We start from the raw sequence: 109343 nt of genomic DNA on the forward strand, positions 1-109343 counted from the left end.
CTCGAAATGCTCCAGATCACACTCGACATCTTCCTCGCAAGAAAACGCCTCGCGAGTCCAACATGAACACTCCCCCCCTCAAGGGGGGAGATCGGCGGGCCGCAACGTCGCCGGTTCACTCTTCGGCCCGTATGATTGCCTTGCTGCTTGTACGGATGAAGAGGACCCCATGCTCGGCAAAGTCAACCACATCGCCATCGCCGTGCCGGACATGACCGCCGCCGTGGCGACCTACCGCGATACGCTCGGCGCAAACGTCTCCGCTCCACAAGCGCTGCCCGAGCATGGCGTGACGGTCGTCTTCGTCGAACTGCCGAACACCAAGGTGGAACTGCTGGAGCCGCTCGGTGACGCTTCACCGATCAGCGCCTTCCTCGAAAAATCCCCCGCCGGCGGCATGCACCATATCTGCTACGAGGTGGATGACATCCTCGCCGCCCGCGACCGGCTGGTGGCGAGCGGCGCACGCGTGCTGGGCGACGGCAATCCGAAGATCGGCGCCCATGGCAAGCCGGTGCTCTTCCTGCATCCCAAGGATTTTTTCGGTACGCTGGTCGAGCTCGAAGAGGTGTGACAGCACGCCGCCCTCACGCCGTTTGAACTTGCCGTCCGACCGGCGTAAAAGACCGGCTGTCGCACGAGGGTCTCATCCATGCAGTGGTTTTCCTACTTCGCCGTCTATTTCATCGTCTGGTGGATGACGCTCTTTGCCGTGCTGCCCTTCGGGCTGAAGACGCAGGCCGAAGCCGAGGAGGTGGTGCCCGGCACGGTGGAAAGCGCGCCGGCACGTTTTCGGGGCGGCCGCGTAATGCTGATCACGACGATCGTCTCCGCCGTGGTCTACGGCTGTTGGTACGTGCTGTCGGTGCGGCTGGGCTACGGCATCGACTCCATCCCGCAATTCATGCCGGATTTTAAATAGGCGGCCGCCACAAAGGTTAACGGTCTCGCAACGGCCGGAAGCATGATTTTCCAGCCCCGCCGGGCATAGCTGGAAAAGTCTTTCTTTGCCCCCTGTCATAATGACCGGCAAAAACCCCGAAAAAACGGCGCATAAGCACCCCGCGAGGCGCATCGCAGCGCGGCTGGCTTTACCCCGCGTGAGGCGGAGTGTCGCAGGAGCGGGGAGGTGTGCGGCTTTGACGCATGGACCCGGCAGGCGGGCTTATCAATGGAGGCGCCGGCTTGGCAAAAGGCAAAAAAAAACAAGGCTGAAAGCCTTGTTTTACAGGTATCGCGTGATCTTTATCCGTTGTGCGGTGGCAGCGTCTACGCGCGCCAAAGATCTGATCCTCCCAAGACTTGACCGCGAAATGGCAAGAATTTGTACTTCTTGCCTGTTTTGTGGCCTGAAACTAGCCCAAAGCTTAGGCGTTGTCATCCGCTTTTTTTGCATTTTTGCTACACTGGAATAAAATTTTTCCATTGACAACCTGCACGCAATTTCTGTTATTGACGCCCCCATTTTTCCGCCACATTTGTCGCATCCGTCGGTGACGGTGGACAGTGCGCCGACTCGATGCACGGGCTGGGCCTGCCGGGTTCCCTTCCTCAGGCGAAGCGTTTATGAACGCATCAAAATCAACGTCATTTTGCCCGATTCCCCGAATAGGGCGGATCAGTCAGTCCGGAACCCGATATGCGCCTTTCCCGCTTCTTCCTGCCCATCCTCAAGGAAAACCCCAAGGAGGCCGAGATCGTCTCGCACCGGCTGATGCTGCGTGCGGGCATGGTCAAGCAACAGTCCCAGGGCATCTATACCTGGCTGCCGCTGGGCAAGCGCGTCCTCGACAAGGTGAACGCCATCATCCGCGAGGAGCAGAACCGCGCCGGCGCCGTCGAGCTTCTGATGCCGACGCTGCAGTCGGCCGAACTCTGGCAGGAAAGCGGCCGCTACGACGCCTATGGCAAGGAGATGCTGCGCATCAAGGACCGCCAGGAGCGCCCGATGCTCTACGGCCCGACGAACGAGGAGATGATCACCGACGTCTTCCGGTCCTATGTGAAGTCCTACAAGGACCTGCCGCTCAACCTCTACCATATCCAGCTGAAGTTCCGCGACGAGATCCGTCCGCGCTTCGGCACCATGCGCTCGCGCGAGTTCCTGATGAAGGATGCCTATTCCTTCGATCTCAACCGCGAAGGCGCGGTGCACGCCTATAACCGCATGTTCGCGGCCTATCTGCGCACCTTCTCGCGCATGGGCCTTCGCGCCATTCCGATGCGTGCCGATACCGGCCCGATCGGCGGCGATCTCAGCCACGAATTCATCATCCTCGCCGATACGGGCGAATCGGAAGTCTTCTGCCACAAGGACTTCCTGAACTTCGACGTGCCGGCCGAAGACACCAACTTCGAGGACGTCGCAGGCCTGAAGGCGATCTTCGACAAGTGGACCTCGCGCTACGCCGCGACCTCCGAAATGCACGACGCCGCCGCCTTCGAGGCGGTTGCGGAAGGCGAGCGCCTGTCCGCCCGCGGCATCGAGGTCGGCCACATCTTCTATTTCGGCACGAAATATTCCGAAGCCATGGGCGCCAAGGTTCAGGGGCCGGACGGCAAGGAGCACATCGTGCACATGGGCTCCTACGGCATCGGCCCGACGCGCCTCGTGCCGGCGATCATCGAAGCCTCGCACGACGAGAACGGCATCATCTGGCCGAAGGCCGTCGCCCCCTTCGAGGCGATCGTCATCAACATGAAGTCCGGCGACGATGCCTGCGACGCGGCCTGCGAGAAGATCTACGCCGAACTGCTGAAGGCCGGCATCGACGTGCTCTACGACGACAAGGATGAGCGGGCAGGCGCCAAGTTCGCCACGGCCGACCTCATCGGCGCGCCGGTGCAGGTCATTGCCGGCCCGCGCGGCGTCGCCAACGGCGAAGTCGAGATCAAGGACCGCAAGACCGGCGCGCGCGAGACGCTGACCATCGAGGCGGCGATCAACCGCCTGACGTCCGGTAATTGATGCGGCGTGCCGGCGCCGGGGCAACGGGAGGGACCATGGCTGACGCAGCGAGCGGTGCATCTGCAACCGGGGCTCAAGCCTACAAGAAAAACCGCCCGTTCTCCGCTTTCGAGCGGATGGTCGCCTGGCGCTACCTGCGCTCCCGGCGCAAGGAAGCCTTCATCTCGGTCATCGCCGGCTTCTCCTTCATCGGCATCATGCTGGGCGTCGCCACGCTCATCATCGTCATGGCCGTCATGAACGGTTTTCGCACGGAGTTGATCTCGCGCATCCTCGGCATCAACGGCCACATGATCATCCAGCCGATCGACACGCCGCTGAACGACTATGCCGCACTCGCCGAGCGGCTTTCCGCCGTCGCGGGCGTCACGATGGCGATCCCGCTCGTCGAGGGCCAGACGTTGGCCTCCGGCACGGCCGGGGCCGGCACCGGCGCGCTGGTGCGCGGCATCCGCGCCGATGATCTGGCGAAGATGAAGGCCGTCTCGGACAATTTCAAGGAAGGCGACCTCGTCGGCTTCGCCTCTGGCAGCGGCGTGGCGATCGGCTCGCGCATGGCCGAGCAGCTTGGGCTGAGCGCCGGCGGCCAGATCACGCTCGTCGCACCCGAAGGCGACGTGACGCCGCTGGGCGTCAACCCGCGCGTCAAGACCTACACGGTCTCAGCGATCTTCGAGATCGGCATGTCGGAATACGACGCCTCGATCATCTACATGCCGCTTGAAGAGGCGCAGCTCTACTTCAATGCCGAAGGCATCGTGCAGTCGATCGAGCTCTTCGTCACCAATCCCGATGCGGTCGACGAGCTGCGCCAGCCGATCGAGGCGGCGGCCGGGCGGCAGATCTACATAACCGACTGGCGCCAGCGCAACCGCACCTTCTTCTCGGCGCTGCAGGTCGAGCGGAACGTCATGTTCATGATCCTGACGCTGATCGTGCTCGTCGCCGCGCTCAACATCATCTCCGGCCTCATCATGCTGGTGAAGGACAAGGGCAGCGACATCGCGATCCTGCGCACCATGGGCGCCACGTCCGGCGCCATCATGCGCATCTTCTTCATGACGGGGGCGGCGATCGGCACGGTCGGGACCTTTGCCGGCGTCGCGCTCGGCGTCGTCGTCTGTTTGAACGTCGAATCGATCCGCCAGTTCTTCTCGTGGATTTCAGGCACGACGCTGTTCAATCCGGAACTCTATTTCCTGAGCCAGCTGCCGGCCGACATGAATGCCGGCGAGACGGTCACGGTCATCGTCATGGCGCTGGCGCTTTCGTTCCTCGCGACCATCTTCCCCGCCTGGCGCGCTTCCAAGCTCGATCCCGTCCAGGCCCTGCGGTACGAATAGGAACAGAACGCCATGAACGCGCGCAACGCACTGGAACTCAGGGGCATCGAACGGCACTACGGCCAGGGCGAGACCCTGCTGACGATCCTGAAAGGCGCGGATTTCACGCTGAAAAGCGGCGAGACCGTCGCACTCGTGGCGCCCTCCGGCACCGGCAAGTCGACCCTGCTGCACATTGCCGGCCTGCTCGAAAAGCCGGATGTCGGCGAGGTCTTCGTTAACGGCCATTCCTGCGCCGAGCTTGCCGACGAGGAGCGCACCACGATCCGCCGCAACGAGATCGGCTTCGTTTACCAGTTCCACCATCTGCTGCCGGAATTCAGCGCGCTGGAAAACATCATGATGCCGCAGCTCATCGGCGGCCTCACCAAGGCGGAGGCGCGCGAACGCGCCGCCCAGCTGCTCGACTATATGCGCATCGGCCATCGCGCCGAGCACCGCCCGTCGGAACTCTCCGGCGGCGAGCAGCAGCGCGTCGCCATCGCGCGTGCCGTCGCCAATGCGCCACTCCTGCTGCTGGCAGATGAGCCGACCGGCAACCTCGACCCGGAAACCGCCGGCTACGTCTTCGAGGCGCTGGAAGCGCTCGCCCGCCAGTCCGGCCTTGCGGCGCTCATCGCCACGCACAATCACGAGCTCGCCGGCCTGATGGATCGCCGCGTGACGATCGAGGACGGCCTCGTGCGCGAGCTCGCCTGAAGCCTCCCGGCCGTTGATTAATTGTCCAGCCCGCAGATCGAGCGGGCGATCTCGTCGTTCCAGTCCTTCAGCAGCACGAATTGCGCCTTGCCCGTGATCGGCTGGCCAAGCGCCTTGCCCTTGCCGGTCAAGACGTTAAGGTCGCAATCGCTGACGGCGTCCGTGTCGAGCGTGTCGTAGGACGAATAGGTGTAGCCCGCGACGATGAAATCGAAATTACGGTGGGCGATCGTCAGCGTCTGGCGCCAGCGGTCGCGGCCGATCGAATCGTTTTTCGTCGTGAGCGTGAAGGAGCCGTTGGCGAGCGCCGCGAGCTCCGGCTCCTGGCCAAACATGGTCAGGTTGCCCCAGACCGTCCTGGGCAGGGCGAGCGCCAGCGTCAGCCGGTTTTCCTCCGGCTTGGCGACGTAGATGTAGAGCCCGTTGTCGTCTCCGCTGTCGTCGCCCGGCGTTGCCACCAGGGCGAGATCCGGCGTGCCGTCCTTGTTCCAGTCGCCGCTCGCCATGGCCATGATGCGCTCGGCCGGGAAATCCGCGGCGGCGGCAGGGGCAGCCGGGCTGGCCGAAAGCAGAAGGGCGGCAATCAACGACTTCATCTCTTTTCCTCCATGTGAGCGAGGCGACCATATTGCGCCTTCGAACGGCGGTCCAGAGGGCCTGTGGAAAGCTGTTGACATGAGAACAAGAATAGAACAAAATGAAAACATAAAAGGAAAGGGAGCCACAATGACCGATTTTCTTCGTGATCTTGCTGCATTCACCTCCATGGCCATGTTCGTCGCCACGTTCTCCGTCATCCTCTTCGGAATCTGACGGCCCGCATTTCATTCTTTGAAGCCGATCGCCTCTCGCCCACGCGTGCTCGCGCGTGGAAATCGGGTGTAACGGCAATAACCTTCTGGACGAGACCGGTGCGAATCCGTTTAAGCTTCCTGCCTTGACCGGAAGGAAGATGCGCATGGCGGACGAAGCTCGGAAGATGGATGGCGGCGCGGCAGCGGAGACGCCGCAATTCGTGCATCTTCGCGTGCATTCGGCCTTTTCGCTGCTCGAAGGCGCCTTGCCGATCAAGAAGATCATTGGCAAGGCGACGTCCGATCAGCAGCCGGCGATCGCAATCACCGACACGAACAACCTGTTCGCCGCGCTGGAATTTTCGCAGAAGGCGATCGGCGACGGCATCCAGCCGCTGATCGGCTGCCAGCTGTCGATCGACATGGAAGACGAGGGCGACGGTGAACGGCGCGGCGGGCAGGCGCAACTGGTAAAGCTGCCGTCGATCGTGCTGCTTGCCGCGACCGATGCCGGTTACGCGCGTCTCGTCGAGATCGTCAGCCGCGCCTATCTCGGGGGCGAGGGCAATCAGTCGATCCGCATCGCCTATAGCTGGCTGGAAGCGGGCATGGACGGGCTGATCGCGCTCACCGGCGCCCATGGCGGCCCGGTCGACATGGCCATCCTCGCCGGCCAGCCGGCGGTGGCGCGCGCGCGCCTTCATGCGCTGAAACGCGTCTTCGGCGACCGGCTCTATATCGAGCTGCAACGCCATGGCCGCTACGACAAGCAGCACGAGCGCCGCATGGTCGAGCTTGCCTATGCGGAAGACGTGCCGCTGGTCGCCACCAACGAGCCGTTCTTCCCGGCGCCCGATGACTATGACGCGCATGACGCGCTGATGGCGGTGGCGCACAATGCCATGGTCTCGGACGACAACCGTTTCCGCCTGTCGCCCGACCACTATCTGAAGAGCCGCAAGGAGATGGCAAAGCTCTTTGCCGACCTGCCGGAGGCCCTGGAGAACACGGTCGAGATCGCCCGGCGCTGCTCCTTCGTATTGAAGACGTGCAGCCCCATCCTGCCGCGCTTCACGGGCGCGACGGACGATCCGGAGGAGGCGGACCGCGCCGAATCTGCTGAACTGCGCCGCCAGTCCGTGGAGGGCCTCGAAAGCCGCATGGAACTGCTCGGCCTGACGCCCGGCTATACCGAGCAGGATTATCGCGAGCGGCTGGATTTCGAGCTCAGCGTCATCGAGCGCATGAAGTTCCCCGGCTACTTCCTCATCGTTGCCGACTTCATCAAATGGGCCAAGCAGCAGAACATTCCCGTCGGACCCGGCCGTGGCTCGGGTGCTGGTTCGCTCGTCGCCTATGCGCTGACGATCACCGACGTCGATCCGCTGCGCTTCTCGCTGCTCTTCGAACGCTTCCTCAACCCGGAACGCGTCTCGATGCCCGACTTCGACATCGACTTCTGCCAGGACCGCCGCGAAGAGGTGATCCGCTACGTGCAGCAGAAATACGGCCGCGAGCAGGTGGCGCAGATCATCACCTTCGGTTCGTTGCAGGCGCGCGCTGCGTTGCGCGACGTCGGCCGCGTGCTGGAAATGCCCTACGGCCAGGTCGACAAGATCTGCAAGCTCGTGCCGAACAACCCGGCCAACCCGACGCCGCTCTCCAAGGCGATCGAGGAGGAGCCGAAGCTGCAGGAGGAGGCGGAGAAGGAGCCGGTCGTCGCGCGCTTGCTCGACATCGCCCAGAAGATCGAGGGCCTCTACCGCCACGCCTCGACGCACGCCGCCGGCATCGTGATCGGTGACCGGCCGCTCTCGCAGCTCGTGCCGATGTACCGCGATCCGCGCTCCGACATGCCGGTCACCCAGTTCAACATGAAATGGGTGGAACAGGCCGGCCTCGTCAAGTTCGACTTCCTCGGCCTGAAGACGCTGACCGTCCTGAAGACGGCGGTCGATTTCATCCGCAAGCTCGATGTCGAGGTGAAGCTCGAAAGCCTGCCGTTGGACGACCAGCCGACCTACGAGATGCTGTCGCGCGGCGAGACGGTCGGCGTGTTCCAGGTGGAAAGTGCCGGCATGCGCAAGGCGCTGATCGGCATGCGGCCCGACTGCATCGAGGACATCATCGCGCTCGTGGCGCTCTATCGCCCGGGTCCGATGGAGAACATCCCGGTCTACAACGCCCGCAAACACGGCGAGGAGGAGATCGAGTCGATCCATCCGATGATCGACCATCTGCTGAAGGAAACGCAGGGCGTTATCGTCTACCAGGAACAGGTGATGCAGATCGCCCAGGTCCTGTCCGGCTATTCGCTCGGCGAAGCCGATCTTCTGCGCCGCGCCATGGGCAAGAAGATCAAGGAGGAGATGGACAAACAGCGCGCCCGCTTTGTCGACGGCGCCGTGAAGAACGGCGTGTCGAAGCCGCAGTCCGACCTGATCTTCGACCTGCTCGCCAAATTCGCCAACTACGGCTTCAACAAGTCGCACGCCGCCGCCTACGCCATCGTTTCCTACCAGACGGCCTATCTGAAGGCGCATTACCCGGTCGAATTCCTGGCCGCGTCGATGACCTACGATATGTCCAACACGGACAAGCTGAACGATTTCCGCCAGGATGCCGGGCGTCTCGCCATCGCGGTCATCCCGCCTTCCGTGCAGACGTCGTTTGCCCATTTCGAGACCGGCGAAAACCGCATCTACTACGCGCTCGCCGCCATCAAGGGCGTGGGCGAGGCGGCCGTGCAGCACATCGTGCAGGTGCGCGGCGATACGCCGTTCAAGAGCCTGGAAGACTTCTGCCTGCGCATCGACCCGAAATTCGTCAACCGCCGCGTCTTCGAAAGCCTGATCGTCGCCGGCGCCTTCGATTGTTTCGGCCATGACCGCGCCGCCATGGTTGCCGGCCTCGACCGCATGCTCGGCTATGCGCAGCGCGCGCAGGAAGACAAGAACAGCGGGCAAGGCGACATCTTCGGCATGGGGGCTGCGACCGGGCCGGAGGTGATCACGCTGCCGTCCTACACGCCATGGCTTGCCTCCGAAAAGCTGCACCGCGAGTTCCAGGTGCTCGGCTTCTTCCTGTCGGCCCATCCGCTCGACACCTATGCGCCGATCTTGTCCAAGATGCGGGTGCAGACCTTTGCCGACTTCGCCATCGCCGTGAAACGCGGCGCCACCGCCGGCCGCCTTGCCGGCACGGTGACCTCCAAGCAGGAGCGCAAGACCCGCACCGGCAACAAGATGGGCATCGTCGCCTTCTCCGATTCGTCCGGCCAGTTCGAGGCGGTGCTGTTTTCGGAAATGCTGAACCAGTACCGCGACCTGCTGGAGGCCGGCAAATCGCTGGTGATGACCGTGCAGGCGGAGGAGCGGCCGGAAGGCATCGGCCTGCGCATCCAGACGCTGCGCTCGCTGGAGGAAGAATCGCTCCAGACCCAGAAGGCGCTTCGCGTCTATGTGCGCGATTCCGGCCCGCTGCGCTCCATCGCCGCCCACTTGAACACCAAGGGCGACGGCCTGGTCTCGTTCATCGTCATCAAGGACAATGGCCAGCGCGAAATCGAGGTCGAGCTCAACGAGCGTTTCCGCATCTCCCCCGAAATCGCTGCCGCCATGCGCTCCGCACCGGGCGTGCTGGATGTGGAGCTGGTCTAGTTATTTCGCCGCCGGGATGCGGGCGATGACCTTGATCTCGAAGTCGAAACCGGCGAGCCAGTTGACGCCGATGGCGGTCCAGTTCGGGTAGGGCTTCGTGTTGAAGACCTCGTGCTTGATGGCCAGGATCGTGTCGAACTGCTTTTCGGGATCCGTGTGGAACGATGTCACGTCGACGATGTCGTCGAGCGTGGCGCCCGCTGCCGCCAGCGTGGCCTTGAGGTTTTCGAAGGCGAGGCGCACCTGCTGTGCGAAATCGGGTTCGGGCGTGCCGTCTGCACGGCTGCCGACCTGTCCGGAAACGAACAGGAGATCGCCGGATTTGATGGCCGCCGAATATTCGTGTTCGTCATAGAGGGCGTGCCGGCCAGCCGGATAAATTGCTTCGCGTTGGGTCATTTCGGTCTCTCTTTCTGTTTGTAGGGGCGGCTGACGGAGCAGCATCGCTTCACAGCCGCTGTAATTTCGTATACGTTGCGTATATGAAATTGGGCGCGCATGGCGCAGATGTCAAGTTCATATACGGGCCGTATATCAAAAATAAGGATGAAATCGTGAATCGGCGCATCGAGATGATGGAGGAAAACCGCGTCAAGCTGATCGGCGCCGCGCGCCGTGCCTTCGGCAAGAAGGGCTATTCCGCCGCCTCCATGGACGAATTGACCGCCGATGTCGGGCTGACGCGGGGCGCGCTCTACAATATTTTTGGCGACAAGCGCGGGCTTCTCGCCGCAGTCGTCCATCAGATCGATTCCGACATGGCGACGCGCGCCAAGGAAATCGGGGAGCGCACGGGAGACGATTGGGGTGGCCTCTTGGCCGAAGGCGCGGCCTATATCGAGATGGCGCTCGATCCCGAGGTGCAGCGCATCGTGCTGCTCGACGGGCCTGCCGTGCTGGGAGACCCCTCGCAATGGCCGAGCCAGAGCGAATGCCTGCAAGTCACGCAGGCGAAAGTGGAAAAGCTGATCGGGGAGGGAATGCTCAAGCCCGTGAATGGCGAGGCCGCCGCCCGTCTCCTCAGCAGCATGGCGTTCAACGCTGCGCTTTGGATTGCGGCGAGCGATGAACCGAAAGAGGTGCTTCCCAAAGCTGTCGAAGCGTTCAAGGCTCTTGCGACGGGCCTCTTGGCCCGGCCAGCCTGACGACGTTTGTGGAATTTTTGTTTAAGGGCGTGGAAGCGGCAGGCCCACCCTTGACCTTCGGGGTCCGGGCCACAAATTCCTGATCTGTTGCCGATGAACAGGGAGCCGGGGAAACGGATGCGATTACGAACTGCTGTCTTGTGCTGCCTGTTCGCCGTCGCCGGCCTCCCGTCCATCGCCATGGCCGATCGCACCACCGTCACCATCGAGGCGCTGGGCGCACCGAGCGATGATGCCCAGCTGCGCAAACGGGTTGCTCTGATGAGCAGCCGGCTCGACGATGAAGAGGTCCAGTTCAGCGGCACGGATGCCATGGCCGAACTGAAGGTGCTCCGCAGCTATGTCGGTGAAAAGCGGGAGCTTCTCGATGAGCGGCGGGAAATTCTCTCGATGATGGGCCGCGTCACGGTACGCTCGGCGCTTCTCGGCTATGAAGACGGCATTGCGGCCTTGGAGGAGCTGGAGACCTTGAGCGAGGGTGACGATCGTCCGCTCGGCCGACGGCTGATGGACCGCTATGTTCATGCGGAACTGCTGGGCGCCTATGCGACAATTCCCGGCAACAGCGCCAGCCACGCGCTTTCCGCCGAGCAATATGGCAAGGCCGCGCTGCTTGCCGACGTCTACTCGGGATATAGCGACGACCAGCGCGCCGGCGTGCGCGAGAAGCAGGCCTTCCAATTGCACGAGGCCAAGCGCTACGAGGAAGCGCTGGCGCTCAACCAGGATGTGCTGTCGCGCGGCGAGCGGCTTTTCGGCAAGAGCCATCCGAAGCTGAAAACCGTGCTCACCAACCTCGCGCAAAATCTGCATGCCATGGGCCGCAAGCAGGAGGCGGAGCCCTATCTCGTCCGTGTTCTGGAGATCGCGGAGGCCGAGGACGACCTCGAAACCATCCAGGACATGCTGTTCCAGCGCGGCGTGCTCGCCTACGAACTCGGCCGCATGGACGACGCAAAATCCTTCATGCAAAGCAGGATCGAGCGTCTGCGCGCCGCTGGCGACACCGCCTGGCTGGCGACGGCCGAAGGCGATTATGAGGAACTGTTGAAGCGCCTCGGCGAATGATCGCCCGAAAAGAGCCACCGGTTCCCGGTGGCCCTATGCTGCGCCAGAGGTCGCGGGTTAATTGACGACCGTGACCGACGAGACCTTCTTCTTTTTCTTCTTCTTGCTGCCCTGTACGATCGAAGCGTCCGCCTTCTGCACCTTGCGGGTGACCGTGATGAAGTCCGTGCCGTCGCCGGTTTCGGGGCCGAGGCCCGTGTCGGAGATCGACAGCGAGGCGCCTTCGCCCATCAGGCCGGAAATGCGGTTGCGCATGTCTTCCGGAATGTCGAGGCGGTCGAGGGTTTTCGTCAGCGCGTCAGGGGCGGAAGCGTCGGCCTCGGTGGTGATGCCGAGGCGTTTCAGCGTGCCCTGCGGCAGCTGGTTGTCCATGCTCACGCCGTACCAATCGGCCTTGCCCTTGTCGGCATCGACTTCGCGGGCGATGAGGAAATGGGTGCCGAGCGCGATTTCCGGATTGCGGATGGTGATCGGCTCCTCGATCAGCGGCTTGAATTTCTGGCGCACCAGGATCTGGCCGTTCGGCGGCGTGCCCTTGCCGGCCTTGGCATAGACGGCAGCGACCAGTTCCGGCGAGATCACGCCGTCTTCCGTCAGGCCTTCGGCGAGCTGGAAGGCGCGGATGGCGGTGACGGTCTGCTTGCCGTGCAGGCCGTCCGGAATGCCGGCGTCGTAGCCGAGCGAGGTCAAAAGCCGCTGGAGGTCCACCAGCATTTCACGCTCGCCGCGCCGCGTGACGAGAATGCGGATCGGGTCCTGTTCGGTCTTCTGTACGATGGGCGTGACGATCTCCGGCTTCGGATCGGTCATCGCCACCTCGACGCTCTTGTCGCCGGCCTCGATGAGCGACGGGCGCAGGCCCGCTTCCGACAGGAGCGGCGTATCCGGCACGACGACGACGGGCTTGAACAGCGCGGCATGCACGATGCGCTGCGGGGCGATCTCGCGGTCGGTGATCAGCACATGGCCGCCGCGCCGCGTGACGCTGAACAGCGTCTTGGCAAAATCGTTCGGCAGGCGCACGCAGCCATGCGAGGCGGGGTAGGAGGGCACGCTGTTGGAGGCGTGCAGCGCGATGCCGGACCAGGTCAGCCGCTGCATGAAGGGCATCGGCGCGCTGTCATAGAGGTTGGAGAAGTGCGTGCGCTTCTTTTCCAGGATGGAGAAGATGCCGGTCGGCGTCGAATGGCCGGCCTTGCCGGTGGAGACGCGCGATGTGGCGACGATCACGCCGCCATCATAGATCTTCAGTTCCTGCAGGTCCTTCGACACCATGATCTGGAGGGGACCTTCGAGCGTTCCGCCGAGCGCCGTGGCGCAGCTCAGCATCAGGCCCAATATGCTCATGCCAGTAGCGAGGCGAAACTTCATGTAACCCATCCGTACGCAATACAAACCGAAGGGGAGCTTAGTGCATCCAGTTTAAAGAAGGCTTGATGCAGCTGGCGATCCCCCGATCTGTGCCAACCCGATGCAATGCAGAACGCTGGTTCTTCGGGATTTATTCGGTGGGGGTGTCGGTTTTCCCGGCGGATTTGAAGGTCAACTTTTCGTGAAAGCGTTCGGGGCCGGATTTGCCGAACGTATAGCCGGTTTCCACGCTCGCCTTGCCGAACTTGTCGCGCAGCGTGTTCATCGCGGCTTCCGCGGCAGCACGGCGGCTCGCGGCCGGATCGACGAGATCCGGCGGGTCCGCGCGGCCGGGATCGGCAAGCTCCGTGACGCCGATGCCGATCAGCCGGTACTTCGTGCCGTCCACTTCCTTGCGCAGCAAGTCGAGGCCGGTGCGAAAAATCCGGTCGGCGAGCATGGTCGGGTCTTCGAGCTTGCGGTTGCGCGTGCGGGCCTTGAAATCAGCGGTCTTCAGTTTGAGCACGACCGTATAGCCGGCAATGCCGGATTTCCGCAGCCGCGAGGCGACCTTCTCGCTCAGGCGGCGCAGATGCGTGACCAGTTCGTCATAACCCGCAATATCGTCGAAGAAGGTGGTTTCGGCCGAAACGCTCTTGGCGGCGTCGTTCGGATGCACCTCGCGGTCGTCCTGCCCGCGCGAAAGGTTGAAGAGGCGCTTGCCCATGACGCCATAGCGGCGCATCAGGTCGGTTTCCTCCATGGTCTGGAGCTGGCCGACGGTGCGGATGCCGTCGCGCTCCAGCGTCTCGGCAAAGGCCTTGCCGACGCCCCAGATCAGGCGCACGGACTTGTCCCGCAGGAAATCGAGCGCCTCCGCTTCGCCGATGACGGAAAAGCCGCGCGGCTTGCGCATGTCCGAGGCGACCTTGGCGAGGAACTTGCAATAGGAGAGGCCGATCGAGATGGTAATGCCGATCTCCTTTTCGACGCGCTCGGCAAAGCGCGCGAGCACGCGGGCTGGCGGATCGTGGTGCAGGCGCTCCGTGCCGCGCAATTCCAGGAAGGCCTCGTCTATGGAGAGCGGCTGCACGAGCGGCGTCAGCTCCTGCATCATGGTGCGAATCTCGCGCCCGACCCGCACATATTTCTCCATGTTGGGGCTGATGACGACGGCGTTCGGGCAGGCCTCCAGCGCCTTGAACATCGGCATAGCCGAGCGCACGCCGTGGATGCGCGCGACGTAGCAGGCGGTCGAGACGACGCCGCGTTTGCCGCCGCCGATGATCACCGGCTTGTCGGCAAACTCCGGATTGTCGCGTTTCTCGATCGAGGCATAGAAGGCGTCGCAGTCGATATGGGCGAGCGTCAGGTCATAGAGTTCGTAATGATAGACGAGGCGGGGGCTGCCGCAGGCGCGGCAACGGCGCAGATTGGCCGGCTGCCCGGAAAGGCAGTCACGACAGAAGCCCGGAAAACGCTGTGCGGCGGTGCTCATGAATGGAACAAATATTGAACATCGCGACATTACTGCGTAAGTTGGCGAGTCTCAAGAGGAACCGGGGCTGAAAGCATGACGACGCACAGGCTGGACGCGCGGTGTCGCACACCCGGTTTATTCCCTCAGAAATCGGTGTCGCCATACGGTCCGGAGAGGATCGCGTGGGCGCGCACGACCGTCTCCGGCGTGATGCCCGTCGCGGCGCTGAAGTCGAGCAGCGTCGGCTCGTGTCCCATCAGGAAATCGACGAGGCCGGCGAGAAAGCCGGGATCGTTGATGGCGTTGCGCACTTCGGTGGGCGCGACGCCGGTCAGCGCGAGGAAACGCGAGAGCAATTCCGGCTCGCCGGCGATCCAGCCGAGGATGGCGACAGCGGTTGCTTCCGCCTCCGCCGTCGCGGGTGTATCTTTTTGGCTTTTCATCGTTTTCCCTCGGGAAATTTACCTTTTAATCAACCAAGTGCCGCTAACGTGGCTGCGGTCAGGCTGGGTGATTTCGGCTTTGCCGCAACTTATCGATCTTCCGGAGGGTTGCAAGGCCGGTGAGAGGAACAGGGACGCACAATGCCCAAGCAAGTGATGATTGTCGAGGACAACGAGCTGAACATGAAGCTCTTCCGGGACCTCATCGAGGCGTCCGGCTACACCACCATCCAGACCAGGAATGGCATGGAAGCCCTTGATCTGGCACGAAAATACCGCCCGGACCTGATCCTGATGGACATCCAGCTTCCGGAGGTTTCGGGTCTCGAAGTCACCAAGTGGCTGAAGGAGGACGACGAGCTCCATGTCATCCCCGTGATCGCCGTCACAGCCTTCGCGATGAAGGGCGACGAGGAGCGTATCCGGCAGGGTGGCTGCGAGGCTTACGTCTCGAAACCCATCTCCGTTCCGAAATTCATCGAAACCATTAAGACCTATCTCGGCGACGCATGAGGTAGAGACCAGGGCCATGACAGCACGCATCCTCGTCGTCGACGACATTCCGGCCAACGTGAAGCTGCTCGAAGCGCGGCTGCTCGCGGAATATTTCGACGTGCTGACGGCCGATAACGGTTATGAGGCACTGTCGATCTGCGAGCGCACCCAGGTCGATCTCATCCTGCTCGACATCATGATGCCCGGCATCGACGGTTTCGAGGTCTGCGAGCGGCTGAAGGCCAATCCGCGCACGTCGCATATCCCGGTCGTCATGGTAACCGCGCTCGACCAGCCGTCGGACCGCGTACGCGGCCTGAAGGCCGGCGCCGACGATTTCCTGACCAAGCCGGTCAACGACCTCCAGCTCATGTCGCGGGTGAAAAGTCTGGTGCGGCTGAAGACGCTGACGGACGAGCTGCGCATGCGCGCCGCGACCGCCCGCGCCATCTCCATGGAGGAGGGGCTCGACAATGTGATGGGCGACGAGGCGGGCGACGTGCTGCTCGTCGACAGCCGTGCGAGCTCGCAGGAGCGGATTTCCCGCGCGCTGAAACCGATCGCCGACGTCACCTGCACGTCCGATCCGCAGGCGGCCCTCTTCCAGGCGGCCGAAAGCAATTACGAACTGGTGATCGTCAACGCCAATTTCGACGATTACGATCCGCTGCGGCTCTGCTCGCAGTTGCGCTCGTTGGAGCGCACGCGCTTCCTGCCGCTGCTGTTGATCGCCGAGCAGGGCCATGACGACCTGATCGTGCGCGCGCTCGATCTCGGCGTGACGGACTACCTGATGCGGCCGATCGACCCGAACGAGCTGATCGCCCGCAGCCTTACCCAGATCCGCCGCAAGCGCTGCAACGACCGCCTGCGCGCCAGTGTGCGCCAGACGATCGAGCTGGCCGTGACGGACGGCCTCACGGGTCTGCACAACCGCCGCTACCTCGACAATCACATGAAGCTGCTGATCGACCGCGCCACCGCGCGTGGCCGCCCGCTGTCGGTCTGTATCACCGATATCGACCGCTTCAAGCTCGTCAACGATACCTACGGCCACGATGCCGGCGACGCGGTGCTGCGCGAATTCGCCAACCGCGTGCGCTCCGCCGTGCGCGGCGCCGATCTCGCCTGCCGCTACGGCGGGGAGGAGTTCGTCCTGGTGATGCCCGATACGTCGGCCGAGATGGCGGCGGGCGTGGCGGAGCGCCTTCGCACGATCGTCGAGCGCGAGCCCTTCCGCATTCCCGGCACCGATGTCTTCCTGCCGATCACCGCCTCGCTCGGCCTTGCCTCCGCGCTGCCTTCGGGCGACAGCCCGGAAACATTGCTGAAGCGCGCCGATGCCGCGCTCTACGAGGCCAAACGCTCCGGACGGAATCGCGTCGTGGCTGCCGCCGCCTGATTCGGGTGGTTCGCCGGCATCTGGCGATAGGTTGTCCACAGGCCAGATTGCACTCCGGCCATTTGGCTTGAAGTCCGGGCGGGTCCCGAACGCAGCCGGAAGGCGGATTTCGGGCCCCTGCGGCTCATGCCCGCGGCGAAATTTCGCTATAAATCCTACTATTTATTTTTGGTCAGCCTTATCAACGGGTTGTGCTGGCTGCAATCTAACCGTGTGGCTTCGCGGCATTTTATCAGGGTTGTGGGTGGTTCGCGCTATGGTTGACGTAACGTGGACCCGCCGTTGTTGTGATCCATAACGTAACTGGAACCCAATGAGACAAGTGTCGCCGCCGCGGTTAACTATGAGACAAGGAGCGGCGAGGGGAGCGTTAAGAATTCGTTGATTTTTTTTCTTTTTCGCGCGATGTTCAACTCATGGGCGGCAAACAAGCCCGCACAACCGGTTACCCCATGATGCTAGGTCCGCCGCATCTCCTGGGTCGTGGGGTCGGTCGGCTGGTTACGACACAAACGGAATCCTCGTGCCGTCGTCGTATCTGGCCGACCCCCGTTCAGCGCCGCTCCCGTGAAGGGAGCGGCGTTTTTGATTCGCGAATCTCTGAAGAGTTTGCAGCGACCCGGCCCAAAAGGAAAGGCGCCGGACGTTTCCGCCCAGCGCCTTTGCGAACCGAAAGGGTTGCCAAGATTACTTGATCTTGGTTTCCTTGAATTCGACGTGCTTCTTGACGACCGGATCGTACTTCGTCTTGGTCATCTTGTCCGTCATCGTGCGGCTGTTCTTCGTCGTTACGTAGAAGAAACCGGTGTCGGCCGTCGACAGCAGCTTGATCTTGATGGTGGTAGCCTTGGCCATGGTCGTCCTGCCTTTATGAAAAACGAAGCCGCGGACAGCCAGTCTGCTCCACGGCTTAAATCTGGGCGGAAACTACAAATCGCGCCCGAAAAGTCAAGCCCGTTTCGGTCGGAAAACGATCCGGGCCAGTGAAAGTACCAGGTAAAAGCCGAAGAAGGACACGATCGCCCAGGCAAAACCATCATTGCCGGAGACGTCCATCGCCGCACCGATCGCCTGCGGACCCACCACCGTGCCCACCGCATAACAGAAGATGAAGGCGGCATTGGCGGCCGCGAGGTCCGCCCCGACGAGTCGCGAGCCGAGATGGCTGAGGCCGACCGTATAGAGGCCGGCGACGCAGCCGCCCCACACCAGCAGCACCACGGCCATCAGCACCCAGTTCTGCGACACCAGCGGTAGCGAGAGCGCGCCGACGAGGCCGATGACGGCCATGATCGTCAAGAGGCTCCTGCGGTCCTTCATGCGGTCGGAGAGCATGCCGAGCGGGATCTGGAACGCCATGTTGCCGATGCCCATGACGGTGAGCAGCAGGGCCGCCTGCGGCTCGCTGAAGCCGGCACGGGTGGCGTAGATCGGGAAGAGCGAAAGACCACCCACTTCCACCGCGCCAAAAATGAAGACCGCGGCCGTTGCCGTCGGCACGAGCAGCACGTACCGCATGAAATGCAGCTCCGGCTTCTCGTCGATGATCGGGCTTTCGGCACGCGCGATGTAGATCGGGAGCGCCGCAAGCAGGATGATCGCCGCGCCGACTGCAAACGGCAGCACGCCGTCGCTGCCGAGGATGGAGAAGAGCAGGGGGCCGGTGGCAAAGCCGAGCGACAGCACGGTCGCGTAGATGCCGAGCACCAGGCCGCGCCGGCGGGGCGGGGCGGCGGCGTTGATCCAGAATTCCGAGAGGATGAAGAGCGTGGTGATCGCGCCGTGGAAGACCAGGCGCAGCGGGAACCACAGCCAGAAATTCTCGATATAGTAGAAGCCGAGGCCGCTGATGGCGGAAAGCAGGATGGCAAGCAGCATCGTCGTCGACGTGCCCCAGGCATGGGCAAGCCGCGTGGTGAAGGGCGCTGCGGCCATGGCGGCGACGCCCGCCATCGCGGAGTTGATGCCGATCATCGTAGACGAGATGCCGCGCTTTTCCATGATGATGGAGAGCAGCGGCAGGCCGAGGCCGATGGCGATGCCGACTGCGGAAATGGCGGCGACGGCTGCAATGAGAGACCTCCAGTGGATGCTCTCCACCGGGCCGGAGGTGCCGGATTGCGGCTGCGTCATATGCGATCGATCCTCAAAGAATATCCCGTAGGTGACGCCCGCGCTGGGCGTAGAACAGCGGCGCGGGCCTTCCGAAGGGCAGAGACTTGTCTTCCTGAATGCTTTTTTTAAGCTCTTCAAGGATCAATACGGTTATGTCGGGCATGTCGATGCCCTTGTGGTCAAAAATATCTACCCAGCGCAGATCTTCCAGCTCATGGCTGGCCTTGGCGCCGGCCGGATCGACGCCCGCCTCGTCGGCAAAGAGCGTGAAGAAGCGTGTGTCGAAGCGCCGCACCATGCCGGCGGGCGTGATGGCGCGGGCGAGAAAGCGCAGGTGGGAAAGGTCGGGGCGGAAGGGAAGCACGCCTTCCGCAGGCTCGGCGAGCGGTGCGCCGACCAGGATGCCGGCCTCTTCGTAGAGTTCGCGCACCGCCGCCACGCCGAGCGCGCGCAGCCGCGAATTGGAACAGCGCGTGCCGGCCTTCAGCGCGAGCCGCTCGTTGGCGAGCGGGTTCAGCGGGTTGGCGATGGAGACCAGGCGATCGCCGGCGTCACGCCGGCCGCCGGGGAAGACGTAGACGTCAGGCATGAAGACATGTTTGCTGCTGCGTCGGCCGACGAGCACACGCACGCCGGCCCCCGACCGGTCAAGAAGCAGGATCGAGGCTGCATCGACAGGCCGGACAGATGTCATGCCGTCCGGTCGCCATAGGCTGGAGCGGCCTCCGCCTCGGCGGGCTTGTCGTTGAACCCGTGCATCTTCAGCGCCCATTGCAGGCCGATCGTTCCGCCCTTGATGGGCTGCATCATGAGAAGCGCCAGGATAAGCGTGATCGGCGTCCAGATGGCGAGATGCTGCCAGGTGGAGAGCGGCCAGACGAGGTCCGTCATCATGTAGCCGCCGACGACGATATGGCCGACGATGGTGATGACGAGATAGGGCGGCAGGTCGTCGGCGCGCTGGTGCGTATAGTCCTCGCCGCAGGCCGCACAGTTGTCGACCGGCTTCAGGAACGAGCGGAAGAGGCGGCCGGTGCCGCAGGCCGGGCAGCGGTTCAGCATGCCGCGCTTGATGGCGCGGCCGAGCGGGCGCTCCGCTGGCGCGGCACTCGCGGTATCGCCGAATTGCAGCGTGCTGCTGGTCTCGTTCGCCTGCATGTCCAAGTCCTTCCTGCCGGCACTTTTGACCGGCCTAACGTCTCCCGCGGGGAGGGCGGGTGCCCGGCTGGCGCCGCGGTTCGCTGCCCTTGCGCCGGCCCGACTTGTGGAAGGAGCGCACTGCCGTCGGCATCTTGCGTCCCTCGCTCAACATGTCGAACCGGAGCGAACCGGCGAGCGGCACCGCTTCCGCGAGCCTCACGCGCACCATATCCCCGAGGCGGTAGCCAAGCCCGGTTTTTTCGCCGGAAAGCGCCTGATGGGCCTCGTCGTAGATAAAGTAATCGCGTCCCAGCAAAGATATAGGCACGAAGCCGTCGGCGCCATACTCCGGCAGGGTGACAAATAGTCCCGCCTTGGTGACGCCCGAGACGCGGCCGTCGAATTCCTCGCCGATACGCCCGGCAAGGTGATGGGCGATCAGCCGGTCGACCGTGTCGCGCTCGGCCGCCATGGCACGCCGCTCGAAGGTCGAGATCTCGGCCGCGATGTCGTCGAGCACCGCTTCCTCGTCCGGCGTGATGCCGCCTTCGCCGAGCCCGAGCGAGCCCACCAGCGCCCGGTGCACGATCAGGTCCGCATAGCGGCGGATCGGCGAGGTGAAATGGGCGTATTTCATCAGGTTGAGGCCGAAATGGCCGATATTTTCCGGGCTGTAGATCGCCTGGCTCTGCGAGCGCAGCACCATCTCGTTGACCATCTGCTGGAACGGTTTGTCCTGCGCCTTGGCGAGCACGCCGTTGAAATGGTTGGAGCGCATGCTGCCGCCCTTAACGAGCGAAATGTCGAGCGTCTGCAGGAACTCGCGCAGCACCTCCTGCTTGGCAAGCGAGGGCGCGTCGTGCACACGGTAGATCAGGACCTGCTTCTTCTTCTCCAGCGTCTCGGCGGCCGCGACATTCGCCTGGATCATCATCTCTTCGATGAGCTTGTGGGCATCGAGCCGCGGCGGCACATGGACGCGGTCCACCGTGCCATCCGGCTTCAGCAGGATCTTGCGCTCGGGCATGTCGAGTTCGAGCGGCTGGCGACGGTTCCGGCCGACCGTCATGATGCGGTAGGCTTCCCACAGCGGCTTCAGGATCGTGTCGAGGATCGGTCCGGTCTTGTCGTCCGGCGCGCCGTCGATTGCCGCCTGCGCCTGCTGGTAGGAGAGCTTCGCCGCACTCTTCATCATGATGCGGTGGAAGGTGTGGCTCGCCTTGCGGCCTTCATGCGAGAAGACCATGCGCACGGCGAGCGCAGGACGGTCGACGCCTTCCTTCAGCGAGCAGAGATCGTTGGAGATGCGCTCCGGCAGCATCGGCACGACGCGGTCCGGGAAATAGACCGAGTTGCCACGCTTCTGCGCTTCGCGATCGAGCGCGGATTTCGGCCGGACGTAATAGCTGACATCGGCGATAGCGACGGTGACGATCACGCCGCCCGGATTGTCGGGAGACGTGTCCGGCTCGGCATAGACCGCGTCGTCATGGTCCTTGGCGTCATGCGGGTCGATGGTGATGAGGGGGAGGCTGCGCCAGTCCTCGCGATGCGACATGGTGGCCGCACCGGCGGCCTCCGCCTCGCGGATCACGGCATCGGGGAACACATGCGGAATGCCGTGGGCGTGGATGGCGATCATCGAGATCGCCTTTTCCGAGGCCACCGAGCCGACGACGCTCTTGATCTGCGCCTTCGCCAGGCCAAAGCGGCCCATGCGAACGACATCGATCTCCACGAGGTCGCCATCCTTGGCGCCCGCCGTGAACTCGGCGTCGACCTCCATCTCCTCGCCGCGGCGATCGATCGGCATGATGCGCCCGCCGCCGCCCGCTTGCGCGGCGCGGAACACGCCCATGCCGGAATTCTTCCGCTTGTCGAGCACCTTGATGATGCGCGCCGTATAGGCCGGCCCGCCGCGTTCCTTCGCCGGGAAGATCTTGGCGAGCACGCGGTCGCCGAGGCCGGCGACGGGCGCCTTGCCCTTGCTGCCGACAGTGGACTGGCGGATGGCCACGGCAGGCGCCACGCCCGCATCGTCCAGCCATTCCGCCGGGCGGCCGATCAACTCGCCATCCACGTCGCGCGTGGTGATGTCGAGCACGGCGACAGGGGGCAGCGCGCCGGGTCTTACAAGCGATTTGCGGCGCTTTTCCAGAAGCCCGTCTTCCTCGAAGGATTTGAGCAGCGCCTTCAGCTCGACGCGCGTCTCGCCCTTCAGCCCGAAGGCCTTGGCGATCTCGCGCTTGGAGGCCTGTTCCGGGTTCTCCGCGATGAAGCGCAGCAGCACGTCGCGCGGCGGCAGGACGCCGTGGATGATCGGGATATTGTCCGTCGGCGGCACGTCACGACCCGCGCGGCCGGGCCGCTTGGATTGTCCTGCCCGGCTGCGTGGTTCCCTCGTCATGTCGTCAGGCCTTCTTCGCCTTGGCTGCGGTCTTGCTGGCTGCGGTTTTGGGTTTCGCCTTCGCCTTCGGCTTTGCCGCCTTGGCGTCGTCGGATTTCGCGGCCTTCGTCGCCTTGGCCTTGCCGCCCTTGACGGGCGTCTTGCCGGCCTTTTCGGCGATCAGTACGAGCGCTTCCTCCATGGTCACGCTGTCGGCCGCCTTGCCCTTCGGCAGGGTGGCATTCACCTTGCCCCAGTTCACATAGGGGCCGTACTTGCCATCCCGCACCGTGATGGGACCGCCATCCGGATGGTCGCCGAGCGTCTTCAGCGCCGCCGGCGTGCCGCGCGAGCGACCGCCCGGACCCTTCGACGCCTTGTCGGCGATGACGGTGACGGCGCGGTTGAGGCCGACCGAGAACACGTCCTCGACGGTTTCGAGATTGGCGTAGCCGCCATCATGCAGCAGGAACGGTCCATAGCGGCCGATGCCGGCGGAAATCATCTTGCCGGTTTCCGGATGCTGGCCGATATCGCGCGGCAGCGAAAGAAGTGCGAGCGCCTTCTCGTGGTCGATGCTTGCCGGCGTCCAGCCCTTGGGCAGGCTCGAACGCTTCGCCTCCTTGCCGTCGCCACGCTGCACATAGGGGCCGAAACGGCCGGAGCGCAGGGTGATCTCCTCGCCGGTATGCGGGTCCTTGCCGAGGCTCTGCGGCTCGTTGGAGGCATTCGCCTCCGCGTCCGAACCATTGTCGGCGGAAAGCTGGCGGGTGAAGTTGCATTCCGGATAGTTCGAGCAGCCGACGAAGGCGCCGAACTTGCCGAGCTTCAGCGAGAGTTTCCCCGTGCCGCAGACCTGGCAGATGCGCGGATCGCTGCCGTCCTCGCGCTTCGGGAAGACCAGCGGCGCCAGTTCCTCGTTCAGCGCATCGAGCACGTTGGTGACGCGCAGTTCCTTGGTGTCCTCGATCTGGGCGAAAAAATCCTTCCAGAAATCGCGGAGAACCTGCTTCCAGTCGAGTTCGCCGGCCGAGATCTTGTCGAGTTTTTCTTCGAGATCCGCCGTGAAGTCATATTCGACATAGCGTGTGAAGAAGCTTTCCAGGAAGGCCGTGACGAGGCGGCCCTTGGTTTCCGGGATCAGCTTGCGCTTGTCGATGAGGATATATTCGCGGTCGCGCAGCGTCGCGAGTGTGGCGGCATAGGTCGACGGACGGCCGATGCCGAGCTCTTCCATCTTCTTGATGAGCGAGGCTTCGGAATAACGCGGCGGCGGCTCGGTGAAGTGCTGGGTGGCGTTCACCTTCTGCTTGGCGAGCGCCTCCTTCGCGTTGATCTCCGGCAGGCGGCCATCGTCGTCACCGTCGTCCGATTGCTCGCCGTCTTCCTTCTGGTCGGTATAGGCGGCGATGAAGCCGTCGAAGCGGATGACCGAGCCGGTCGCGCGCAGGCCCGCCTTGCGGCCGCCATTGTCTGCCTCGATCTCGACGGTCGTGCGCTCGATTTCGGCCGATGCCATCTGGCTGGCGATGCCGCGCTTCCAGACGAGGTCGTAGAGCCGGAGCTGGTCCGGATCGAGATAACGCTTCACCTGGTCCGGCGTGCGATCGAAGGAGGTCGGGCGGATCGCCTCGTGGGCTTCCTGCGCGTTCTTCGCCTTGGTGGAATAGAGGCGGGGCTTTTCCGGCACGTAGCGCGCGCCGAACTGTTCCGCGACGGCCTGGCGCGCGGCATCGATCGCCTCGGGCGCCATCTGCACACCGTCGGTACGCATATAGGTAATGAGACCGACGGTCTCGCCGCCGATATCGATGCCTTCATAGAGCTTCTGGGCGACCTGCATGGTGCGCGAGGCGGAGAAGCCAAGCTTCGAGGAGGCGGCCTGCTGCAGGGTGGAGGTCGTAAACGGCGGCGAAGGATTGCGCTTCATCGGCTTGGCTTCGACGCTCTCGACCCGGTAGGTCGCGCCTTCGAGCAGTGCCTTGAGGCGGTTGGCCTCTTCGCCGTTGTTGATGGATTTCGCCTGAAGGCGCTTGCCTTCGGCCGAGGAGAGGCGGGCCTCGAACTCGTCGCCGCGCGGCGTCTTCAAAAGGGCGGAGAGGTTCCAGTATTCTTCCGAAACGAAACGTTCGATCTCGGATTCCCGGTCGCAGACGAGGCGCAGCGCCACCGACTGCACGCGGCCGGCCGAGCGTGCGCCCGGCAGCTTGCGCCACAGCACCGGCGACAGGTTGAAGCCGACGAGATAATCGAGCGCACGGCGGGCGAGATAGGCATCCACCAGCGCGATGTCGATATCGCGCGGGTTGCGCATGGCTTCGAGCACGGCCGACTTTGTAATGGCGTTGAAGACGACACGCTGCACCGGCTTGTCGCCGAGGACACGCTTCTTCTTCAGGACGTCGAGAACGTGCCAGGAGATCGCTTCGCCTTCGCGATCCGGGTCGGTCGCGAGAATGAGGCCGTCGGAGGATTTCACCGCATCGGCGATGTCTTTCATACGCTTGGCGGAGGCGCTGTCCACTTCCCAGGTCATCTCGAAGTCTTCGTCCGGACGCACGGAGCCGTCCTTGGCCGGCAGGTCGCGCACATGGCCGAAGGAGGCGAGCACGGTGTAACCGGGGCCGAGATACTTGTTGATCGTCTTGGCTTTGGCAGGCGATTCCACAACTACAACATTCATCGTCATTTTTCTCTGAGTACCGGGTGCCGCGCGGTTGGGTGCCGGCGAAACGGGCGCAATGCGCCGGAAAGTCGTGTCTCGACATGAACAGACAAAGCGTTCCGGTCAAGAGGTAGGGCTGAAATAAGTGGGATGCAACGCGATACAACCGATACGCGATCAATCAATTCTTGCAATTATAAATAATCGTTGTATCGTTTCCTAGGCATAGGAATTACAACCTAACGGTGATTCTGAATCATTGGCACAACGGATAAGCCATGAACTCGAAACCTTCAAAGCCCGCTCTCCCACCTCATACGGCAGAGGAGAACATCGCTTACACCCGCCAGATGCTGGCCGAGTTACGGACCGTCGCGAACAATGAAGGCGCGGATATGCTGCGCTATTTCATCGAGATGGCCTATGTGGAGGCGGGGGACATCCTGGCCGGCATACGGCCGCTGTCACTCCGGGGTCAGCGAGACCCCGCCATTGCCATGCCGCTGAAGCCGGCCGGCAAGGTCAAGTTCTAGGAGCACGAGGTAGACTGTCGCCGCCGCGATGCCGGTATGGCGGATGACCTCGTCGATCTCGGCTGGCACCTGGCTCAGCGCTTCCGCGATCCGTTCGCGCTCGCCGTCGCTTGGCGGTAGGCGGAGTGCCGGCGGCGTATCCTCCGGCGGCTCGCCGGCATGCGGTCGCGGGGTGAAGAGGTCGGGCTCCGAGAGGGGCCGCAGGCTTTCCAGCACGTCGTCGGCCGTCGTCGTGATCGTCGCGCCGTCCTTCAGAAGGCCGTTCGTGCCCTCGCAGCGCATGTCGAGCGGCGAGCCCGGCACCGCAAAGACCAGCCGGCCGAAATCCGCGGCGTTGCGCGCGGTGATCAGCGAGCCCGAGCGCACCGCCGCCTCCACCACCACCAGGCCGAGCGCCATGCCGGCGATCAGCCGGTTGCGGCGCGGGAAGTCGCGTGCGCGGGGCTCCCAGCCGAAGGGCATTTCGCTGATGGCAAGGCCTTGCCCATCGGTCATTTCGCCGAGCAGGCCGATATTTTCCGGCGGATAGGGCTTGTCGAGCCCACCGGCCATGGCAGCGATCGTGCCGGTGTCGAGGCTCGCGCGATGGGCAGCGGTATCGATGCCGCGCGCGAGACCAGAGACGATGGAATAGCCGGCCCGCCCAATCTCGCGCGCCAGCAGGCCGGCGAATTTCATGCCGGAGATAGAGGCGTTGCGCGCGCCGACAATGCCGACGGCCGGTGCCGACGCGACATTCAAATTGCCCTTGACGGCAAGGAGCGGCGGGGCGCCGACGATCTGGCGCAGCAGGGGCGGATAATCCGGCTCGCCGATGCCGACGAAGGTGGCGCCATGCCTGTCGGCGAGGTCCAGCTCGCGCTCCGCCTCGGCCTGGCTCGCGACGCGGATCACGCGCGACGCGCCGCCGCGGCGGGAGAGTTCCGGCAGCATGTCCAAAGCGGTCTCGGCGCTGCCGAAATGGTTGATGAGTTCGCGAAAAGTGACCGGCCCGACATTGTCGCTGCGGATGAGGCGCAGCCAGGCGATCCTCTGTCTTTCCGTCAGCGCAATTCCCCGTGTCCTTGCGCTGCGGTCGTGCATGGCTATCCCTTGCTGCCGATCTTGCTTTCGGTGCCGCTCATCAGGCGGCTGATATTGGCCCGGTGTTTCCACCATGTGATGATGGTGAGCACGAGAAAGAGCAGCGCCACCTTCTCGTGACCGAGAAACCACAATACAACCGGAGATACCGCAGTTGCAACTAGGGCTGAAAGCGAAGAATAGCGCGTGAGATAGGCAAGGCCGATCCACACGGCTGCGAAGACGGCGAGCATGACCGGCACGAGGCCGAGCAGGAGGCCGACGTAGGTCGCGACGCCCTTGCCGCCCTTGAAGCCGAGCCAGACGGGAAAGAGATGGCCGAGGAAAGCGGCAAAGCCCGCGGCAATGCCGGCGTCCAGTCCCCAGCGCGAGGCGATGGCGGCCGCCGCCGTGCCCTTCAGCGCATCGAGCAGCAGGGTTGCGGCGGCGAGTTTCTTGTTGCCGGTGCGCAGCACGTTGGTCGCGCCGATATTGCCGGAGCCGATCTGGCGCACGTCGCCCAGCCCCGCCATGCGGGTCAGGATCAGGCCGAACGGAATGGAGCCGAGAAGATAGCCGAAGGCGAGCGCGGCAAGCGTCGGCAGGGCGCCGAGCTGCCAGGTAAAGATGTCGGACACGTCAGTTTTCCCCCGAAACCATGCCTTGATATGCCGCCGCCGGAATCGTCCCTTCCGGCGGGCGAGGGGGCAGACGCCTAAGCCAGCGAATGCACCCGTTTGCCGGCAACATAGGTGCTAACCGCGCGCCCCGTAAAGCGGGCATCTTCGAAAGGCGTGTTCTTCGAGCGCGAGACGAAGGTGTCCTTGGTGGCAAGCCAGGGTTCGTCCGGGTCGATCAGCACGATATCGGCGCGCGCGCCCGGTGCCAGCGTGCCGGCATCGAGGCCGAAGATTTTTGCCGGGCGCGTGGAGAGCGCATCGATGAGGCGCATCAGCGGGACTTCGCCGCTGTGATGCAGCCGCAGCGCCGCCGCCAGCATGGTTTCGAGCCCGATCGCGCCATCCGCCGCATCGGCAAAGGGCAGGCGCTTGGTGTCGACGTCCTGGGGATCATGCGCGGAGACGATGATGTCGACCTCGCCCCGGGCGAGCGCATCGACCATGGCCTTGCGGTCGTCTTCGCCGCGCAGCGGCGGCGAGAGCTTGAAGAAGGTGCGGTATTCGCCGATGTCGTTTTCGTTCAGCGTCAGGTGGTTGATCGAGATGCCGCAGGTGACGTTCGCGCCGCGCTCGCGGGCGATCTTCACGGCTTCCGCCGATTCCGGCACGGAAATCTGCGCGGCATGGTAGGCGCCGCGGGTGAGGCCGGCGATGCGCAGGTCCCGTTCGAGCGGGATCAGTTCCGCCTCGCGCGGGCTTCCCGAAAGGCCGAGCCAGCTTGCCAGCAGCCCCTCGTTCATCACGCCGCCGGCGCCGAGATACTTGTCGCGGGTTTCGAGCGCGATCACGCCGCCGAACTCGCGGGCATAGGTCATGGCGCGGCGCAGCACCTGCGCGTTGTGCATCGGGTTGCGGCCATTGGTGAAGGCGACGGCGCCGGCGGCCTGGAGCAGGCCGAACTCGGTCATTTCCTCGCCCTTCAGACCCTTGGTAAGGGCCGCGGCCGGATGAATGTTGACGATCGCCTTGTCGCGGGCGTTCTTCAGCACGAATTCGACCAGCGCGATATCGTCGATCACCGGATCGGTGTCGGGCATGGTGATGAAGGTCGTCACACCGCCGGCCGCCGCCGCGCGCGAAGCGGATTCGATCGTCTCGCGGTGTTCGCCGCCCGGCTCACCGACGAAGACGCGAGCGTCGACCAGGCCGGGAGCGGCGATCAGGCCCTTGCCGTCGACGATCTCGGCACCTTCTGGCGCGCCCTGGTTCTGTGCGCCACTTCCGATCCCGGCAATCTTGCCGTTGACGATGACGATCGAGCCGTTTTCATCGACGTTGCGCGAGGGGTCCAGGATGCGGATGTTCTTGAGGACGGTCGAGCGGCTCATGCGCGGGGTCCCTGGTTCTGCGAAAGAAGAAGCGTTTCCATCACGGCCATGCGCACGGCGACGCCCATTTCGACCTGTTGCTCGATGACGCTCTGCGGCCCGTCGGCAATCTCCGAGGCGATCTCGACGCCGCGGTTCATCGGGCCGGGATGCATGACCAGCGCATCGTCCTTCGCCGCCTTCAGCTTTTCCGCGTCGAGCCCGTAATAGTGGAAATATTCCCGCACCGAGGGCACGAAGGCGCCGGACATGCGCTCGCGCTGCAGGCGCAGCATCATCACGACATCCGCATCCTTCAGGCCTTCCGCCATGGAGTGGTAGACCTCGGCGCCCATGTCGGCGATGCCCGAAGGCAGCAATGTTGCTGGGGCGACGACGCGCACGCGCGCACCCATGGCGTTGAGCAGTAGAATGTTCGAGCGGGCGACACGCGAATGCAGCACGTCGCCGCAGATCGCGACGATGATGCGTGAGAGCTTGCCCTTGGCACGGCGGATGGTCAGCGCGTCGAGCAGTGCCTGTGTCGGATGCTCGTGCTGGCCGTCGCCGGCATTGACCACCGCGCAGGAGACTTTTTGCGCCAGAAGCGCGGCTGCACCGGCGGAGGAATGGCGCACCACCAGCACGTCCGGATGCATGGCGTTCAGCGTCATCGCCGTGTCGATCAGCGTTTCGCCTTTTTTCACCGATGAATTGCCGACGGACATGTTCATCACGTCGGCGCCGAGGCGTTTTCCGGCAAGCTCGAAGGAGGATTGCGTGCGCGTGGAGGCTTCGAAGAACAGGTTGATCTGCGTCAGGCCGCGCAGCGTCGACGTTTTCTTCTCCCGCTGCCGGGAGATTTTGACCGCCTCGTCGGCGCGGTCGAGCAGCAGGGTGATGTCCTGCTCGGTCAAACCCTTGATGCCGAGAAGGTGGCGATGCGGAAAGAAGTCCATAAAACTCCGCCTCAACTGTCGTGGATACGCGGGGTCTATAGAGTGTCGGTTCCGCCGCGGCAAGGCTGAGAGCGGCGGCCGTCATGCATTCCCACGCTTTTATGAGCGTCGAGGTGCCACAGGCCGCAACGCCCCGTTTCGCCCCGCCGCGACTTGGGCTAGAACCCGCTCATGACTCGCGACACCCGCACCGAACAGAAATTCGCCGATCTCAACCAGCCGCCGCTCTGGTCGGGCATCAACGCCTATCGTTCCGACCCGTTGCTGGTCGATGCTACGGACGCGATGCCGAAGGGCCTGCGCGACGAGTTCGACACGATCGGCCGCTACGTGACCTCGCCGGAAGCCCAGGAACTCGCGCGCATGGCGAACGAGAGCCCGCCGCAGCTGCGCACGCACGGGCCGCGCGGCGAGCGTCTGGATGTCGTCGATTTTCACCCGGCCTGGCACGCGCTGATGCGTCGCTCCATGGCGACCGGGCTGCATTCCTCGCTGTGGGAGAACGTGCCGGACGAGCAGGGCAGGGCGCACCGGGCGCGTGCCGTGCGCTTCTACCTGACGGCACAGCTCGAATGCGGCCATCTCTGCCCGCTGACCATGACCAGCGCTTCGGTCGCCGCACTCTCCACCTCGCCGCAGGTGCAGCGCGAGTGGGGCCGGAAGATCCTGTCGCGCAAATACGATTCGACCAACAAGCCCGCCATGCAGAAGACCGCCGTCACCATCGGCATGGGCATGACGGAAAAGCAAGGCGGCACGGATGTGCGCGCCAACACCTCGACGGCCGAACGCCTCGGCGAGGGTATCTACCGGCTGACGGGCCACAAGTGGTTCATGTCCGCGCCGATGAGCGACGGTTTCGTGATGCTGGCACAGACCCGCGAGGGCGTCGGCTGCTTCCTCGTGCCGCGCCTGCTGGAGGATGGGTCCACCAACGGCCTGCGCTTCCAGCGCCTGAAGAACAAGATCGGCAACCGCTCGAATGCCTCCTCCGAGGTCGAGTTCTCCGAAACCTTCGGCTTCCTGCTCGGCACGCCCGATGCCGGCATCCGCACCATCCTCGACATGGTGACGCTGACGCGGCTCGATTGTGCGCTGGCCTCTTCCGGCATCATGCGCGCCTCGCTTGCCGAGGCCGTGCACCACACCCGCGGCCGAAATGCCTTCGGCAAGCCGCTCGTCGCCCAGCCGATCATGACGCGCGTGCTGGCGGACATGGCGCTGGACGTTGCCGCCGCGACCGCGCTTTCGCTGCGCCTCGCCGAAGCCTTCGACAAGGCTCGCGACAGTGCGGAAGACGCCGCTTACGCCCGCATCATGACCCCGGTGACGAAATACTGGTGCTGCAAGATCGCGCCCGCGCTGATCTATGAGGCGATGGAATGCATCGGCGGCAGCGGCTATGTCGAGGAACGCCCGATCGCCCGGCACTACCGCGAGGCGCCGGTCAATGCGATCTGGGAAGGCTCAGGCAATGTCATGGCGCTCGACCTGATGCGCGTCATCGGCCGGGGCAGGGACCTGTTCGAAATGCTTTTCGCGGGGCTCGCCCGCGACCTCGGCTCGGCCGGCAAGAAGACGGTGGACGTGCTGCGCGCGGCATTGTCGCTTTGCGAGCGCGACGAGGGTGCCGCCCGCATGCTCGTCGAGCAGTTGGCGCTTGCCTCGGCGGCCGCCGAACTCTACCGCGCCGGTGCCGGCCGCATCGCAGATGCCTTCCTCGAAACGCGCCTCGCCTCCGGCTGGCGCTCGACCTACGGCATGCTCGATTCGCGCTTCGATTCGGCTTACATCGTCGACCTGCTCTATCCGCCGGCGAGGTAAGCGGTCGCTGCCAGCACCATCGGGATGGTGAAGAAGGACGCGATCGTCTGGAGCGTCGCGACGGCGGCGTAGAGCGGTGCATCGCCACCCATCTGCTTGGCCAGCACATAGCCGTTCATCGCGGTGGGTACGCTGGCACCCATGGCGATCGTCAGCAGCGGCTCGCCGCGCATGCCGAGCGCATAGGCGGCCCCCGTCATCACCAGCGGCATGAAGAGCAGTTTCAGCACGACGGGCAACATTGCCAATGGGCGCGGCCTTAGCGCATCGGCGAGCTTCAGCCCGGCGCCGACCATGATGAGGCCGAGGCTGAGCGAGGCGTCCGCAACCTGTTCCGCCGCCTGCATCAGAGGATCGTAGATCCGGATTCCCGCAAGGTTGACGGCGACGCCGAGCACGGAGCCGATGATCATGGGATTGGTGACGATCTTGTGCAGGAAGGTTTTGAGGCTGCGCGTGCCGCCGCCAAACCAGACGAGAATGCCGATATTGTAGAAATTGATCGGGATGATGATCAGCGTCGCCACCAGCGCGACGAGCGCGAGGCTTTGCGGGCCATAGAGCTTTTCGGCGATCGCAAGCGCGATGAAGGCGTTCCAGCGCGTCGAGGTCTGGAAGATCGAGGTATAGGCCGGCCCCGAGACGTTCGCCGCGCGAAAAAGCGGCCAGCAAATGGCCAGAAGCAGGGCGATGAGCGTCACCGAGCCGATGGAGCCGAGCGCCACGCTGCCGGCGGCGATGCCGGAAAACTCCGCATTGGCGAGCGTCGTGAACAGCAGGCAGGGGAACAGCACGAAGAAGCCGAGCTGTTCGAGCCCATTCCACATGTCGCGGTCGATCAGCCGCCAGCGCTTGAGCAGCGTTCCCAGCACGACGAGCAGGAAGACGGGGAGGATGCTTTCGAAGATGGGGAGCATGGAACCGGATCGGCAGAGGGATGATCCTCGCTCATTCCATGCCTTGGCGGGTCTGGCAAGGCACCGGCCCGCCGGCGGCCGTGTGGATATTAACCTTAATGAAGGGTTTACGTTGCGCGATCAGGGTTAACGGGTGAAGGTGGCGTTTACCTGGTGTTAACCATGTGAGCGAGTGCTGAGTATGGCCAGAACGGCCCGGATTTCGGTCATGACGACCCTGTTTTGCTTCGTGGCGGTGGATATTGCCGTGCCGCTTCTCGTGCTTGTCGCGGGCGTGGCGGTGAGCGAGATCATCTTCGCGGCCGGCGACCTTCTCGTGATGAAGAGGAGGGCGGCATGAAGTGGTTCCTGTTCCTGTGGGCCGGCCCGATCGCGCTTCTGGGGAGCTGGTACGGGCTCTCCTACTACGACATGAATTTCGGCGTCTTCATGCTGACGCGCGATGCGCATGACCTGGTGTTCCAGATCTACGGCCACATCCTCGGCATTCCGCCGGAAGACCTGCCACCGCTCGTGCTGCGCGCCATCATCTTCGACAGTTTCCTGGTGCTCGGCCTCATCGCATTCCGCCGCCGCAAGAAGATCTGGGCCTGGTGGCAGGCCCGCCGTCAGTCGTCCTCGGACGCCCTTGCCAGCGACGAAAGCCTGTCCAGCGCGCCCTGAAGGATGAAGGAGGCGGCGGCCGAATCGATGCGTTCGGCCCGCTTCTTGCGCGAGACATCCATCTCGATCAGCGTTCGCTCCGCCGCCACCGTCGACAGCCGCTCGTCCCAGTAGACGAAGGGAACGTCGGTCTTGTCGGCCATGGATCGCACGAAGGCGCGCGTCGCCTGGACGCGCGGGCCGGCGCTGCCGTCCATGTTCACCGGCAGGCCGATGACGAAGGCGACGACGTTCTCCTTGGCGGCGAACGCCAGCAGCACTTCGGCATCCTGGGTGAATTTCACGCGCTTCAGCACCGGCCGCGGCGTGGCGAGCCTGCGGCCGAGATCGGAAACCGAAAGGCCGATGGTCTTGGTGCCGAGGTCGAGGCCGGCGATCGGCTGGCCGGGGGCGAGGATGCCTGCCAGTTCTTCCAGTGTCAGCGTCGCCATGGCCAGACCCTTCTCAGCGCTTGCGGACGAATTCGGTGCGCAGCACCAGGCCCTTGATGGCATCGTGCCGGCAGTCGATCTCTTCGGGGTTCTCGGTAAGGCGGATCGTCTTGATGACGGTGCCTTGTTTCAGCGTCTGCCCAGCGCCCTTCACCTTCAGGTCCTTGATCAGCACGACCGAATCGCCATCTGCAAGCACGGTGCCGCTGGCATCGCGCACCATGTTGCCCGCCGCCTTCTCCGCCGCAATCTCGGAAGCCGGGCGCCATTCGCCTGTCACTTCGTCGTAGATATAATCGTCGTCGGCCATGGTGGGCTCCTTGTGAGGACATTGCTCCATCTCGAAAGCCACGCTTATAACGATCGCGCGGCGGATGGAAACGACAATCGCCGGGCCTATATTCTGCAAACATTCAAACAGGAGACCCTCCATGAAGATTACCTGGCTCGGCCATTCCGCCTTCCGCATCGAAACGGCGAAAGCCAAGATCCTCATCGACCCGTTCTTCACCGGCAATCCCGCCTTCGACGAATCGATCCGCAAGGACGCCGTCGCCGGCCTCACCCATGTGCTGCTCACCCACGGCCACGGCGACCATGTCGGCGACACCATCCAGATCGCCCTGGAAACCGGCGCAACGGTGCTGGCCAATGCCGACCTCGCGTCCTGGCTCGGCAACAAGGGCGTCGAGAAGCTCGAAATGGGCAATACCGGCGGCACCGTGCATTTCGACGGCTTTTCCACCACCTTCGTCAACGCGCTGCATTCCTCCGCGCAGATCACCGAAGACGGCGTTTCCCATTCGCTCGGCAGCGCCAACGGCCTCGTGCTGCATTTCGAGAACGATCCGACGCTCTACCACATGGGTGACACGGACGTCTTCTCCGACATGGCGCTGATCCAGGAACTGCACCAGCCGGAAATCGGCCTCGTGCCGATCGGCGACCGCTTCACCATGGGCGGCGCCGTGGCGGCGCTCGCCTGCCAGCGCTTCTTCAAGTTCGACACCGTCATTCCCTGCCACTACGGTTCCTTCGGCATCATCGACCAGACGGCCGATCTCTTCGTGCAGGCAATGGACGGCGCATCGGCGAAGATCGAGGTGCCGGGCGTGGGCAGCGTCGTCTCGCGCTGAGCCGCCGGAAAACGGGCGAGGGGGCGTGGAAGGGGCCATTCCCCCGTTGCGCCCCTTGGGCTTGGTCATTATAGCGGGTAGGAAATTTCCCACCGGAGCTTACCATGTCCGTAGATCTAGCCACCGTGAAGCGCGTCGCGCGCCTTGCCCGCATCGCTGTCAGCGAGGAAGAGGCAAACCGCATGACGGGCGAGCTGAACGGCATCCTCGGCTTCGTCGAGCAGCTTTCCGAAGTGAATGTCGAGGGCGTCGAGCCGATGACCTCGGTCACGCCGATGGTGATGCGCAAGCGCGAAGACGTCGTTAACGACGGCAGCAAGGCCGATGACATCGTCGCCAACGCGCCGGCCACCGACCGCAATTTCTTCCAGGTTCCGAAGGTTGTGGAGTAATCCTTGGCCGTCACCATCGCCGTCGAAAGCCCGTTGCAGGATGAGGTTCGCACGCTGATCGCGGAGCTGAACACGGTCCTGCTCGCTCTGTCGCCGCCGGAGGCCTGCTACCACCTCACCGTCGAGCAGATGGCCGAGCCGACCGTCACGGTCTGGATCGCCCGCGACGGCGACACCGTTGTCGGCTGCGGCGCGCTGAAGCGCCATTCCGAGACCACGGGCGAGGTGAAGCGCATGTTCACCCGGCCGGCCTGGCAGGGGCAGGGCATCGGCCGGCGCATCCTCGGCGAAATCTTGGCGACCGCCGAACGAGAGGAACTGACGACGCTCGTTCTCGAAACCGGCGACCAGCACCCGGCGGCCTGGGCGATCTACGAGAAGGCCGGCTTTACCCGCTGCGGCCCCGTGCTCGACTATCCGGCTTCACCGTTTTCCGTATTTTACCAAAAGCAGCTTATCGCTGCCTGACCCGAAGTGACCGCACCATGACCGATCTGACCCGCCTGACCATTGCCGAAGCCCGCGAAAAGCTCGGCGCCAAGGAGATCACCGCCGTCGAGCTGACGGACGCCTATCTCGGCGCGATCGAGGCGGCGAACCCGGCGATCAATGCCTATGTCACCGTCACGCCGGAAAAGGCGCGCGACATGGCCAAGGCCTCCGACGGCCGCATCGCTGCCGGCCAGGCCGGCGCGCTGGAAGGCATCCCGCTCGGCATCAAGGACCTGTTCGCCACCGAAGGCGTGCACACCCAGGCCTGCAGCCACATCCTCGACGGTTTTGAGCCGAAATACGAATCGACCGTCACCCAGAACCTCTGGAACGACGGCGCCGTCATGCTCGGCAAGCTGAACATGGACGAGTTCGCCATGGGCTCCTCCAATGAGTCGTCCTATTACGGCCCGGTAAAGAACCCGTGGCGTGCCACCGGCTCCAACCTCGATCTCGTGCCCGGCGGCTCGTCGGGTGGTTCGGCCGCAGCCGTCGCCGCGTTCCTGTGCGCCGGCGCCACCGCGACGGACACCGGCGGCTCGATCCGCCAGCCCGCCGCCTTCACCGGCACCGTCGGCATCAAGCCGACCTATGGCCGCTGCTCGCGCTGGGGCATCGTCGCCTTCGCCTCGTCGCTCGACCAGGCCGGCCCGATCGCCCGCGACGTGCGCGACGCCGCGATCCTCTTGAAGTCCATGGCCAGCGTCGACGCCAAGGACACGACTTCGGTCGACCTGCCTGTGCCGGATTACGAAGCCGCGCTCGGCCAGTCGCTGAAGGGCATGCGCATCGGCATTCCGCGCGAATACCGCGTGGATGGCATGCCGGAGGAAATCGAGGCGCTCTGGCAGCAGGGCATCGCCTGGCTGAAGGATGCCGGCGCCGAGATCGTCGACATCTCCCTGCCGCACACGAAATACGCCCTTCCGGCCTACTACATCGTGGCGCCTGCGGAAGCCTCGTCGAACCTCGCCCGCTACGACGGCGTGCGCTACGGCCTGCGCATCGACGGCAAGGACATCGTCGATATGTACGAGAAGACGCGCGCGGCCGGCTTCGGTACCGAGGTCAAGCGCCGCATCATGATCGGCACCTATGTGCTGTCGGCCGGCTACTACGACGCCTATTATCTCCAGGCCCAGAAGGTGCGCACGCTGATCAAGCGCGACTTCGAACTCGCCTTCAACGCCGGCGTCGACGCGATCCTCACCCCGGCCACGCCGTCCTCGGCCTTCGGCATCGCCGACGAGGACCTCGCGTCAGATCCGGTCAAGATGTACCTCCAGGACATTTTCACCGTCACGGTGAACATGGCCGGCCTGCCGGGCCTCTCGGTCCCCGCCGGTCTCGACCACAAGGGCCTGCCCCTCAGCCTCCAGCTCATCGGCAAGCCCTTCGAGGAGGAAATCCTCTTCAAGACCGCGCATGTCATCGAAAAGGCCGCCGGCCGCTTCACGCCGAACAAGTGGTGGTAAGGGGCGCCTTCGCCCCCCACAACGGTCATCGCAAAAACGTGTCGTAACGGCAACACCTGCCGTTACGAGAGGCGTGCCCGTGTCTTTTTCGCTTGATCCCCGCATAAGTCGAGAATAAACGCGCCCTCCCGGTCGTTCAGCCGGTGCGGATGTCAACGGATGGAGTTTCACGCTCCTCCCGCGCGAGGCGGCCCTGCCGTCGTCGTGTACGGATGCCGCACCATGAAGACTGGTTTGCGGACCTAGCTCAGCGGTAGAGCACCGGACATGCCTCCGGAGGTCGCGGGTTCGATTCCCGTTGTCTGCTCCATTGGATAGCTCAGTGGTAGAGCATCAGACTGTTAATCTGACTGTGGAAGGTTCGAATCCTTCTCCAAACAGCCTTCCAAGCTGTCTCGATATCCGGTCCGGGGACCGGACTGCGGACGGCGGACCGGGGAAACCCGGAAAGCCCAACGCCGGACGTTTGCGGTCCGGTTCGCGGTGACGGCCAAGCCGCCTTCCGGCCAGCGAGGGAGCGTGACGCTCCCGAGCCCGCCGAAAGGCCGTGCGGTCCTCTCCCGAAAGCCCACCGCCGATGGCCGTCATCCGGTCCTCGGATCACTATTCGCATGCCCCGCCCGCGGGTTCCCCGGGCGATCAGGGTTTCTCGGGGAACTGACAAGACAACTTGCCGATGCCAAACGACATCATCAACGAGAGGAAGATCGGTTCGTGACGTAGCGTATGATCCGAAGGAGCAAGAACAATGACGACGTTTCTCGATATGATTTTGGGGCGCCAGCGCGTCCTCGTGAAGGCCAACGAACGCGTGCTCGCCCTCTACAGGGGAGAGGTACTCGGCATTTTCGGACCGGGCGAACACGCCCTGCCGAACCGCCGCGGCATGCTTGAGACGGAGCGCCACGACGTGAACCGCCCGGCCTTCACTTCCGCCTATGAGAAGCCGTTGTTCGACACGCTCCCGGAGGTGGCAACCCGCGAACTGACGGTCTTCCGGACGGCAAGCCGCGAGGTGGCGGTCGTCGAGCGCGACGGCGAGCTCTTTTCGGTGCTTGCGCCGAACCAGAAGCTCGTGGTGTGGAACGCGGCAGGTCCGTGGACCGAGACGCGCGTCGATCTCAAGGATCGGCTCGACATCGATCCGGAGCTGATGCGCCGGCTGACGCGCGCCCGCCGCACGGAGCTGACGACGGCCTTCATCGTCAATGACGGTCAGGTCGGCCTGCTCTTCGTCGACGGGATGCACCAGCGCACGCTGGAGCCGGGCATGCATGCCTTCTGGAACGTCGGCAAGACGATCCAGGTGCGCGTGGTCGACCTGAAGCGACAGTCGCTCGACGTGACCGGTCAGGAACTGCTTACCCGGGACAAGGTCACGATCCGGGTGAACATTTCCGCCGAATACCGCGTCGCCGACCCGCTGAAGGCGGTCTCGGAGGTGAAGGACTTTGCCGATGCCCTGTACCGGGCGCTGCAGTTCGCCTTCCGCCAGACGCTCGGCACGCTGACGCTCGACCAGATCCTTGAACGCAAGGTGACGGTCAACGCGGAAGCCGCCGAGAAGGTGCGCGCCGACATGGCGGCGATCGGGATCGAGGTCTCGGCCATCGAGCTCAAGGACGTGATCCTGCCGGGCGAGATGCGCGACCTCCTGAACCAGGTCGTCGCTGCGGAAAAGCAGGCCGAAGCCAACATCATCCGCCGCCGGGAGGAAACGAACGCCACCCGTTCGCTGCTCAACACGGCAAAGGTGATGGCGGAAAACCCGGTGATGCTGCGGCTAAAGGAGCTCGAAGCCCTCGAAGCCATCGCCGGCAAGGTGGAGCGCCTGACGATCCACAACGGGACGGCGGGTCTGATGAACGATATCGTTCAGCTCCGCGACAAGTAAGGGATCGCCCGGCCGGCAAGGCCGGGCGGTTCCGTTTTGCGACAACGCTCCCCATCATCTCCGTGGATAGACCTTTGGCTCTCTCGCCAAGGGCGGGGTGCAATGCTTTGATGGTGGCATGATCACCGTTCGCAACGCCCGTGAGGAGGATGTTCCGGCCATCGTCGAAATCGGCGTTCGGGCCTGGGAACAGGCCGTCGTCGGTGTCGCCGATCTCCAAGTGCGGCGCGACCATGCCCGCAATGCCTTCCAGCAATTTCTCGCCCGCCATTGGCTGCGGGTGAGCGTGGCCGAGTTCGACGGCGGGCTTGCCGGCTGGGCCTCGCGCGAATCTTTCGACGACGAGATCACCGACCTCTGGGTAGATCCGCTTCATCAGAAGAAGGGTGTCGGCGCGGCGCTTCTTGCGGTCATGGAGGCGGAAATCATCGCCGCCGACTTCGAGGCCGCACGCCTCCAGACCCATGCGCGCAACACGGCGGCCGTGGGGTTCTTCCAGAAGCACGGCTATTCCGTCAGCTGGCTTTCCGTCGACTATTCCGAGCGCCTCGACAGGGACGTGGAATCGATCGGCCTGCGCCGGCAGCTCGTTGAGGATGCTCCGATCGGCTACGGGCCGGACGGGTTTTGAGGGGGAGACGGGGCTTTCACCGCGCCTCCCGTCTTTCTATTGGTTGTCCAGTTGCGAGCGCACCAGTTCCAGCCCCCGCTGCGTGATGCGGTAGGGCCTGCCGCCGGAGGAGGCGATGCTGCGCCGGCGCTTCAGCTTGCGGAAGAGCTCGATATCGAGCCCGCTGGCACGCCAGCCATCCCGCGTGATGCAGGCGACGCTGACAATCTTGCGGTTTTCGTCTTTTTCGATGTCGATCCGGCCGCCCTGGGCGAGCAGGTGGAGAATGCGCTGTTCGGCGCGGGAAATGTCCATTGTCTTGAGAAATCCGTCTGGCGTTCGAATGAACGCGAAAAAACGTTCCGCCACCGGTCAGGTGGCAGGATTCATCGTTTTTTCTGACCCTGCGCGCATTGGTGAGCGGGCAGGGTCCTCAGCAGGTCTCTGACGAGTTGGACATCAAAACTCCACAAGCATGTCGCGCAAAAGTGTTTGCGGTTTTGCGAGAACGACATACTCAACGAACATTCCTAAATCGGATTCCGCCTTGAAAAGGTGGAATCCGATTTAGTCGGATGTCCCGAAATAACCGGGACGCCCGCGAACGTCAATGCGTCGTCCAGATCAGCGAATGGTGCAGCATGACGCCCGTCTTCACGCCATCGGCGGCGGCTAGCGTAATGTTTCCCGGGCCGAGCGCGATGTCGCCGGCGGCATAAAGCCCGGGAAGCGACGTCTGGCCGGTCTCGTCCGTCTGGATGATCTTGCCGACCGCGGTCTCCTTCAGCGTGAGGCCGCGATCGCCGGGGATCGCGCTGCGCACCCGCGCTTCCGGCATGACGAAGAGCGCCTTGACCAGCGTCGGAATGCCCGGTCCGGTCTCGACGGAGAGCATGCCGTTCGGCCCGTCCGCGATGGCCGTGACGCGGCCCGGCCGCAGCTTTACGGCGCGCTGTTCCAGCAAGGCGAGGGTTGCGTCGTCCGGCTCGGGCGTCCCGTTGGTGAAGAGCGTCACGCCGCCCCAATCGGCGACGAGCGTCGCGAAGCGCGCGGCATCCGCCGTGCGGGCCAGCACGCCGACCGGCCCACCACCGACCTCATAGCCGTGGCAATAGGGGCAATGCAGCACCGTCTTGCCCCAGCGCTCGGCAAGGCCGGGAACATCCGGCAGCTGGTCCTCGAAACCGGTGGCGAGCAGCACGCGCCGGGCGTCGATCCTCCCGCCATCGCCGGTGAGGATGGAAAAGCCGTCGATCTCGCCCTCCAGCTTTTCGGCCGGCGCGTCGCGGAAGGTGACGGTCTCGTAGGCGGCAAGCTGGCGGCGGGCATCCGCCAGAATATCGCGCCCCGGCCGGCCATCCTGCGCGAGAAAGCCGTGCGAATGCGGGGAGAAGCGGTTGCGCGGCTCGCCGGTGTCGAGAATGGTGATGCGGCGGCGGGCGCGGGCGAGCTGCATGGCAGCGGAAAGGCCGGCAAAGCCCCCGCCGATGATGATGGCATCTTCGATCATGGTAGATCCTTTCATGGAACGTGCGGCATCGTCCGCCCGGCGGGTGCCGGTCGTTCGATGCGGGTCCTTGGAGTTGGCTGCCGTCAGCCCGTATCGGCCCGGCAGTGTTTTACCGCCACCCGAAAGTCGGCGGCGAGATCGGCAAGCGTCGTGCCGGCAAAGCGCGCCATCAGGATTGCTTCCGCATCCTTCAGCGCATCGCCGATCACCCGGTTGACGGATTGCTCGACCACGCAGCCTGGCATTTCCGTCGCCGGGCCGATCTGGAAGACGATCGGCTCGCCGAGCGCATTGTAGATGTCGAGCAGCGAGATCTCGGCAAGCGGTTTGGCGAAGTGCCAGCCGCCGCCATGGCCGCGGCCGGATTGCACGATGCCGGCATCGCGAAGCCCGGCCATGGTGCGCCGCACGACGACGGCGTTGGTATCGAGGCAAAGCGCGAGATCGTCCGAGGTCATCGGCGCGTCGCGCTCGGCCATGTGCATGAGTGCGTGAAGCACGGCGGAAAGGCGGCTGTTTCTTTTCATGTAACAATAATAGTTACGAAAAGCGCTGCATGTCAACCTTGCTGGCGAGAGGGTGATATCAACCGACGCGCAGCATCTGGTACAGGGAAGGGCCGAAGATCAGCGCCACCGGGATCAGCGCCGCGTGCAGGATCAGGATCGCCATCAACTGCGTGCGAAACGGCTCCTTGCGCGTCTTGTGCCGCAGCAACCGTTGTGCAGCGAAGGCGCCGAGGCTGCCGCCGATGAACGCGAATTGCAGCAGCCGCGCTTCGGAAACACGCCAATGACCATCCCGCGCGGCCTCCTTGTCCCACCAGAAGACGCAGAACGTCACGACGTTGACGAGGAGGAAAATGATAAGAATCGTTGTTGCCGTGCTCATCGCCTGTCTTTAGCCGATCATCCTTGCGGCTTGGCTAACGACGGCGCGCCGCACCCGCTGAAAACCTTGCGCGGCATGCCCATATGTTCTACCGAGACAGCAACCGAAGACACCACAGCCAAGAGCCTGCCATGACCCTCGTTGACGTCCGCACCCCCGATCCGAAACGCTTCATTCCCGGCGCCACCGGCGATTGGGAAGTCATCATCGGCATGGAGGTGCACGCGCAGGTTCTCTCCAATTCCAAGCTCTTCTCCGGTGCCTCCACCGAGTTCGGCAAGCCGCCGAATGCCAACGTTTCGCTCGTCGATGCCGCCATGCCCGGCATGCTGCCCGTCATCAACGAGGAATGCGTGCGCCAGGCCGTGCGCACCGGCCTCGGCCTCAAGGCGCAGATCAACCACCGCTCGATCTTCGACCGCAAGAACTACTTCTATCCGGACCTGCCGCAGGGCTACCAGATCTCGCAGTTCAAGGACCCGATCGTCGGCGAGGGCAAGATCGTCATCTCGCTCGGCCCCGACCGCCAGGGAAACTTTGAAGACATCGAGATCGGCATCGAGCGCCTGCATCTGGAGCAGGATGCCGGCAAATCGATGCATGACCAGCATCCGACCATGTCCTATGTCGACCTCAACCGTTCGGGTGTGGCGCTGATGGAGATCGTCTCCAAGCCGGACATGCGCTCGTCGGACGAGGCCAAGGCCTATATGACGAAGCTGCGCTCCATCGTGCGCTACCTCGGCACCTGCGACGGCAACATGGACGAGGGCTCCATGCGCGCCGACGTCAACGTCTCCGTGCGCCGTCCTGGCGAAGGTTTCGGCACGCGCTGCGAAATCAAGAACGTCAACTCCATCCGCTTCATCGGCCAGGCGATCGAATACGAAGCCCGTCGCCAGATCGGTATTCTGGAGGATGGTGGCTCGATCGATCAGGAAACCCGTCTCTTCGATCCGGGCAAGGGCGAGACGCGCTCCATGCGCTCGAAGGAAGACGCGCACGACTACCGCTATTTCCCCGATCCGGACCTGCTGCCGCTGGAATTCGACAACGAATTCGTCGGCAAGCTGCTCGCCGACCTGCCGGAACTGCCGGACGACAAGAAGATCCGCTTCGTCAAGGATCTGGGCCTCTCCGTCTACGACGCCTCGGTGCTCGTCTCGGAAAAGGCGATCGCCGATTATTACGAGGCCGTGGCCGCCGGCCGCGACGGCAAGATTGCCGCCAACTGGGTGATCAACGACTTGCTGGGCGCCTTGAACAAAGACGGCAAAGCCATTGAAGAGACTCCGGTTTCGCCCGATCAGCTCGGCGGCATCATCGACCTCATCAAGGACGGCACCATCTCCGGCAAGATCGCCAAGGACCTCTTCGAGATCGTCTGGACCGAAGGCGGCAAGCCGGCCGAGATCGTCGAATCGCGCGGCATGAAGCAGGTGACGGACACCGGCGCCATCGAGAAGGCGGTCGACGAGATTATCGCCGCCAACCCTGACCAGGTCGCCAAGGTTCTGGCCAAGCCGACGCTTGCCGGCTGGTTCGTCGGCCAGGTGATGAAGGCGACGGGCGGCAAGGCCAATCCGCAGGCCGTGCAGGCCCTCGTCAAGGCCAAGCTCGGCCTGGAGGACTGAAGTAATTCCAGGAAAAGTGTGAAGCGGTTTTCCGTTCGGAATTACTTCAAAACAAAGGGTTCTTCGATGTTCTTCGTCCGCACGGCGTCCGAGGGCGATCTGGTCAAGGTCAGCGCGCTGCTGGCCGAGACGTGGCACGCGACCTATGACGCGCTTTACGGTGCCGACAAGGTGAGCCAGATCACCGCGCGCTGGCATGCCGTGCCGGCGCTCAAAAACCGGCTGGAGCGCAAGGACGCGGAATTCGTCGTGGCCGACAACGGCAAGGAACTTGCCGGCATGGGCTTTGCGGCCATGTGGAAAGAGCGGCCGAAGACCGTGCTGCTGCACCAGCTCTACGTGCTGCCGCGCTACCAGCGCCAGGGCATCGGCCGCGACATGTTCGCCGAGCTCGAAACCTGCTTTCCCGATGCCAATGCGATGATCCTCGAAGTCGATCCGCGCAACGATGCGGCGGTCGCCTTCTATGCGGCGCACGGCTTCGTCAAGGTCGGAGAGTCGAAACACACGGCGGACGACGTTTCCGGCGTGCCGCTGCATGTCTACGAGAAGCCGCTCGGCGCCTGACTGCGGCGAAAAGGCGTGTGCGAAGGCGTGGGAATCGCTGGACATTCCGGCGCCCGCGCGCCATAAGCGGAAGAATATTCAGTCGCGGGCCGCGCTTTCGGCATGGCCCTGCCAAGGACGCCAGCCCATGAACCTCCTCACGCAGATTTTCACCTGGTGGAACGGTCAGACGATCGGCACCCGTTTTCACACCTGGCGCTTCGGCACCAAGGTCGGCGAAGACGAATTGGGCAATGTCTACTACCAGGGCACGGCCAAGGATTCCGAAGGCCGCACGCGCCGCTGGGTGATCTACAAGGGTTATGCCGAAGCCTCCGCCATTCCGCCGGGCTGGCACGGCTGGATGCACCACCGCACGGATGTTTCCCCCGCCGACGAGACCTACAAGGCGCGCGAATGGGAAAAGCCGCACCGTCCGAACGGGACGGGCAGCGCGCAGGCCTATCGCCCGCCGGGCTCGATCGCCGTTGCCGGCGAGCGCCCCCGCGTGACGGGCGACTACGACGCCTGGACGCCGGGCAACTGATACCGATTTGGCCACAATTCGCCGGTAGCTCCAAGCGGCCGGCGAAAACCGGTGCAGATCGCAGGAGACGGCATTCATGACATTCGGGTTTTTTCGGGCAAACGCCGGACGGCGGTTCGTTTCGGTCGCGCTTGCGGTCGTCGGCGTCGTTGCGACCCCCGTGCTTTCCCAGGCTGCGCGGGTGGAAAACCCGGTCGCCGTCTTCTCCGGCATCGACAAGATCACCGGCCGCATCACCAATTTCGACGTCTATATCGGCGAGACCGTGCAGTTCGGCGCGCTCCAGGTGACGCCGAAGGTCTGCTACAGCCGCGACGACACCGAGGCGCAGAAGGTCACCACCTTCGTCGAGGTCGACGAAATCACGCTCGACCGCAAGATCCGCCGCATCTTTACCGGCTGGATGTTTGCCGACAGCCCCGGCCTCAACGCCGTCGAGCACCCCGTCTATGACGTCTGGCTCATCGAGTGCAAGGCCAAGTCCGACGTACCGCCGCCGGAAGATGCCGAGACGAGGGCCGAATAGGGCCTCTCCCTTTTGTGAAGCTTGCGTTTGCCGCGTGGATCCTCGGGTCAAGCCCGAGGATGACGGAGGGGAGGGAGTGTGGCCGACCTCCGTCAAACGGTGCGGCATGCGGCACCGTTTCTATGTTTGTCCTGCTTCTCTTCTTCCGTCATCCTCGGGCTTGACCCGAGGATCCATGCCCCACCGCACAACTCATCGTCTCAAAACGCCAGATATGGTGACGCCAGCGCGTTCGCCAGCATGTCCTCGTATTCGATCTTCGGCACGTCGATCGCGCCGAACGACTTCAGGTGCTCGGTGGTGAACTGCGTGTCGAGCAGGCGGAAGCCGCGGGCCTTGAGCCGCTCTACGAGATGCACGAGGCAGATTTTTGAAGCGTCGGTGCGGCGGGAGAACATGCTCTCGCCGAAGAAGGCCGCGCCCAGCGAGACGCCGTAGAGGCCGCCGACGAGGCGATCGCCCTCCCATGCTTCCACCGAATGGGCATGGCCCATGCGGTGCAACGTTCCGTAGAGCGAGCGGATCTTTGCGTTGATCCAGGTCGATGGCCGATCGGGTGCTGCTTCGGCGCAGGCGGCCATCACCGCGTCGAAGGCGGTGTCGAAGCGGATGTCGAACGGGTTTTTGCGGATGGTTTTTGCAAGGCTGCGCGAGACGTGGAACTCATCCAGCGGAATGACGCCCCGCATGTCCGGCTCGACCCAGAAGAGCTCCGGGTCGTCCGCCGAATCGGCCATCGGGAAGAGCCCGATGGAATAGGCGCGCAAAAGCAGTTCCGGCGTGATTTCCGGGTGCCGTCCGCGACGCCCTGCCATAACCGACGCCCCTCAGGCGTCGGTCTTATCGGCCAGATAATTCTCCAGCCAATGGATGTCGTAATCGCCGTTGGCGATGTCCTGGTTGCCGATCAGGTCCTGGAACAGCGGCAGCGTCGTCTTGATGCCGTCGATGACGAACTCGTCGAGCACGCGGCGCAGGCGCATCATGCATTCGACGCGAGTGCGGCCGTGCACGATGAGCTTGCCGATCAGGCTGTCATAGTAGGGCGGGATCTTGTAGCCCTGATAGGCGCCCGAATCGACGCGCACGCCAAGGCCGCCCGGCGCATGGAAATGCGTGATCGTGCCTGGCGAGGGCACGAAGGTGCGCGGGTCTTCCGCATTGATGCGGCACTCGATGGCGTGGCCGGAGAAGACGATGTCTTCCTGGCGCACCGAAAGGCCGGCGCCCGAGGCGACGCGGATCTGCTCGTGCACGAGGTCGATGCCGGTGATCGCTTCGGTGATCGGGTGCTCCACCTGGAGGCGGGTGTTCATTTCGATGAAATAAAACTCGCCGTTCTCGTAGAGGAACTCGACCGTGCCGGCGCCGCGATATTTCAGCTTCATCATGGCATCGGCGCAGATCTGGCCGATCTTCATGCGCTGCTCGACGTTGAGGGCCGGGGAGTTCGCCTCTTCCCAGACCTTCTGGTGGCGGCGCTGCAGGGAGCAGTCGCGTTCACCCAGATGCACTGCATTGCCCATGCCGTCGCCGACGACCTGGATTTCGATATGCCGCGGCTTGCCGAGGTACTTTTCCATGTAGACGGCATCGTTGCCGAAGGCGGCGAGCGCCTCGGACCGGGCCGTCGAGACGGCTTCCTCGAGATCGTCCTCGTTTTTCGCGACCTTCATGCCGCGGCCGCCGCCGCCGGCGGTTGCCTTGATCAGCACGGGGAAGCCGATCTGGCGGGCGATTTCCAGCGCGTTCTCGGGCTTCACTTCGCCTTCCGAGCCCGGAACGACCGGGATGCCAAGCGCCTCCGCCGTCTTCTTGGCGGTGATCTTGTCGCCCATGATGCGGATGTGTTCCGCCGTCGGGCCGATGAAGGTGATGCCGTGCGCGTCGAGAATTTCCGCGAACTTGGCGTTTTCCGACAGGAAGCCGTAGCCCGGATGCACGGCGTCGGCGCCGGTGATCTCGCAGGCGGCGACGATCTGGTGGATGTTCAGGTAGCTTTCGCGCGAGGGCGGCGGGCCGATGCACACGCTCTCGTCGGCAAGGCGGACATGCATGGCGTCGGCATCCGCCGTCGAATGCACGGCAACCGTGGCGATGCCCAGCTCCTTGCAGGCCCGAAGGACCCGGAGCGCGATCTCGCCGCGGTTGGCAATGAGGACTTTGGAGATCATCTGAGCCACCTTATTCGATGACGATGAGCGGTTCGCCGTACTCGACCGGGCTCGAATCCTGCACGAGGATTTCGGTGACCTTGCCCGAGCGCGGCGCCGGGATCTGGTTCATCGTCTTCATGGCTTCGATGATGAGGATGGTCTGGCCTTCCTTGACCGTCGCGCCGACCTCGATGAAGGGGCGCGAGCCCGGGGCGGGCGAGAGATAGGCCGTGCCGACCATCGGGGCCGTGACGGCGTTCTTGTTGTTGCGCGCGTCGACGACGACCGGGGCGGCTGCCGCTGCGGCTGGCGCAGCATAGGCGGCCGGAGCTGCGATCGGCGCCTGGACATATTGCGGGGTGCCGGCACGCGAGACGCGGATGCGCAGGTCGTCCTGCTCCACTTCGATCTCGGTCAGGTCCGTCTCGTTGAGGATGTTGGCGAGATCGCGGATCAGACCCTGATCGATGCCCTGTTTCTTGTCAGCCATGGAAGTGAGCCTCTGTTTTTTCTTATTTCGTGATGGACGAAAGCGCGTGGAGCGCGAGGATGTAGCTGTGCGCCCCGAAACCGCAGATGACGCCCTTCACAGCGGGCGCGATCATCGATTTGTGGCGGAACTCTTCGCGGGCATGCACATTGGAGAGGTGCAGCTCGACCACCGGGATCTTGATGGCGCGGATGGCGTCATGCAGCGCGATCGAGGTGTGGGTATAGGCACCGGCATTGATGGCGATGCCGACGGCCGTGTCGCCGGCCTCATGGATCCAGTCGACCAGGTCACCTTCGTGATTGGACTGGCGGAAATCCACGGCAAAGCCCAGCTTCTCGCCCTCGGCCGTGCAGAGCGCTTCGATATCGGCGAGCGTATGCCCGCCATAGATACCGGGCTCGCGCTTGCCGAGTGCGTTCAGGTTGGGGCCGTTGAGCACAAAAAGGGGTGAAGCCATTCGCAATTCCGCATGCTGGATAGAGGATTACCTATAGACCGGCGGTTCCCGCAGGGAAAGCCCCAAGGGCAGGGGCTTTGCCGGTCGAAAGAGGCGATGTCCACAAGCAGCACAGGCTGAATACGGTGAGCGTGGCAAGAAGATGGCGTCCGTCAGCATCTCGCCTTGCCGCAGGCGCGCACATTGGCGATTTTTGCCCGCAGGTCGTCCGCGCCGACCGCGCCGAATACCATCTCGTTGCCGAGAACGTAGGAGGGCGTGCCGGTGATGCCGAGGTCGTTTGCCAGCGAATAGGCTTCGCGCACCGCGTCGTCATGCGGCTTCTCGGCCATGGTCTTGCGGATGTCCGCCTCGGAAAGGCCCATGCCGGCGGCAAGCGCGATGGCGCTTTCTTCCGTCGCCCGGCCTTCGCCGCCAAGCAGCGTGCGGTGGAATTCGCCGTACTTTTCCGGCGAAAGATCGCGCACGGCAGCGCTCACCTTGTGGGCGGCGAGCGAATCGGGGCCGAGGATCGGCAGTTCTTTCAGCACGAAGCGGACGTTCTTGTCCTCCTTCAGGATCGCATCCATGTCGGAGAGCGCGCGCTTGCAGTAGCCACAGTTGTAGTCGAAGAACTCGACGATCGTGACGTCGCCCTGCGGGTTGCCGAGCGCGATGTCATAGGGCGAGGAGAAGATCGCCTTCTCGTTGTCGGTGATCGCGCCCTGGGCCTTGGCCTGCTGCTGGGCTTCCTGCTTCTTCTGCAGGGCCTCCTGCACTTCCACCAGAATTTCCGGGTTCTCGACGAGGTATTCCTTGATGAATTCGCCGATCTCCTTCTTCTGCGCATCGTCGAGGGCGAGCGCGGGAAGGGGGGCTGCAACCGCGAGTGCGAGAGCGACGGTGGCCGCGAGCTTCGTCTTGAATGTCATGTCTGTGCTGTCCTCGTCGTGATGCGCCGATGAGTGCCATTGGCGGCACCCGCGCGTCAATGCGGACGTGGGTGCTTTCAACGACCTTATGGCCGGCAAAGCGCAAACGATAGGGCAAAAGCGGCGGATTTTCGGCCCTCGCGGGATTGTGAATATGGGCGTGTTGCGGCACACAGGCACGATCTTGAAAACCGGAAGGCAGGCTCATGAAACTCTCGTCGCGCGGCGCCGTCGAACCCTTCCACGCCATGGACGTGCTTGCCGAGGCGACGAAGCGGCGCGCGAGCGGTCGCCCGGTGATCTCCATGGCCGTCGGCCAGCCGGTGCATCCGGCGCCGGAAGCCGCGCGTGAAGCGGCCCGCCGGGCGCTCGATGTGGGGCGCATCGGCTATACGGATGCGCTCGGACTTCTGTCGCTCCGCCGCGCCATCTCGGATTTCTACAAGAGCCGTCACGGCGTTTCCGTCGATCCGGGCCGAATCGCCATCACCACGGGTTCTTCCGCCGGCTTCAACCTGGCCTTCCTGGCGCTCTTCGATGCCGGCGACCGTGTCGCCATCGCGCGTCCGGGCTATCCCGCCTATCGCAACATCCTGGCGGCGCTCGGCATCGAGACGGTGGAGATCGAGGTCGATGCGGACAATGGCTTCACGCTGACGCCCGAAGCCCTGCAAGCCCATGGCCGCATCGACGGCGTGCTGCTGGCAAGTCCGGCGAACCCGACCGGCACAGTGACCGGCCGCGCCAATCTGGCGGCGCTCTCCGCCTATTGCCGCGACAACGGCATCGCCTTCATCTCGGACGAGATCTATCACGGCCTCACCTTCGTCGGCGAAGAGGCGACGGCGCTGGAATTCGGCGACGAGGCGGTGATCATCAACTCGTTCTCGAAATATTATTGCATGACCGGCTGGCGCATCGGCTGGATGGTGCTGCCGGAGGCGCTGGTGCGCCCGGTCGAGCGCATTGCCCAGAGCCTCTACATCTCCGCGCCGGAACTCTCGCAGATCGCGGCGGAGGCAGCACTCGGCGCCGAGGCGGAGCTGAACGTCTATCGCGATGCCTATCGGGTGAACCGCGACTTCCTGGTCAAGCGCCTGCCGGAGCTCGGCTTCTCCATCGCCTCGCCGATGGACGGCGCCTTTTACGCCTATGTCGATGTCAGCCGCTTCACCAATGACAGCATGGCCTTTGCGCGGCGCATGCTGGCCGAGACCGATGTCGCGGCGACGCCCGGCATCGACTTCGACCCGAAGGACGGCCAGCACACGATGCGCTTCTCCTATGCCGGCTCCTTCGAGGAGATGAACGAGGCGGCCGATCGCCTCGCGCGTTGGCTGGCTTGAGGGCGAAAAACGATTCCGTTTCAGGGTCTTGCGACCAGGAGCGGACTCAATCTCGCAGCCAGGTGAATCGCTTTCTCAGACCCGGTTGATGGACACGCCGCCGTCGACGAGCATGGCCGTTCCGGTGGTGAAGCTGGAGGCGTCCGAGCACAGAAAGAGTGCGGCCCGCGCGATTTCCTCCGGCGCGGCAATGCGCTTGAAGGCGTTCAACCCCGCAATGAATTGACGCGCTTCCGGCGTATTCGCCACCTCGCGCCCCATCGGCGTATCCGTGGCACCGGGTAGCAGCGCGTTCACGCGAATTCCCTTGGTGCCATATTCGGAGGCGAGCACCTGCACGAGGCCGATCAGGCCCGACTTCGATGCCGCATAAGCTGCGAGCCCCGGAAAGCCCGCCGTGTAACCGACGAAGGTCGAGGTGAAGACGATGGTGCCGCCGCCGCGCGCTTCCATGGCCGGCAGCTGGTATTTGGCGGCCAGGAAGCCGCTGGTCAGGTTGACGCCGAGCACCTCTTGCCAGTCGGCCAGGGCGAGATCGGGCAGCGCCCCGACCGGCCCGGTGGTGCCGGCATTGTTGAAGGCGATGTCGAGGCTGCCGAATTCACGCTGCGCCGCATCGACCAGCGCCCGGTGATGGGTTTCTTCGCTGACGTCGCCGGCAATGGTGACGACCGCGCCGCCGCCGGAACGAATCTCGTCGGCGACCTCGTCCAGCCGATCGCGCCCGCGGGCCGATAGCACGAGCTTTGCGCCTTGCTGAGCGAAAAGAAGCGCGGCGGCGCGGCCGATGCCGGAGCTTGCGCCGGTGATGATGGCGACCTTGGCGGTAAGGCGGGTCATGGGTTTCTCCCTTGCTGGTTTCTGACGATCGCGGTGTCGCAGACCGGCGGGCAGGGAACCACCCGATTCCAGCGGGCAAGAAAAAGGCCCGGACGATGCCGGGCCTTCGGATTTCTTGAGGTAGGGCGCTTCTTAGAAGAAGCCGCGGCGCTGCCACCAGCCGCCCTTCTTGGGCTTGTCCGGATCGTCGTCCGGCGTGGTTTCCTTGGCCGTCGAAGACTTGACCACCGGTTCGGAGGCGATCTTCGAGAGGTCGCGGTTGGCGCGCACGGGCTTGGCCGGCTCTTCGAGATCGGCCGAGGCCACCTCGACTTCCGGTTCGACCGGAGCGACGTCCTCTTCGGCTGCCTTAGCCGGTGCGGCTTCTGGCTGCGCCTCGATTGCCGTGCGGGCAGCCTCGTCCGTGACGGCTTCGTCGGTTGCCTTGGCACGGCTGCGGCGGGCACGCTTCGGCTTGGCGGGCGCTTCTTCGGCGACAGCCTCGACGGGTGCTTCCTCGGCGACAACAGCCACTTCGGCCACGTCCACCTCGACGCTCGTCACTTCATCGGCTTCGTCCGCATCGCCATCGGCGTCGTCGGATTCGCCATCTTCGGCACCGGCTTCGACCGAACCATCCTCGGGACGATTACGGCGACCACCGCGCTTGCCGCGACGGCGGCGCTTGCGGCGCTGCTCGGAGGTTTCGCCGGCCTGGGCGTCCGCATCGGCGGCATCCACACCTTCGTCACCCTCGGCATCTTCGTCGTCGAGCACGTCTTCGTCGCCGGCCTGTTCACCGCCGAAGGAGGCGGTGTCGGTGCCTTCGCCATTTTCACGGCGACCGCGCCGGCGGCGGCGGCGCTTGCGCTTGCGGCCATCATCGGAAGCGGCGGCGGACGACGCGGTCGGGGCAGACGCCTGCGCGGCCGCGGCCGGGCGTGCTTCTTCCTCGTCTTCCTCGTCGATCTCCTCCTCGATCACGACATCGTCGTCTTCCGGCTCGGGCTCGAAATGCAGGATCTGCTCGATCTTGACCGGGTTCTCGACGGCTTCGCCGCGGTCGATCGCAAAATGCTGCGCGCCGACATGGGCGTCCGCCTCGATGATGATCTGCACGCCGAAGCGGTTTTCATAGTCGATGATCGTGCCGCGCTTGTGATTGAGCAGGTAGAGCGCGATGTCCGGCGTCGTGCGCACCGAGATGTTGTGCGTGGTGTTCTTGAGGAGATATTCCTCGATGCCGCGCAGCACATGCAGCGCCACCGACGACTGCGAGCGGATATGGCCCGTGCCGTTGCAGTGCGGGCAAGTCTGCATGGTCGATTCGAGAACGGACGCGCGGATGCGCTGGCGCGACATTTCGAGCAGGCCGAAATGCGAGATGCGGCCGACCTGGATGCGCGCGCGGTCGTTCTTGAGGTGGTCCTTGAGGCGCTTCTCGACGGAGCGGTTGTTGCGCTTCTCCTCCATGTCGATGAAGTCGATGACGACGAGGCCGGCAAGGTCGCGCAGGCGAAGCTGGCGCGCCACTTCCTCGGCGGCTTCCAGGTTCGTCTGGAGCGCGGTCTCCTCGATGGAGTGTTCGCGCGTCGAGCGGCCGGAGTTGACGTCGATCGAGACGAGCGCTTCGGTCTGGTTGATGATGATATAGCCGCCGGACTTCAGTGTCACCTGCGGCTGCAGCATACGGTCAAGCTGGGCTTCGATGCCCGAGCGTGAAAAAATCGGATGCACGTCGCGGTAAGGCTGGACGACCTTCGCGTGGCTCGGCATCAGCATCTTCATGAAGCCCTTGGCTTCCTTGTAGCCTTCCTCGCCGGCAACGACGATCTCGCTGATGTCCTTGTTGTAAAGGTCGCGGATCGAGCGCTTGATGAGCGAGCCTTCCTCGTAGACGAGGCAGGGGGCCGTCGAGGCGAGCGTCAGCGTGCGGACGTTCTCCCACAGGCGCATCAGATATTCGAAGTCGCGCTTGACCTCGACCTTGGTGCGGTTGGCACCGGCGGTGCGGAGGATAACGCCCATGCCCTGCGGAACTTCCAGGCTGCGGGCGATTTCCTTCAGGCGCTTGCGGTCCTGCAGGTTGGTGATCTTGCGGGAAATGCCGCCACCACGCGCGGTGTTCGGCATGAGAACCGAGTAGCGGCCGGCAAGCGACAGGTAGGTGGTGAGAGCAGCGCCCTTGTTGCCGCGTTCTTCCTTGGCGACCTGCACGAGCAGAATCTGGCGGCGCTTGATGACTTCCTGGATGCGGTACTGCTTGCGCGGCTTGCGCTGCACGCGGTCCGGAACCTCTTCCATCGCGTCTTCGGCGCCGACGGATTCAATGACTTCCTTTTCCTCGCCGGGATGACCGTCGTCATCATCGTCGTCGTCATCGCGACGGCGACGGCCGCGCTTGCGGTCGGAGGGCTCGGAGATTTCGTCGGCATCGACGGCCATGGCCATCGCGCCGCCGGGCGTCTCGTCATCGGTACTTTCCGTGGGCGCGGCGGCCTCGTCGGCTGCCGGCGCATCCTCGGTCTTTGCCTTGGCCTTGCGGGTGCGGCGCGGCTTTTTCGGCTTTTCGGCCGGAGCTTCTTCAAGAGCGGCGACAGCCTCGACGACCTCGGCTTCGGCGACAACCTCGACCGGAGCGGCTTCGACGACGGTTTCGGTCTCGGTGGTTTCAGCCTCGGTGGTTTCCGTTTCCGAATCATCGGAAAGGTACGTTCCGGTCTCGACCTGTTCGATGTCGTCGTCGCGACGGTGCTCTTCGGCCTCGGCCCTGAGCAGGGCCTGGCGATCAGCAAGCGGGATCTGGTAATAATCCGGGTGGATTTCGGCGAAGGCCAGGAAGCCGTGGCGGTTGCCGCCGTAATCGACGAAGGCCGCCTGCAACGACGGTTCTACCCGCGTGACCTTGGCAAGGTAGATATTGCCGCGGATCTGCTTCTTGTGTTCGGATTCGAAGTCGAATTCTTCTATGCGGTTTCCGCGTACGACAACGACGCGCGTCTCCTCAGCGTGAGACGCGTCGATAAGCATTTTCTCTGCCATGTAAATTGTGCTCCTCGGCGCATGCGCGATCCTGGCGGCGAACCGTTCCCTGAAAGGGAGGTGCCGGGAGAGGAGAGGGCTGCGCCGAATATGTAAGTTCCCGTCAGGCCCCGGTGAGGGGTTAGCGGACGGAGGGAGGTCGGTACGCGAGCGTCCCGGTGCCTGTTACCCTCTGAGAAAATCCGCTGTGACAACATCAACGTCCAACGAGAATGCCAGTGCCATAGACCTTGAAAGGTCCGATGAAGTTGCCCTTGGGTAAGGGCTTTTGGTGGAAATCCACCTTGACTGTTCCGGCCACCGCCGGCTTACGCGATCTTATCGGCCGGGAAAAAGTGGGTATGACGGCGGATGAAGGCCCGGTTCGGCGCCAAGTCCCGAAGGAGTGGCTGCCTGCTCAAGGCGATTCTATCCCGTCTGATCTTTTTCCCTGACTTTGCTTTTATGGCGGATATGTCACAATGGCAAGGGAAAAGCCAAAAGCGTCATAATCTTGATGGATTTGCGGTGATCTTGGCCCCTTCGTCCGCCGGTCTCTCGGCGCGCCAAGCTTTCGTTAACCATAAGAGGGCATCTATGGGCCTTGTCCTGCACCGCATCGCGCGGTCTCCACGCGTTTGAGGGCTGTCCGGGTGATGCTACGCGTCTTGACTGAACATTCGTTCCGCTTTTTTGCCGGCCTGATCGCCGTCTTTCTCTGTGCCGCGATCGTCACGCCGGCGCTTGCCGTTTCCGCTTCGGCCGCGCCGCTGCTCGCCTTTGCCGCGCGCATAGCCGGCGATGATGCACGCACCCGCCTCGTCATCGATTTCGACCGCAAGCCGGAATTCAAGGTTCATTACGTCTCCAATCCCTACCGCGTGCTGATCGACCTGCCGGAAACCGATTTCGGCATCAAGGCGGAGGAACTGGAGGCGCGCGGCATCTTTTCCGACATCCGCTACGGCACCATGGCCGCCGGCCGTTCGCGCATCGTGCTGACCGCCTCGCGGCCGATCGGCGTCGTGCTGGCCGAGGTGCAGGAAGAGCAGGGGGCGGCAAGCTACCGGCTGGTCGTCGACACGGCGATCGTCACCGACCAGGTCTTCCAGGCGAATATGGAAAAGCAGAGCTGGCAGGAGGCGTCCGCAACCGCGTCCAGCGAGCAGGCGCCCGTCATGCTGCCCGGCAGCAAGGCGGAAGGGCCATTCGTGATCGCGGTCGACGCCGGACATGGCGGCATCGACAATGGTGCGCGCGGCGGCGTCACCAAGACGGAGGAGAAGCACGTCACGCTCGCCTTCGCCCGCGAACTTGCCGAGGCGCTGAACAAGCTCCCGGGCACCCGCGCGATCCTGACGCGCGACAAGGACGAGTTCCTCTCGCTTTCGCAGCGTGTGCAGCTTGCCCGCGGCGAGGGGGCGAACCTGCTGATCTCCATACATGCCGATACGCTGCGTCAGAAGGATATCCGCGGCGCGACGGTCTATACGATCTCCGACAAGGCCTCCGACAGCCTGGCCGCAAGCCTCGCCGAGCGCGAAAACCTCTCGGACCAGATCGCCGGCATCTCCTTCGTCGACGAACCGGCCGAGGTCGCCGATATCCTGCTCGACCTGACGCGGCGCGAGACGCAGGCCTTCTCCATCAATCTCGCCCAGAGCATCGTCGGCAATTTCAAGAACGAGGTGCTGCTGATCAACAATCCGCACCGCCATGCCGGCTTCCGCGTGCTGACCGCGCCGGACGTGCCGTCGATCCTGCTGGAACTCGGTTTCATGTCGAACAAGGATGACGAAAAGCTGCTCGTCGATCCGGTTTGGCAGAAGAAGGTCGCGGGCCTCGTCGCCAAGGCCGTGGAGGAGTACCGCACGACTGTCGTCGCCAATGGCGGTTAAGCTTTTCGCGCGATGCCGCAGGCGCGCGGGCGGGGAACGTGTTAGTGTTCCTGTGCCGGAAAAGTGACAGAGGCCGCCATTGTGCGGTGGCGAAGCCGGGATGCATGCTGTAAGCCCTATTTTCCTCACATTCCGATCGCTAGACGGGAGCGAGAAAATGGGGGCGACTCGTCTTCGACTGGAAGACTGAGCGGCGCAAGGCCGGGCAGCGGGTCTGCCCGATGAAATTTAAGACATAAGGCATCGGTAACTGGCTCATGATCAGACTGATTGGATATTTCTTCGGGATTGGCGCCGTCTTCTTCCTCGGCCTGGCGGCCGTGGTCGCGCTCTATCTCGGAAGTGTCACCAAGGATCTTCCCGATTATGAGGTGTTGAACAGCTATGCGCCGCCGGTGACGACGCGCATGCATGCCGGCAACGGCGCGCTGATGGCCGAATATGCCCGCGAACGCCGCCTCTACCTGCCGATCCAGGCCATCCCGGATCGCGTGAAGGCGGCCTTCCTGTCGGCCGAAGACAAGAACTTCTACCAGCATCCCGGCGTCGACGTGACGGGCCTGTTCCGCGCGATCGTCGTCAACGTCCAGAACATGGGCTCGGGCCGCCGCCCGGTGGGCGCCTCGACGATCACCCAGCAGGTCGCCAAGAACTTCCTGCTTTCCTCCGACCAGACGATCGACCGCAAGGTCAAGGAAGCGATCCTCTCCTTCCGCATCGAGCAGGCCTATTCGAAGGACCGCATCCTCGAACTCTACCTGAACGAGATCTTCTTCGGCCTGAATTCCTACGGCATCGCCGGCGCGGCACTCACCTATTTCGACAAGTCGGTAACCGAGCTGACAATCGCCGAGACCGCCTATCTCGCGGCCCTGCCGAAGGGTCCGTCGAACTACCATCCCTTCCGCCGCACCGAAGCCGCCATCGAGCGCCGCAACTGGGTCATCGACCGCATGGTCGAGAACGGCTACGTCACCCAGAGCGACGGCGCGGAAGCCAAGGCTCAGCCGCTCGGCGTGACGCCGCGCCATCGCGGTTCCTATCTCTTCGCCTCTGAATATTTCTCGGAAGAGGTCCGCCGCCAGATCATTGAGCGCTACGGCGACAATGCGCTGTACGAGGGTGGTCTTTCGGTGCGCACCTCGCTCGATCCACGCATCCAGGTCGCGGCCCGCAAGGCTTTGCAGCATGGCCTTTTGACCTATGACGAACGCCGCGGCTTCCACGGCCCGATCAAGACGATCGAGATCGGCGGGGACTGGGGCATCGAGCTTGCCAAGGTGGACGCCTTTGCCGATGTGCCGGAATGGAAGCTGGCCGTCGTGCTGGCCGTCGATGACGGCGGCGCCGATATCGGCCTCCAGCCGAGCAAGGACGCTTCCGGCAAGGTCGTCGAGGAGCGCGTGACCGGCCGGATCGAGGCCGACAACATGAAATGGGCCTATCGTTCGGCCAAGGGCGACCGCAAGACGGCGAAATCGCCGGCCGGCGTCTTCACGGTGGGCGACGTGGTCTATGTCGAACCGACGGAAGGCGGCGGCTATCGCCTACGCCAGCCGCCGAAGGTGCAGGGCGGCCTCGTCGCCATGGACCCGCATACCGGCCGCGTGCTCGCCATGGTCGGCGGCTTCTCCTATGCGCAGTCGGAATTCAACCGCGCGACGCAGGCGATGCGCCAGCCGGGTTCGTCCTTCAAGCCCTTCGTCTACGCGGCGGCGCTCGACAACGGCTATACGCCCGCCTCCGTCATCATGGACGCGCCGATCGAGATCGTCGCCGGCGGTCAGGTCTGGCGCCCGCAGAACTACGGTGGCGGTTCTGCCGGCCCCTCGACGCTGCGCCTCGGCATCGAGCGCTCGCGCAACCTAATGACCGTGCGGCTCGCCAACGACATGGGCATGAACCTCGTGGCCGAATATGCCGAGCGCTTCGGCATCTATGACAAGATGTATCCGGTGCTCTCCATGTCGCTCGGCTCCGGCGAGACGACCGTGCTGCGCATGGTCTCGGCCTATTCCGTGCTCGCCAACGGCGGCAAGCAGATCAAGCCCTCGCTGATCGACCGTATCCAGGACCGCTACGGCAAGACGATCTTCCGCCACGAAGAGCGCACCTGCGAGAACTGCAACGCCAACGACTGGGAGAAGCAGGACGAGCCGACGCTGGTCGACAATCGCGAGCAGGTGCTCGACCCGATGACCGCCTACCAGATCACCTCGATGATGGAAGGCGTCGTCACGCGCGGCACCGCCGCCGGCAAGATCAAGCTCGATCGCCCGACCGCCGGCAAGACCGGCACGACAAACGACGAGAAGGACGCCTGGTTCGTCGGCTACACGCCGGACCTCGTGGCCGGCCTCTATATCGGCTTCGACAACCCCGCACCGCTCGGCCGCGGCGCCACCGGCGGCTCGCTTTCGGCGCCGATCTTCAACGAATTCATGACCGCAGCCCTCGAAGGCACGCGCCCGACGAAGTTCATCGTGCCGGAAGGCATGCAGTTCATCGCGGTCAACCGCAAGACCGGCATGCAGGCCTCCGAAGGCCAGCCGGACACCATCATGGAAGCCTTCAAGCCCGGCACCGGCCCGGCCGACGTCTTCTCGGTCATCGGCGGCGAGGAATTCGCGAGCCCCGAAGAGATCCTGAAGAACTCGCCGCAGGCCAACCAGGCGGTGACCGGCGGCAGCGGCGGCCTGTTTTGATCCACGGCTGATCCCTTTGCGAGGGCGGGCGCGGGGCTTTACATCCGCGCCCGCCCTCTCTATTTCACGGCCACCGAATTAGCATCGAAGAAGAAGGCGGACATGCGCGCGGAAATCGAGAACGTCGTCGACGAAATCAAGCAGGCCATAAGCCTGCTGAGGAGGCATCTTTGACTGGGATCAGGCGGTAAGACGACTGGACTGGTTGAACAACAAAGCAGAGGACCCCAACCTCTGGAACGATGCCCAGGAAGCCCAGAAGCTGATGCGCGAGCGCCAGCAGCTGGACGAAGGCATCAATGCCGTGAAGCTCATCGAGCAGCAGCTCAAGGACAATATCGAACTCATCGAGCTCGGTGAGGAAGAGGGCGACGCGGCGATCGTCAAGGAAGCCGAAGACACGCTCAAGGCTGTCCGCAACGAGGCCGCGCGCAAGCAGGTCGAAGCCATGCTCTCCGGCGAGGCCGACGGCAACGACACCTATCTCGAAGTGCATTCCGGCGCCGGCGGCACGGAAAGCCAGGACTGGGCGAACATGCTCTTGCGCATGTACACGCGCTGGGCCGAGCGTTCGGGCTACAAGGTGGAGCTGCTGGAAGTCCATGACGGTGAAGAGGCGGGCATCAAGTCCGCGACGCTGCTCGTCAAGGGCCACAATGCCTATGGCTGGCTGAAGACTGAATCGGGCGTGCACCGCCTGGTCCGCATCTCGCCCTATGACAGCAATGCGCGCCGCCACACCTCGTTCTCGTCGATCTGGGTCTATCCGGTCATCGACGACTCGATCGTCATCGAGATCAACGAGAGCGACTGCCGCATCGACACCTATCGCTCGTCGGGCGCCGGCGGCCAGCACGTCAACACGACCGATTCGGCCGTGCGCATCACGCACATCCCGACCGGCATCGTGGTGGCCTGCCAGCAGGAGCGCTCGCAGCACAAGAACCGCGCCAAGGCGTGGGACATGCTGCGCGCCCGCATGTACGAGGCCGAGCTGAAGAAGCGCGAAGAGGCCGCCAACGCCGAAGCCGCCTCCAAGTCGGATATCGGCTGGGGCCACCAGATCCGCTCCTACGTGCTGCAGCCCTACCAGCTGGTCAAGGACCTGCGCACCGGCGTCGAAAGCACGGCGCCTTCGGACGTGCTCGACGGCGAACTCAACGAGTTCATGGAGGCGGCCCTTGCCCACCGCGTGAACGGCGGCGCCGATGCGGTCGTGGACGACCTGAACTAAGCACTTCAGAAAATGAGATAAGAACGGGCGCCTCGGCGCCCGTTTTTTGGTCGCCTAAACCACCCACCGTCATCCTCGGGCTTGACCCGAGGATCCACATCACAAATTCAGGGTGTGCCATGGGGCGTGGATCCTCGGGTCAAGCCCGAGGATGACGGTGGGGAGGAGAGGTCACCATCACAATAAGCCGGTGCCTCGGCGCCCGTTTTCAGTTGGTGGCCCGCTCGATCTTGATGTCGCCGAGATCGTCGATCAGCACCGTCCAGCTTTCCGGCTCGGCGGCCTTCGGGTCAGTCTTCAGGTAGACGGTGGCGAAGAGGCCCGGCTGGGTGGTGATCCCTGTCGAATTTTCCGGCCTTATGTCCGTCACATAGGGTTTCATCGCGGAAAACTCCTCCAGCACCGTCGAGGACGCGATCTTCGGGCCGGCCGCGGTCGCCTCGATCTGCTGGAGATGGACCTCGGCCGTGCCGTCCGGCTGGCGCACGGCGATCAGCTTGTAATAGCCGCGGCGCATCTCGGCCAGTTTGGCCGCATCGGCGGTGTCCTGCTTGGCAGCGTCCTCTTCCGTATCCTCCGCAGGCTCTTCCCAGAAACCGGTGCTGACAACGAAGGTGATGGTTTCCGCGACCGGCGGTTCGCCTTCCGCCCAGGCAGGCGCTCCGGCGAGAAACAGCAGGGTGAGGGCGGTGGCAAGTGCGTGCCGCGTCATGGCAAAACTCCTGTCCCGAAGCTGGGTAACAGTGTCAATAATCGAACTGTTCGGCAAGAATCCGGTCGGACCAGGAATGATCCGGATCGGACAGAATGCGTGCGGAAAGGCCGGCCGATTCGGCGATGCGCACCGAAGTCACCGATTTCACCTCGGTATTGTCGGCCACCGCATTGACCGGCCGCTTCTCCGCCTCCAGCACCTGGATGTCGACCGTTACCTTGTTGGGCAGCAGCGCACCGCGCCAGCGGCGGGGCCGGAAAGGGCTGACGGGCGTGAGCGCCAGCAGCGGCGCCTCCAGCGGCAGGATGGGACCATGGGCGGAAAGGTTGTAGGCCGTCGAGCCGGCCGGCGTCGCCAGCAGCAGCCCGTCGCAGATCAACTCCTCCAGCCGCACCCGCCCGTCGACGCTGACCCGCAGCTTCGCCGCCTGGTAGGATTGGCGAAACAGGTAGACCTCGTTGATCGCCAGCGCCCGGCGCTCAAGACCGCTCGCGTCGTTGGTGATCATTTCCAGCGGCCGGAAGGCGTTTTCCGCCGCACCCTCGATACGGTCGAGCAGATCCTTCGGGTCGTAGCGGTTCATCAGGAAGCCGATGGAGCCGCGGTTCATGCCGTAGACCCGCTTGCCGGTGTTCATCGTCGTGTGCAGCGTCTGCAGCATGAAGCCGTCGCCGCCGAGCGCCACGATGACATCGGACTCCTCCGGGTCGGCATTGCCATAGATCGACACCAGCTCATCGCGCGCTTCCTGCGCTTCGGGCGCCTGCGAGGCGACGAAGGAGAGGGAATTGAAATTACGCGCCATGCCGCCTATCCGCATCCTTTAGAGAAGCCTTGAGCGCGCCAGGCGCGCAGGGCCGGTCTTTGTCGCATGCCTTTACGGCATGCGCATCTGAAAAATATGACAGTGTCGCTGTAACGGGCGTGGCCGTCAGGCCTTGGGCGCTCCGGCCCGCGCTTCCATCGCCTTGAGCGTGGCCTGGCCGGCGGCAGCCGCCAGCATCGGATTGGCGAACGGACCCTTGACCGGATAGGTGACGCCGCGGAAGGTGAGCGTGAAGAAGTACTTTCCGTCGATGCGCTTTTCGACCGTCACCTTCGAAATCGCGTCCTTACCTGCCGCCACGTCCATACCTCCGCAAAATGCTTCTGCGCCGCTGCCAACCTTGGGGCGGCACCGGCCTTGTCATGAACGCCTATAGGCCAGTCCGCCCGGCGCGGCAAGAAACCCCGTAAAGCGTCAGCCGAATGCCGCTTGAACCTTGGGGTTCGGGTGATTCTGGAGCCGCAGGGCGGCAAAGGGATTTGGGCCTTTATACAGGATGTCGATTTGCGAATAGGTGATGTTGTCGAAGTAGATCAGCTCCTTCACCCAACTGCCGTTGGATATGTCATCTTCCTTGAAGGAACTGGCGCCCGGTTGCTTCAGGAATGAGAAGACGAAGCAATGGGTTGCGCTGTTGCGGTATTTCTCTTCCTCGAAGAAAAGCAGGGTGAAGGCTTCGCTCGGGCAAAACGTCTGCTGGACCGGATTGAGATATATGCCGTTCTTGGCCGCCGGTCCTCTCCGGTCCTTCTTCGGCGTGGCATTGATCTTGCCGGCCGTATCGATGCCGGTATGCCCTTCCTGCGATGTAACATGAATGTAGATCGGCTTCCCGTTCCAGCTCCCCGTATTCAGCCGGGCATCCAGAAGCGTATCCTTCCCTCCCGTCGACCTCCAATTGCCCATCGCGCTCTCCTTTGCGTGGCCTCACACGGATTTCTAGGTGAGGATGGAGCACGTGCATAGCGGTGTTCGACGACAACCTTCAATCATAGTTTCGTCTTTACGTTGCGGGGATCAGGTCGGTGGCGCGCAGCATATCCAGCGGCGCAAAGGCGTGCTGATCGTTCTGGGGGTGCCGGATTAGACGACGAAGGGAAGCAATCCCGAAGAGAGATAAAGGGAAAGGGGAATGGCCAGCGCCCGCCATCCGTCGAGTTCGTCGGGATCGTATTTTTCCCTGGTGTCCCGCTGCCATGTCACGCCGCGCTTGACGACCTTGGCCGGGACGCCGGCAATGACCGTTCCGCTTTCGAGGAATGGCTTGGCGACGAAGGACTTGGCGCCCACGACGTTATCCTCGGCGATCTTCGCGCCCTTGCTGACCAGCACGCCGACGCCCAGCCAGACGTGATCACCGATCTCGATGGGCTGCGATGGGTTGAGGCGCTCGCCGGTTTCGCGGCAAATCAGGGCATGGGCATCGGTCGTGCGGATTTCGACGTTACGCGAGAACAGGCATGCGCGGCCTATTCGGACATATTGCTCCTCATGACAGAGAATATATGTGTCGCGTGCAACCGTACCGTTGCCGATATCGATCGACTTGCCGGTGCCTGTGATCGTCATGTCGCCGCCAATCGCCACCTTGTTGCCGATTGTGATCCGATTGTCTTGGCCGCGCATGGTGATGTGGTCGTTCAGGTCGACATCCTGCCCAATCGTGATGCGGTGGTTGCGACCCTTGAGGCGGATCGAGCCGCGCACACGCGACCCGGCGCCGATCGTGATCACATGGCCTTCGCCCGCGATGATCAGCTTGCTTTTAAGGGTCGCTGTTTCGGCAATCTCAAGCGTGACGCCCTCGGGCGGCATTGTCACTTTAGCGGGAGTTGGAACCCGCACAGGCGAGGCGGGCGTCACAACCTTGCGTGACCTGAAAAACTGAAACATCGCCCCTCCGTCCAGAGAAGGAGAGCCTAGACAATTTAAAGGTGCTTTGGAAGGGGAGCCGCTTTCGGCATCGTGGCGGCATCCTTTGAAGAGGCCGTCAATCCGAAACCTTGAATGCCAGACTTTGCGCCATCTTACGCCCGCGCCCGGCGTCATCCAGACGGGCGAGCGCCGCAGCTACCAAATCCGCGCCCTTCGGAGGCACCCACCAAACGTCCCCGGTTGCGAATTGCTGGCCGAGAAGCACTCCGTTCGCAGAGAAGACAGCGGGATAGATAAAACCTCCCGTGGTGCCATCGAGCCCACCGACGTGCTCGCCGGTGTCGGCGGAATAGAATTCGATCCTGTTCCCTTCGCCCCCGAAGAACCTGCTTCCGTCGGGTGAATAGGACGTCGAGAACATGATTGCCGGCACGCGCTCTCCGACGAGTTTGCCAGTCTCTGTGTTGAGAAGGACGCGGCTATAAATGCTGTCCGTGTAGTGCTGGGCAACAATTCTGTTCGCATCGTCCCGAAACCTAAAATCCCCCAGCTGTTCCTGGCCTCCGGTGGGCAGTTGGCCATATGACACCAATGTGCCCGAATGCAGATCGATCTTGCCGAAGATCATGACCATCGGCTCTTTGCCGTCTATCCTGGTGGTATTGAAGGTACAGAGGAAGGCAATGGCGGAAACGCGAAGGTCGACATTTGCGTCGGCCGCATAGCAGCCATTTTGCGAGAGAGCAGGGTTGCCGGCGAATATGTCCTTAAAAGCAAAACTCTTGAGTTGCTGTCCGGTCTCCATATTCCAGATCTGTACCGCAGACTGATACGCAAAATCCTTCAGATGAGAGGAGAGGGCGACCAGCGTTCGGCTGTCCGGGCCGAAGTGCAGCGACGCGAGCTGGTTGTCCGGATCGCCAACCCCCGGCAGCGTGATCGTTCGCAGAGTGACTCCCGAAAGGGCGTCCACAACGATCACCTGACCGGGGCTGACATGGGCCACTATGCGTTGGCCATCCGGGGAGAGCGACGCGTTGAAGTCCGGACTGTTCTGATTGATAGACGCGAGATCGGCAATCTTGATACCCTTGCCCGTATCCCAGAGCGACAGGGTGCGCACCTCACCCCATGCGCTGCCCACGACACGGTTTGTGATCGGGGAATAGCCGCTTGGGGTCCATCCCCCTTCGGTTGGTCCCAATCGGTAGCTCGTCGAACGCGTCGCGGCCACCAGAGCGAGATGCGCTTTGGCAAACCTTGTTTCCGCATCGGCGGGGAGTGGGAGCGGCAGGCCCTTGAGAGCCTCGGAGATCGCGCCTGGCACGTCGCCGGAGGAGAGCAGGCGGTGGGATTCGCCGGCGTGCTTGTCGGACAGGGTCACCGCTTGCTCTTCCGTCAGTCCGCCGTTCAACATGATCTCGGCCGTCAAAGAAGATTTGATCCAGGGCGTCTGTGACCAATCCGTCGCTTCCCCAACACTCTTGGAGACCTCGCTCAGCGCCCGTTGGACGGAATAACCGGGCTTGCCGACCGAGGCCACAAATGCCTCGGTGAACGGGCTCATGCTGCCGGTGCCGTCGGTAGCGATTGCGTTGGGAGAGGTCGAGTAGGCGACAAAAATCCCCTTTGCCTGCTGGCGGGCCTGGGTGTCGTTCGAGGTCACTTTCTTCAGACCGCGCTCGAGGCTACGCCCGGTGGAGACAGACAGTCCCTCTGCGTCTTCCGGCGCGAACGGGTTGTTGCGGCAGGCATCAAGAAACACCATGACAGATGCCGCGTTCTCTTTCACGGCGTCGATGACATCGTCGATATAGACATAAGCGTCCGAAAGCGTGCCGTCCGCGGCCGCATCGGTCGCGATCATGTAGTTGCGGTCGTCGACTTGGATGCCGTGACCGGAATAGTAGATGATGGCGATAGCGTCCTCAGAGATTGCCGTTTTCGCACGCGCGATGCAGTCCCGCATGACGTTTCCCGTTCCGTCCGCCAATGCGAAGATGGAAAAACCGAGCTTGTGAAGTGCCGAGACGACACCGTTTGCGTCGTTGCCGGGGTTTCTGAGTGCCGGTATCCCGCCTATATAGGCCGAATTGCCGATCACGAGCGCAACACGCTTTGGCTCTACGTCCACGGAGGCAGGAATTTCCGTGCAGGTGTCGGCGACGAGCACCGGAAGATCGGCCGCCGCACTGGCACTTGGCCATGAGAGAAGGACAAGGAAGAGGAAGCCAATTGAACTGACAAGGCCGCTCTTCGCCATTACCTGCACTCCTCCGGGTTCGTTTGCCGCCATTGGTACGCTGCGATGCACCGCCGCCGTTTGGCCATCGGGACGCTGAGCATGCCGAGGCCGAGGGCCTCTTTTTGGATAAGATTTGAGGAACGGCTCACAGGTTACGCTGTGCTTTGGCGTATGCTCCAGACCTTCGCAGTCAACCAGTCCGGGTCAATCCGCGATGATCGATCTGACTTCACGATAATGCGTTCCTTTTGCGCGGCAAGCTCACTATTTGAGGTAGTGTCTACCTCAGGAGGCTCTGTTTTCGCGCAACGGCTTGGGCAACACGTGCAGCAGATTACCGACGATCATCAATCGCGGGTTCATCACGAGTGCCGCAAAGCGAAAAGGTTTTCACGCCGGTTCAACGGCTAAGTGCTTGGAGAATAAGTGGTGCCCCCACCAGGACTCGAACCCGGGACCCCCTGATTACAAATCAGGTGCTCTACCAACTGAGCTATAAGGGCACTCTGCGAGGGAGTTAGCATATTTTCCGCGGCTGTAAAGCAAAAAGGCCAGGGTCAGATCGACCAGTTGCTGTCGGTGGCGGCTCTTGGCACGATTTCCTGGCAGCGCAGCATGGAGCGCGGCAGGTTTTCCGCGAGGTGGTCGATGAGCGCGCGCACGGCCGGCAGCATGCCGTGGCGGGAGGTGAAGACGGCGTGCACGGTCGATTCGGCGCTCGACCACTCCGGCAGCACCGGCGTCAGCACGCCGCTGCGAAAACCGCGCTCCACCAGCATGTCCGGCAGCATGCCGAGACCGACGCCCTCGATCGTCGCGCGCTCCAGAACGCTGAAATCCGAGCAGAGCAGCACCGGCGAATGGGAGATGTCGCGCACGTCGCCGTTGGCATGAATGAGCGTCCAGATGGCGCGCGGGGAGTTTTCCTGCATGGACAGCGTCGGCACGCGGGCGATCGTGTCGAAATCGATCGGTCCGTGGCGCTCCAGGAACCGCGGACTGGCCGCGAGATAGCGCCGCGTGCCACCGAAGCGTCGCACCACCAGCGACTGGTCGGTGTCGTAGCCGTCGCGCACGCGTAACGCGATGTCGATGCGCTCCTCGATGAGATCGACCGGGCGGCCGGTGGTGAGTATGGAGAGGCGCACCTGCGGATAACGCTTCATGAAGCTCGGCAGCACGTCGGCGACCATCGGCGCGAAGCCCGGCGGCATCGACAAGCGCACGGTGCCGGCCGGCTCCGCCTTGGCGACGGCGACGACGGCCTCGGCCGCCTCGACGCCGGACAGCACCGCCTCGCAGCGCTCGTAGAAAGATTGGCCGACATCGGTGATGCTGAGCTTGCGGGTGGAGCGTTCGATGAGGCGCACGCCGAGCTGCTCCTCAAGGGCCGCGATGCGCTTGCTGATCTTCGACTTCGGCACGGAGAGCGCATTCGCCGCCGCGGTAAAGCCCTTGTGCCGCACGACGGCGGCGTAGAGCGCGAGGTCGTTCAGGTCCTGCATGGTGCCATCTCCAATGATTGCGCCTATTATTGTTTCCTATTTGAAACGGTCAATTGGATTTTTGCCGTCTAATCACGCGATTGTTTTCAGAACATATGTTTTGCACCCAAACCGAACAAAGGTGCTGAACCATGAACGTCCTCCATATCGACTCCGGCATTCTCGGAGATCATTCCGTATCCCGCCGCCTGACCGCTGCCGTCGCAGCCCAGATCAAGGCCGAGCAGTCGGATGCCGCCATCACCTATCGCGACCTCGTCGCCAGCCCGCTGCCGCATCTTTCCGGCGCCCACCTGATGGCCGCCAACGCCAAGCCGGAAGATGTCGACGCCCAGATCGCCGCTGACGTTGCCGAGAGTGCCGCCGTGCTCGAAGAATTCCTCGCCGCCGACACGATCGTCCTCGGCGTGCCGATGTACAACTTCTCCCTGCCGAGCCAGCTCAAGGCCTGGATCGATCGCATCGCCGTCTCAGGAAAGACCTTCAGCTACAGCGCAGAGGGTCCGAAGGGCCTTGCCGGGGGCAAGAAAGTGATCATCGTCTCCACGCGTGGTGGACACTACAGCGCCGGCCCGGCGGCCGTGATGGACCATCAGGAAAGCTACCTGAAGACTGTGCTCGGCTTCCTCGGCGTCACCGATATCGAGATCGTCCGCGCGGAAGGCCTGAACCTCAGCCCCGATTCGAAGATCGAAGCGATTTCCGAAGCCGAACGCACGATTTCCGGCGGCGTCAAGCTGCGGCTCGTCGGCTAAGCGTCACGCTTCCCCATACAAAAGGCCCGCCGGTGAAGACCGGCGGGCCTTTTTTGCGTGTCGGATGATCGCTTAGCTGAGGAGGTGGCGCTGCGTGGCGTAGAGCGCGATCGCTGCCGCGTTCGAGACGTTGAGCGATTTGATCGCGCCGGGCATATCGAGGCGGGCGAGTATCTTGCAGGTGGCGCGCGTCTTCTGGCGCAGTCCCTTGCCCTCCGAGCCCATGACCAGCGCGATGCGCTCGCCGGACAATGCGCCTTCAAGCGGTTCCGGTCCTTCCGAATCGAGGCCGATCGTCAGGAAGCCGAGTTTGTGCAACTCTTCCAGCGCATCGGCCAGGTTGGTGACCTGGATATAGGGAATAAGTTCCAGCGCGCCCGACGCCGTCTTGGCCAGTACGCCCGATTCGGTCGGCGAATGGCGCTGCGTCGTGATGACGGCGCCGGCATCGAAGGCGACGGCGGAGCGCATGATGGCGCCGACATTGTGCGGGTCTGTCACCTGGTCGAGCACCAGCAGCAGCGGGCTGTCCTTCAGCGCCTCCAGCCGGCGGGCGGGCAGCGGCCGCGTTTCCAGCATCACGCCTTGGTGGATGGCTTCCGGGCCGAGCACCTTGTCGAGATCGGAAGGAAGCACGGTCTCGACCGGGTAGGGCAGGGTGGAGAAATCCGGCAGCTCCAGCCGCTGGGCGGCGTTCAGGCTCACCGAAAGCTTGATGATCTTCCGCTCGGGATTGTCGAGGGCGGCGCGCACCGTGTGCAGGCCGTAGAGATGGACCTGGTCGGGGGCGAGCGCCGGTGCCTTCCAGCCGTCGGCGGGCTTGCGGCGGCGGTCGTCCTTCGGCGTCGGGATTTCGCCGCGCTCGCGCCGCTGGTCGCGGTGCGCCCGGCGCAGATTGGCGTAATGGGTGTCTTTCGCGGACTTGCCGCCGGTATCGTCTTTGCTCATGCGGTCTTATAGGCTGGGGAGGGACGGCGCGCAAATGGCGCAGCCCGGACGCAGCCTGGGGACGATGCGATTTTTCGTAATTTTTTCCGTGACGTCGTGTTGACAGGATGAATTGCGCCCGTCATATACCCCGCCAGATCGAAGGCACCGCCGCGAGGCACTGCCCGCCGGTCGAACTGGTCGCTTGATCCCGACGGAATATGGAGGGATGCCCGAGTGGTTAAAGGGGACGGACTGTAAATCCGTTGGCTCAGCCTACGTTGGTTCAAATCCAACTCCCTCCACCATTCTGTCAGATGGATCAAGACCCCCGCGGGTATAGCTCAATGGTAGAGCAGCAGCCTTCCAAGCTGAATACGCGGGTTCGATTCCCGCTACCCGCTCCAATATTTTCCCGTCTTTTATAATGTTTGCTCGCGGACTCGATGCCTACCCGCGCTCCAGGTAGATCTGGCATTTCTGGTTGTTGGCCTTGCCGGTGATGGTGTTTCCGTCGATCTGGACGACATAGTCGTAGGTATCCGACCGCGCGGTGACGAGGGCGTAGGAATTCGGGCCGTCCTCCGTCGCCATCGGGCTGATCTGCGCCTCGTCCGTGCCCCTGGCGGCGCCGCTATAGGCCCATTTGCCCTTGCCGACCCGGCCGAACTGCTCGTCGACGGAAAAGGTGATGGTGAACTGGCGCCGGCCGCAGGAGACGTTGCCGAGCCAGGTGCCGATCAGGTCGCTCTTGCCGGCCGAAGTCTGCTTCTCCGTGGTCTCGTTGCGCAGTTTGGAAATCTCGCTTTCGAGTTCCCGGATGATGGCGTGCAACCGGTTGATTTCCTTCTGCGCGTCTTCCTGGCCTGACCGCGGGCCTGTCGGCCCACTCGCATCGAAATCCTGCGCAAGGATCGGCGTTGTCGCGATCATCGCCAAAAGGCCGATGATGCGACAGGCGCTGTGGGGAGGCGCTCTTTTCAAGGCGGAAAGCAAATGGGCTTGCATGGCGACCTCCCAGGCTGAGTGCGCGGCTTCTGCCTAGAGAAACCAGTCTGGGTCCACATCGTTCATGTCGATGCCTTTCAGCGTTACGGTGCCGCCGCCCGAGAGTTCCAGCACCGCAAAGCCGTTTTTGTCTTCGCTGACCTTAAAAGTCTGCTCGCGCAGGTCGATCAAATCCGTTCCGTCTTTGAAATCACGGATCACGTCATTGCCTTCCTTCTTGCCGAACACAAAGGTGTCGACGCCCGCGCCGCCGGATAGCTCATCGTTGCCCTGACCGCCCCTGAGAGCGTCATCGCCGCTTCCGCCCGACAGGGTGTCGGCTCCCTTGTCGCCGAACAGTTTGTCGTTTCCGGCATTGCCTGAGACAACATCTTTGCCTGCTCCGCCCTCGACCTTGTCCCTGCCAGCGCCGCCGGCCAGCTTGTCGTTGCCGTCATCGCCCCTGAGTTTGTCATGGCCCTTGCCGCCGTCGATGATGTCGTTTCCACCTTTACCCTTCAAGACATCGTCGCCGTCCAGGCCTCGGATGGTATCGTTATTTTCGCCGCCCTTCAGGTCGTCGGCTTCCTCTGTGCCTTTAATATTTTTGCCTTTGGCTCTGACAACTTCGAGAGTTTCGCCCCAGATCATCGCCATTATGTCCTCCCGCTGATTGGAAAATAAGCGATCGACTTTAGCGCGCGCTATGCAGGGGCGTACCTGAGCAAGGGGATATTTGCCGCATCCGTTCGGCGTAGTCGCTGTAACGCTGGGTAGGTCGCTGCGCGGATCGCAGGCGGGAGGCGACCGCGGAGCGAATCGGACCCGCGTCGCATCGGACGGGGAACGGGCATGCGGCCTAAGGCCCTGCCTTGAAAAAGCGATTCAGCGTCACGATCTAACGGCTATCCGGCTCACCCAAGCCCGTTTCCGGCAGATTTTCCCGTGCATTTAGCGCTTGCGCATTCGTTGCGAAAGCCTTAAACGCCTGCCAAACCGGACGGGCCGGTTAGCCCAACTTTCGTTCAGTAGGAAATAAAGAGATGGCAAAGAGCAAGTTTGAGCGCAACAAGCCTCACGTAAACATCGGCACGATCGGCCACGTCGACCATGGCAAGACGTCGCTGACGGCCGCGATCACGAAGTATTTCGGCGAATACAAGGCGTATGACCAGATCGACGCCGCTCCGGAAGAAAAGGCTCGTGGCATCACCATCTCGACGGCACACGTCGAATACGAGACGCCGGCCCGCCACTACGCCCACGTCGACTGCCCCGGCCACGCCGACTACGTCAAGAACATGATCACCGGTGCTGCCCAGATGGACGGCGCGATCCTGGTCTGCTCGGCTGCTGACGGCCCGATGCCGCAGACCCGCGAGCACATCCTGCTCGCCCGCCAGGTCGGCGTTCCGGCAATCGTCGTGTTCCTCAACAAGGTCGACCAGGTCGACGACGCCGAACTCCTCGAGCTCGTCGAGCTTGAAGTGCGCGAACTGCTGTCGTCCTACGACTTCCCGGGCGACGACATTCCGATCGTCAAGGGTTCGGCTCTGGCCGCTCTCGAAGATTCCGACAAGAAGATCGGTGAAGACGCGATCCGCGAGCTGATGGCCGCTGTCGACGCCTACATCCCGACGCCTGAGCGTCCGATCGACCAGCCGTTCCTGATGCCGATCGAAGACGTGTTCTCGATCTCGGGCCGCGGTACGGTTGTGACGGGTCGCGTCGAGCGCGGCATCGTCAAGGTCGGTGAAGAAGTCGAGATCGTCGGCATCCGCCCGACCTCGAAGACCACCGTTACCGGCGTTGAAATGTTCCGCAAGCTGCTCGACCAGGGCCAGGCCGGCGACAACATCGGTGCTCTCGTTCGCGGTGTGAACCGTGACGGCGTCGAGCGTGGTCAGATCCTGTGCAAGCCGGGTTCGGTCAAGCCGCACAAGAAGTTCATGGCTGAAGCCTACATCCTGACGAAGGAAGAAGGCGGCCGTCATACGCCGTTCTTCACGAACTACCGTCCGCAGTTCTACTTCCGCACGACGGACGTGACGGGCATCGTTTCGCTGCCGGAAGGCACGGAAATGGTCATGCCGGGCGACAACGTCACGGTTGCCGTCGAGCTGATCGTTCCGATCGCGATGGAAGAAAAGCTGCGCTTCGCGATCCGCGAAGGCGGCCGCACCGTCGGCGCCGGCATCGTTGCTTCGATCGTCGAGTAAGCTTTAGGTCTTTGACCTGATTGATAGCCCCGCGGGAAACCGCGGGGCTTTTTCTTTTGCATGGACTGTTTTAGCCGCCGGGCATAACTCGCCAGTTCTGGGGATGGAGACGGCGGGCACCAGGGGGTAGGTTTGCCACGTCGCTTCGAGCGACACGACCAGGGCGCTGTACGCCCGGGTCCGGCGCCGGTGGATCGTTTCGATCCGGTATCTTGCGGAGGCGCCTCTGCGTGTGGCGGACACGAGGTCATGCCGCGCGCATCACGGCAACCGGAAACAGGCCCGCACTCCCATGAAGGCATTTGCACGCGCGGCGCGCGCAGCGCTCGCTGTTTCGACGATTCTTTTGATTCTCCCGGCAGCCGAAGCCCAGGCTGATGATTCTCTTTTGATATGGTCGCCGGCGAAACTCTCCAGCTATGCATATCGCCTGCGCATGGGCGCCAAGGCCGCGACCGCTGCCGAGATGAGCGCGGGCGTCGATGTCTCCATCACAACGTCCTCCACCGGCCGAATACGCGATACGCGCGACAATGCAAGGCTCTGGGCGGAACTGCGCGGGCAGGGGCATTCCGGCATCGAGCGCAGCGCGACGGCGGGCTACAATCCCTTGACGGGGCGTGTCTCCGCCAGCGCCGGCGTCTCGCGCCGCTGGATGGCGTCGCCCTCCTTCGACGTGGTGGTCACGCCGTCCGTGTCGGCCGACGCGAATGTGCGGCACGGCTATCGTGGCTCGGTGCGCATGGTGCAGAAGGCGCAGCTCCAGGCGCTACCGACCGGAACCTCCTTCGTCGCAGCCGGCACGGCCGTGAGTGGTGATCGCCGGATCGGGACGGAATTCGGCATCGAGCAGAGGGTCTTCGAGGGGCTCGATCTCGGCGCGTCCGTGCGACGGCAGGAGGCCGGCCTGACCGGCACCATCCGGGCGCGTCTCCGTTTCGCCTGGTGAGGGGCGGCAGGCTGTGCGCTGCGTTGTTAAACTGTGAAAAAATCTCGTCTTCGGGCTTGCCAAGTCGATCCGTGCGCCGTAAAGACGCCATGCCTTGCCGGCGACGGGCGTTTCGTTCAGGAGCGGCAAGCATCTAGGGGTATAGCTCAGTTGGTAGAGCGGCGGTCTCCAAAACCGCAGGTCGCAGGTTCGAGCCCTGCTGCCCCTGCCATTCCAAACCGGACAGCGCGGACGACTTGCAGCGACGGGGAGGGGATGGCGTGACGGCGTTCGACCGTCTAAATTCGCGAAAAGCCCGGTTGCCTCTTGTTAAAAAGGGAATCGGGCTTTATGTAGGGCAAAACAGACACGCGGTGCGTGGGGCTGATAGTTCAGCTTTACGCGCCGTAATGGCGTGGACATTCAATGGCATCGAAAACGAATCCGATTGCGTTTCTGCAGCAGGTACGCTCCGAGACGGCGAAAGTGACTTGGCCCTCGCGGCGCGAGACGATGATCTCGACCATCATGGTTTTTGTCATGGTCTTCCTTGCGGCAGTGTTCTTCTTTGCTGCTGACCAGTTGATGGGCTGGCTGATCGGCCTCGTCCTCAGCGCTAGCGCTTGATTGGTTGGAGATGAACATGGCTGCGCGTTGGTACATCGTCCACGCTTATTCGAATTTCGAAAAGAAGGTCGCCGAGGACATCGAGAACAAGGCGCGTCAGAAGGGCCTTGAGCACCTGTTCGAGAAGATCATCGTGCCGACCGAAAAGGTCGTCGAGGTGCGTCGCGGCCGCAAGGTCGATTCGGAGCGCAAGTTCTTCCCGGGCTACGTGATGGTGCGGGCGAACCTGACGGACGAGGCATACCACCTCATCAAGAATACGCCGAAGGTCACGGGTTTCCTCGGTTCCGACAACAAGCCGGTTCCGATCCCTGATTCCGAGGCTGATCGCATCCTGTCGCAGGTCCAGGACGGTGTCGATCGTCCGAAGCCCTCGGTCTCCTTCGAGATCGGCGAGCAGGTTCGCGTTTCCGATGGTCCGTTCGCGTCGTTCAACGGCATCGTTCAGGACGTCGACGAGGAGCGTTCGCGCCTCAAGGTGGAAGTGTCGATCTTCGGTCGCGCCACCCCGGTCGAGCTGGAATACGCCCAGGTCGAGAAAATCTGATTTCGGCGGCGTCCTTCGGGGCGCTGCTTGTGTGAAATCCGGCCCTCGTCAGAGGGTTGGTGGCGGAGATTTCCGCCGATCGCGTGGAAGGACAGTCGCCTTTATAAGCCGGGCGCCAGAAATCCGCACCACGCAACCGCAGCCGCCGGTCTTCGGACCGGCATCATGGACCGGGAAACCGGTCGCATTCTGAAAGGCAGAGAGAAATGGCTAAGAAAGTTGCAGGCCAGCTCAAGCTTCAGGTCAAGGCAGGATCGGCAAACCCGTCCCCGCCGATCGGCCCGGCGCTTGGTCAGCGTGGCATTAACATCATGGAATTCTGCAAGTCGTTCAACGCGGCTACGCAGGAAATGGAAAAGGGCATGCCGATTCCGGTCGTCATCACCTATTACCAGGACAAGTCCTTCACATTTGTGATGAAGCAGCCCCCGGTGACCTACTTCCTCAAGAAGGAAGCCAAGATCACCTCCGGCTCGAAGACCCCGGGCAAGGGTGCCACCGTCGGCAAGCTCACCAAGGCTCAGATCAAGTCGATCGCCGAAGCCAAGATGAAGGATCTCAACGCCGCCGATATCGAAGGCGCGATGGCAATGGTCGAGGGCTCCGCCCGCGCCATGGGCCTGGAAGTGGTAGGTTGATCATGGCCAAGGTAGCAAAGCGTCTCCAGAAGATCCGTGAAGGCATCGACCCGACCAAGCTCGTCGCCCTCTCCGACGCCATCGCTCTCGTCAAGGAGCGTGCCGTCGCCAAGTTCGACGAAACCATCGAAGTCGCCATGAACCTCGGCGTCGACCCGCGTCACGCAGACCAGATGGTCCGCGGCGTGGTCAACCTGCCGAACGGCACGGGCCGTGACGTTCGCGTCGCCGTCTTCGCACGTGGCGCCAAGGCTGACGAAGCCAAGGCTGCCGGTGCAGACATCGTCGGCGCCGAAGACCTCGTCGAAATCGTCCAGGGCGGCAAGATCGATTTCGATCGCTGCATCGCCACCCCGGACATGATGCCGCTCGTCGGCCGCCTCGGTAAGGTTCTCGGCCCGCGCGGCATGATGCCGAACCCGAAGGTCGGCACCGTGACCATGGACGTCACCGGCGCCGTCAAGGCATCCAAGGGCGGTGCTGTCGAGTTCCGCGTCGAGAAGGCTGGCATCATCCACGCCGGCATCGGCAAGGCTTCCTTCGACGCCAAGGCTCTGGAAGAAAACATCAAGGCATTCGCCGACGCGGTCATCAAGGCCAAGCCGACGGGCGCCAAGGGCAACTACGTCAAGCGCGTAGCCATCTCTTCGACGATGGGCCCGGGCGTCAAGATCGACCCGGCAACCGTCGCCTAATTTACGGCTCGGCTCCGGCCGAACCGCAACAGAATTCCCGGCCTTGTCTGGCCGGGGATTTCCGGGGCAACCCGGAACTCCTGTCCGAGATTGCAGGTGGTTATCCCTTAATCACTTTAGCCTGCATGAGACGGGGTGAGACCTGGATTTCTTCCGCGTCGGATGACGCCGAAATTCGGTTCGAACCTACCTTACCTTGTGTCGCGGCCATCCGGTCGAGCGCGGGGGGACAGGATCCTCGAGCGTCGCTCGGGATCCCTTTTGAAGCGGATCCCTGGCGGCAAAGGTAAACCCGGCAGGTCCCGTGAGAAGTCACGGTCCTGTCAACTGGAGATAGGCACAGTGGAAAGAGCGGAAAAACGCGAATTCGTCACGGAGCTGAACGAAGTCTTCAAGGCTTCCGGTTCGGTTGTCGTGGCCCGCTACGCCGGTATCACCGTCGCACAGATGAACGATCTTCGTACGAAGATGCGTGCTGCGGGCGGTACCGTCAAGGTCGCGAAGAACCGCCTGGCCAAAATTGCCCTTCAGGGTACGGAGTCGGAAGGGATGTCTGATCTCTTCCAGGGTCAGACGCTCATTGCTTACGCAAATGATCCGATGATTGCTCCCAAGGTAGCCATGGATTTCGCCAAGACCAACGACAAGCTCGTTGTTCTCGGTGGTGCCATGGGTGCGACCACACTCGACGCTGATGCAGTCAAGTCGCTTGCGACCCTGCCTTCGCTCGACGAGCTTCGTGCAAAGCTCCTGGGCCTGCTTGCAGCCCCGGCCACGCGCGTCGCCACGGTCGTTGCAGCACCGGCAAGCCAGCTTGCTCGTGTGTTCGCCGCCTACGCCAAGAAGGACGAAGCCGCTTGAGGCGGTTTTTCGCTGTAAATCAAACTAACCAGTTCGAACCGAATATAAGGAACTATGACAATGGCTGATCTCGCAAAGATCGTAGAAGACCTCTCCTCGCTGACCGTTCTGGAAGCTGCTGAGCTTTCCAAGCTGCTCGAAGAGAAGTGGGGCGTTTCGGCTGCTGCACCGGTAGCCGTCGCTGCTGCTGGCGGTGGCGCTGCTGCTGCTGTGGTCGAAGAAGAAAAGACCGAGTTCGACGTCATCCTCGTTGAGGCCGGCGCCAACAAGATCAACGTCATCAAGGAAGTCCGCGCCATCACCGGCCTCGGCCTCAAGGAAGCCAAGGACCTCGTCGAAGGCGCTCCGAAGGCTGTCAAGGAAGCCGTCTCGAAGGGCGAAGCTGCCGACCTCAAGAAGAAGCTTGAGGACGCCGGCGCCAAGGTCGACGTTAAGTAATACCGGAATGCGATGGGGGAGGGTGAAAACCCTCTCCCATTGATGATTCCTCCGAACTGATTACCCAAAAGCCGCGAAAACCGGCTTTTGGGTAATGGGTTCTTCAAGAGGATGGTCTTCTACCCAGGCGATCGGGCAATCCGGCCCGTGGCTTAGGCGGCAAGACGAGATTGAACAAACCCATGATAGACGGGATCGACTGGCCAGCGAACCCCGTCCGTTGCAGGCCCGGATGCAAATTTTGAAGGAGCGACGATGGCTCAGACCCTTTCGTTTAACGGTCGTAGGCGCGTACGCAAGTTTTTTGGTAAAATCCCTGAAGTCGCAGTCATGCCGAACCTCATCGAGGTTCAGAAAGCATCTTACGACCAGTTTCTGATGGTTGAAGAGCCCGCCGGCGGTCGTCCGGACGAGGGCCTCCAGTCCGTTTTCAAGTCGGTCTTCCCGATCACCGACTTCTCCGGCGCTTCCATGCTCGAATTCGTCTCCTACGAGTTCGAACAGCCGAAGTTCGACGTCGAGGAATGCCGCCAGCGTGACCTGACCTATGCAGCGCCCCTCAAGGTGACGCTGCGCCTCATCGTGTTCGATATCGACGAGGATACAGGCGCGAAGTCGATCAAGGACATCAAGGAACAGAACGTCTACATGGGCGACATGCCGCTCATGACCGACAACGGTACGTTCATCGTCAACGGCACCGAGCGCGTCATCGTCTCCCAGATGCACCGTTCGCCGGGCGTGTTCTTCGACCACGACAAGGGCAAGAGCCACTCTTCCGGCAAGCTGCTCTTCGCTGCCCGCGTCATCCCGTATCGCGGTTCCTGGCTCGACATCGAGTTCGACGCCAAGGACATCGTGCATGCGCGTATCGACCGCCGCCGCAAGATCCCCGTCACGTCGCTGCTCATGGCACTCGGCATGGACGGTGAAGAAATCCTGTCGACCTTCTACACGAAGTCGTTCTACCAGCGCGACGGCGAAGGCTGGCGCGTGCCCTTCAATCCGGACGCGCTGAAAGGCCAGAAGGCCGTCTCGGACATGGTGGACGCCGACACCGGCGAAGTCGTCGTGGAAATCGGCAAGAAGCTGACCCCGCGCCTCCTGAAGACGCTCTCCGAAAAGGGCCTCAAGGCCCTCAAGGCGACCGATGACGAGCTCTACGGCAACTACCTCGCCGAAGACATCGTCAACTTCTCGACGGGTGAGATCTACCTCGAAGCCGGCGACGAAATCGACGAGAAGACCCTCCCGGTCATCCTGTCGGCCGGTTTCGACGAGATCCCGGTCCTCGACATCGACCACATCAACGTTGGCGCCTATATCCGCTCGACGCTGGCCGTGGACAAGAACGAGAACCGCCAGGACGCGCTGTTCGACATCTATCGCGTCATGCGCCCGGGTGAACCGCCGACGATGGATTCGGCCGAAGCCATGTTCAACACGCTGTTCTTCGATGCGGAGCGTTACGACCTCTCCGCCGTCGGCCGCGTGAAGATGAACATGCGCCTCGACCTCGACGTCGCCGACACGGTCCGCACGCTGCGCAAGGACGACATCCTGGCCGTGGTCCGGATGCTGGTCGAACTGCGCGACGGCAAGGGCGAGATCGACGACATCGACAACCTCGGCAACCGCCGTGTGCGTTCGGTCGGCGAATTGATGGAGAACCAGTACCGTCTCGGCCTGCTGCGCATGGAGCGCGCGATCAAGGAACGCATGTCCTCGATCGAGATCGACACGGTGATGCCGCAGGACCTGATCAACGCGAAGCCGGCAGCCGCCGCGGTTCGTGAGTTCTTCGGTTCCTCGCAGCTCTCCCAGTTCATGGACCAGGTGAACCCGCTTTCGGAAATCACCCACAAGCGCCGTCTTTCGGCTCTTGGCCCGGGTGGTCTGACCCGCGAGCGCGCAGGCTTCGAAGTCCGCGACGTTCACCCGACCCACTACGGCCGTATCTGCCCGATCGAAACGCCGGAAGGCCCGAACATCGGTCTGATCAACTCGCTCGCAACCTTCGCCCGCGTCAACAAGTACGGCTTCATCGAAAGCCCGTACCGCAAGATCACGGACGGCAAGGTCACGACCGAAGTGGTCTACCTCTCGGCCATGGAAGAAGCGAAGTACTACGTCGCCCAGGCAAACTCGGAACTCACCTCGGACGGTTCGTTCGTGGAAGAATTCGTCGTTTGCCGTCACTCGGGCGAAGTGATGCTCGCGCCGCGCGACACGGTCAACCTGATGGACGTTTCGCCGAAGCAGCTCGTTTCGGTCGCAGCCGCGCTCATCCCGTTCCTTGAGAACGACGACGCGAACCGCGCGCTCATGGGCTCGAACATGCAGCGTCAGGCCGTGCCGCTCCTGCGGGCCGAAGCCCCGTTCGTCGGCACCGGCATGGAACCGGTCGTTGCCCGTGACTCGGGCGCTGCCATCGCGGCTCGCCGCGGCGGCGTCGTCGATCAGGTCGACGCGACCCGTATCGTTATCCGCGCCACCGAAGACCTCGATCCGTCGAAGTCGGGCGTCGATATCTACCGCCTGCAGAAGTTCCAGCGCTCCAACCAGAACACCTGCGTCAACCAGCGCCCGCTGGTCACCGTCGGCGACGTTCTGAACAAGGGCGACATCATCGCGGACGGTCCGTCGACCGACCTCGGCGACCTGGCACTCGGCCGCAACGCGCTCGTCGCGTTCATGCCGTGGAACGGCTACAACTACGAGGACTCGATCCTCCTTTCCGAACGCATCGTGCGCGATGACGTCTTCACCTCGATCCATATCGAGGAGTTCGAAGTCATGGCCCGCGACACCAAGCTCGGTCCGGAAGAAATCACGCGCGACATTCCGAACGTCTCGGAAGAAGCGCTGAAGAACCTCGACGAAGCCGGTATCGTGTACATCGGCGCGGAAGTTCAGCCGGGCGACATCCTCGTCGGCAAGATCACGCCGAAGGGCGAAAGCCCGATGACGCCGGAAGAAAAGCTTCTGCGCGCCATCTTCGGCGAAAAGGCTTCCGACGTGCGCGACACCTCCATGCGCATGCCGCCCGGCACCTTCGGCACCGTCGTCGAAGTTCGCGTCTTCAACCGCCACGGCGTGGAGAAGGACGAACGTGCGATGGCGATCGAGCGCGAAGAGATCGAGCGTCTCGCGAAGGACCGCGACGACGAGCAGGCGATCCTCGACCGTAACGTCTACGGCCGCCTGATCGACATGCTGCGTGGCAACGTCGCCGTTGCCGGCCCGAAGAGCTTCAAGAAGGGTACCGAGCTTTCGAACGCCGTCGTCTCCGAATATCCTCGCTCGCAGTGGTGGATGTTCGCCGTCGAGGACGAGAAGGTTCAGGGCGAGATCGAAGCGCTCCGCGGCCAGTACGACGAATCCAAGTCGCGCCTTGAACAGCGCTTCATGGACAAGGTCGAAAAGGTCCAGCGCGGCGATGAAATGCCCCCGGGCGTCATGAAGATGGTCAAGGTCTTCGTCGCTGTGAAGCGCAAGATCCAGCCGGGCGACAAGATGGCCGGCCGTCACGGCAACAAGGGTGTGGTTTCGCGCATCGTTCCGATCGAGGACATGCCGTTCCTGGAAGACGGCACGCATGTCGACGTCGTTCTGAACCCGCTGGGCGTGCCTTCGCGCATGAACGTCGGCCAGATCCTGGAGACGCATCTCGGTTGGGCTTGCGCCGGCATGGGGAAGCAGATCGGCGCGATGCTCGACGCCTACAAGGCAGGTGCCGAAATCCAGCCGCTGCGCGATGTCATCGACAGCGTCATCGGTTCCGGCCCGAAGGGCGAGCCGATCAAGCAGTATGACGACGAGTCCATCGTCCGCCTCGCGGAACAGACCCGTCGTGGTGTGTCGATCGCGACCCCCGTCTTCGACGGCGCCGTCGAGAAGGACGTCAACGAGATGCTCGAACAGGCCGGCCTCAAGGTCACCGGCCAGTCGACGCTCTATGACGGCCGGACCGGCGACCAGTTCGACCGCCAGGTGACCGTCGGCTACATCTACATGCTGAAGCTGAACCACCTTGTGGACGATAAGATCCACGCCCGTTCGATCGGCCCGTACTCGCTCGTTACCCAGCAGCCGCTGGGCGGCAAGGCGCAGTTCGGCGGCCAGCGCTTCGGGGAAATGGAGGTCTGGGCGCTCGAAGCCTACGGCGCCGCCTATACGCTGCAGGAAATGCTGACCGTGAAGTCGGACGACGTCGCGGGCCGCACCAAGGTGTACGAGGCGATCGTTCGTGGCGACGACACGTTCGAAGCGGGCATTCCGGAGAGCTTCAACGTTCTCGTCAAGGAAATGCGCTCGCTCGGCCTGTCGGTCGAACTCGAGAACTCCAAGCTCGACGCAGCCAACGAAGCCGGCCAGCTTCCGGACGCCGCGGAATAATCATGATCGGGTGCGCGCCTCCAGGGCGCGCACCGTTTCCGCTCCGCCCGCTCGGGCAGGGGCGGCTCATCCGTTTCAAGCAGGCTTGCGGCACCCGGGTATCGCCGCAATCGCTTGCTAAGCAGAGGGCCAATGGCCCACGAAGGAGATAGGCATGAACCAAGAGGTCATGAACCTTTTCAACCCGCAGGTGCCTGCGCAGACGTTCGATTCTATCCGGATCTCGATCGCTTCTCCGGAAAAGATTCTTTCCTGGTCTTACGGTGAGATCAAGAAGCCGGAAACGATCAACTACCGCACGTTCAAGCCGGAACGCGACGGTCTGTTCTGCGCGCGCATCTTCGGCCCGATCAAGGACTACGAGTGCCTGTGCGGCAAGTACAAGCGCATGAAGTACAAGGGCATCATCTGCGAAAAGTGCGGCGTCGAAGTCACGCTGTCGCGCGTTCGCCGCGAGCGCATGGGCCATATCGAGCTCGCCGCGCCCGTCGCCCACATCTGGTTCCTGAAGTCGCTTCCCTCACGCATCTCGACTTTGCTCGACATGACGTTGAAGGATGTCGAGCGCGTTCTCTATTTCGAGAACTACATCGTGACCGAGCCGGGCCTGACCGCGCTCAAGGAAAACCAGCTTCTTTCCGAAGAAGAATACATGATCGCCGTCGATGAATATGGTGAAGACCAGTTCACGGCGATGATCGGCGCCGAGGCCATCTACGAGATGCTCGCCTCGATGAACCTCGAGAAGATCGCTGGCGATCTGCGTTCGGATCTGGCCGAGACCACCTCGGATCTGAAGCAGAAGAAGCTGATGAAGCGCCTGAAGATCGTCGAGAACTTCATGGAATCCGGCAACCGTCCGGAATGGATGATCATGAAGGTCGTCCCGGTGATCCCGCCGGACCTGCGTCCGCTGGTTCCGCTGGACGGCGGCCGCTTCGCGACGTCGGACCTGAACGATCTCTACCGCCGCGTCATCAACCGCAACAACCGTCTGAAGCGCCTCATCGAGCTGCGCGCACCGGGCATCATCATCCGCAACGAGAAGCGCATGCTTCAGGAATCGGTTGACGCCCTGTTCGACAACGGCCGCCGCGGCCGCGTCATCACGGGTGCCAACAAGCGTCCGCTGAAGTCGCTGTCCGACATGCTCAAGGGCAAGCAGGGCCGCTTCCGCCAGAACCTGCTCGGCAAGCGCGTCGACTATTCCGGCCGTTCGGTCATCGTGACCGGTCCGGAACTGAAGCTGCACCAGTGCGGCCTGCCGAAGAAGATGGCGCTCGAACTGTTCAAGCCGTTCATCTACGCCCGCCTCGACGCCAAGGGTTACTCCTCGACCGTCAAGCAGGCCAAGAAGCTCGTTGAAAAGGAAAAGCCGGAAGTCTGGGATATCCTCGACGAGGTCATCCGCGAACATCCGGTTCTGCTGAACCGCGCACCGACGCTGCACCGCCTGGGCATCCAGGCCTTCGAACCAACGCTGGTCGAAGGCAAGGCCATCCAGCTGCACCCGCTCGTCTGCACGGCCTTCAACGCCGACTTCGACGGCGACCAGATGGCTGTTCACGTTCCGCTTTCGCTGGAAGCCCAGCTGGAAGCGCGCGTGCTCATGATGTCGACGAACAACATCCTGCATCCGGCAAACGGCGCGCCGATCATCGTTCCTTCGCAGGACATGGTTCTCGGTCTCTACTATCTGTCGATCCAGAACCAGAACGAGCCGGGCGAAGGCATGGCCTTCTCCGACATGGGCGAACTGCACCACGCTCTGGAAAACAAGGTCGTCACGCTGCACGCCAAGATCAAGGGCCGCTACAAGTCGGTCGATGGTGAAGGCAAGCCCTACACCAAGATCTTCGAAACGACGCCCGGCCGCATGATCATCGGCGAACTGCTGCCGAAGAACGGCAACATTCCGTTCGACATCTGCAACCAGGAAATGACCAAGAAGAACATCTCCAAGATGATCGACTCGGTCTACCGTCACTGCGGCCAGAAAGACACGGTCATCTTCTGCGACCGCATCATGCAGCTCGGCTTCGTCCACGCCTGCCGCGCCGGCATTTCGTTCGGCAAGGACGACATGGTCATTCCGGAAACCAAGGTGAAAATCGTTGGCGACACCGAAAACCTGGTCAAGGAATACGAGCAGCAGTACAATGACGGCCTGATCACCCAGGGCGAAAAGTACAACAAGGTCGTCGATGCCTGGGGCAAGGCCACCGAGAAGGTCGCGGAAGACATGATGGCCCGCATCAAGGCCGTCGAGTTCGACCCCGCAACCGGCCGCCAGAAGCCGATGAACGCCATCTACATGATGTCGCACTCCGGCGCCCGCGGCTCTCCGAGCCAGATGCGTCAGCTTGGCGGCATGCGCGGCCTCATGGCCAAGCCGTCGGGCGAGATCATCGAAACGCCGATCATCTCGAACTTCAAGGAAGGCCTGACCGTTAACGAGTACTTCAACTCGACGCACGGTGCCCGTAAGGGTCTCGCAGACACCGCCTTGAAGACCGCGAACTCCGGTTACCTGACCCGCCGTCTCGTCGACGTCGCGCAGGATTGCATCGTCACGCATGTCGACTGCGGCACGGAAACGGGCCTCACGATGACGGCGATCGTCGATGCCGGTCAGGTCGTGGCTTCGATCGGCACCCGCGTGCTCGGCCGTACCGCGCTGGACGATATCGATCACCCGGTCACGGGTGAGCGCATCGTCGATGCGGGCCGGATGATCCTCGAGGCCGACGTCGTCCAGATCGAAAAGGCTGGTATCCAGTCGATCCGCATCCGCTCGGCGCTGACCTGCGAAATCCAGACCGGCGTCTGCGGCGTCTGCTACGGTCGCGACCTTGCACGCGGCACGCCCGTCAACATGGGCGAAGCCGTCGGCGTCATCGCGGCACAGTCGATCGGTGAACCGGGCACCCAGCTCACCATGCGTACCTTCCACCTGGGCGGCACGGCGACCGTGGTCGACCAGTCGTTCCTGGAAGCCTCGTATGAGGGCACGGTGCAGATCAAGAACCGCAACATGCTGCGCAACTCGGAAGGCGTTCTCGTCGCGATGGGCCGCAACATGGCGATCCAGATCCTGGACGAGCGCGGCGTGGAACGCTCCTCGCAGCGCGTCGCCTACGGTTCGAAGATCTTCGTCGACGATGCCGACAAGGTGAAGCGCGGCCAGCGTCTCGCCGAGTGGGACCCCTACACCCGTCCGATGATGACGGAAGTCGAGGGCACCGTTCACTTCGAAGACGTGGTCGACGGTATCTCGGTTCTGGAATCGACGGACGAATCCACCGGCATCACCAAGCGTTCGGTCATCGACTGGCGCTCGACGCCGCGCGGTACGGACCTCAAGCCGGCCATCATCATCAAGGACAAGAATGGCGCCGTTGCCAAGCTGTCCCGCGGTGGCGAAGCCCGCTTCCTGCTCTCGGTCGACGCGATCCTGTCCGTCGAACCGGGCCAGAAGGTCTCCCAGGGTGACGTTCTTGCCCGCTCGCCGCTCGAAAGCGCCAAGACCAAGGACATCACCGGTGGTCTGCCGCGCGTTGCCGAACTGTTCGAAGCCCGTCGTCCGAAGGACCACGCCATCATCGCTGAGATTGATGGCACGGTTCGCTTCGGCCGCGACTACAAGAACAAGCGCCGCGTGATGATCGAGCCGGCGGAAGACGGTGTCGAGCCGGTCGAATACCTGATCCCGAAGGGCAAGCCCTTCCACCTTCAGGACGGCGACTACATCGAAAAGGGTGACTACATCCTCGACGGCAACCCGGCGCCGCACGACATCCTGGCGATCAAGGGCGTGGAAGCACTCGCTTCCTACCTCGTGAACGAAATCCAGGAAGTCTACCGTCTGCAGGGCGTTGTGATCAACGACAAGCACATCGAGGTGATCGTTCGCCAGATGCTGCAGAAGGTCGAGATCACGGATGCCGGCGACTCGACCTATATCGTCGGCGACAACGTCGACCGTATCGAGCTCGAAGACGTCAACGACGGCCTGATCGAGGAAGGCAAGAAGCCGGCTTACGGCGATCCGGTCCTCCTCGGCATCACCAAGGCGTCGCTGCAGACCCCGTCGTTCATCTCGGCCGCATCCTTCCAGGAGACCACCAAGGTTCTCACGGAAGCTGCGATCGCCGGCAAGACCGACGGCCTGCAGGGTCTCAAGGAAAACGTCATCGTCGGCCGTCTCATCCCGGCCGGTACGGGCGGCACCATGACCCAGATCCGCCGCATCGCGACGGCTCGCGACGAGATGATCCTCGACGAGCGCCGCAAGTCGACGGGTGCAGGCGTTGCAACCCCGATGCTGGCGGACCTCGCCGGCGGCGAGAACGCCGCAGCCGAATAAGCTGTCGTTCTTTTGACAATGAAAAAGCCGCCCGAGCGTTTCGGGCGGCTTTTTGTTTTTGCGAGACGGGGCACGCCTAGGGCTTGTAGCCGATCGCCCTGACCTGGCTGACGCCCGTCATCACCCGTCCATAGGCGATGCAGATGAGGTTCATCATCCGCTTGCCGACGATGGGGCCGACGATCCACCAGTAGCGCGGCCAGCGATGATGCACTGGCGAGGCGGCGATCCCGGTGAAGCCGGCACGCTTCAGCAGGTTGCCGAGGTTGCTGGGCGACCAGGTGAACAGGTGGAAGTTCGGCTCGTCCTCGCGGTAGCCTATCTTGAAGGACTCGTTTGGCGTCACGAGCACCACCTTGCCGCCCTTGCGGAGCTTGGCGAACATCTGCCGCACCATGCCGAGCGGGTCGTCGACGTGCTCAAGGGCATGGTGGGAAATGATGGTGTCGGCCCAGCCGTCCTCGATCTGCTCAAGGCTGCCGAAGACCCGGATGCCGTTCTTGCGGGCCGCCGCGGCGGCCGCCTCGTTGACCTCGACACCAACGCGCTCTTTGACATCGAGGCTGGAAAGGATGTAGCCGCCACCGCAGCCGAAATCGATCACGCGGTCCGACGGACCGACGAATTTCTCGAACTTCAGGCGATCGAAATAGGCTGCATAGCGCTGGTGTTCGAACGTCTTGTCGAAATAGGTCTTGTCGTAATAATCATTCTTTTCGCCAACCGCTGTCGCTGTGTCGGAAACGGTCATCTTTTCCCCCGTGAGGCCAGGCCGGACAGGCTGAGCGACCATGTCGACCACCATGCCCGAGCCTCTGGAGGCTGATAACCCGCCAATAGGGCGTAGAACCTCACCTGAACGGATAGGAGCCTACTACCCCGTGCTGCCGGCAGAGGCGGGCGACACGCCTCTGCCAAGGGGAGCAATCAGGCTGACGAGGAACCGGCGTCACGCGAAGCGGATGATCGCCACTTCCCCTTCGAGCGCGCCGCGATAGGCGGACGCATGCGGCTCCTCGTCCGGCACGTCGTTCAGCGTGCCGATCTGGTCGAGGTCAGCTTCGAGGAAGCCTTCCTCCGAAAGGGCGTTCAGGGCCTCGCGCACGGCGCTGTCGTCGTCCGGCGCGCGCAGCATGACGTGGATGTCGATGCCCTCGTCGCCGTCGCGCTCATAGGCCTTGCCGATGATGATAAAGACCATCGGGTCGTCGAGCGTATTGTTGTCGTTGTCGGCACTGGCCATGGCAGGCTCCTTTCGGGATGAAATGATGCAAGCTCTATAAAGGGTAGGGCGGTCGGACCCAATCGCAAAAATCACGATCCCGTCAAAAGCCGCGCTGCAAGAGAATCGGTGGATGTAATTAGCGCAGAGCGACTCTTCCGGTTGATTCCTTGTTCATGCTTTCTTAATGCAGATCGGCGAAGGCTGGTTGTCTGAAAATCACCGCGAAGAGGGCAGGGGGCGCACCCTGAAAGCCCTGCTTCTCAGGCAAAGCAGGCATTCCCGGGCAGGATTCTTTCGCGCCGCCCCTTGACCTTTCGCCCTTTAATCAGTAGACCGCCCGCTATCAGAGCCTATGTGAGGCTGGCTGGTTCGGAACGACTCGTTCTGGAGTTCGCCTCAAACAGGGCTCGACGCACGTTGAGAACATGAATGCTGCACGCATGACGCGGTTATCGCGTCCTCTGCCTATGAAGGTCATCCGCAAAAGCGGATCGGCCTTTTATTGCGCATGAACACGCGTGTGGCCAAGTAACTGCCCGCAAGGGTATCGATCGAAATTGATAGGGATGGTTGAATGCCTACCGTAAACCAGTTGATCCGCAAGCCGCGCCAGGCGTCGGTAAAGCGCAACAAGGTTCCTGCTCTGCAGGAAAACCCCCAGAAGCGCGGCGTTTGCACCCGCGTCTACACGACGACCCCGAAGAAGCCGAACTCGGCTCTGCGTAAGGTCGCAAAGATCCGCCTGACCAATGGCTTCGAAGTCATCGGCTACATTCCGGGCGAAGGCCACAACCTGCAGGAACACTCCGTCGTCATGATCCGTGGCGGCCGCGTAAAGGACTTGCCGGGCGTTCGTTACCACATCATCCGTGGCGTTCTCGACACCCAGGGCGTCAAGAACCGCAAGCAGCGCCGCTCCAAGTACGGCGCGAAGCGTCCGAAATAATAAGTCAACCGGCGCCATTTCGCTGGTCAGATCAGTTACAAGTTTGAGAGACAAAAAGTATGTCCCGTCGCCATAGAGCAGAAAAGCGCGAGATCAACCCGGACCCGAAGTTCGGCGATCTCGTAGTCACCAAGTTCATGAATGCCATCATGCTGGACGGCAAGAAGTCCGTCGCCGAAACGATCGTTTACGGCGCCTTCGATGTCGTTCAGGGCAAGGCTAAAGCGGACCCGGTCACGGTGTTCCATTCGGCTCTGGACAACGTTGCGCCGCACGTCGAAGTGCGTTCGCGCCGCGTTGGTGGTGCGACCTACCAGGTTCCGGTCGACGTTCGTCCGGAGCGCCGCCAGGCTCTCGCAATCCGTTGGCTGATCGCAGCTGCCCGCAAGCGTAACGAAACGACCATGGTCGAGCGCCTCTCCGGCGAACTCATGGACGCAGCGAATAACCGTGGCAGCGCCGTCAAGAAGCGCGAAGACACGCACAAGATGGCTGACGCCAACCGTGCCTTCTCGCACTACCGCTGGTAACCGAAACTAGACGTCTCGAAAGGAGTCCCAGATGGCTCGCGAATATAAAATCGAAGACTACCGAAATTTCGGTATCATGGCGCATATCGACGCCGGCAAGACGACGACGACCGAGCGTATCCTTTACTACACCGGCAAGTCCCACAAGATCGGCGAAGTCCATGACGGCGCCGCTACGATGGACTGGATGGAGCAGGAGCAGGAACGCGGCATCACGATCACGTCCGCTGCCACCACGACCTACTGGAAGGGCCGTGACGGCAAGACCCGCCGCTTCAACATCATTGACACCCCCGGCCACGTCGACTTCACCATCGAAGTCGAGCGTTCGCTGCGCGTTCTCGACGGTGCGATCGCCCTTCTCGATGCCAACGCCGGCGTAGAGCCGCAGACGGAAACCGTCTGGCGTCAGGCTGAGAAGTACAACGTTCCGCGCATGATCTTCTGCAACAAGATGGACAAGACCGGCGCGGACTTCTACCGCTCGGTATCCATGATCAAGTCGCGCCTCGGCGCGATCCCGGTCGTCATGCAGCTGCCGATCGGCGCCGAGACCGAGTTCAAGGGCGTCGTCGACCTGATCGAGATGAACGCTCTCGTCTGGCGCGATGAATCGCTCGGCGCCCAGTGGGACGTCGTCGAAATCCCGGAAGACATGAAGGCCCAGGCCGAAGAATACCGCGAGAAGCTCATCGAGACCGTCGTCGAAATCGACGAGGCCGCGATGGAAGCCTACCTCGAAGGCAACTACCCGGACAACGAGCAGATCCGTGCGCTCGTTCGCCGCGGCACCATCGACGTGAAGTTCCACCCGATGTTCTGCGGTACGGCGTTCAAGAACAAGGGCGTTCAGCCGCTGCTCGACGCTGTCGTCGATTACCTGCCGTCCCCGGCAGACATCCCGGCGATCAAGGGCATCGACGTCAAGACGGAAGCCGAAATCGAGCGTCACGCTGACGACGCCGAGCCGCTTTCCATGCTTGCGTTCAAGATCATGAACGACCCCTTCGTCGGTTCGCTCACCTTCGCCCGCATCTATTCCGGCAAGCTCGAAAAGGGCACGTCGGTCATGAACACGGTCAAGGAAAAGCGCGAGCGCGTCGGCCGTATGCTCCAGATGCATTCCAACTCGCGTGAAGACATCGAAGAAGCCTTTGCAGGCGACATCGTTGCTCTCGCCGGCCTCAAGGACACGACGACGGGCGACACGCTCTGCGATCCCCTGAAGCCGGTCATCCTCGAGCGCATGGAATTCCCCGAGCCGGTCATCCAGATCGCGATCGAGCCGAAGACCAAGAACGACCAGGAAAAGATGGGCCTCGCCCTCAACCGCCTGGCCGCCGAAGACCCGTCCTTCCGCGTCAAGACCGACGAAGAGTCGGGCCAGACGATCATCGCAGGCATGGGTGAACTTCACCTCGACATCATCGTCGACCGCATGCGTCGCGAGTTCAAGGTCGAAGCCAATGTCGGCGCCCCGCAGGTTGCCTACCGCGAGACCATCACGCGCAAGACCGAGAAGGACTACACGCACAAGAAGCAGACCGGTGGTACCGGCCAGTTCGCCCGCGTGAAGCTCGTTTTCGAACCGAACCCGGAAGGCGAAGACTTTCTGTTCGAATCCAAGATCGTCGGCGGTTCTGTTCCGAAGGAATATATCCCGGGCGTTCAGAAGGGTATCGAAAGCGTTCTGTCCTCGGGTCCGCTCGCAGGCTTCCCGATGCTCGGCGTCAAGGCGACGCTCATCGACGGCGCCTTCCACGACGTCGACTCGTCGGTCCTCGCCTTCGAAATCGCATCGCGTGCTTGCTTCCGTGAAGCCTCGCGTGAAGCCGGTGCCCAGCTGCTGGAACCGATGATGAAGGTCGAAGTCGTCACACCGGAAGACTATGTCGGCGACGTCATCGGCGACCTGAACTCCCGTCGTGGCCAGATCCAGGGCCAGGAATCGCGCGGCGTCGCCGTCGTGATCTCCGCCAACGTGCCGCTGGCCAACATGTTCAAGTACGTGGACAACCTGCGCTCGATGTCGCAGGGCCGCGCCCAGTACACGATGACCTTCGATCACTATGCGCCGGTTCCGTCGAACGTCGCGCAGGAAATCCAGGCAAAGTACTCCGGTCAGAAGTGACCGGGGTACGCCCTTAAGAAAATTGTATGAATTTCCCTTCGCGGGACAAGGAACGGAGAGCCGGAAATGGCAAAGAGCAAGTTTGAGCGCAACAAGCCTCACGTAAACATCGGCACGATCGGCCACGTCGACCATGGCAAGACGTCGCTGACGGCCGCGATCACGAAGTATTTCGGCGAATACAAGGCGTATGACCAGATCGACGCCGCTCCGGAAGAAAAGGCTCGTGGCATCACCATCTCGACGGCACACGTCGAATACGAGACGCCGGCCCGCCACTACGCCCACGTCGACTGCCCCGGCCACGCCGACTACGTCAAGAACATGATCACCGGTGCTGCCCAGATGGACGGCGCGATCCTGGTCTGCTCGGCTGCTGACGGCCCGATGCCGCAGACCCGCGAGCACATCCTGCTCGCCCGCCAGGTCGGCGTTCCGGCAATCGTCGTGTTCCTCAACAAGGTCGACCAGGTCGACGACGCCGAACTCCTCGAGCTCGTCGAGCTTGAAGTGCGCGAACTGCTGTCGTCCTACGACTTCCCGGGCGACGACATTCCGATCGTCAAGGGTTCGGCTCTGGCCGCTCTCGAAGATTCCGACAAGAAGATCGGTGAAGACGCGATCCGCGAGCTGATGGCCGCTGTCGACGCCTACATCCCGACGCCTGAGCGTCCGATCGACCAGCCGTTCCTGATGCCGATCGAAGACGTGTTCTCGATCTCGGGCCGCGGTACGGTTGTGACGGGTCGCGTCGAGCGCGGCATCGTCAAGGTCGGTGAAGAAGTCGAGATCGTCGGCATCCGCCCGACCTCGAAGACCACCGTTACCGGCGTTGAAATGTTCCGCAAGCTGCTCGACCAGGGCCAGGCCGGCGACAACATCGGTGCTCTCGTTCGCGGTGTGAACCGTGACGGCGTCGAGCGTGGTCAGATCCTGTGCAAGCCGGGTTCGGTCAAGCCGCACAAGAAGTTCATGGCTGAAGCCTACATCCTGACGAAGGAAGAAGGCGGCCGTCATACGCCGTTCTTCACGAACTACCGTCCGCAGTTCTACTTCCGCACGACGGACGTGACGGGCATCGTTTCGCTGCCGGAAGGCACGGAAATGGTCATGCCGGGCGACAACGTCACGGTTGCCGTCGAGCTGATCGTTCCGATCGCGATGGAAGAAAAGCTGCGCTTCGCCATCCGCGAAGGCGGCCGCACCGTCGGCGCCGGCATCGTGGCTTCGATCGTCGAGTAAGACGTAAGGCCCTAGGCCGCTGAAAAAGGAAGGGCAGGGGTTCAACCCTGCCCCTCCGGTCTTTGAAAATTTAGCGGACTGGCCTTTCGGCAATTGTGTTTTCGTGTGCGTTCCTTTATGGAACCGCCAGAATCAAAAAGCGCGTATTCCCAAGAGAATCGCGCGGATAACGAACTAAGGAAAAGTCGTATGAACGGCCAGAACATCCGCATCCGCCTCAAGGCGTTTGACCACCGGATCCTTGATGCCTCCACGCGCGAGATCGTGTCGACGGCAAAGCGCACCGGCGCAAGCGTCCGCGGCCCCGTTCCGCTCCCGACCCGTATTGAAAAGTTCACGGTCAACCGGTCGCCCCACGTCGACAAGAAGAGCCGCGAACAGTTCGAGATGCGCACGCACAAGCGCCTGCTCGACATTGTAGATCCGACCCCGCAGACCGTTGACGCTCTCATGAAGCTCGACCTTGCGGCCGGTGTAGACGTAGAGATCAAGCTCTAAGTCCGGCGTAAGCCGAAATAACAAGGAAGGTACGTGGCATTAGCCGACGTCTTCTAAAAACGGGAAACCCGACGGCCTTCGAGGCCCGAGTGGAATCCTTAAACCAAGAGGCATGAAGGGGCTCCCTCGCTTTGGGAATACCCCGACAGGACTTCTAAGAGGATTGAACCATGCGTTCAGGTGTGATTGCACAGAAAGTAGGGATGACTCGCGTCTATAATGACGCAGGTGAGCATATCCCTGTAACAGTATTGCGACTGGACAACGTCCAGGTCGTGGCCCAGCGCACGCAGGACAAGAACGGCTACACGGCCGTCCAGCTCGGCGCCGGCACCTCCAAGGTGAAGAACACGGCAAAGGCACTGCGCGGCCAGTTCGCCGCTGCAAGCGTCGAGCCGAAGGCCAAGCTCGTCGAGTTCCGCGTTTCGGAAGACAACCTCATCGACATCGGCGCGGAACTGACCGCGAGCCACTTTGTCGCAGGTCAGCTCGTCGACGTTACCGGCACCACGATCGGTAAGGGTTTCGCCGGTGCCATGAAGCGCCACAACTTCGGTGGTCTTCGTGCAACGCACGGCGTGTCCGTTTCGCACCGTTCGCACGGTTCGACGGGTAACAACCAGGACCCGGGCAAGGTCTGGAAGGGCAAGCGCATGGCTGGTCACATGGGCCAGACGCGCGTCACCACCCAGAACCTCGAAGTCGTCTCGACCGACGAAGAGCGTGGTCTCATCCTCGTTAAGGGCGCAGTCCCGGGCTCCAAGGGTGCCTGGATCGTCGTTCGTGACGCCGTCAAGTCCGGCACCCCGTCCGACGCGCCGCGTCCGGCCGCTGTGCGCGCCGCAGTCAAGTAAGGGAGCCTGATCATGGATCTCAAAGTCACGACCCTCGAGGGGAAGGACGCCGGCAAGGTCTCCCTCTCCGACGCGATTTTCGGCCTCGAGCCGCGCGAAGACATCATTGCCCGCGTCGTTCGCTGGCAGCTCGCCAAGAAGCAGCAGGGCAGCCACAAGTCGCTGACCCGCGCCGAGGTTTCCCGCACGGGCGCCAAGATGTACAAGCAGAAGGGTACGGGCCGCGCTCGTCACCATTCGGCACGTGCACCGCAGTTCCGCGGCGGCGGCAAGGCCCACGGCCCGGTTGTCCGCAGCCATGCCCACGACCTGCCCAAGCAGGTTCGCGCGCTCGGCCTGCGTCATGCGCTCTCGGCCAAGCTGAAGGCTGAAAACCTGATCATCATCGACGATCTGGTTGCTGCCGAAGCAAAGACGAAGGCTCTCGCCGGCGTATTCGCCTCGCTCGGCCTCACCAATGCCCTCATCATCGGCGGCTCGGAACTTGACGGCAACTTCAAGCTCGCAGCCCGCAACATCCCGAACGTGGATGTTCTTCCGATCCAGGGTATCAATGTTTACGACATCCTGCGCCGCGGCAAGCTCGTGCTCTCCAAGGCTGCTGTAGAAGCCCTCGAGGAGCGGTTCAAATGACGGATCTTCGCCACTACGATGTGATCGTATCTCCTTCGATCACCGAAAAGTCGACGCTGGTATCCGAAAACAACCAGGTCGTCTTCAACGTTGCCAAGCGCGCTTCCAAGCCTGAAATCAAGGCTGCAGTGGAAGCACTCTTCGGCGTCAAGGTCACGGCTGTGAACACGCTCGTCCGCAAGGGCAAGATCAAGCGTTTCCGCGGCTTCGCCGGCCGGCAGGGAGATGTCAAGAAGGCTATCGTCACGCTCGCTGACGGTCAGTCCATCGACGTCTCCACCGGGCTCTAATCGGGCACTCGGCTAAAGAGGAAACAGAAAAATGGCATTGAAAAGCTACAACCCGACCACTCCGAGCCAGCGCCAGCTGGTCATCGTCGACCGGTCGGGCCTTTACAAGGGCAAGCCCGTAAAGGCTCTGACCGAAGGTCTCTCCAAGAGCGGTGGCCGTAACAACCTGGGTCGCATCACCGCCCGCTTCATCGGCGGCGGTCACAAGCGTACCTACCGTCTCGTCGACTTCAAGCGTCGCAAGTTCGACGTCGAAGGCACGGTCGCGCGTCTGGAATACGACCCGAACCGCACCGCGTTCATCGCGCTGATCGACTACGCTGACGGCGAGCAAGCCTATATCCTGGCACCGCAGCGCCTGGCAGCCGGCGACAAGGTCATCGCGTCCGACAAGGCCGTTGACGTCAAGCCCGGCAACACCATGCCGCTGCAGTACATCCCGGTTGGCTCGATCGTTCACAACGTCGAGATGAAGCCGGGCAAGGGCGGCCAGATCGCCCGCTCCGCCGGCACCTTCGTTCAGCTCGTCGGCCGCGACCAGGGCATGGCGATCCTTCGCCTGAACTCGGGCGAACAGCGTCTGGTTCACTCGTCCTGCCTCGCCACGATCGGCGCCGTATCCAACCCGGATCACGGCAACATCAACGACGGCAAGGCCGGTCGCACGCGCTGGCGCGGCAAGACCCCGCACAACCGCGGCGTCGTCATGAACCCGGTCGACCACCCGCACGGCGGTGGTGAAGGCCGCACCTCCGGTGGTCGTCACCCGGTATCCCCGTGGGGCAAGCCCACCAAGGGCAAGCGTACCCGCTCGAACAAGTCGACCGACAAGTTCATCATGCGCTCGCGCCACTTGAAGAAGAAGTAAGAGAGGTAGTCAGGAATGGCTCGTTCAGTATGGAAAGGCCCGTTTGTTGACGGCTATCTTCTCAAGAAGGCTGAGAAGGTTCGTGAAGGCGGTCGCAGCGAAGTGATCAAGATCTGGAGCCGTCGCTCCACGATCCTGCCGCAGTTCGTCGGTCTCACCTTCGGCGTCTACAACGGCAGCAAGCATATCCCGGTGGCCGTCAACGAAGACATGGTTGGCCACAAGTTTGGTGAATTCGCTCCGACCCGGACCTATTACGGTCACGGCGCGGACAAGAAGGCGAAGAGGAAGTAACGATGGGCAAGGCTAAAGCCGAACGTCGGCTGAAGGATAACGAGGCGCAGGCCATCGCGCGCACGATCCGCGTCAGCCCCCAGAAGCTCAACCTGCTTGCTGCGCTGATCCGCGGCAAGAAGGTCGACCGGGCGCTCGCCGAACTTGAATTCTCGCGCAAGCGTAGCGCCGAGACCGTCAAGAAGACGCTGGAATCCGCTATCGCCAACGCAGAAAACAACCACGACCTCGACGTGGACTCGCTGATCGTCGCGGAAGCGTATGTCGGCAAGTCGATTGTCATGAAGCGTTTCCACGCTCGTGGCCGCGGCCGCGCATCGCGGATCGAGAAGCCTTTCTCGCATCTCACGATCGTCGTCCGTGAAGTCGAAGCCAAAGGGGAGGCCGCATAATGGGCCAGAAGATTAATCCAATCGGTTTCCGCCTCGGCATCAACCGTACCTGGGACAGCCGTTGGTTCGCCGACAATGCCGAATACGGCCAGCTGCTCCACGAAGACCTGAAGATCCGCGCTTTCGTCATGGAAGAGCTGAAGCAGGCCGGTATCGCCAAGGTCGTCATCGAGCGTCCGCACAAGAAGTGCCGCGTCACGATCCACTCGGCTCGCCCGGGTCTGATCATCGGCAAGAAGGGCGCAGACATCGAGAAGCTTCGCAAGAAGCTCGCCGCGATGACGAACTCGGAAACGCACCTCAACATCGTTGAAGTGCGCAAGCCCGAAGTCGACGCAACCCTCGTTGCCCAGTCGATCGCCCAGCAGCTCGAGCGCCGCGTGGCTTTCCGCCGTGCGATGAAGCGCGCTGTTCAGTCCGCGATGCGTCTTGGCGCCGAAGGCATCAAGATCACCTGCGCAGGCCGTCTCGGCGGCGCGGAAATCGCCCGTACGGAATGGTACCGCGAAGGTCGCGTTCCGCTTCACACGCTGCGTGCGGACATCGACTACGGTACGGCTGAAGCCGAAACCGCATTCGGCATCTGCGGCATCAAGGTCTGGATCTTCAAGGGCGAAATCCTTGAACACGACCCGATGGCTTCGGAGCGTCGCGCAAGCGAAAGTGACAGCCAGGGTCCCGCCAGCCGTGAACGCGGCGATCGTGGCGACCGTCGTCGTGAAAACGCGTAACAGTCGCGTTTGGCAGCCAATATCGGAGAAGTAAAAAAATGTTGCAGCCAAAGCGTACCAAGTATCGCAAGCAGTTCAAGGGCCGCATCAAGGGTGTCGCCAAGGGCGGCTCCGACCTCGCTTTCGGCGAGTTCGGCTTGAAGGCTCAGGAACCGAATCGCGTTAACGCTCGCGAGATCGAAGCGGCCCGCCGCGCGATCACGCGTTACATGAAGCGTGCCGGCCGTGTGTGGATCCGTGTGTTCCCCGACGTGCCGGTCACCGCCAAGCCTACCGAAGTCCGCATGGGTAAGGGTAAGGGCTCGGTCGAATACTGGGCGGCCAAGGTCAAGCCTGGTCGTATGATGTTCGAGATCGACGGTGTCTCCGAGGAGATCGCCCGCGAGGCGCTTCGTCTCGGCTCGGCCAAGCTCTCGGTCAAGACGCGCTTCGTACAGCGCATTGCAGAGTAAGGAGCGAGTAGGATGAAAGCCGTAGACGTTCGCGCGCTTAGCGCCGACCAGCTCAACGATGAGCTTGCCAAGCTGAAGAAAGAGCAGTTCAACCTGCGCTTCCAGAAGGCGACTGGCCAGCTCGAGAAGACCTCGCGCATCAACGAAGTCCGCAAGGACATCGCGCGCGTCAAGACCATTGCCCGCCAGAAGGCGGCAGAAGCCAAGGCCTAAGGACCGAAAACGATGCCGAAACGCATTCTGCAGGGCACTGTAGTCAGTGACAAGAACGAAAAGACCGTTGTCGTTCGCGTCGAGCGCCGCTTTGCCCACCCGCTGCTTCAGAAGACCGTTCGCCGGTCCAAGAAGTACAAGGCGCATGACGAAAACAATCAGTACAAGGTCGGTGACGTCGTTTCCATCGAGGAATGCGCACCCATCTCCAAGGACAAGCGCTGGACCGTCGTATCGGCCCACGCCTAAAAACATCGGAATTTGCGCCGGGCCCTTGTGTTCGGCGCGAAAACCTGTATGAAGCAGCGCAAGGACGCTCGGAATCACGAGCGTCTTTTGCTTTGAGCGCACGGAAGGTCCCATCGGCTCGCCGATCAGTGGAAACCACCCTGACAAAAGACCATCCCGCGCGAAAACACGTATTTCCATAAGCTGGAACAGGGGGCTAACACCCAACCGGTCCGGTAAAACAAGAAGGCGACCTGACATGATTCAGATGCAGACTAACCTCGACGTCGCGGATAATTCCGGCGCACGTCGTGTCATGTGCATCAAGGTGCTGGGCGGCTCCAAGCGTAAGTACGCTTCGGTCGGCGACATTATCGTCGTCTCGATCAAGGAAGCCATCCCGCGCGGCCGCGTGAAGAAGGGTGACGTGATGAAGGCGGTTGTCGTTCGCACCGCCAAGGACATCCGCCGCCCCGATGGTAGCGTTATCCGTTTCGACAACAACGCAGCCGTCCTGATCGACAATAAGAAAGAGCCCATCGGCACCCGTATCTTCGGACCGGTTCCGCGCGAACTCCGCGCAAAGAACCACATGAAGATCATCTCGCTGGCTCCGGAAGTACTCTAAGGAGCGATGGCTATGCAGAAGATTCGTAAGGGCGACAAGGTCGTCGTGCTCACCGGCAAGGACAAGGGCCGTACCGGTGAAGTTGTTCAGGTCATGCCGAAGGAAGACCGTGCGGTCGTCAAGGGTATCAACCTGGTGAAGCGTCACCAGCGTCAGTCCCAGACCCAGGAAGCCGGCATCATCACCAAGGAAGCCTCGATCCACCTGTCGAACATCGCGATCGCCGACCCCAAGGACGGCAAGCCGACCCGCGTCGGTTTCAAGGTCGAGGGCGACAAGAAGGTTCGTGTAGCAAAGCGTTCGGGAGTGTCGATCGATGGCTGACACCAAGTATGAGCCGCGCCTCAAGAAGGAATACGTCGAGCGTATCCGCAAGGCGCTTCAGGAGCAGTTCTCCTTCGCCAACGAGATGCAGATCCCGCGTCTCGACAAGGTCGTCATCAACATGGGTGTTGGTGAATCGACGGGCGATTCGAAGAAGCCGTCCGTAGCGGCTGGCGACCTCGCAGCGATTGCCGGCCAGAAGCCGGTCATCACGCGCGCCCGCAACTCCATCGCCGGCTTCAAGCTGCGCGAAGGCATGCCGATCGGCGCGAAGGTTACGCTGCGCGGCGCCCGCATGTATGAATTTCTGGATCGCCTCGTGAACATCGCGCTGCCCCGCGTACGCGACTTCCGTGGTCTGAACCCGAAGTCCTTCGATGGCCGTGGCAACTTCGCCATGGGTATCAAGGAGCACATTGTGTTCCCGGAGATCAACTACGACAAGGTTGATCAGATGTGGGGCATGGACATCATCGTTTGCACGACGGCAAAGACGGACGACGAAGCACGGGCTCTTCTGAAAGAGTTCAACTTCCCGTTCCGCGCCTGATCCGTAACGACAAGCGTAAAGAAGGATAACTGTTATGGCGAAAACGAGCGCAGTTGAAAAGAACAAGCGCCGCCGCAAACTGGTTGCCAGCCAGGCCGCTAAGCGTGCCCGCCTGAAGGCCATCATCCAGAACCAGGCTCTTCCGATCGAAGAGCGCTTCAAGGCGACCTTGAAGCTTGCCGAACTTCCGCGCAATGGTTCCAAGACCCGCATCCGCAACCGCTGCGAAGTAACGGGCCGTCCGCGCGCCTTTTATCGCAAACTCGGAATGTCGCGTATTGCGCTTCGTGAACTGGGCAATTCCGGCAAGGTGCCGGGCATTGTCAAGTCGAGCTGGTAAGGAGACGGGCACATGTCTATGACTGATCCTCTGGGCGATATGCTCACCCGCATCCGCAACGGCGCCGCACGCCGCAAGTCCAGCGTTTCGACGCCGGCTTCCAAGCTGCGCGCCCGCGTTCTGGACGTCCTTCAGTCCGAAGGTTACATCCGCGGATATTCGGAAGTCGAATTCGGCAACGGCAAGGCCGAGCTGAACATCGAACTCAAGTACTACGAAGGCGCGTCCGTGATCCGCAAGATCGACCGCGTCTCCAAGCCGGGCCGCCGGGTCTATGTCTCGGTCAAGTCCATTCCGCAGGTCGCGAACGGCCTCGGCATCACCATCCTTTCGACCCCGAAGGGTGTGATGGCCGATCACCAGGCACGCGAACAGAACGTTGGTGGCGAGATTCTTTGCTCGGTCTTCTAAGACTGAGCAAGGATCTCCATAACGAACAGACAGGATAAAACAATGTCTCGTATCGGTAAGAAGCCCGTTCCGGTTCCCGCTGGTGTCACCGCGACCGTCGATGGTCAGACGGTCACCGCGAAGGGCCCGAAGGGCGAACTGTTCTTCGTCGCAAACGACGAAGTTTCGGTGAAGCTCGAAGACAACGCAGTTGTCGTTCAGCCGATCAACACGTCCAAGGATGCTCGTTCCAAGTGGGGCATGTCCCGCACGATGGTCGAGAACATCTTCAAGGGCGTGAAGGACGGCTACGAGCGCAAGCTCGAAATCAACGGCGTCGGCTACCGCGCGTCGCTGCAGGGCAAGAACCTGCAGCTCGCACTCGGCTTCAGCCACGACGTGGTCTACCAGACGCCGGAAGGCATCTCGATCGCTGTACCGAAGCCGACGGAAATCATCATCTCCGGCATCAACAAGCAGCAGGTCGGCCAGGTCGCAGCGGAAATCCGCGAATACCGTGGCCCCGAGCCCTACAAGGGCAAGGGCGTCAAGTATGCCGAAGAGCGGATCGTCCGCAAAGAAGGCAAGAAGAAGTAAGGATCACGCGAAATGGCTAGCAGGAAAGAAGCTCTCGTGCGCCGCGCCAACCGCGTGCGCCGTTCCATCAAGGCGGTCGCCAACGGCCGTCCGCGCCTGTCGGTTCATCGCTCGTCGAAGAACATCTACGTACAGGTCATCGATGACGTGGCCGGCACGACGCTTGCGTCCGCCTCCACGCTCGACACCGATCTGCGCTCGTCTTTGAAGACGGGCGCCGACACGGCAGCAGCCGCTGCCGTCGGCAAGCTCATCGCTGAGCGTGCCGCCAAGGCCGGCGTCAAGGAGGTCGTTTTCGACCGTGGCGCCTTCATCTATCACGGCCGCATCAAGGCTCTTGCCGAAGCTGCGCGTGAAGGTGGTCTTAGCTTCTGATCTTTCGGCTGGGCGCGTAAAGCGCCTGCCGGTCAGCTCAGTTGGGTATTGGTCGCTTCCATTCCCTGAATGGGGGCGACTTTCGTCAATCTGCCGATTGCACCCGGAAAAGAAAAAGGAAAAGGACAATGGCACAGGAAAAGCGCGGTCGCGATGACCGCCAGAACCGCGAAGAGCGCGACAGCGAGTTTGTCGACAAGCTCGTCGCGATCAACCGCGTCGCGAAGGTCGTCAAGGGCGGCCGTCGTTTCGGTTTCGCAGCTCTCGTCGTCGTCGGCGACCAGAAGGGCCGCGTCGGCTTCGGCCACGGCAAGGCTCGTGAAGTTCCGGAAGCCATCCGGAAGGCCACCGAAGCCGCCAAGCGCGACCTCATCTTCGTACCGCTGCGCTCGGGCCGCACGCTGCACCACGACGTGCATGGCCGCCACGGCGCCGGCAAGGTTCTGCTTCGCTCGGCCAAGGCCGGTACCGGCATCATCGCCGGTGGCCCGATGCGCGCCGTCTTCGAAACGCTCGGCGTTCATGACGTCGTCGCCAAGTCGACCGGTTCGTCGAACCCGTACAACATGATCCGTGCGACCTTCGACGCCCTCAAGAGCCAGATGCACCCGAAGGACATCGCGGCACAGCGCGGCATGAAGTATGCCACGCTGCAGGCCCGTCGTGCGTCCGCCGGCGTCGCTTCCGAAGAATAAGGGAGTTTGAACAATGGCTAAGAAAGAAACCGCAACGAAGACGGTGACTGTCGAGCAGATCGGCAGCCCCATCCGCCGTCCGGCCGTACAGCGTGCAACGCTTGTCGGCCTGGGCCTTAACAAGATGCATCGGGTTCGCACGCTGGAAGACACCCCGTCTGTCCGTGGCATGATCCGTGCCGTCCAGCACCTCGTCCGCGTCGTCGACGAGAAGTGAGGGGATAGATCATGAAGCTCAATGAAATCAAGGACAACGAAGGCTCTACCAAGAACCGTAAGCGCGTAGGTCGCGGTATCGGTTCGGGCTCCGGCAAGACCGGCGGCCGCGGTGTGAAGGGTCAGAAGGCACGTTCGGGTGTGGCCATCAACGGCTTCGAAGGCGGTCAGATGCCCATCTACCGTCGCCTGCCGAAGCGCGGCTTCAACAACATCTTCTCGTCCGACTTCGCCATCGTGTCGCTGGGCCGCATCCAGGTCGCCATCGACGCCGGCAAGCTCGACGGCAAGGCAACGGTTGACGCCGCCGCTCTCAAGGCCGCTGGCGTTATCCGCCGCGTCAAGGACGGCGTTCGCATCCTCGCCGACGGCGAACTGACGGCCAAGGTGACCTTCGAAGTCGCCGGCGCCTCCAAGCCCGCCATCGAGAAGATCGAAAAGGCCGGCGGCTCGATCAAGCTGCTTCTCGCAGCAGCGGAAGCCGCTGAATAATTCGACGAAATCTTCGCCCGGTGTGCTTCACACCGGGCGATTTTGCTCCCATATGTGAGCCTCACAACGACGGCCGGGAACCCCATCCCGCTGTTGTCCGGAATTTAAAACCAGGGTGAGGCCGGGATTGCTTGACAATCCGCGTTTCAACCGGTTTAGGCTCCATCCGCCGAGTTTGCCGCAACGGCAGACGGGCACGACGAATTTCAGCATGAGCAAACGGTCCGAGGAGGGCCGGGCGCCTGTGCCAAACGGATCAGCCATTCCGGACCTGGCCGGGCTCCCCGCCGCCGGATCGGCTTCGCGGAGAAATGCATGGCTTCGGCAGCGGAACAACTTGCCTCTAATCTCAACTTCTCGACTTTCGCCAAGGCGGAAGATCTGAAGAAGCGTCTCTGGTTCACGCTGGGCGCGCTGCTCGTCTATCGCCTCGGCACCTATATCCCGTTGCCGGGCCTCAATCCCGATGCCTTCGCCCAGGCCTTCCAGGGCCAGTCCAGCGGCATTCTCGGCCTCTTCAACATGTTCTCCGGCGGCGCTGTCGAGCGCATGGCGATCTTCGCGCTCGGCATCATGCCGTACATTTCCGCGTCGATCATCGTGCAGCTGATGACCTCGGTCGTTCCCTCGCTGGAACAGCTGAAGAAGGAAGGCGAACAGGGTCGCAAGATCATCAACCAGTACACCCGCTACGGCACGGTGCTGCTCGGCACGCTGCAGGCCTACGGTATCGCTGTGGGCCTCGAAAGCGGGGCAGGGCTCGTCAACGATCCGGGCTGGTTCTTCCGCATCTCCACCGTCATCTCGCTGCTCGGCGGCACGATGTTCCTGATGTGGCTGGGTGAGCAGATCACCTCGCGCGGCATCGGCAACGGCATTTCGCTGATCATCTTCGCCGGCATCGTCGCCGCCCTTCCGGGCGCGCTCGCCGGCACCCTCGAACTCGGCCGCACCGGCGCCCTGTCGATCGGCGTGATTCTCGCCGTCGTCGTCATGGCCGTCGTCGTCATCGCGCTCATCGTCTTCGTGGAACGCGCCCAGCGCCGTCTTCTGATCCAGTATCCGAAGCGACAGGTGGGCAACCGCATGTTCCAGGGCGATACGTCGCACCTGCCGCTGAAGCTCAACACCGCAGGCGTCATCCCGGCGATCTTCGCATCCTCGCTGCTGCTGCTGCCGGCGACGCTCGCAGGCTTCTCAAACACCGCCGAGCTGCCGACCTGGGCGACCGCCATCATCGCCGCCCTTGGCCATGGCCAGCCGCTCTACATGCTGCTCTATGCGGGCATGATCGCCTTCTTCGCCTTCTTCTACACGGCCATCGTCTTCAATCCGAAGGATACGGCCGACAATCTGAAGAAGCATGGCGGCTTCATTCCGGGCATCCGTCCGGGCGAACGCACCGCGGAATACATCGACTACGTGCTGACCCGCATCACGGTGATCGGCGCGGCCTACCTGATGTTCGTCTGCATTCTTCCCGAAATTCTCATCGCTCAGACAGGTGTGCCGTTCTACCTTGGTGGTACGTCGCTTTTGATTGTTGTCAGCGTGACCCTTGATACTGTAGCACAGATTCAGGGTCACCTGATTGCTCAGCAGTATGAGGGGCTGATCAAGAAGTCGAAGCTGCGTGGAGGAAAGAGGGGACGATGAGACTGATTTTTCTGGGGCCGCCGGGCGCTGGCAAGGGAACGCAAGCCAAGCTCCTGACGGAGAGGCACGGTATTCCGCAGCTTTCCACGGGTGACATGCTGCGGGCGGCCGTTGCCGCCGGCACGGATGTCGGCAAACGCGCGAAGGCCGTCATGGACGCCGGCCAGCTCGTCTCCGACGCCATCGTCAACGAGATCGTGTCCGACCGAATCGATTCGGCCGACTGTGCCAAGGGCTTCATCCTCGACGGTTACCCGCGCACGGTTCCGCAGGCCGAAGCCCTCGACCGGATCCTCGCCGGCAAGGGCATCGCGCTCGACGCCGTCATCGAGCTGAAGGTGGATGAAGATGCGCTGGTTAAGCGCATGGAGAATCGCGTGGCCGAAACGGTCGCCGCCGGCGGCACGGTTCGCTCCGACGACAATCCGGAAGCCTTCAAGCGCCGCTTGACGGAATACCGCGAAAAGACCGCGCCGCTGTCGAGCTACTACGCATCGACGGGCAAGCTCCAGACGGTCGACGGCATGGCCAATGTCGACGTGGTGACGGCAGAGATTGCCGGAATCCTGGAGAACGCCTGATAGGAGCAATTCCGGGAAAAGTGTGAAGCGGTTGCTTTGCAGCCTGGAATCCGAAAAAGGATCTGCCGGGGAGTTGACTTTTTAGCCGATTCCCCCTTATGACAGCGCCAACTCGCGACATACCATTGCGATCGGCGCGGACTTCAAAGAACGAAGTCCGGGTGCGGTCGTTTTCGACGTGTCACGGACATCAACTGAGCGACGCGGCTTTGGAGCCGCTTCAAATGAAGAAGACCACTTGCCGGATGGCAACTGGAAGCAAGGAGAACAGGCGTGGCACGTATCGCTGGCGTCAACATCCCGACTGCGAAGCGCGTTGTCATCGCGCTGCGTTACATTCACGGGATCGGCCCGAAGTTTGCACAGGAAATCATCGAGAAGGTCGGTATCCCGGCTGATCGTCGCGTTCACCAGCTCACGGACGCAGAAATCCTGCAGATCCGCGAAGCTATCGACCGCGACTACCAGGTCGAAGGTGACCTGCGTCGCGAGACCTCGATGAACATCAAGCGTCTCATGGACCTCGGTTGCTACCGTGGTCTGCGTCACCGTCGTGGCCTTCCGGTCCGCGGTCAGCGCACGCACACCAACGCCCGTACCCGCAAGGGCCCGGCGAAGGCCATCGCAGGCAAGAAGAAGTAATTTCCCGGAAACGGGGAACAGGAGGCTGGCGCGTCGCGCCGGCCTCTTTTGAGTTTCGAGCGGGGCTTGGCGCCAAGCCTTTGTCCCGGTCGGTGGAGCTGCTGGCACTACGGCAGTGACGATATCGCCGCACGCGACGCCCTCGGGCCGGTGTGCAAATTTTATTCAGGGCAGGGGCCAAGCCCCCGCCCGGTGGAGCCGCTGGAACTACGGCGGTGTCGAGATCAACGAAAGGACTATCCATGGCCAAGGAAGCCGCACGCGTCCGCCGTCGCGAACGCAAGAACATCACCTCGGGTGTTGCTCACGTCAATTCTTCGTTCAACAACACAATGATCACCATCACTGACGCACAGGGCAACGCCATTGCCTGGTCGTCGGCCGGTGCAAAGGGCTTCAAGGGTTCGCGTAAATCGACCCCGTTCGCTGCCCAGATCGCTGCTGAAGACTGCGCCAAGAAGGCCCAGGAACACGGCATGAAGTCGCTGGAAGTCGAAGTCTGCGGTCCGGGTTCCGGCCGTGAATCGGCTCTGCGCGCCCTCCAGGCTGCCGGCTTCATGATCACGTCGATCCGCGACGTGACCCCGATCCCGCACAACGGTTGCCGCCCGCGCAAGAAGCGCCGCGTCTGATCATCGCATTCGAATTGCTGCGGAAGCCGGTTTCCGGCTTTCGCGGATCTTCAGGGCTCGGCCGTCACGATTGGATGGTGGCGGCGAACGGAAGGCAAAACATATGATCCAGAAAAACTGGCAGGAACTGATCAAGCCGAACAAGGTGGAGTTCTCCTCCTCCGGCCGCACCAAGGCAAGCCTTGTTGCCGAGCCGCTGGAGCGGGGCTTCGGCCTGACGCTCGGCAACGCGCTGCGTCGCGTTCTCCTGTCGTCGCTGCGCGGTGCGGCTGTTACCGCCGTGCAGATCGACGGCGTGCTGCACGAGTTCTCGTCGATCCCGGGTGTCCGCGAAGACGTGACCGATATCGTGCTCAACATCAAGGAAATCGCCATCAAGATGGATGGCGACGATTCCAAGCGTATGGTCGTGCGCAAGCAGGGTCCGGGCGTCGTAACGGCTGGTGACATCCAGACGGTCGGCGACATCGAGATCCTGAACCCCAATCATGTGATCTGCACCCTCGACGAGGGCGCCGAAATCCGCATGGAGTTCACGGTCAACAACGGCAAGGGTTACGTCCCGGCCGACCGCAACCGTTCCGAAGACGCGCCGATCGGCCTCATCCCGGTCGACAGCCTCTACTCGCCGGTCAAGAAAGTGTCCTACAAGGTGGAAAACACCCGCGAAGGCCAGGTTCTCGACTATGACAAGCTGACGATGTCCATCGAGACCGACGGCTCCGTCACCGGCGAAGATGCGATCGCGTTCGCGGCCCGCATTCTTCAGGACCAGCTCTCGGTCTTCGTCAACTTCGACGAACCGCAGAAGGAAGCCGAAGAAGAGTCGGTCACCGAGCTCGCCTTCAACCCGGCGCTCCTCAAGAAGGTCGACGAACTGGAACTTTCCGTCCGTTCGGCGAACTGCCTGAAGAACGACAACATCGTCTACATTGGCGATCTCATTCAGAAGACCGAAGCCGAAATGCTTCGCACCCCGAATTTTGGTCGCAAGTCGCTGAACGAAATCAAGGAAGTTCTCGCTTCCATGGGCCTGCACCTCGGCATGGAAGTGCCGGCATGGCCGCCCGAGAACATCGAAGATCTCGCCAAGCGTTACGAAGACCAATATTAACCATCAAACGGCAGGTTTTCAGCCTGCATGTGAAGGAGAACCGAGATGCGCCACCAGAATTCGGGCCGCAAACTCAACCGTACTGCCAGCCACCGCAAGGCGATGTTCGCCAACATGGCTGCCTCGCTCATCGAACATGAGCAGATCGTCACCACGCTGCCGAAGGCGAAGGAAATTCGCCCGATCGTCGAGAAGCTCGTCACCCTCGGCAAGCGCGGCGACCTGCACGCTCGCCGCCAGGCGATCTCGCAGATCCGTGACGTTGCTGTCGTCGCCAAGCTGTTCGACGCCATCGCAACCCGTTACGCTACCCGCAACGGCGGCTACCTTCGCATCATGAAGGCTGGCTACCGTCGTGGCGACAACGCCCCGCTCGCCGTCATCGAATTCGTTGACCGCGACGCTTCCGCAAAGGGCGCGAAGGACCTCGCTCGCACGGAAGCCGAAGCGCAGGCCGAAGCAGCCTGATCACAGGGTTACGGGATTGAATAAAAAGGCCGGGGCATGTCCCTGGCCTTTTTCTTTGCGGCTATTTCGGCTTTCGCGCCCGTGCCATCAGCGTCCAGCCCCAGTCGCGCCGTTCCATGATGGTGCGCCATGCATGGCCCACGGCAGGTCCCAGAAGGGCGTTCAGCCTGCGTCCGGCGAGGATGTGGCGAAACCCCTTGTGGGCGATGGGCGTGACCGAGACGAGGTTTTCCACGTTGAAATGCGGCCGGAGCAATGCGTCGAGCTGCCACCGGTCCACCCAGTTCCGCAGCTGTCCGGGGGCAGGCGGCGGTATCTTGCAATGGGTGCTGAGCACGGTCCTGTTCTGCGTGGCGAGCAGCAGCATGCCGCCGGGGCGCAGAAGCTGGGCGATGCGGGCGACGAAGGCTTCCTGATCGGCGACATGGGAGAGCACTTCCAGGCTGACGATGACGTCGAAACTGGCGTCCGCAAACGGCATCGTCGCGAAATCGCCGGCGATGAAGCCGACGCCGGGCCAGCGGGTCTGCGCGCGGCGCAGCACGTCGTCGGAAAGGTCCGTGCCGGTGACGCGGCCATATCGGGAGAGCTGCGGGCAGAACCAGCCCGTGCCGCAGCCGACTTCGAGAATATCGAGGTTGCGGCCCGGCTGCTCGTCGAGCCAGCCGGTGATGACTTCCGCCTGGCGCCGCGAGACCTCGCTGATCCGGTCTTCCCGGTTGTCGGCGTTCCAGGTGTTCCAGAAGGTGCGCTGGTTTTCGAGCGTTTCCATGGTGTCAGGATGGATCGGGCGATTCTGTCGCGCCAGCTATCCATCCGTCGCCGGGAATATCTCATTGGTGGTAGGCGCGGCGGTGGCGGTTAACGCCTGACGCACCGTCAAAATCCTGAGGAAAGATTTTGGAAAGCATATTCCTACGGATTGTCTTTAGCCCCGGGATTTAAAGTTCTGGCGGAGTTTAATCGAGTTTGAGTGATGGCCGAGAATTTCGCATATCTGCTGCCGATGGTTCTCACCCTGTTTGGCGTCGCATTCCTCGTCGTGGCGCGCTTCGGCAATCGCGCCGCCTTGTTCTGGGGCGCGGGTTACCTCTGTGCCGCGATCGGCTTCCTCGCGCCGCTTCTGCAAGCCGTCGCACCGGTCTTCGTGGTGGCGCTGACGGCGGATGCCGCTTTCCTCAGCGCCTTCCTCCTCTACGGCCACGCTCTCGTCACCCACTTCGACGCGCCCCGCCTTGTAGGCGCCCGCCTTGCCATGGCCGCGCTCGCCTATGCCGGTATCGGCTACGCGGTTCTCGCCGCAGAGAGCCTGCGCTTCGAGCTCTTCATCAGCGATGTCGCCTGCTGCGCCCTGCTGCTGGTCGCGATTGCATCCTCGTGGCACCGGTCGAGCAGCTGGATCGATCGCGCGCTGTTCGGTGCAGTGGGTTTCGTGGTGCTGGAGACGTCCGTGCGCACGGTCGTATTCTTCGTCATGGCCGGCACGCTGGCGATGGACGAATTCATCGGCTCGTCCTACGCCTTCGTCATGCAGATCACGGCGACCATCGGCGCGCTGCTGATGGCCCTGACGGCGCTTGCATCGGTGGCGCTGCGCATTGTCGAGGGGCACCGGAAGGCGGCGGAGGAAGATCCGCTGACCGGCCTTCTCAACCGCCGTGGCTTCGAGCAGTTTATCGGCCAGAATGCGCGCGCCGCAAAGGGCGAGGCCGCCATCATCGTTGCCGACATCGACTGGTTCAAGTCGATCAACGACCGGTTCGGGCATGCCGCAGGCGACGAAGCCATTCGGGAGGTTGCCGCCCTGCTGCGCACGCTCTCCTGGCCGGGCGTTGCCGTGGCGCGCTTCGGAGGAGAAGAGTTCATCGCCCATCTGCCGAACTGCCGCCTGCAGGACGCCCACACGCTTGCCAACACCGTCCGCATTGCGCTGTCTGAGCGTGACCTGAGCGGCATCGGCATCGACCGCTCGATCACCGCCAGCTTCGGCGTGGCAGTAACCGCGGCGGGCGACCACAGCATCCATGATGCGATCAGCCGCGCCGACAGGCTGCTTTATCTCGCAAAAAGCAATGGCCGCAACCGGGTCGTCAGCAGCGTTGTGGAGGGATCGCCGCAGGCAGGGCCGAAGCTCTTCATCGTATAATGAATGGCCTCGGCTAGGCCGAGCGTTCCTGCCCGCGAACGGTGGTCGCCTGCGGCCTTGCCCGTTTCTTCCCGCGTAATATGGGCCGTATCAATCGATAAGCGAGAAGCAGGAGGACGAGGACGATATAGAGCCATTGCTCCGGCCCCACGACCTTCACCGCCATGGCGAAGTGCAGCGCGCCGCAGGCCGCAATC

At 62.8% G+C, this 109343-nt stretch carries 114 protein-coding genes and 5 tRNA genes (1 of these 119 running past the window's edge); 75 read left to right on the forward strand and 44 right to left on the reverse strand.

Features of this window, described 5'->3' with window-relative positions:
* Positions 1-169: 169 nt before the first annotated feature.
* The 5 genes from mce to AC1Q6Z_RS24685 all read left to right on the forward strand — a co-directional run bounded on the left by mce (position 170) and on the right by AC1Q6Z_RS24685 (position 5010).
* Complete coding sequence (gene mce, locus AC1Q6Z_RS24665; RefSeq protein WP_492649638.1) at positions 170-574, forward strand: methylmalonyl-CoA epimerase; 405 nt, start codon at positions 170-172, stop codon at positions 572-574.
* 78 nt (positions 575-652) lie between these two features.
* Positions 653-922, forward strand: coding sequence for a DUF1467 family protein (locus AC1Q6Z_RS24670; protein WP_256119010.1), 270 nt, complete (start codon positions 653-655; stop codon positions 920-922).
* Between the two features lie 717 nt (positions 923-1639).
* Positions 1640-2968, forward strand: a complete 1329-nt coding sequence (gene proS / locus AC1Q6Z_RS24675; RefSeq protein ID WP_435265323.1) for a proline--tRNA ligase — start codon at positions 1640-1642, stop codon at positions 2966-2968.
* Between the two features lie 35 nt (positions 2969-3003).
* On the forward strand, positions 3004-4311 hold the full coding sequence (locus AC1Q6Z_RS24680) for a lipoprotein-releasing ABC transporter permease subunit (RefSeq protein ID WP_435265324.1): 1308 nt from the start codon (positions 3004-3006) through the stop codon (positions 4309-4311).
* A 12-nt stretch (positions 4312-4323) separates the two neighbouring features.
* Positions 4324-5010 (forward strand): ABC transporter ATP-binding protein, encoded by a 687-nt coding sequence (locus AC1Q6Z_RS24685; RefSeq protein WP_256119014.1) that lies wholly within the window; start codon positions 4324-4326, stop codon positions 5008-5010.
* A gap of 17 nt (positions 5011-5027) precedes the next feature.
* On the opposite strand, the gene AC1Q6Z_RS24690 is transcribed toward AC1Q6Z_RS24685, so the two are convergent.
* Positions 5028-5606: a hypothetical protein gene (locus AC1Q6Z_RS24690; protein ID WP_492649639.1), complete on the reverse strand. Its 579-nt coding sequence runs from the start codon at positions 5604-5606 to the stop codon at positions 5028-5030.
* A 362-nt stretch (positions 5607-5968) separates the two neighbouring features.
* Between AC1Q6Z_RS24690 and dnaE the strand changes: the two genes are divergently transcribed.
* Positions 5969-9463, forward strand: a complete 3495-nt coding sequence (dnaE, locus tag AC1Q6Z_RS24695; protein WP_256119016.1) for a DNA polymerase III subunit alpha — start codon at positions 5969-5971, stop codon at positions 9461-9463.
* On the opposite strand, the gene AC1Q6Z_RS24700 is transcribed toward dnaE, so the two are convergent.
* Positions 9464-9862, reverse strand: a complete 399-nt coding sequence (locus tag AC1Q6Z_RS24700) for a RidA family protein (protein ID WP_256119017.1) — start codon at positions 9860-9862, stop codon at positions 9464-9466.
* Positions 9863-10035: 173 nt separating this feature from the next.
* Here AC1Q6Z_RS24700 and AC1Q6Z_RS24705 point away from each other — a divergent pair, with 173 nt between their 5' ends.
* Together AC1Q6Z_RS24705 and AC1Q6Z_RS24710 are read left to right on the forward strand one after the other, a co-directional pair.
* A complete protein-coding gene (locus AC1Q6Z_RS24705; protein WP_305112077.1) occupies positions 10036-10608 on the forward strand; it encodes a TetR/AcrR family transcriptional regulator in 573 nt (190 codons plus the stop codon).
* A gap of 138 nt (positions 10609-10746) precedes the next feature.
* A complete protein-coding gene (locus tag AC1Q6Z_RS24710; RefSeq protein WP_492649640.1) occupies positions 10747-11676 on the forward strand; it encodes a tetratricopeptide repeat protein in 930 nt (309 codons plus the stop codon).
* A gap of 57 nt (positions 11677-11733) precedes the next feature.
* Here AC1Q6Z_RS24710 and AC1Q6Z_RS24715 read toward each other — a convergent pair whose 3' ends face one another.
* The 3 genes from AC1Q6Z_RS24715 to AC1Q6Z_RS24725 all read right to left on the reverse strand — a co-directional run bounded on the left by AC1Q6Z_RS24715 (position 11734) and on the right by AC1Q6Z_RS24725 (position 14949).
* Positions 11734-13047: a L,D-transpeptidase family protein gene (locus tag AC1Q6Z_RS24715; protein ID WP_492649641.1), complete on the reverse strand. Its 1314-nt coding sequence runs from the start codon at positions 13045-13047 to the stop codon at positions 11734-11736.
* 130 nt (positions 13048-13177) lie between these two features.
* Positions 13178-14524 carry a DNA polymerase IV gene (locus tag AC1Q6Z_RS24720; protein ID WP_492649642.1) on the reverse strand — a complete coding sequence of 449 codons (1347 nt, stop codon included), beginning with the start codon at positions 14522-14524 and terminating at the stop codon, positions 13178-13180.
* Between the two features lie 125 nt (positions 14525-14649).
* Complete coding sequence (locus AC1Q6Z_RS24725; RefSeq protein WP_439617078.1) at positions 14650-14949, reverse strand: DUF3572 domain-containing protein; 300 nt, start codon at positions 14947-14949, stop codon at positions 14650-14652.
* Between the two features lie 141 nt (positions 14950-15090).
* Between AC1Q6Z_RS24725 and AC1Q6Z_RS24730 the strand changes: the two genes are divergently transcribed.
* Positions 15091-15462 carry a response regulator gene (locus AC1Q6Z_RS24730; protein WP_010065708.1) on the forward strand — a complete coding sequence of 124 codons (372 nt, stop codon included), beginning with the start codon at positions 15091-15093 and terminating at the stop codon, positions 15460-15462.
* Between the two features lie 16 nt (positions 15463-15478).
* Complete coding sequence (locus tag AC1Q6Z_RS24735) at positions 15479-16846, forward strand: PleD family two-component system response regulator (RefSeq protein ID WP_439628051.1); 1368 nt, start codon at positions 15479-15481, stop codon at positions 16844-16846.
* 687 nt (positions 16847-17533) lie between these two features.
* On the opposite strand, the gene rpmG is transcribed toward AC1Q6Z_RS24735, so the two are convergent.
* From rpmG to topA, 6 genes are all read right to left on the reverse strand, one after another.
* On the reverse strand, positions 17534-17701 hold the full coding sequence (gene rpmG, locus AC1Q6Z_RS24740) for a 50S ribosomal protein L33 (protein ID WP_023512792.1): 168 nt from the start codon (positions 17699-17701) through the stop codon (positions 17534-17536).
* Between the two features lie 93 nt (positions 17702-17794).
* Positions 17795-18979 carry an MFS transporter gene (locus tag AC1Q6Z_RS24745; protein WP_492649643.1) on the reverse strand — a complete coding sequence of 395 codons (1185 nt, stop codon included), beginning with the start codon at positions 18977-18979 and terminating at the stop codon, positions 17795-17797.
* A gap of 13 nt (positions 18980-18992) precedes the next feature.
* The gene (locus AC1Q6Z_RS24750; RefSeq protein ID WP_492649644.1) at positions 18993-19655 is read right to left on the reverse strand and encodes an NUDIX hydrolase; all 663 of its coding nucleotides are present in this window, start codon (positions 19653-19655) and stop codon (positions 18993-18995) included.
* Positions 19652-20119 carry a DUF983 domain-containing protein gene (locus AC1Q6Z_RS24755; RefSeq protein ID WP_492649645.1) on the reverse strand — a complete coding sequence of 156 codons (468 nt, stop codon included), beginning with the start codon at positions 20117-20119 and terminating at the stop codon, positions 19652-19654. The genes AC1Q6Z_RS24750 and AC1Q6Z_RS24755 overlap by 4 nt, the downstream gene beginning before the upstream one ends.
* A gap of 34 nt (positions 20120-20153) precedes the next feature.
* A complete protein-coding gene (rnr, locus tag AC1Q6Z_RS24760; RefSeq protein WP_492649646.1) occupies positions 20154-22508 on the reverse strand; it encodes a ribonuclease R in 2355 nt (784 codons plus the stop codon).
* Between the two features lie 4 nt (positions 22509-22512).
* Positions 22513-25170: a type I DNA topoisomerase gene (gene topA / locus AC1Q6Z_RS24765; RefSeq protein WP_492649647.1), complete on the reverse strand. Its 2658-nt coding sequence runs from the start codon at positions 25168-25170 to the stop codon at positions 22513-22515.
* A 260-nt stretch (positions 25171-25430) separates the two neighbouring features.
* Between topA and AC1Q6Z_RS24770 the strand changes: the two genes are divergently transcribed.
* Complete coding sequence (locus AC1Q6Z_RS24770) at positions 25431-25685, forward strand: hypothetical protein (RefSeq protein ID WP_256119028.1); 255 nt, start codon at positions 25431-25433, stop codon at positions 25683-25685.
* On the opposite strand, the gene dprA is transcribed toward AC1Q6Z_RS24770, so the two are convergent.
* From dprA to AC1Q6Z_RS24790, 4 genes are all read right to left on the reverse strand, one after another.
* Positions 25617-26768: a DNA-processing protein DprA gene (gene dprA, locus AC1Q6Z_RS24775; protein WP_492649648.1), complete on the reverse strand. Its 1152-nt coding sequence runs from the start codon at positions 26766-26768 to the stop codon at positions 25617-25619. The genes AC1Q6Z_RS24770 and dprA overlap by 69 nt on opposite strands.
* A gap of 2 nt (positions 26769-26770) precedes the next feature.
* Positions 26771-27376, reverse strand: coding sequence for a glycerol-3-phosphate 1-O-acyltransferase PlsY (plsY, locus tag AC1Q6Z_RS24780; protein WP_256119085.1), 606 nt, complete (start codon positions 27374-27376; stop codon positions 26771-26773).
* An 86-nt stretch (positions 27377-27462) separates the two neighbouring features.
* Positions 27463-28755 carry a dihydroorotase gene (locus AC1Q6Z_RS24785; RefSeq protein ID WP_492649649.1) on the reverse strand — a complete coding sequence of 431 codons (1293 nt, stop codon included), beginning with the start codon at positions 28753-28755 and terminating at the stop codon, positions 27463-27465.
* Positions 28752-29693: an aspartate carbamoyltransferase catalytic subunit gene (locus tag AC1Q6Z_RS24790; protein ID WP_435265339.1), complete on the reverse strand. Its 942-nt coding sequence runs from the start codon at positions 29691-29693 to the stop codon at positions 28752-28754. Before AC1Q6Z_RS24790 ends, AC1Q6Z_RS24785 begins: the two co-directional genes overlap by 4 nt.
* Positions 29694-29864: 171 nt before the next feature.
* Between AC1Q6Z_RS24790 and AC1Q6Z_RS24795 the strand changes: the two genes are divergently transcribed.
* Positions 29865-31517, forward strand: a complete 1653-nt coding sequence (locus AC1Q6Z_RS24795; protein ID WP_439617087.1) for an acyl-CoA dehydrogenase family protein — start codon at positions 29865-29867, stop codon at positions 31515-31517.
* On the opposite strand, the gene AC1Q6Z_RS24800 is transcribed toward AC1Q6Z_RS24795, so the two are convergent.
* A complete protein-coding gene (locus tag AC1Q6Z_RS24800; protein WP_492649650.1) occupies positions 31499-32434 on the reverse strand; it encodes an AEC family transporter in 936 nt (311 codons plus the stop codon). The genes AC1Q6Z_RS24795 and AC1Q6Z_RS24800 overlap by 19 nt on opposite strands.
* A gap of 208 nt (positions 32435-32642) precedes the next feature.
* Here AC1Q6Z_RS24800 and AC1Q6Z_RS24805 point away from each other — a divergent pair, with 208 nt between their 5' ends.
* Complete coding sequence (locus tag AC1Q6Z_RS24805) at positions 32643-32774, forward strand: hypothetical protein (RefSeq protein WP_256119034.1); 132 nt, start codon at positions 32643-32645, stop codon at positions 32772-32774.
* On the forward strand, positions 32771-33097 hold the full coding sequence (locus AC1Q6Z_RS24810; protein WP_256119035.1) for a DUF6105 family protein: 327 nt from the start codon (positions 32771-32773) through the stop codon (positions 33095-33097). The genes AC1Q6Z_RS24805 and AC1Q6Z_RS24810 overlap by 4 nt, the downstream gene beginning before the upstream one ends.
* On the opposite strand, the gene ruvX is transcribed toward AC1Q6Z_RS24810, so the two are convergent.
* Both ruvX and AC1Q6Z_RS24820 read right to left on the reverse strand, forming a co-directional pair.
* On the reverse strand, positions 33043-33528 hold the full coding sequence (gene ruvX, locus AC1Q6Z_RS24815; protein ID WP_492649651.1) for a Holliday junction resolvase RuvX: 486 nt from the start codon (positions 33526-33528) through the stop codon (positions 33043-33045). The genes AC1Q6Z_RS24810 and ruvX overlap by 55 nt on opposite strands.
* A gap of 13 nt (positions 33529-33541) precedes the next feature.
* Entirely contained in the window at positions 33542-33838 is a 297-nt protein-coding gene (locus AC1Q6Z_RS24820) for an alkylphosphonate utilization protein (RefSeq protein WP_492649652.1), read from the reverse strand.
* Positions 33839-33959: 121 nt separating this feature from the next.
* On the opposite strand from AC1Q6Z_RS24820, the gene AC1Q6Z_RS24825 reads away from it, so the two are divergent.
* The 7 genes from AC1Q6Z_RS24825 (at position 33960) to AC1Q6Z_RS24855 (ending at position 39548) form a co-directional block, all read left to right on the forward strand.
* Positions 33960-34664, forward strand: coding sequence for a metal-dependent hydrolase (locus AC1Q6Z_RS24825; protein ID WP_439617090.1), 705 nt, complete (start codon positions 33960-33962; stop codon positions 34662-34664).
* A 104-nt stretch (positions 34665-34768) separates the two neighbouring features.
* The gene (gene gatC, locus AC1Q6Z_RS24830) at positions 34769-35056 is read left to right on the forward strand and encodes an Asp-tRNA(Asn)/Glu-tRNA(Gln) amidotransferase subunit GatC (protein WP_256119040.1); all 288 of its coding nucleotides are present in this window, start codon (positions 34769-34771) and stop codon (positions 35054-35056) included.
* A 3-nt stretch (positions 35057-35059) separates the two neighbouring features.
* Positions 35060-35524 (forward strand): GNAT family N-acetyltransferase, encoded by a 465-nt coding sequence (locus AC1Q6Z_RS24835; RefSeq protein WP_439617091.1) that lies wholly within the window; start codon positions 35060-35062, stop codon positions 35522-35524.
* A gap of 17 nt (positions 35525-35541) precedes the next feature.
* Positions 35542-37023: an Asp-tRNA(Asn)/Glu-tRNA(Gln) amidotransferase subunit GatA gene (gatA, locus tag AC1Q6Z_RS24840; RefSeq protein ID WP_439617092.1), complete on the forward strand. Its 1482-nt coding sequence runs from the start codon at positions 35542-35544 to the stop codon at positions 37021-37023.
* A gap of 236 nt (positions 37024-37259) precedes the next feature.
* Positions 37260-37333, forward strand: a tRNA-His gene (locus tag AC1Q6Z_RS24845).
* 438 nt (positions 37334-37771) lie between these two features.
* Complete coding sequence (locus AC1Q6Z_RS24850; RefSeq protein WP_492649653.1) at positions 37772-38917, forward strand: slipin family protein; 1146 nt, start codon at positions 37772-37774, stop codon at positions 38915-38917.
* A 118-nt stretch (positions 38918-39035) separates the two neighbouring features.
* On the forward strand, positions 39036-39548 hold the full coding sequence (locus AC1Q6Z_RS24855) for a GNAT family N-acetyltransferase (RefSeq protein ID WP_439628023.1): 513 nt from the start codon (positions 39036-39038) through the stop codon (positions 39546-39548).
* Positions 39549-39584: 36 nt separating this feature from the next.
* Here the strand turns inward: AC1Q6Z_RS24855 and AC1Q6Z_RS24860 are convergent, their stop codons facing one another.
* From AC1Q6Z_RS24860 to AC1Q6Z_RS24875, 4 genes are all read right to left on the reverse strand, one after another.
* Positions 39585-39842 (reverse strand): YjhX family toxin, encoded by a 258-nt coding sequence (locus AC1Q6Z_RS24860; RefSeq protein WP_256119045.1) that lies wholly within the window; start codon positions 39840-39842, stop codon positions 39585-39587.
* A gap of 292 nt (positions 39843-40134) precedes the next feature.
* Positions 40135-41037: an NAD(P)/FAD-dependent oxidoreductase gene (locus AC1Q6Z_RS24865; protein WP_492649654.1), complete on the reverse strand. Its 903-nt coding sequence runs from the start codon at positions 41035-41037 to the stop codon at positions 40135-40137.
* Between the two features lie 83 nt (positions 41038-41120).
* Positions 41121-41564: an RrF2 family transcriptional regulator gene (locus AC1Q6Z_RS24870; RefSeq protein WP_435265350.1), complete on the reverse strand. Its 444-nt coding sequence runs from the start codon at positions 41562-41564 to the stop codon at positions 41121-41123.
* A gap of 58 nt (positions 41565-41622) precedes the next feature.
* A complete protein-coding gene (locus AC1Q6Z_RS24875) occupies positions 41623-41928 on the reverse strand; it encodes a DUF1294 domain-containing protein (RefSeq protein WP_492649655.1) in 306 nt (101 codons plus the stop codon).
* A 131-nt stretch (positions 41929-42059) separates the two neighbouring features.
* Here AC1Q6Z_RS24875 and gatB point away from each other — a divergent pair, with 131 nt between their 5' ends.
* The 4 genes from gatB (at position 42060) to AC1Q6Z_RS24895 (ending at position 45181) form a co-directional block, all read left to right on the forward strand.
* Positions 42060-43562 (forward strand): Asp-tRNA(Asn)/Glu-tRNA(Gln) amidotransferase subunit GatB, encoded by a 1503-nt coding sequence (gene gatB / locus AC1Q6Z_RS24880; RefSeq protein ID WP_492649656.1) that lies wholly within the window; start codon positions 42060-42062, stop codon positions 43560-43562.
* 66 nt (positions 43563-43628) lie between these two features.
* Positions 43629-44129 carry a GNAT family N-acetyltransferase gene (locus tag AC1Q6Z_RS24885; protein ID WP_439628011.1) on the forward strand — a complete coding sequence of 167 codons (501 nt, stop codon included), beginning with the start codon at positions 43629-43631 and terminating at the stop codon, positions 44127-44129.
* Positions 44130-44256: 127 nt separating this feature from the next.
* Positions 44257-44655, forward strand: coding sequence for an NADH:ubiquinone oxidoreductase subunit NDUFA12 (locus tag AC1Q6Z_RS24890; protein WP_256119051.1), 399 nt, complete (start codon positions 44257-44259; stop codon positions 44653-44655).
* A 76-nt stretch (positions 44656-44731) separates the two neighbouring features.
* Positions 44732-45181 carry a DUF2155 domain-containing protein gene (locus AC1Q6Z_RS24895; protein WP_492649657.1) on the forward strand — a complete coding sequence of 150 codons (450 nt, stop codon included), beginning with the start codon at positions 44732-44734 and terminating at the stop codon, positions 45179-45181.
* Between the two features lie 200 nt (positions 45182-45381).
* Here AC1Q6Z_RS24895 and aat read toward each other — a convergent pair whose 3' ends face one another.
* The 5 genes from aat to AC1Q6Z_RS24920 all read right to left on the reverse strand — a co-directional run bounded on the left by aat (position 45382) and on the right by AC1Q6Z_RS24920 (position 49198).
* The gene (aat, locus tag AC1Q6Z_RS24900) at positions 45382-45996 is read right to left on the reverse strand and encodes a leucyl/phenylalanyl-tRNA--protein transferase (RefSeq protein ID WP_492649658.1); all 615 of its coding nucleotides are present in this window, start codon (positions 45994-45996) and stop codon (positions 45382-45384) included.
* Between the two features lie 12 nt (positions 45997-46008).
* Positions 46009-47355: an acetyl-CoA carboxylase biotin carboxylase subunit gene (gene accC, locus AC1Q6Z_RS24905; RefSeq protein ID WP_256119055.1), complete on the reverse strand. Its 1347-nt coding sequence runs from the start codon at positions 47353-47355 to the stop codon at positions 46009-46011.
* Between the two features lie 10 nt (positions 47356-47365).
* Positions 47366-47827, reverse strand: coding sequence for an acetyl-CoA carboxylase biotin carboxyl carrier protein (accB, locus tag AC1Q6Z_RS24910; RefSeq protein ID WP_492649659.1), 462 nt, complete (start codon positions 47825-47827; stop codon positions 47366-47368).
* A gap of 22 nt (positions 47828-47849) precedes the next feature.
* Positions 47850-48287 carry a type II 3-dehydroquinate dehydratase gene (gene aroQ / locus AC1Q6Z_RS24915; protein WP_256119057.1) on the reverse strand — a complete coding sequence of 146 codons (438 nt, stop codon included), beginning with the start codon at positions 48285-48287 and terminating at the stop codon, positions 47850-47852.
* Between the two features lie 152 nt (positions 48288-48439).
* Entirely contained in the window at positions 48440-49198 is a 759-nt protein-coding gene (locus AC1Q6Z_RS24920) for a DsbA family protein (protein ID WP_492649660.1), read from the reverse strand.
* Between the two features lie 206 nt (positions 49199-49404).
* Here AC1Q6Z_RS24920 and AC1Q6Z_RS24925 point away from each other — a divergent pair, with 206 nt between their 5' ends.
* Positions 49405-50544, forward strand: coding sequence for a pyridoxal phosphate-dependent aminotransferase (locus tag AC1Q6Z_RS24925; protein ID WP_492649661.1), 1140 nt, complete (start codon positions 49405-49407; stop codon positions 50542-50544).
* 75 nt (positions 50545-50619) lie between these two features.
* Here AC1Q6Z_RS24925 and AC1Q6Z_RS24930 read toward each other — a convergent pair whose 3' ends face one another.
* Positions 50620-51384: an SDR family oxidoreductase gene (locus AC1Q6Z_RS24930; RefSeq protein WP_492649662.1), complete on the reverse strand. Its 765-nt coding sequence runs from the start codon at positions 51382-51384 to the stop codon at positions 50620-50622.
* A 132-nt stretch (positions 51385-51516) separates the two neighbouring features.
* A complete protein-coding gene (locus tag AC1Q6Z_RS24935; RefSeq protein WP_492649663.1) occupies positions 51517-54405 on the reverse strand; it encodes an Rne/Rng family ribonuclease in 2889 nt (962 codons plus the stop codon).
* 635 nt (positions 54406-55040) lie between these two features.
* Between AC1Q6Z_RS24935 and AC1Q6Z_RS24940 the strand changes: the two genes are divergently transcribed.
* The 3 genes from AC1Q6Z_RS24940 (at position 55041) to prfB (ending at position 60221) form a co-directional block, all read left to right on the forward strand.
* Positions 55041-56282: an N-acetylmuramoyl-L-alanine amidase gene (locus tag AC1Q6Z_RS24940; protein WP_492649664.1), complete on the forward strand. Its 1242-nt coding sequence runs from the start codon at positions 55041-55043 to the stop codon at positions 56280-56282.
* A 257-nt stretch (positions 56283-56539) separates the two neighbouring features.
* Positions 56540-58987, forward strand: coding sequence for a penicillin-binding protein 1A (locus AC1Q6Z_RS24945; RefSeq protein WP_435265359.1), 2448 nt, complete (start codon positions 56540-56542; stop codon positions 58985-58987).
* A gap of 102 nt (positions 58988-59089) precedes the next feature.
* Positions 59090-60221, forward strand: a protein-coding gene (gene prfB / locus AC1Q6Z_RS24950; protein WP_256119064.1) for a peptide chain release factor 2 whose coding sequence is annotated in 2 segments (ribosomal slippage) — positions 59090-59158 and positions 59160-60221 — 1131 coding nt in all. Because the reading frame shifts where the segments join, the coding sequence is not laid out codon by codon here.
* A 208-nt stretch (positions 60222-60429) separates the two neighbouring features.
* Here prfB and AC1Q6Z_RS24955 read toward each other — a convergent pair.
* From AC1Q6Z_RS24955 to AC1Q6Z_RS24990, 8 genes are all read right to left on the reverse strand, one after another.
* Complete coding sequence (locus AC1Q6Z_RS24955) at positions 60430-60933, reverse strand: hypothetical protein (protein ID WP_492649665.1); 504 nt, start codon at positions 60931-60933, stop codon at positions 60430-60432.
* A gap of 34 nt (positions 60934-60967) precedes the next feature.
* Entirely contained in the window at positions 60968-61741 is a 774-nt protein-coding gene (locus tag AC1Q6Z_RS24960) for an NAD kinase (protein WP_492649666.1), read from the reverse strand.
* Positions 61742-61867: 126 nt separating this feature from the next.
* Positions 61868-62062: a hypothetical protein gene (locus tag AC1Q6Z_RS24965; RefSeq protein ID WP_439617109.1), complete on the reverse strand. Its 195-nt coding sequence runs from the start codon at positions 62060-62062 to the stop codon at positions 61868-61870.
* A 114-nt stretch (positions 62063-62176) separates the two neighbouring features.
* Positions 62177-62668: a hypothetical protein gene (locus AC1Q6Z_RS24970; RefSeq protein WP_492649667.1), complete on the reverse strand. Its 492-nt coding sequence runs from the start codon at positions 62666-62668 to the stop codon at positions 62177-62179.
* 177 nt (positions 62669-62845) lie between these two features.
* Complete coding sequence (locus tag AC1Q6Z_RS24975; RefSeq protein WP_492649668.1) at positions 62846-63811, reverse strand: hypothetical protein; 966 nt, start codon at positions 63809-63811, stop codon at positions 62846-62848.
* On the reverse strand, positions 63753-65900 hold the full coding sequence (locus AC1Q6Z_RS24980) for a caspase family protein (RefSeq protein WP_492649669.1): 2148 nt from the start codon (positions 65898-65900) through the stop codon (positions 63753-63755). The genes AC1Q6Z_RS24975 and AC1Q6Z_RS24980 overlap by 59 nt, the downstream gene beginning before the upstream one ends.
* 409 nt (positions 65901-66309) lie before the next feature.
* Positions 66310-66385 (reverse strand) — tRNA-Thr (locus AC1Q6Z_RS24985).
* Between the two features lie 54 nt (positions 66386-66439).
* Positions 66440-67387 (reverse strand): LysR family transcriptional regulator, encoded by a 948-nt coding sequence (locus tag AC1Q6Z_RS24990; RefSeq protein ID WP_492649670.1) that lies wholly within the window; start codon positions 67385-67387, stop codon positions 66440-66442.
* A gap of 131 nt (positions 67388-67518) precedes the next feature.
* Here AC1Q6Z_RS24990 and AC1Q6Z_RS24995 point away from each other — a divergent pair, with 131 nt between their 5' ends.
* Positions 67519-68142: an FMN-dependent NADH-azoreductase gene (locus tag AC1Q6Z_RS24995; RefSeq protein ID WP_492649671.1), complete on the forward strand. Its 624-nt coding sequence runs from the start codon at positions 67519-67521 to the stop codon at positions 68140-68142.
* Between the two features lie 72 nt (positions 68143-68214).
* On the opposite strand, the gene rlmB is transcribed toward AC1Q6Z_RS24995, so the two are convergent.
* Positions 68215-69090 carry a 23S rRNA (guanosine(2251)-2'-O)-methyltransferase RlmB gene (rlmB, locus tag AC1Q6Z_RS25000; protein WP_492649672.1) on the reverse strand — a complete coding sequence of 292 codons (876 nt, stop codon included), beginning with the start codon at positions 69088-69090 and terminating at the stop codon, positions 68215-68217.
* A gap of 202 nt (positions 69091-69292) precedes the next feature.
* Between rlmB and AC1Q6Z_RS25005 the strand changes: the two genes are divergently transcribed.
* Both AC1Q6Z_RS25005 and AC1Q6Z_RS25010 read left to right on the forward strand, forming a co-directional pair.
* Positions 69293-69377: transfer RNA gene (locus tag AC1Q6Z_RS25005), tRNA-Tyr, on the forward strand.
* 25 nt (positions 69378-69402) lie between these two features.
* Positions 69403-69476: transfer RNA gene (locus AC1Q6Z_RS25010), tRNA-Gly, on the forward strand.
* Positions 69477-69519: 43 nt separating this feature from the next.
* Here the strand turns inward: AC1Q6Z_RS25010 and AC1Q6Z_RS25015 are convergent.
* Complete coding sequence (locus AC1Q6Z_RS25015) at positions 69520-70077, reverse strand: hypothetical protein (RefSeq protein WP_492649673.1); 558 nt, start codon at positions 70075-70077, stop codon at positions 69520-69522.
* A 33-nt stretch (positions 70078-70110) separates the two neighbouring features.
* Positions 70111-70713 (reverse strand): calcium-binding protein, encoded by a 603-nt coding sequence (locus tag AC1Q6Z_RS25020; RefSeq protein ID WP_492649674.1) that lies wholly within the window; start codon positions 70711-70713, stop codon positions 70111-70113.
* Positions 70714-71099: 386 nt separating this feature from the next.
* Here AC1Q6Z_RS25020 and tuf (AC1Q6Z_RS25025) point away from each other — a divergent pair, with 386 nt between their 5' ends.
* The 11 genes from tuf (AC1Q6Z_RS25025) (at position 71100) to rpoC (ending at position 85773) form a co-directional block, all read left to right on the forward strand.
* Positions 71100-72275 (forward strand): elongation factor Tu, encoded by a 1176-nt coding sequence (gene tuf, locus AC1Q6Z_RS25025; protein WP_435265371.1) that lies wholly within the window; start codon positions 71100-71102, stop codon positions 72273-72275.
* A gap of 292 nt (positions 72276-72567) precedes the next feature.
* Positions 72568-73224 carry a hypothetical protein gene (locus AC1Q6Z_RS25030; RefSeq protein WP_492649675.1) on the forward strand — a complete coding sequence of 219 codons (657 nt, stop codon included), beginning with the start codon at positions 72568-72570 and terminating at the stop codon, positions 73222-73224.
* A 135-nt stretch (positions 73225-73359) separates the two neighbouring features.
* Positions 73360-73435 (forward strand) — tRNA-Trp (locus AC1Q6Z_RS25035).
* 194 nt (positions 73436-73629) lie between these two features.
* A complete protein-coding gene (secE, locus tag AC1Q6Z_RS25040; protein WP_256121532.1) occupies positions 73630-73830 on the forward strand; it encodes a preprotein translocase subunit SecE in 201 nt (66 codons plus the stop codon).
* 16 nt (positions 73831-73846) lie between these two features.
* On the forward strand, positions 73847-74377 hold the full coding sequence (gene nusG / locus AC1Q6Z_RS25045; RefSeq protein WP_256121533.1) for a transcription termination/antitermination protein NusG: 531 nt from the start codon (positions 73847-73849) through the stop codon (positions 74375-74377).
* 206 nt (positions 74378-74583) lie between these two features.
* A complete protein-coding gene (gene rplK, locus AC1Q6Z_RS25050) occupies positions 74584-75015 on the forward strand; it encodes a 50S ribosomal protein L11 (RefSeq protein ID WP_023517311.1) in 432 nt (143 codons plus the stop codon).
* Between the two features lie 2 nt (positions 75016-75017).
* The gene (gene rplA / locus AC1Q6Z_RS25055) at positions 75018-75710 is read left to right on the forward strand and encodes a 50S ribosomal protein L1 (RefSeq protein WP_256121534.1); all 693 of its coding nucleotides are present in this window, start codon (positions 75018-75020) and stop codon (positions 75708-75710) included.
* A 342-nt stretch (positions 75711-76052) separates the two neighbouring features.
* The gene (rplJ, locus tag AC1Q6Z_RS25060; RefSeq protein WP_256121535.1) at positions 76053-76571 is read left to right on the forward strand and encodes a 50S ribosomal protein L10; all 519 of its coding nucleotides are present in this window, start codon (positions 76053-76055) and stop codon (positions 76569-76571) included.
* A gap of 60 nt (positions 76572-76631) precedes the next feature.
* On the forward strand, positions 76632-77009 hold the full coding sequence (gene rplL, locus AC1Q6Z_RS25065) for a 50S ribosomal protein L7/L12 (protein ID WP_256121536.1): 378 nt from the start codon (positions 76632-76634) through the stop codon (positions 77007-77009).
* Between the two features lie 255 nt (positions 77010-77264).
* A complete protein-coding gene (gene rpoB, locus AC1Q6Z_RS25070) occupies positions 77265-81407 on the forward strand; it encodes a DNA-directed RNA polymerase subunit beta (RefSeq protein WP_435265373.1) in 4143 nt (1380 codons plus the stop codon).
* A gap of 154 nt (positions 81408-81561) precedes the next feature.
* Entirely contained in the window at positions 81562-85773 is a 4212-nt protein-coding gene (rpoC, locus tag AC1Q6Z_RS25075) for a DNA-directed RNA polymerase subunit beta' (protein ID WP_256121538.1), read from the forward strand.
* A gap of 76 nt (positions 85774-85849) precedes the next feature.
* Here the strand turns inward: rpoC and AC1Q6Z_RS25080 are convergent, their stop codons facing one another.
* Both AC1Q6Z_RS25080 and AC1Q6Z_RS25085 read right to left on the reverse strand, forming a co-directional pair.
* Complete coding sequence (locus AC1Q6Z_RS25080) at positions 85850-86524, reverse strand: class I SAM-dependent methyltransferase (RefSeq protein WP_492649676.1); 675 nt, start codon at positions 86522-86524, stop codon at positions 85850-85852.
* A gap of 198 nt (positions 86525-86722) precedes the next feature.
* Positions 86723-87016, reverse strand: coding sequence for a transcriptional regulator (locus AC1Q6Z_RS25085; RefSeq protein ID WP_256121540.1), 294 nt, complete (start codon positions 87014-87016; stop codon positions 86723-86725).
* 556 nt (positions 87017-87572) lie between these two features.
* Between AC1Q6Z_RS25085 and rpsL the strand changes: the two genes are divergently transcribed.
* The 31 genes from rpsL to rplQ all read left to right on the forward strand — a co-directional run bounded on the left by rpsL (position 87573) and on the right by rplQ (position 107000).
* Positions 87573-87944 carry a 30S ribosomal protein S12 gene (rpsL, locus tag AC1Q6Z_RS25090; RefSeq protein WP_022719193.1) on the forward strand — a complete coding sequence of 124 codons (372 nt, stop codon included), beginning with the start codon at positions 87573-87575 and terminating at the stop codon, positions 87942-87944.
* 59 nt (positions 87945-88003) lie between these two features.
* Positions 88004-88474 (forward strand): 30S ribosomal protein S7, encoded by a 471-nt coding sequence (gene rpsG / locus AC1Q6Z_RS25095; protein WP_256121541.1) that lies wholly within the window; start codon positions 88004-88006, stop codon positions 88472-88474.
* Between the two features lie 31 nt (positions 88475-88505).
* The gene (gene fusA, locus AC1Q6Z_RS25100; RefSeq protein ID WP_435265374.1) at positions 88506-90605 is read left to right on the forward strand and encodes an elongation factor G; all 2100 of its coding nucleotides are present in this window, start codon (positions 88506-88508) and stop codon (positions 90603-90605) included.
* Between the two features lie 66 nt (positions 90606-90671).
* A complete protein-coding gene (gene tuf, locus AC1Q6Z_RS25105) occupies positions 90672-91847 on the forward strand; it encodes an elongation factor Tu (RefSeq protein ID WP_435265371.1) in 1176 nt (391 codons plus the stop codon).
* A 189-nt stretch (positions 91848-92036) separates the two neighbouring features.
* Complete coding sequence (gene rpsJ, locus AC1Q6Z_RS25110; RefSeq protein WP_003507767.1) at positions 92037-92345, forward strand: 30S ribosomal protein S10; 309 nt, start codon at positions 92037-92039, stop codon at positions 92343-92345.
* 170 nt (positions 92346-92515) lie between these two features.
* On the forward strand, positions 92516-93199 hold the full coding sequence (gene rplC / locus AC1Q6Z_RS25115) for a 50S ribosomal protein L3 (RefSeq protein ID WP_256116162.1): 684 nt from the start codon (positions 92516-92518) through the stop codon (positions 93197-93199).
* Positions 93200-93211: 12 nt separating this feature from the next.
* Complete coding sequence (rplD, locus tag AC1Q6Z_RS25120; RefSeq protein WP_256116161.1) at positions 93212-93832, forward strand: 50S ribosomal protein L4; 621 nt, start codon at positions 93212-93214, stop codon at positions 93830-93832.
* Entirely contained in the window at positions 93829-94122 is a 294-nt protein-coding gene (locus AC1Q6Z_RS25125) for a 50S ribosomal protein L23 (protein ID WP_256116160.1), read from the forward strand. Before rplD ends, AC1Q6Z_RS25125 begins: the two co-directional genes overlap by 4 nt.
* A gap of 31 nt (positions 94123-94153) precedes the next feature.
* On the forward strand, positions 94154-94990 hold the full coding sequence (rplB, locus tag AC1Q6Z_RS25130) for a 50S ribosomal protein L2 (protein ID WP_256116159.1): 837 nt from the start codon (positions 94154-94156) through the stop codon (positions 94988-94990).
* 15 nt (positions 94991-95005) lie between these two features.
* Positions 95006-95284: a 30S ribosomal protein S19 gene (gene rpsS / locus AC1Q6Z_RS25135; protein ID WP_023517272.1), complete on the forward strand. Its 279-nt coding sequence runs from the start codon at positions 95006-95008 to the stop codon at positions 95282-95284.
* A gap of 2 nt (positions 95285-95286) precedes the next feature.
* Positions 95287-95676, forward strand: coding sequence for a 50S ribosomal protein L22 (gene rplV, locus AC1Q6Z_RS25140; protein ID WP_117372288.1), 390 nt, complete (start codon positions 95287-95289; stop codon positions 95674-95676).
* Entirely contained in the window at positions 95676-96407 is a 732-nt protein-coding gene (gene rpsC, locus AC1Q6Z_RS25145) for a 30S ribosomal protein S3 (protein ID WP_256116157.1), read from the forward strand. Before rplV ends, rpsC begins: the two co-directional genes overlap by 1 nt.
* Positions 96408-96445: 38 nt before the next feature.
* A complete protein-coding gene (gene rplP / locus AC1Q6Z_RS25150; protein ID WP_117372290.1) occupies positions 96446-96859 on the forward strand; it encodes a 50S ribosomal protein L16 in 414 nt (137 codons plus the stop codon).
* 12 nt (positions 96860-96871) lie between these two features.
* Complete coding sequence (gene rpmC, locus AC1Q6Z_RS25155; RefSeq protein ID WP_069059028.1) at positions 96872-97072, forward strand: 50S ribosomal protein L29; 201 nt, start codon at positions 96872-96874, stop codon at positions 97070-97072.
* Positions 97073-97084: 12 nt separating this feature from the next.
* Positions 97085-97321: a 30S ribosomal protein S17 gene (rpsQ, locus tag AC1Q6Z_RS25160; RefSeq protein ID WP_256116156.1), complete on the forward strand. Its 237-nt coding sequence runs from the start codon at positions 97085-97087 to the stop codon at positions 97319-97321.
* Positions 97322-97559: 238 nt separating this feature from the next.
* Entirely contained in the window at positions 97560-97928 is a 369-nt protein-coding gene (gene rplN / locus AC1Q6Z_RS25165; protein WP_018328276.1) for a 50S ribosomal protein L14, read from the forward strand.
* 12 nt (positions 97929-97940) lie between these two features.
* On the forward strand, positions 97941-98252 hold the full coding sequence (gene rplX / locus AC1Q6Z_RS25170; RefSeq protein WP_069059026.1) for a 50S ribosomal protein L24: 312 nt from the start codon (positions 97941-97943) through the stop codon (positions 98250-98252).
* Positions 98245-98802, forward strand: coding sequence for a 50S ribosomal protein L5 (rplE, locus tag AC1Q6Z_RS25175; RefSeq protein WP_256116155.1), 558 nt, complete (start codon positions 98245-98247; stop codon positions 98800-98802). The genes rplX and rplE overlap by 8 nt, the downstream gene beginning before the upstream one ends.
* Before the next feature lie 34 nt (positions 98803-98836).
* Positions 98837-99142, forward strand: a complete 306-nt coding sequence (gene rpsN, locus AC1Q6Z_RS25180) for a 30S ribosomal protein S14 (protein ID WP_256116154.1) — start codon at positions 98837-98839, stop codon at positions 99140-99142.
* Positions 99143-99154: 12 nt separating this feature from the next.
* A complete protein-coding gene (gene rpsH / locus AC1Q6Z_RS25185) occupies positions 99155-99553 on the forward strand; it encodes a 30S ribosomal protein S8 (RefSeq protein WP_256116153.1) in 399 nt (132 codons plus the stop codon).
* A 42-nt stretch (positions 99554-99595) separates the two neighbouring features.
* Positions 99596-100129 carry a 50S ribosomal protein L6 gene (gene rplF, locus AC1Q6Z_RS25190; RefSeq protein WP_256116152.1) on the forward strand — a complete coding sequence of 178 codons (534 nt, stop codon included), beginning with the start codon at positions 99596-99598 and terminating at the stop codon, positions 100127-100129.
* Between the two features lie 12 nt (positions 100130-100141).
* Positions 100142-100504: a 50S ribosomal protein L18 gene (gene rplR, locus AC1Q6Z_RS25195; protein WP_256116151.1), complete on the forward strand. Its 363-nt coding sequence runs from the start codon at positions 100142-100144 to the stop codon at positions 100502-100504.
* A 128-nt stretch (positions 100505-100632) separates the two neighbouring features.
* The gene (rpsE, locus tag AC1Q6Z_RS25200) at positions 100633-101199 is read left to right on the forward strand and encodes a 30S ribosomal protein S5 (RefSeq protein ID WP_023515494.1); all 567 of its coding nucleotides are present in this window, start codon (positions 100633-100635) and stop codon (positions 101197-101199) included.
* Between the two features lie 13 nt (positions 101200-101212).
* Positions 101213-101416 carry a 50S ribosomal protein L30 gene (gene rpmD, locus AC1Q6Z_RS25205; protein WP_256116149.1) on the forward strand — a complete coding sequence of 68 codons (204 nt, stop codon included), beginning with the start codon at positions 101213-101215 and terminating at the stop codon, positions 101414-101416.
* An 11-nt stretch (positions 101417-101427) separates the two neighbouring features.
* The gene (gene rplO / locus AC1Q6Z_RS25210; RefSeq protein ID WP_256116148.1) at positions 101428-101907 is read left to right on the forward strand and encodes a 50S ribosomal protein L15; all 480 of its coding nucleotides are present in this window, start codon (positions 101428-101430) and stop codon (positions 101905-101907) included.
* A gap of 315 nt (positions 101908-102222) precedes the next feature.
* Entirely contained in the window at positions 102223-103563 is a 1341-nt protein-coding gene (gene secY, locus AC1Q6Z_RS25215) for a preprotein translocase subunit SecY (RefSeq protein ID WP_256116147.1), read from the forward strand.
* Positions 103560-104144 carry an adenylate kinase gene (locus tag AC1Q6Z_RS25220; protein WP_256116146.1) on the forward strand — a complete coding sequence of 195 codons (585 nt, stop codon included), beginning with the start codon at positions 103560-103562 and terminating at the stop codon, positions 104142-104144. The genes secY and AC1Q6Z_RS25220 overlap by 4 nt, the downstream gene beginning before the upstream one ends.
* A gap of 273 nt (positions 104145-104417) precedes the next feature.
* On the forward strand, positions 104418-104786 hold the full coding sequence (gene rpsM, locus AC1Q6Z_RS25225; RefSeq protein ID WP_064329867.1) for a 30S ribosomal protein S13: 369 nt from the start codon (positions 104418-104420) through the stop codon (positions 104784-104786).
* 242 nt (positions 104787-105028) lie between these two features.
* Positions 105029-105418 (forward strand): 30S ribosomal protein S11, encoded by a 390-nt coding sequence (rpsK, locus tag AC1Q6Z_RS25230; RefSeq protein WP_023513823.1) that lies wholly within the window; start codon positions 105029-105031, stop codon positions 105416-105418.
* Between the two features lie 103 nt (positions 105419-105521).
* On the forward strand, positions 105522-106532 hold the full coding sequence (locus tag AC1Q6Z_RS25235) for a DNA-directed RNA polymerase subunit alpha (RefSeq protein ID WP_256116145.1): 1011 nt from the start codon (positions 105522-105524) through the stop codon (positions 106530-106532).
* A 45-nt stretch (positions 106533-106577) separates the two neighbouring features.
* Positions 106578-107000, forward strand: a complete 423-nt coding sequence (gene rplQ / locus AC1Q6Z_RS25240) for a 50S ribosomal protein L17 (RefSeq protein ID WP_256116144.1) — start codon at positions 106578-106580, stop codon at positions 106998-107000.
* Between the two features lie 61 nt (positions 107001-107061).
* Here the strand turns inward: rplQ and AC1Q6Z_RS25245 are convergent, their stop codons facing one another.
* Positions 107062-107772 carry a class I SAM-dependent methyltransferase gene (locus AC1Q6Z_RS25245; RefSeq protein ID WP_439618656.1) on the reverse strand — a complete coding sequence of 237 codons (711 nt, stop codon included), beginning with the start codon at positions 107770-107772 and terminating at the stop codon, positions 107062-107064.
* 204 nt (positions 107773-107976) lie between these two features.
* Here AC1Q6Z_RS25245 and AC1Q6Z_RS25250 point away from each other — a divergent pair, with 204 nt between their 5' ends.
* Positions 107977-109146, forward strand: coding sequence for a GGDEF domain-containing protein (locus AC1Q6Z_RS25250; RefSeq protein ID WP_492649677.1), 1170 nt, complete (start codon positions 107977-107979; stop codon positions 109144-109146).
* 13 nt (positions 109147-109159) lie between these two features.
* Here the strand turns inward: AC1Q6Z_RS25250 and msrQ are convergent, their stop codons facing one another.
* Positions 109160-109343: the 3' end of a protein-methionine-sulfoxide reductase heme-binding subunit MsrQ gene (gene msrQ, locus AC1Q6Z_RS25255; RefSeq protein ID WP_492649678.1), read on the reverse strand. Its footprint extends 473 nt past the window's final position; the window shows 184 of its 657 coding nt (coding positions 474-657); its start codon lies off the right edge, out of view — the gene reads right to left on this strand; it ends in the stop codon at positions 109160-109162.

This window comes from Shinella sp. GW835-FHT14H05 (genome assembly GCF_058793575.1).

Excerpts from the sequence above, each read along its gene's own strand:
- mce (WP_492649638.1), top strand. The coding sequence starts at position 170 with ATGCTCGGCAAAGTCAACCACATCGCCATCGCCGTGCCGGACATGACC.
- AC1Q6Z_RS24670 (WP_256119010.1), top strand. The coding sequence starts at position 653 with ATGCAGTGGTTTTCCTACTTCGCCGTCTATTTCATCGTCTGGTGGATG.
- proS (WP_435265323.1), top strand. The coding sequence starts at position 1,640 with ATGCGCCTTTCCCGCTTCTTCCTGCCCATCCTCAAGGAAAACCCCAAG.
- AC1Q6Z_RS24680 (WP_435265324.1), top strand. The coding sequence starts at position 3,004 with ATGGCTGACGCAGCGAGCGGTGCATCTGCAACCGGGGCTCAAGCCTAC.
- AC1Q6Z_RS24685 (WP_256119014.1), top strand. The coding sequence starts at position 4,324 with ATGAACGCGCGCAACGCACTGGAACTCAGGGGCATCGAACGGCACTAC.
- AC1Q6Z_RS24690 (WP_492649639.1), bottom strand. The coding sequence starts at position 5,606 with ATGAAGTCGTTGATTGCCGCCCTTCTGCTTTCGGCCAGCCCGGCTGCC.
- dnaE (WP_256119016.1), top strand. The coding sequence starts at position 5,969 with ATGGCGGACGAAGCTCGGAAGATGGATGGCGGCGCGGCAGCGGAGACG.
- AC1Q6Z_RS24700 (WP_256119017.1), bottom strand. The coding sequence starts at position 9,862 with ATGACCCAACGCGAAGCAATTTATCCGGCTGGCCGGCACGCCCTCTAT.
- AC1Q6Z_RS24705 (WP_305112077.1), top strand. The coding sequence starts at position 10,036 with ATGATGGAGGAAAACCGCGTCAAGCTGATCGGCGCCGCGCGCCGTGCC.
- AC1Q6Z_RS24715 (WP_492649641.1), bottom strand. The coding sequence starts at position 13,047 with ATGAAGTTTCGCCTCGCTACTGGCATGAGCATATTGGGCCTGATGCTG.
- AC1Q6Z_RS24720 (WP_492649642.1), bottom strand. The coding sequence starts at position 14,524 with ATGAGCACCGCCGCACAGCGTTTTCCGGGCTTCTGTCGTGACTGCCTT.
- AC1Q6Z_RS24725 (WP_439617078.1), bottom strand. The coding sequence starts at position 14,949 with ATGAAAAGCCAAAAAGATACACCCGCGACGGCGGAGGCGGAAGCAACC.
- AC1Q6Z_RS24730 (WP_010065708.1), top strand. The coding sequence starts at position 15,091 with ATGCCCAAGCAAGTGATGATTGTCGAGGACAACGAGCTGAACATGAAG.
- AC1Q6Z_RS24735 (WP_439628051.1), top strand. The coding sequence starts at position 15,479 with ATGACAGCACGCATCCTCGTCGTCGACGACATTCCGGCCAACGTGAAG.
- rpmG (WP_023512792.1), bottom strand. The coding sequence starts at position 17,701 with ATGGCCAAGGCTACCACCATCAAGATCAAGCTGCTGTCGACGGCCGAC.
- AC1Q6Z_RS24745 (WP_492649643.1), bottom strand. The coding sequence starts at position 18,979 with ATGACGCAGCCGCAATCCGGCACCTCCGGCCCGGTGGAGAGCATCCAC.
- AC1Q6Z_RS24750 (WP_492649644.1), bottom strand. The coding sequence starts at position 19,655 with ATGACATCTGTCCGGCCTGTCGATGCAGCCTCGATCCTGCTTCTTGAC.
- AC1Q6Z_RS24755 (WP_492649645.1), bottom strand. The coding sequence starts at position 20,119 with ATGCAGGCGAACGAGACCAGCAGCACGCTGCAATTCGGCGATACCGCG.
- rnr (WP_492649646.1), bottom strand. The coding sequence starts at position 22,508 with ATGACGAGGGAACCACGCAGCCGGGCAGGACAATCCAAGCGGCCCGGC.
- topA (WP_492649647.1), bottom strand. The coding sequence starts at position 25,170 with ATGAATGTTGTAGTTGTGGAATCGCCTGCCAAAGCCAAGACGATCAAC.
- AC1Q6Z_RS24770 (WP_256119028.1), top strand. The coding sequence starts at position 25,431 with ATGAACTCGAAACCTTCAAAGCCCGCTCTCCCACCTCATACGGCAGAG.
- dprA (WP_492649648.1), bottom strand. The coding sequence starts at position 26,768 with ATGCACGACCGCAGCGCAAGGACACGGGGAATTGCGCTGACGGAAAGA.
- AC1Q6Z_RS24785 (WP_492649649.1), bottom strand. The coding sequence starts at position 28,755 with ATGAGCCGCTCGACCGTCCTCAAGAACATCCGCATCCTGGACCCCTCG.
- AC1Q6Z_RS24790 (WP_435265339.1), bottom strand. The coding sequence starts at position 29,693 with ATGGACTTCTTTCCGCATCGCCACCTTCTCGGCATCAAGGGTTTGACC.
- AC1Q6Z_RS24795 (WP_439617087.1), top strand. The coding sequence starts at position 29,865 with ATGACTCGCGACACCCGCACCGAACAGAAATTCGCCGATCTCAACCAG.
- AC1Q6Z_RS24800 (WP_492649650.1), bottom strand. The coding sequence starts at position 32,434 with ATGCTCCCCATCTTCGAAAGCATCCTCCCCGTCTTCCTGCTCGTCGTG.
- AC1Q6Z_RS24805 (WP_256119034.1), top strand. The coding sequence starts at position 32,643 with ATGACGACCCTGTTTTGCTTCGTGGCGGTGGATATTGCCGTGCCGCTT.
- AC1Q6Z_RS24810 (WP_256119035.1), top strand. The coding sequence starts at position 32,771 with ATGAAGTGGTTCCTGTTCCTGTGGGCCGGCCCGATCGCGCTTCTGGGG.
- ruvX (WP_492649651.1), bottom strand. The coding sequence starts at position 33,528 with ATGGCGACGCTGACACTGGAAGAACTGGCAGGCATCCTCGCCCCCGGC.
- AC1Q6Z_RS24820 (WP_492649652.1), bottom strand. The coding sequence starts at position 33,838 with ATGGCCGACGACGATTATATCTACGACGAAGTGACAGGCGAATGGCGC.
- AC1Q6Z_RS24825 (WP_439617090.1), top strand. The coding sequence starts at position 33,960 with ATGAAGATTACCTGGCTCGGCCATTCCGCCTTCCGCATCGAAACGGCG.
- gatC (WP_256119040.1), top strand. The coding sequence starts at position 34,769 with ATGTCCGTAGATCTAGCCACCGTGAAGCGCGTCGCGCGCCTTGCCCGC.
- gatA (WP_439617092.1), top strand. The coding sequence starts at position 35,542 with ATGACCGATCTGACCCGCCTGACCATTGCCGAAGCCCGCGAAAAGCTC.
- AC1Q6Z_RS24850 (WP_492649653.1), top strand. The coding sequence starts at position 37,772 with ATGACGACGTTTCTCGATATGATTTTGGGGCGCCAGCGCGTCCTCGTG.
- AC1Q6Z_RS24855 (WP_439628023.1), top strand. The coding sequence starts at position 39,036 with ATGATCACCGTTCGCAACGCCCGTGAGGAGGATGTTCCGGCCATCGTC.
- AC1Q6Z_RS24860 (WP_256119045.1), bottom strand. The coding sequence starts at position 39,842 with ATGGACATTTCCCGCGCCGAACAGCGCATTCTCCACCTGCTCGCCCAG.
- AC1Q6Z_RS24865 (WP_492649654.1), bottom strand. The coding sequence starts at position 41,037 with ATGATCGAAGATGCCATCATCATCGGCGGGGGCTTTGCCGGCCTTTCC.
- AC1Q6Z_RS24870 (WP_435265350.1), bottom strand. The coding sequence starts at position 41,564 with ATGAAAAGAAACAGCCGCCTTTCCGCCGTGCTTCACGCACTCATGCAC.
- AC1Q6Z_RS24875 (WP_492649655.1), bottom strand. The coding sequence starts at position 41,928 with ATGAGCACGGCAACAACGATTCTTATCATTTTCCTCCTCGTCAACGTC.
- gatB (WP_492649656.1), top strand. The coding sequence starts at position 42,060 with ATGACCCTCGTTGACGTCCGCACCCCCGATCCGAAACGCTTCATTCCC.
- AC1Q6Z_RS24885 (WP_439628011.1), top strand. The coding sequence starts at position 43,629 with ATGTTCTTCGTCCGCACGGCGTCCGAGGGCGATCTGGTCAAGGTCAGC.
- AC1Q6Z_RS24890 (WP_256119051.1), top strand. The coding sequence starts at position 44,257 with ATGAACCTCCTCACGCAGATTTTCACCTGGTGGAACGGTCAGACGATC.
- AC1Q6Z_RS24895 (WP_492649657.1), top strand. The coding sequence starts at position 44,732 with ATGACATTCGGGTTTTTTCGGGCAAACGCCGGACGGCGGTTCGTTTCG.
- aat (WP_492649658.1), bottom strand. The coding sequence starts at position 45,996 with ATGGCAGGGCGTCGCGGACGGCACCCGGAAATCACGCCGGAACTGCTT.
- accC (WP_256119055.1), bottom strand. The coding sequence starts at position 47,355 with ATGATCTCCAAAGTCCTCATTGCCAACCGCGGCGAGATCGCGCTCCGG.
- accB (WP_492649659.1), bottom strand. The coding sequence starts at position 47,827 with ATGGCTGACAAGAAACAGGGCATCGATCAGGGTCTGATCCGCGATCTC.
- aroQ (WP_256119057.1), bottom strand. The coding sequence starts at position 48,287 with ATGGCTTCACCCCTTTTTGTGCTCAACGGCCCCAACCTGAACGCACTC.
- AC1Q6Z_RS24920 (WP_492649660.1), bottom strand. The coding sequence starts at position 49,198 with ATGACATTCAAGACGAAGCTCGCGGCCACCGTCGCTCTCGCACTCGCG.
- AC1Q6Z_RS24925 (WP_492649661.1), top strand. The coding sequence starts at position 49,405 with ATGAAACTCTCGTCGCGCGGCGCCGTCGAACCCTTCCACGCCATGGAC.
- AC1Q6Z_RS24930 (WP_492649662.1), bottom strand. The coding sequence starts at position 51,384 with ATGACCCGCCTTACCGCCAAGGTCGCCATCATCACCGGCGCAAGCTCC.
- AC1Q6Z_RS24935 (WP_492649663.1), bottom strand. The coding sequence starts at position 54,405 with ATGGCAGAGAAAATGCTTATCGACGCGTCTCACGCTGAGGAGACGCGC.
- AC1Q6Z_RS24940 (WP_492649664.1), top strand. The coding sequence starts at position 55,041 with ATGCTACGCGTCTTGACTGAACATTCGTTCCGCTTTTTTGCCGGCCTG.
- AC1Q6Z_RS24945 (WP_435265359.1), top strand. The coding sequence starts at position 56,540 with ATGATCAGACTGATTGGATATTTCTTCGGGATTGGCGCCGTCTTCTTC.
- AC1Q6Z_RS24955 (WP_492649665.1), bottom strand. The coding sequence starts at position 60,933 with ATGACGCGGCACGCACTTGCCACCGCCCTCACCCTGCTGTTTCTCGCC.
- AC1Q6Z_RS24960 (WP_492649666.1), bottom strand. The coding sequence starts at position 61,741 with ATGGCGCGTAATTTCAATTCCCTCTCCTTCGTCGCCTCGCAGGCGCCC.
- AC1Q6Z_RS24970 (WP_492649667.1), bottom strand. The coding sequence starts at position 62,668 with ATGGGCAATTGGAGGTCGACGGGAGGGAAGGATACGCTTCTGGATGCC.
- AC1Q6Z_RS24975 (WP_492649668.1), bottom strand. The coding sequence starts at position 63,811 with ATGACGCCGGGCGCGGGCGTAAGATGGCGCAAAGTCTGGCATTCAAGG.
- AC1Q6Z_RS24980 (WP_492649669.1), bottom strand. The coding sequence starts at position 65,900 with ATGGCGAAGAGCGGCCTTGTCAGTTCAATTGGCTTCCTCTTCCTTGTC.
- AC1Q6Z_RS24990 (WP_492649670.1), bottom strand. The coding sequence starts at position 67,387 with ATGCAGGACCTGAACGACCTCGCGCTCTACGCCGCCGTCGTGCGGCAC.
- AC1Q6Z_RS24995 (WP_492649671.1), top strand. The coding sequence starts at position 67,519 with ATGAACGTCCTCCATATCGACTCCGGCATTCTCGGAGATCATTCCGTA.
- rlmB (WP_492649672.1), bottom strand. The coding sequence starts at position 69,090 with ATGAGCAAAGACGATACCGGCGGCAAGTCCGCGAAAGACACCCATTAC.
- AC1Q6Z_RS25015 (WP_492649673.1), bottom strand. The coding sequence starts at position 70,077 with ATGCAAGCCCATTTGCTTTCCGCCTTGAAAAGAGCGCCTCCCCACAGC.
- AC1Q6Z_RS25020 (WP_492649674.1), bottom strand. The coding sequence starts at position 70,713 with ATGGCGATGATCTGGGGCGAAACTCTCGAAGTTGTCAGAGCCAAAGGC.
- tuf (WP_435265371.1), top strand. The coding sequence starts at position 71,100 with ATGGCAAAGAGCAAGTTTGAGCGCAACAAGCCTCACGTAAACATCGGC.
- AC1Q6Z_RS25030 (WP_492649675.1), top strand. The coding sequence starts at position 72,568 with ATGAAGGCATTTGCACGCGCGGCGCGCGCAGCGCTCGCTGTTTCGACG.
- secE (WP_256121532.1), top strand. The coding sequence starts at position 73,630 with ATGGCATCGAAAACGAATCCGATTGCGTTTCTGCAGCAGGTACGCTCC.
- nusG (WP_256121533.1), top strand. The coding sequence starts at position 73,847 with ATGGCTGCGCGTTGGTACATCGTCCACGCTTATTCGAATTTCGAAAAG.
- rplK (WP_023517311.1), top strand. The coding sequence starts at position 74,584 with ATGGCTAAGAAAGTTGCAGGCCAGCTCAAGCTTCAGGTCAAGGCAGGA.
- rplA (WP_256121534.1), top strand. The coding sequence starts at position 75,018 with ATGGCCAAGGTAGCAAAGCGTCTCCAGAAGATCCGTGAAGGCATCGAC.
- rplL (WP_256121536.1), top strand. The coding sequence starts at position 76,632 with ATGGCTGATCTCGCAAAGATCGTAGAAGACCTCTCCTCGCTGACCGTT.
- rpoB (WP_435265373.1), top strand. The coding sequence starts at position 77,265 with ATGGCTCAGACCCTTTCGTTTAACGGTCGTAGGCGCGTACGCAAGTTT.
- rpoC (WP_256121538.1), top strand. The coding sequence starts at position 81,562 with ATGAACCAAGAGGTCATGAACCTTTTCAACCCGCAGGTGCCTGCGCAG.
- AC1Q6Z_RS25080 (WP_492649676.1), bottom strand. The coding sequence starts at position 86,524 with ATGACCGTTTCCGACACAGCGACAGCGGTTGGCGAAAAGAATGATTAT.
- AC1Q6Z_RS25085 (WP_256121540.1), bottom strand. The coding sequence starts at position 87,016 with ATGGCCAGTGCCGACAACGACAACAATACGCTCGACGACCCGATGGTC.
- rpsL (WP_022719193.1), top strand. The coding sequence starts at position 87,573 with ATGCCTACCGTAAACCAGTTGATCCGCAAGCCGCGCCAGGCGTCGGTA.
- rpsG (WP_256121541.1), top strand. The coding sequence starts at position 88,004 with ATGTCCCGTCGCCATAGAGCAGAAAAGCGCGAGATCAACCCGGACCCG.
- fusA (WP_435265374.1), top strand. The coding sequence starts at position 88,506 with ATGGCTCGCGAATATAAAATCGAAGACTACCGAAATTTCGGTATCATG.
- tuf (WP_435265371.1), top strand. The coding sequence starts at position 90,672 with ATGGCAAAGAGCAAGTTTGAGCGCAACAAGCCTCACGTAAACATCGGC.
- rpsJ (WP_003507767.1), top strand. The coding sequence starts at position 92,037 with ATGAACGGCCAGAACATCCGCATCCGCCTCAAGGCGTTTGACCACCGG.
- rplC (WP_256116162.1), top strand. The coding sequence starts at position 92,516 with ATGCGTTCAGGTGTGATTGCACAGAAAGTAGGGATGACTCGCGTCTAT.
- rplD (WP_256116161.1), top strand. The coding sequence starts at position 93,212 with ATGGATCTCAAAGTCACGACCCTCGAGGGGAAGGACGCCGGCAAGGTC.
- AC1Q6Z_RS25125 (WP_256116160.1), top strand. The coding sequence starts at position 93,829 with ATGACGGATCTTCGCCACTACGATGTGATCGTATCTCCTTCGATCACC.
- rplB (WP_256116159.1), top strand. The coding sequence starts at position 94,154 with ATGGCATTGAAAAGCTACAACCCGACCACTCCGAGCCAGCGCCAGCTG.
- rpsS (WP_023517272.1), top strand. The coding sequence starts at position 95,006 with ATGGCTCGTTCAGTATGGAAAGGCCCGTTTGTTGACGGCTATCTTCTC.
- rplV (WP_117372288.1), top strand. The coding sequence starts at position 95,287 with ATGGGCAAGGCTAAAGCCGAACGTCGGCTGAAGGATAACGAGGCGCAG.
- rpsC (WP_256116157.1), top strand. The coding sequence starts at position 95,676 with ATGGGCCAGAAGATTAATCCAATCGGTTTCCGCCTCGGCATCAACCGT.
- rplP (WP_117372290.1), top strand. The coding sequence starts at position 96,446 with ATGTTGCAGCCAAAGCGTACCAAGTATCGCAAGCAGTTCAAGGGCCGC.
- rpmC (WP_069059028.1), top strand. The coding sequence starts at position 96,872 with ATGAAAGCCGTAGACGTTCGCGCGCTTAGCGCCGACCAGCTCAACGAT.
- rpsQ (WP_256116156.1), top strand. The coding sequence starts at position 97,085 with ATGCCGAAACGCATTCTGCAGGGCACTGTAGTCAGTGACAAGAACGAA.
- rplN (WP_018328276.1), top strand. The coding sequence starts at position 97,560 with ATGATTCAGATGCAGACTAACCTCGACGTCGCGGATAATTCCGGCGCA.
- rplX (WP_069059026.1), top strand. The coding sequence starts at position 97,941 with ATGCAGAAGATTCGTAAGGGCGACAAGGTCGTCGTGCTCACCGGCAAG.
- rplE (WP_256116155.1), top strand. The coding sequence starts at position 98,245 with ATGGCTGACACCAAGTATGAGCCGCGCCTCAAGAAGGAATACGTCGAG.
- rpsN (WP_256116154.1), top strand. The coding sequence starts at position 98,837 with ATGGCGAAAACGAGCGCAGTTGAAAAGAACAAGCGCCGCCGCAAACTG.
- rpsH (WP_256116153.1), top strand. The coding sequence starts at position 99,155 with ATGTCTATGACTGATCCTCTGGGCGATATGCTCACCCGCATCCGCAAC.
- rplF (WP_256116152.1), top strand. The coding sequence starts at position 99,596 with ATGTCTCGTATCGGTAAGAAGCCCGTTCCGGTTCCCGCTGGTGTCACC.
- rplR (WP_256116151.1), top strand. The coding sequence starts at position 100,142 with ATGGCTAGCAGGAAAGAAGCTCTCGTGCGCCGCGCCAACCGCGTGCGC.
- rpsE (WP_023515494.1), top strand. The coding sequence starts at position 100,633 with ATGGCACAGGAAAAGCGCGGTCGCGATGACCGCCAGAACCGCGAAGAG.
- rpmD (WP_256116149.1), top strand. The coding sequence starts at position 101,213 with ATGGCTAAGAAAGAAACCGCAACGAAGACGGTGACTGTCGAGCAGATC.
- rplO (WP_256116148.1), top strand. The coding sequence starts at position 101,428 with ATGAAGCTCAATGAAATCAAGGACAACGAAGGCTCTACCAAGAACCGT.
- secY (WP_256116147.1), top strand. The coding sequence starts at position 102,223 with ATGGCTTCGGCAGCGGAACAACTTGCCTCTAATCTCAACTTCTCGACT.
- AC1Q6Z_RS25220 (WP_256116146.1), top strand. The coding sequence starts at position 103,560 with ATGAGACTGATTTTTCTGGGGCCGCCGGGCGCTGGCAAGGGAACGCAA.
- rpsK (WP_023513823.1), top strand. The coding sequence starts at position 105,029 with ATGGCCAAGGAAGCCGCACGCGTCCGCCGTCGCGAACGCAAGAACATC.
- AC1Q6Z_RS25235 (WP_256116145.1), top strand. The coding sequence starts at position 105,522 with ATGATCCAGAAAAACTGGCAGGAACTGATCAAGCCGAACAAGGTGGAG.
- rplQ (WP_256116144.1), top strand. The coding sequence starts at position 106,578 with ATGCGCCACCAGAATTCGGGCCGCAAACTCAACCGTACTGCCAGCCAC.
- AC1Q6Z_RS25245 (WP_439618656.1), bottom strand. The coding sequence starts at position 107,772 with ATGGAAACGCTCGAAAACCAGCGCACCTTCTGGAACACCTGGAACGCC.
- AC1Q6Z_RS25250 (WP_492649677.1), top strand. The coding sequence starts at position 107,977 with ATGGCCGAGAATTTCGCATATCTGCTGCCGATGGTTCTCACCCTGTTT.